The 98,103-nt window shown below is 66.7% G+C and carries 91 protein-coding genes and 3 pseudogenes; 60 read left to right on the plus strand and 34 right to left on the minus strand.

Annotated elements, in window-relative coordinates:
• A partial coding sequence (locus BLA15945_RS28320) for an aminotransferase-like domain-containing protein (RefSeq protein WP_174993921.1) occupies window positions 1-963 on the plus strand: 963 nt, incomplete at its 5' end.
• A 27-nt stretch (window positions 964-990) separates the two neighbouring features.
• On the opposite strand, the gene BLA15945_RS28325 is transcribed toward BLA15945_RS28320, so the two are convergent.
• Window positions 991-2,151, minus strand: coding sequence for an NAD-dependent formate dehydrogenase (locus BLA15945_RS28325; RefSeq protein WP_174993922.1), 1,161 nt, complete (start codon window positions 2,149-2,151; stop codon window positions 991-993).
• A 234-nt stretch (window positions 2,152-2,385) separates the two neighbouring features.
• On the opposite strand from BLA15945_RS28325, the gene BLA15945_RS28330 reads away from it, so the two are divergent.
• Together BLA15945_RS28330 and BLA15945_RS28335 are read left to right on the plus strand one after the other, a co-directional pair.
• Complete coding sequence (locus tag BLA15945_RS28330; protein WP_174993923.1) at window positions 2,386-3,918, plus strand: FAD-dependent oxidoreductase; 1,533 nt, start codon at window positions 2,386-2,388, stop codon at window positions 3,916-3,918.
• Window positions 3,919-3,960: 42 nt separating this feature from the next.
• A complete protein-coding gene (locus BLA15945_RS28335) occupies window positions 3,961-4,338 on the plus strand; it encodes a DUF5594 family protein (protein WP_174993924.1) in 378 nt (125 codons plus the stop codon).
• Between the two features lie 49 nt (window positions 4,339-4,387).
• On the opposite strand, the gene BLA15945_RS28340 is transcribed toward BLA15945_RS28335, so the two are convergent.
• Entirely contained in the window at window positions 4,388-4,606 is a 219-nt protein-coding gene (locus BLA15945_RS28340; RefSeq protein ID WP_059241973.1) for a DUF6566 family protein, read from the minus strand.
• Between the two features lie 120 nt (window positions 4,607-4,726).
• Between BLA15945_RS28340 and BLA15945_RS28345 the strand changes: the two genes are divergently transcribed.
• Entirely contained in the window at window positions 4,727-5,365 is a 639-nt protein-coding gene (locus BLA15945_RS28345) for a MarC family protein (RefSeq protein WP_174993925.1), read from the plus strand.
• 45 nt (window positions 5,366-5,410) lie between these two features.
• Window positions 5,411-5,875 (plus strand): DUF1269 domain-containing protein, encoded by a 465-nt coding sequence (locus BLA15945_RS28350; protein ID WP_174993926.1) that lies wholly within the window; start codon window positions 5,411-5,413, stop codon window positions 5,873-5,875.
• Between the two features lie 27 nt (window positions 5,876-5,902).
• Here the strand turns inward: BLA15945_RS28350 and BLA15945_RS28355 are convergent, their stop codons facing one another.
• A complete protein-coding gene (locus BLA15945_RS28355) occupies window positions 5,903-7,384 on the minus strand; it encodes a SulP family inorganic anion transporter (RefSeq protein ID WP_174993927.1) in 1,482 nt (493 codons plus the stop codon).
• Between the two features lie 791 nt (window positions 7,385-8,175).
• Here BLA15945_RS28355 and BLA15945_RS28360 point away from each other — a divergent pair.
• From BLA15945_RS28360 to BLA15945_RS28415, 13 genes and pseudogenes are all read left to right on the plus strand, one after another.
• Window positions 8,176-9,543 (plus strand): sigma-54-dependent transcriptional regulator, encoded by a 1,368-nt coding sequence (locus tag BLA15945_RS28360; RefSeq protein WP_174993928.1) that lies wholly within the window; start codon window positions 8,176-8,178, stop codon window positions 9,541-9,543.
• 36 nt (window positions 9,544-9,579) lie between these two features.
• Window positions 9,580-11,886, plus strand: coding sequence for an ATP-binding protein (locus tag BLA15945_RS28365; protein ID WP_174993929.1), 2,307 nt, complete (start codon window positions 9,580-9,582; stop codon window positions 11,884-11,886).
• 313 nt (window positions 11,887-12,199) lie between these two features.
• Window positions 12,200-12,509 (plus strand): annotated as a pseudogene (locus tag BLA15945_RS37755) (hypothetical protein); the annotation flags it as partial.
• A gap of 107 nt (window positions 12,510-12,616) precedes the next feature.
• Entirely contained in the window at window positions 12,617-13,126 is a 510-nt protein-coding gene (locus BLA15945_RS28370; protein WP_059242494.1) for a ferritin-like domain-containing protein, read from the plus strand.
• A gap of 204 nt (window positions 13,127-13,330) precedes the next feature.
• Window positions 13,331-14,764 carry an RNA polymerase factor sigma-54 gene (gene rpoN, locus BLA15945_RS28375; protein WP_059241965.1) on the plus strand — a complete coding sequence of 478 codons (1,434 nt, stop codon included), beginning with the start codon at window positions 13,331-13,333 and terminating at the stop codon, window positions 14,762-14,764.
• A gap of 77 nt (window positions 14,765-14,841) precedes the next feature.
• A complete protein-coding gene (locus BLA15945_RS28380; RefSeq protein ID WP_174993930.1) occupies window positions 14,842-15,030 on the plus strand; it encodes a DUF3008 family protein in 189 nt (62 codons plus the stop codon).
• Between the two features lie 46 nt (window positions 15,031-15,076).
• The gene (locus BLA15945_RS28385) at window positions 15,077-15,238 is read left to right on the plus strand and encodes a DUF1328 family protein (protein ID WP_081052124.1); all 162 of its coding nucleotides are present in this window, start codon (window positions 15,077-15,079) and stop codon (window positions 15,236-15,238) included.
• On the plus strand, window positions 15,235-15,621 hold the full coding sequence (locus BLA15945_RS28390; RefSeq protein ID WP_174993931.1) for a DUF3022 domain-containing protein: 387 nt from the start codon (window positions 15,235-15,237) through the stop codon (window positions 15,619-15,621). The genes BLA15945_RS28385 and BLA15945_RS28390 overlap by 4 nt, the downstream gene beginning before the upstream one ends.
• A 62-nt stretch (window positions 15,622-15,683) precedes the next feature.
• Window positions 15,684-16,058: a hypothetical protein gene (locus tag BLA15945_RS28395; protein WP_174993932.1), complete on the plus strand. Its 375-nt coding sequence runs from the start codon at window positions 15,684-15,686 to the stop codon at window positions 16,056-16,058.
• Window positions 16,059-16,128: 70 nt separating this feature from the next.
• Entirely contained in the window at window positions 16,129-16,677 is a 549-nt protein-coding gene (locus BLA15945_RS28400) for a type 1 glutamine amidotransferase domain-containing protein (RefSeq protein WP_059242490.1), read from the plus strand.
• Between the two features lie 4 nt (window positions 16,678-16,681).
• Window positions 16,682-17,023, plus strand: a complete 342-nt coding sequence (locus BLA15945_RS28405) for a DUF1488 family protein (protein WP_174993933.1) — start codon at window positions 16,682-16,684, stop codon at window positions 17,021-17,023.
• A gap of 252 nt (window positions 17,024-17,275) precedes the next feature.
• Window positions 17,276-17,503 carry a hypothetical protein gene (locus BLA15945_RS28410; RefSeq protein WP_059242488.1) on the plus strand — a complete coding sequence of 76 codons (228 nt, stop codon included), beginning with the start codon at window positions 17,276-17,278 and terminating at the stop codon, window positions 17,501-17,503.
• A gap of 58 nt (window positions 17,504-17,561) precedes the next feature.
• Complete coding sequence (locus BLA15945_RS28415; protein ID WP_059241959.1) at window positions 17,562-17,804, plus strand: DUF6566 family protein; 243 nt, start codon at window positions 17,562-17,564, stop codon at window positions 17,802-17,804.
• 111 nt (window positions 17,805-17,915) lie between these two features.
• Here the strand turns inward: BLA15945_RS28415 and BLA15945_RS28420 are convergent, their stop codons facing one another.
• Entirely contained in the window at window positions 17,916-18,590 is a 675-nt protein-coding gene (locus BLA15945_RS28420) for an HAD family hydrolase (RefSeq protein WP_059241957.1), read from the minus strand.
• Window positions 18,591-18,819: 229 nt separating this feature from the next.
• Here BLA15945_RS28420 and BLA15945_RS28425 point away from each other — a divergent pair, with 229 nt between their 5' ends.
• Window positions 18,820-20,016 (plus strand): sugar transporter, encoded by a 1,197-nt coding sequence (locus BLA15945_RS28425; protein ID WP_059241955.1) that lies wholly within the window; start codon window positions 18,820-18,822, stop codon window positions 20,014-20,016.
• Between the two features lie 75 nt (window positions 20,017-20,091).
• Here BLA15945_RS28425 and BLA15945_RS28430 read toward each other — a convergent pair whose 3' ends face one another.
• Window positions 20,092-20,868 (minus strand): SDR family NAD(P)-dependent oxidoreductase, encoded by a 777-nt coding sequence (locus tag BLA15945_RS28430; RefSeq protein WP_059241953.1) that lies wholly within the window; start codon window positions 20,866-20,868, stop codon window positions 20,092-20,094.
• Window positions 20,869-21,042: 174 nt separating this feature from the next.
• Between BLA15945_RS28430 and BLA15945_RS28435 the strand changes: the two genes are divergently transcribed.
• From BLA15945_RS28435 to iaaH, 5 genes are all read left to right on the plus strand, one after another.
• Complete coding sequence (locus BLA15945_RS28435) at window positions 21,043-21,945, plus strand: LysR family transcriptional regulator (RefSeq protein ID WP_174993934.1); 903 nt, start codon at window positions 21,043-21,045, stop codon at window positions 21,943-21,945.
• Window positions 21,946-22,279: 334 nt separating this feature from the next.
• Complete coding sequence (locus tag BLA15945_RS28440; protein ID WP_233464315.1) at window positions 22,280-24,439, plus strand: alpha-galactosidase D; 2,160 nt, start codon at window positions 22,280-22,282, stop codon at window positions 24,437-24,439.
• Between the two features lie 172 nt (window positions 24,440-24,611).
• The gene (locus BLA15945_RS28445) at window positions 24,612-25,013 is read left to right on the plus strand and encodes a hypothetical protein (RefSeq protein ID WP_174993935.1); all 402 of its coding nucleotides are present in this window, start codon (window positions 24,612-24,614) and stop codon (window positions 25,011-25,013) included.
• The gene (locus BLA15945_RS28450) at window positions 25,010-25,723 is read left to right on the plus strand and encodes a helix-turn-helix transcriptional regulator (RefSeq protein WP_174993936.1); all 714 of its coding nucleotides are present in this window, start codon (window positions 25,010-25,012) and stop codon (window positions 25,721-25,723) included. The genes BLA15945_RS28445 and BLA15945_RS28450 overlap by 4 nt, the downstream gene beginning before the upstream one ends.
• A gap of 102 nt (window positions 25,724-25,825) precedes the next feature.
• Window positions 25,826-27,298 carry an indoleacetamide hydrolase gene (gene iaaH, locus BLA15945_RS28455; RefSeq protein ID WP_174993937.1) on the plus strand — a complete coding sequence of 491 codons (1,473 nt, stop codon included), beginning with the start codon at window positions 25,826-25,828 and terminating at the stop codon, window positions 27,296-27,298.
• 128 nt (window positions 27,299-27,426) lie between these two features.
• On the opposite strand, the gene BLA15945_RS28460 is transcribed toward iaaH, so the two are convergent.
• The 3 genes from BLA15945_RS28460 to BLA15945_RS28470 all read right to left on the minus strand — a co-directional run bounded on the left by BLA15945_RS28460 (window position 27,427) and on the right by BLA15945_RS28470 (window position 31,384).
• Complete coding sequence (locus tag BLA15945_RS28460; protein WP_233464316.1) at window positions 27,427-28,596, minus strand: helix-turn-helix domain-containing protein; 1,170 nt, start codon at window positions 28,594-28,596, stop codon at window positions 27,427-27,429.
• Window positions 28,597-28,769: 173 nt separating this feature from the next.
• Window positions 28,770-29,897 carry an NAD(P)-dependent alcohol dehydrogenase gene (locus BLA15945_RS28465; RefSeq protein WP_174993938.1) on the minus strand — a complete coding sequence of 376 codons (1,128 nt, stop codon included), beginning with the start codon at window positions 29,895-29,897 and terminating at the stop codon, window positions 28,770-28,772.
• Window positions 29,898-29,911: 14 nt separating this feature from the next.
• The gene (locus tag BLA15945_RS28470; RefSeq protein ID WP_174993939.1) at window positions 29,912-31,384 is read right to left on the minus strand and encodes a benzaldehyde dehydrogenase; all 1,473 of its coding nucleotides are present in this window, start codon (window positions 31,382-31,384) and stop codon (window positions 29,912-29,914) included.
• Between the two features lie 536 nt (window positions 31,385-31,920).
• Between BLA15945_RS28470 and BLA15945_RS28475 the strand changes: the two are divergent.
• The 9 genes and pseudogenes from BLA15945_RS28475 to BLA15945_RS28515 form a co-directional block, all read left to right on the plus strand.
• Window positions 31,921-32,289 (plus strand): annotated as a pseudogene (locus tag BLA15945_RS28475) (restriction endonuclease); the annotation flags it as partial.
• A 55-nt stretch (window positions 32,290-32,344) separates the two neighbouring features.
• On the plus strand, window positions 32,345-34,234 hold the full coding sequence (locus BLA15945_RS28480; RefSeq protein ID WP_174993940.1) for an ATP-dependent nuclease: 1,890 nt from the start codon (window positions 32,345-32,347) through the stop codon (window positions 34,232-34,234).
• Between the two features lie 599 nt (window positions 34,235-34,833).
• The gene (locus tag BLA15945_RS28485; protein ID WP_174993941.1) at window positions 34,834-35,970 is read left to right on the plus strand and encodes a muconate/chloromuconate family cycloisomerase; all 1,137 of its coding nucleotides are present in this window, start codon (window positions 34,834-34,836) and stop codon (window positions 35,968-35,970) included.
• Between the two features lie 51 nt (window positions 35,971-36,021).
• Window positions 36,022-36,966 carry a catechol 1,2-dioxygenase gene (gene catA / locus BLA15945_RS28490; RefSeq protein WP_174993942.1) on the plus strand — a complete coding sequence of 315 codons (945 nt, stop codon included), beginning with the start codon at window positions 36,022-36,024 and terminating at the stop codon, window positions 36,964-36,966.
• A gap of 113 nt (window positions 36,967-37,079) precedes the next feature.
• Entirely contained in the window at window positions 37,080-38,438 is a 1,359-nt protein-coding gene (locus tag BLA15945_RS28495; protein WP_059241926.1) for a Rieske 2Fe-2S domain-containing protein, read from the plus strand.
• On the plus strand, window positions 38,435-38,923 hold the full coding sequence (benB, locus tag BLA15945_RS28500; RefSeq protein ID WP_174993943.1) for a benzoate 1,2-dioxygenase small subunit: 489 nt from the start codon (window positions 38,435-38,437) through the stop codon (window positions 38,921-38,923). Before BLA15945_RS28495 ends, benB begins: the two co-directional genes overlap by 4 nt.
• A gap of 40 nt (window positions 38,924-38,963) precedes the next feature.
• Window positions 38,964-39,986: a benzoate 1,2-dioxygenase electron transfer component BenC gene (benC, locus tag BLA15945_RS28505; protein WP_059241922.1), complete on the plus strand. Its 1,023-nt coding sequence runs from the start codon at window positions 38,964-38,966 to the stop codon at window positions 39,984-39,986.
• The gene (gene benD / locus BLA15945_RS28510; RefSeq protein ID WP_174993944.1) at window positions 39,983-40,759 is read left to right on the plus strand and encodes a benzoate diol dehydrogenase BenD; all 777 of its coding nucleotides are present in this window, start codon (window positions 39,983-39,985) and stop codon (window positions 40,757-40,759) included. Before benC ends, benD begins: the two co-directional genes overlap by 4 nt.
• An 85-nt stretch (window positions 40,760-40,844) precedes the next feature.
• Entirely contained in the window at window positions 40,845-41,243 is a 399-nt protein-coding gene (locus BLA15945_RS28515; RefSeq protein ID WP_059241917.1) for a RidA family protein, read from the plus strand.
• 30 nt (window positions 41,244-41,273) lie between these two features.
• On the opposite strand, the gene BLA15945_RS28520 is transcribed toward BLA15945_RS28515, so the two are convergent.
• On the minus strand, window positions 41,274-42,212 hold the full coding sequence (locus tag BLA15945_RS28520; protein WP_059241915.1) for a LysR family transcriptional regulator: 939 nt from the start codon (window positions 42,210-42,212) through the stop codon (window positions 41,274-41,276).
• Between the two features lie 455 nt (window positions 42,213-42,667).
• Between BLA15945_RS28520 and BLA15945_RS28525 the strand changes: the two genes are divergently transcribed.
• The 3 genes from BLA15945_RS28525 to BLA15945_RS28535 all read left to right on the plus strand — a co-directional run bounded on the left by BLA15945_RS28525 (window position 42,668) and on the right by BLA15945_RS28535 (window position 46,649).
• Window positions 42,668-43,804, plus strand: a complete 1,137-nt coding sequence (locus BLA15945_RS28525) for a porin (RefSeq protein ID WP_059241913.1) — start codon at window positions 42,668-42,670, stop codon at window positions 43,802-43,804.
• A 91-nt stretch (window positions 43,805-43,895) separates the two neighbouring features.
• Window positions 43,896-45,752 (plus strand): tannase/feruloyl esterase family alpha/beta hydrolase, encoded by a 1,857-nt coding sequence (locus BLA15945_RS28530; RefSeq protein WP_174993945.1) that lies wholly within the window; start codon window positions 43,896-43,898, stop codon window positions 45,750-45,752.
• A gap of 414 nt (window positions 45,753-46,166) precedes the next feature.
• Entirely contained in the window at window positions 46,167-46,649 is a 483-nt protein-coding gene (locus BLA15945_RS28535) for a DUF1641 domain-containing protein (protein WP_174993946.1), read from the plus strand.
• A 51-nt stretch (window positions 46,650-46,700) separates the two neighbouring features.
• Here the strand turns inward: BLA15945_RS28535 and BLA15945_RS28540 are convergent, their stop codons facing one another.
• Entirely contained in the window at window positions 46,701-47,411 is a 711-nt protein-coding gene (locus BLA15945_RS28540) for a response regulator (RefSeq protein WP_174993947.1), read from the minus strand.
• A gap of 588 nt (window positions 47,412-47,999) precedes the next feature.
• Here BLA15945_RS28540 and BLA15945_RS28545 point away from each other — a divergent pair.
• On the plus strand, window positions 48,000-48,407 hold the full coding sequence (locus BLA15945_RS28545; RefSeq protein ID WP_226196810.1) for a hypothetical protein: 408 nt from the start codon (window positions 48,000-48,002) through the stop codon (window positions 48,405-48,407).
• Window positions 48,404-48,625, plus strand: coding sequence for a hypothetical protein (locus BLA15945_RS28550; protein WP_174993948.1), 222 nt, complete (start codon window positions 48,404-48,406; stop codon window positions 48,623-48,625). The genes BLA15945_RS28545 and BLA15945_RS28550 overlap by 4 nt, the downstream gene beginning before the upstream one ends.
• Before the next feature lie 29 nt (window positions 48,626-48,654).
• On the opposite strand, the gene BLA15945_RS28555 is transcribed toward BLA15945_RS28550, so the two are convergent.
• Genes BLA15945_RS28555 through BLA15945_RS28580 form a run of 6 tightly spaced genes read right to left on the minus strand, consistent with a single transcriptional unit; the run spans window position 48,655 to window position 54,444 of the window.
• Window positions 48,655-49,194 (minus strand): GNAT family N-acetyltransferase, encoded by a 540-nt coding sequence (locus BLA15945_RS28555; RefSeq protein WP_174993949.1) that lies wholly within the window; start codon window positions 49,192-49,194, stop codon window positions 48,655-48,657.
• A 33-nt stretch (window positions 49,195-49,227) separates the two neighbouring features.
• Window positions 49,228-50,040 (minus strand): DeoR/GlpR family DNA-binding transcription regulator, encoded by an 813-nt coding sequence (locus tag BLA15945_RS28560; RefSeq protein ID WP_063805315.1) that lies wholly within the window; start codon window positions 50,038-50,040, stop codon window positions 49,228-49,230.
• A 34-nt stretch (window positions 50,041-50,074) separates the two neighbouring features.
• Window positions 50,075-51,049: an N-acetylglucosamine kinase gene (locus BLA15945_RS28565; RefSeq protein ID WP_059241898.1), complete on the minus strand. Its 975-nt coding sequence runs from the start codon at window positions 51,047-51,049 to the stop codon at window positions 50,075-50,077.
• Entirely contained in the window at window positions 51,046-52,227 is a 1,182-nt protein-coding gene (locus BLA15945_RS28570) for an SIS domain-containing protein (RefSeq protein ID WP_059241896.1), read from the minus strand. The genes BLA15945_RS28565 and BLA15945_RS28570 overlap by 4 nt, the downstream gene beginning before the upstream one ends.
• A gap of 22 nt (window positions 52,228-52,249) precedes the next feature.
• Window positions 52,250-53,545 (minus strand): D-tagatose-bisphosphate aldolase, class II, non-catalytic subunit, encoded by a 1,296-nt coding sequence (locus BLA15945_RS28575; protein WP_174993950.1) that lies wholly within the window; start codon window positions 53,543-53,545, stop codon window positions 52,250-52,252.
• On the minus strand, window positions 53,542-54,444 hold the full coding sequence (locus BLA15945_RS28580) for a DMT family transporter (protein WP_059241892.1): 903 nt from the start codon (window positions 54,442-54,444) through the stop codon (window positions 53,542-53,544). Before BLA15945_RS28580 ends, BLA15945_RS28575 begins: the two co-directional genes overlap by 4 nt.
• A 363-nt stretch (window positions 54,445-54,807) precedes the next feature.
• On the opposite strand from BLA15945_RS28580, the gene BLA15945_RS28585 reads away from it, so the two are divergent.
• From BLA15945_RS28585 to BLA15945_RS28595, 3 genes are all read left to right on the plus strand, one after another.
• Window positions 54,808-56,943 (plus strand): glycoside hydrolase family 36 protein, encoded by a 2,136-nt coding sequence (locus BLA15945_RS28585; RefSeq protein ID WP_174993951.1) that lies wholly within the window; start codon window positions 54,808-54,810, stop codon window positions 56,941-56,943.
• A 116-nt stretch (window positions 56,944-57,059) separates the two neighbouring features.
• On the plus strand, window positions 57,060-57,941 hold the full coding sequence (locus tag BLA15945_RS28590) for an endo alpha-1,4 polygalactosaminidase (protein ID WP_174993952.1): 882 nt from the start codon (window positions 57,060-57,062) through the stop codon (window positions 57,939-57,941).
• A 174-nt stretch (window positions 57,942-58,115) separates the two neighbouring features.
• Window positions 58,116-59,243 carry a porin gene (locus BLA15945_RS28595; RefSeq protein WP_174993953.1) on the plus strand — a complete coding sequence of 376 codons (1,128 nt, stop codon included), beginning with the start codon at window positions 58,116-58,118 and terminating at the stop codon, window positions 59,241-59,243.
• Between the two features lie 21 nt (window positions 59,244-59,264).
• Here the strand turns inward: BLA15945_RS28595 and BLA15945_RS28600 are convergent, their stop codons facing one another.
• A complete protein-coding gene (locus BLA15945_RS28600) occupies window positions 59,265-59,486 on the minus strand; it encodes a hypothetical protein (protein WP_174993954.1) in 222 nt (73 codons plus the stop codon).
• Window positions 59,487-59,551: 65 nt separating this feature from the next.
• The gene (locus BLA15945_RS28605) at window positions 59,552-59,803 is read right to left on the minus strand and encodes an HPr family phosphocarrier protein (RefSeq protein ID WP_174993955.1); all 252 of its coding nucleotides are present in this window, start codon (window positions 59,801-59,803) and stop codon (window positions 59,552-59,554) included.
• 373 nt (window positions 59,804-60,176) lie between these two features.
• Here BLA15945_RS28605 and BLA15945_RS28610 point away from each other — a divergent pair, with 373 nt between their 5' ends.
• Both BLA15945_RS28610 and BLA15945_RS28615 read left to right on the plus strand, forming a co-directional pair.
• Window positions 60,177-60,530: a zinc ribbon domain-containing protein YjdM gene (locus BLA15945_RS28610; RefSeq protein WP_006498247.1), complete on the plus strand. Its 354-nt coding sequence runs from the start codon at window positions 60,177-60,179 to the stop codon at window positions 60,528-60,530.
• Window positions 60,531-60,571: 41 nt separating this feature from the next.
• Window positions 60,572-61,408, plus strand: coding sequence for a class I SAM-dependent methyltransferase (locus BLA15945_RS28615; RefSeq protein ID WP_174993956.1), 837 nt, complete (start codon window positions 60,572-60,574; stop codon window positions 61,406-61,408).
• A 40-nt stretch (window positions 61,409-61,448) separates the two neighbouring features.
• On the opposite strand, the gene BLA15945_RS28620 is transcribed toward BLA15945_RS28615, so the two are convergent.
• Together BLA15945_RS28620 and BLA15945_RS28625 are read right to left on the minus strand one after the other, a co-directional pair.
• On the minus strand, window positions 61,449-61,634 hold the full coding sequence (locus BLA15945_RS28620; protein WP_021158209.1) for a ribbon-helix-helix protein, CopG family: 186 nt from the start codon (window positions 61,632-61,634) through the stop codon (window positions 61,449-61,451).
• Window positions 61,635-61,721: 87 nt separating this feature from the next.
• Window positions 61,722-62,480: a YoaK family protein gene (locus BLA15945_RS28625; RefSeq protein WP_174993957.1), complete on the minus strand. Its 759-nt coding sequence runs from the start codon at window positions 62,478-62,480 to the stop codon at window positions 61,722-61,724.
• Window positions 62,481-62,721: 241 nt separating this feature from the next.
• Between BLA15945_RS28625 and BLA15945_RS28630 the strand changes: the two genes are divergently transcribed.
• Together BLA15945_RS28630 and BLA15945_RS28635 are read left to right on the plus strand one after the other, a co-directional pair.
• The gene (locus tag BLA15945_RS28630) at window positions 62,722-63,072 is read left to right on the plus strand and encodes a hypothetical protein (RefSeq protein ID WP_059242480.1); all 351 of its coding nucleotides are present in this window, start codon (window positions 62,722-62,724) and stop codon (window positions 63,070-63,072) included.
• Window positions 63,069-63,281 (plus strand): twin transmembrane helix small protein, encoded by a 213-nt coding sequence (locus BLA15945_RS28635; protein ID WP_006489184.1) that lies wholly within the window; start codon window positions 63,069-63,071, stop codon window positions 63,279-63,281. Before BLA15945_RS28630 ends, BLA15945_RS28635 begins: the two co-directional genes overlap by 4 nt.
• Window positions 63,282-63,441: 160 nt before the next feature.
• Here BLA15945_RS28635 and BLA15945_RS28640 read toward each other — a convergent pair whose 3' ends face one another.
• Complete coding sequence (locus tag BLA15945_RS28640; RefSeq protein WP_174993958.1) at window positions 63,442-64,362, minus strand: AraC family transcriptional regulator; 921 nt, start codon at window positions 64,360-64,362, stop codon at window positions 63,442-63,444.
• 139 nt (window positions 64,363-64,501) lie between these two features.
• Between BLA15945_RS28640 and BLA15945_RS28645 the strand changes: the two genes are divergently transcribed.
• The 7 genes from BLA15945_RS28645 (at window position 64,502) to BLA15945_RS28675 (ending at window position 72,505) form a co-directional block, all read left to right on the plus strand.
• Window positions 64,502-65,467, plus strand: coding sequence for an SDR family NAD(P)-dependent oxidoreductase (locus tag BLA15945_RS28645; protein ID WP_059241877.1), 966 nt, complete (start codon window positions 64,502-64,504; stop codon window positions 65,465-65,467).
• Between the two features lie 328 nt (window positions 65,468-65,795).
• Entirely contained in the window at window positions 65,796-67,037 is a 1,242-nt protein-coding gene (locus tag BLA15945_RS28650) for a hypothetical protein (protein ID WP_174993959.1), read from the plus strand.
• A 153-nt stretch (window positions 67,038-67,190) separates the two neighbouring features.
• Window positions 67,191-68,120, plus strand: coding sequence for a TauD/TfdA dioxygenase family protein (locus tag BLA15945_RS28655; RefSeq protein WP_174993960.1), 930 nt, complete (start codon window positions 67,191-67,193; stop codon window positions 68,118-68,120).
• Between the two features lie 46 nt (window positions 68,121-68,166).
• On the plus strand, window positions 68,167-69,198 hold the full coding sequence (locus BLA15945_RS28660; protein ID WP_059241872.1) for an ABC transporter substrate-binding protein: 1,032 nt from the start codon (window positions 68,167-68,169) through the stop codon (window positions 69,196-69,198).
• A gap of 67 nt (window positions 69,199-69,265) precedes the next feature.
• The gene (locus tag BLA15945_RS28665) at window positions 69,266-70,255 is read left to right on the plus strand and encodes an ABC transporter ATP-binding protein (RefSeq protein ID WP_174993961.1); all 990 of its coding nucleotides are present in this window, start codon (window positions 69,266-69,268) and stop codon (window positions 70,253-70,255) included.
• On the plus strand, window positions 70,252-71,139 hold the full coding sequence (locus BLA15945_RS28670; protein WP_174993962.1) for an ABC transporter permease: 888 nt from the start codon (window positions 70,252-70,254) through the stop codon (window positions 71,137-71,139). The genes BLA15945_RS28665 and BLA15945_RS28670 overlap by 4 nt, the downstream gene beginning before the upstream one ends.
• A 148-nt stretch (window positions 71,140-71,287) precedes the next feature.
• Window positions 71,288-72,505 carry an acyl-CoA dehydrogenase family protein gene (locus BLA15945_RS28675; protein ID WP_059241869.1) on the plus strand — a complete coding sequence of 406 codons (1,218 nt, stop codon included), beginning with the start codon at window positions 71,288-71,290 and terminating at the stop codon, window positions 72,503-72,505.
• Window positions 72,506-72,566: 61 nt separating this feature from the next.
• On the opposite strand, the gene BLA15945_RS28680 is transcribed toward BLA15945_RS28675, so the two are convergent.
• The gene (locus BLA15945_RS28680) at window positions 72,567-73,754 is read right to left on the minus strand and encodes an LLM class flavin-dependent oxidoreductase (RefSeq protein WP_059241868.1); all 1,188 of its coding nucleotides are present in this window, start codon (window positions 73,752-73,754) and stop codon (window positions 72,567-72,569) included.
• Between the two features lie 278 nt (window positions 73,755-74,032).
• Window positions 74,033-75,217: a porin gene (locus BLA15945_RS28685; protein ID WP_059241867.1), complete on the minus strand. Its 1,185-nt coding sequence runs from the start codon at window positions 75,215-75,217 to the stop codon at window positions 74,033-74,035.
• A gap of 487 nt (window positions 75,218-75,704) precedes the next feature.
• On the opposite strand from BLA15945_RS28685, the gene BLA15945_RS28690 reads away from it, so the two are divergent.
• Window positions 75,705-76,049 (plus strand): DUF3088 domain-containing protein, encoded by a 345-nt coding sequence (locus BLA15945_RS28690; RefSeq protein WP_059241864.1) that lies wholly within the window; start codon window positions 75,705-75,707, stop codon window positions 76,047-76,049.
• A 47-nt stretch (window positions 76,050-76,096) separates the two neighbouring features.
• Window positions 76,097-77,086 (plus strand): ABC transporter substrate-binding protein, encoded by a 990-nt coding sequence (locus BLA15945_RS28695; RefSeq protein WP_174993963.1) that lies wholly within the window; start codon window positions 76,097-76,099, stop codon window positions 77,084-77,086.
• Between the two features lie 52 nt (window positions 77,087-77,138).
• Here BLA15945_RS28695 and BLA15945_RS28700 read toward each other — a convergent pair whose 3' ends face one another.
• From BLA15945_RS28700 to BLA15945_RS28710, 3 genes are all read right to left on the minus strand, one after another.
• Entirely contained in the window at window positions 77,139-77,459 is a 321-nt protein-coding gene (locus BLA15945_RS28700; RefSeq protein WP_059241860.1) for a hypothetical protein, read from the minus strand.
• 238 nt (window positions 77,460-77,697) lie between these two features.
• On the minus strand, window positions 77,698-79,287 hold the full coding sequence (locus BLA15945_RS28705) for a hypothetical protein (protein WP_233464320.1): 1,590 nt from the start codon (window positions 79,285-79,287) through the stop codon (window positions 77,698-77,700).
• Entirely contained in the window at window positions 79,284-79,607 is a 324-nt protein-coding gene (locus tag BLA15945_RS28710) for a hypothetical protein (protein ID WP_174993964.1), read from the minus strand. The genes BLA15945_RS28705 and BLA15945_RS28710 overlap by 4 nt, the downstream gene beginning before the upstream one ends.
• A 448-nt stretch (window positions 79,608-80,055) precedes the next feature.
• On the opposite strand from BLA15945_RS28710, the gene BLA15945_RS28715 reads away from it, so the two are divergent.
• The gene (locus BLA15945_RS28715; protein ID WP_174993965.1) at window positions 80,056-80,781 is read left to right on the plus strand and encodes a hypothetical protein; all 726 of its coding nucleotides are present in this window, start codon (window positions 80,056-80,058) and stop codon (window positions 80,779-80,781) included.
• Window positions 80,782-80,980: 199 nt separating this feature from the next.
• On the opposite strand, the gene BLA15945_RS28720 is transcribed toward BLA15945_RS28715, so the two are convergent.
• The 4 genes from BLA15945_RS28720 to pcaB form a co-directional block, all read right to left on the minus strand.
• Window positions 80,981-81,823, minus strand: a complete 843-nt coding sequence (locus BLA15945_RS28720) for a hypothetical protein (RefSeq protein ID WP_059241854.1) — start codon at window positions 81,821-81,823, stop codon at window positions 80,981-80,983.
• A 394-nt stretch (window positions 81,824-82,217) separates the two neighbouring features.
• Window positions 82,218-83,606 carry a class II fumarate hydratase gene (locus tag BLA15945_RS28725; RefSeq protein ID WP_174993966.1) on the minus strand — a complete coding sequence of 463 codons (1,389 nt, stop codon included), beginning with the start codon at window positions 83,604-83,606 and terminating at the stop codon, window positions 82,218-82,220.
• Between the two features lie 26 nt (window positions 83,607-83,632).
• Window positions 83,633-85,054, minus strand: a complete 1,422-nt coding sequence (locus BLA15945_RS28730) for a cation:dicarboxylate symporter family transporter (protein WP_174993967.1) — start codon at window positions 85,052-85,054, stop codon at window positions 83,633-83,635.
• Between the two features lie 27 nt (window positions 85,055-85,081).
• The gene (gene pcaB, locus BLA15945_RS28735; protein WP_174993968.1) at window positions 85,082-86,455 is read right to left on the minus strand and encodes a 3-carboxy-cis,cis-muconate cycloisomerase; all 1,374 of its coding nucleotides are present in this window, start codon (window positions 86,453-86,455) and stop codon (window positions 85,082-85,084) included.
• Between the two features lie 127 nt (window positions 86,456-86,582).
• Here pcaB and BLA15945_RS28740 point away from each other — a divergent pair, with 127 nt between their 5' ends.
• On the plus strand, window positions 86,583-87,314 hold the full coding sequence (locus BLA15945_RS28740) for a GntR family transcriptional regulator (RefSeq protein ID WP_059242477.1): 732 nt from the start codon (window positions 86,583-86,585) through the stop codon (window positions 87,312-87,314).
• A gap of 117 nt (window positions 87,315-87,431) precedes the next feature.
• Here BLA15945_RS28740 and BLA15945_RS28745 read toward each other — a convergent pair.
• Window positions 87,432-88,788 (minus strand): annotated as a pseudogene (locus BLA15945_RS28745) (flavin monoamine oxidase family protein).
• A gap of 678 nt (window positions 88,789-89,466) precedes the next feature.
• Between BLA15945_RS28745 and BLA15945_RS28750 the strand changes: the two are divergent.
• From BLA15945_RS28750 to BLA15945_RS28760, 3 genes are all read left to right on the plus strand, one after another.
• On the plus strand, window positions 89,467-90,915 hold the full coding sequence (locus BLA15945_RS28750; RefSeq protein ID WP_174993969.1) for an aldehyde dehydrogenase family protein: 1,449 nt from the start codon (window positions 89,467-89,469) through the stop codon (window positions 90,913-90,915).
• Window positions 90,916-91,109: 194 nt separating this feature from the next.
• Complete coding sequence (locus BLA15945_RS28755) at window positions 91,110-91,610, plus strand: hypothetical protein (RefSeq protein WP_217468173.1); 501 nt, start codon at window positions 91,110-91,112, stop codon at window positions 91,608-91,610.
• Between the two features lie 222 nt (window positions 91,611-91,832).
• Complete coding sequence (locus BLA15945_RS28760) at window positions 91,833-93,194, plus strand: NAD(P)/FAD-dependent oxidoreductase (protein ID WP_174993970.1); 1,362 nt, start codon at window positions 91,833-91,835, stop codon at window positions 93,192-93,194.
• Between the two features lie 145 nt (window positions 93,195-93,339).
• Here the strand turns inward: BLA15945_RS28760 and BLA15945_RS28765 are convergent, their stop codons facing one another.
• A complete protein-coding gene (locus BLA15945_RS28765; protein ID WP_174993971.1) occupies window positions 93,340-94,275 on the minus strand; it encodes a GlxA family transcriptional regulator in 936 nt (311 codons plus the stop codon).
• Window positions 94,276-94,364: 89 nt separating this feature from the next.
• On the opposite strand from BLA15945_RS28765, the gene BLA15945_RS28770 reads away from it, so the two are divergent.
• A complete protein-coding gene (locus BLA15945_RS28770) occupies window positions 94,365-95,054 on the plus strand; it encodes a DJ-1/PfpI family protein (RefSeq protein WP_174993972.1) in 690 nt (229 codons plus the stop codon).
• A 249-nt stretch (window positions 95,055-95,303) separates the two neighbouring features.
• Here the strand turns inward: BLA15945_RS28770 and BLA15945_RS28775 are convergent, their stop codons facing one another.
• The gene (locus tag BLA15945_RS28775) at window positions 95,304-97,001 is read right to left on the minus strand and encodes a M4 family metallopeptidase (protein WP_174993973.1); all 1,698 of its coding nucleotides are present in this window, start codon (window positions 96,999-97,001) and stop codon (window positions 95,304-95,306) included.
• A gap of 89 nt (window positions 97,002-97,090) precedes the next feature.
• Complete coding sequence (locus tag BLA15945_RS28780) at window positions 97,091-97,435, minus strand: hypothetical protein (protein WP_174993974.1); 345 nt, start codon at window positions 97,433-97,435, stop codon at window positions 97,091-97,093.
• Window positions 97,436-98,103 lie beyond the last annotated feature (668 nt).

Consider the following 98,103-nt stretch of genomic DNA (forward strand, 5'->3'; position numbering starts at 1 on the left):
CTGATCCGGCAGATCGCGCGCCGCTACCTGGAAAACGGGATGTCGGTGGATCCGAACGAGATCATCGTGACGGTCGGCGCGACGGAGGCGATCAACCTGTGCCTGCAGGCGGTGGCGAAGCCGGGGGACACGATCGCGGTGGAATCGCCGACGTTCTACGCGATGCTGCACGCGATCGAGCGGATGGGGATGAAGGCGATCGAGGTCGCGACGCATCCGGAGTACGGGATCGACATCGCGGCGCTGGCCGCGATCGCGAAGTCGCAGCCGATCGCCGCGTGCATGGTGATGCCGAACTTCCAGAACCCGCTCGGCTTCCAGATGCCCGACGAGCGCAAGCGCGAGCTGGTGGCGTTCGCCGCGAAAGCCGACCTGCCGGTCATCGAGAATGGCGTGTACAACGAACTGTACTTCGGCAACACCCATCCGAGCACGCTGAAGTCGTTCGACCGCCATGACATCGTGCTGCATTGCGCTTCGTTCTCGAAGAGCCTGACGGCCGCGTACCGGATCGGCTGGGCGTTGCCGGGCCGCTATCGCGAACAGGTCGAGAAGCTGAAATTCCTGAACACGCTGGCGACGCCGTCGCTGCCGCAACTCGCGATCGCGGAGTTTCTCGAGCGCGATGGCTACGAACATCACCTGCGGCGGATTCGCAAGGCGTACGCGCAGCAGTCGAACCTGATGCGGACGATGGTGTCGCGGTTCTTCCCGGAAGGCACGCGCATCTCGAGTCCGGCGGGCGGGTACGTGCTGTGGATCGAGCTGCCCGTGCAGGTCGATGCGATGCGGCTGTACCAGCTCGCGCTGGAGCAGGGCATCACGATCGGTCCCGGCTACATGTTCTCGATCGCGGACAGCTACCGGAATTTCATCCGCCTGAACTACAGCAGCCCGTGGTCGCCGGAGATCGAGCAGGCGGTCGTGACCGTCGGCAAGCTCGCCGCATACTGCGCCGACTGAACGTACCGCCGCGCGTCGCGCGCGGCGTTACGTCAGCCGGTACGACTGCGCGCCGGTGCCCGCGAGCGTGCCGCCGTCGACGATCAGGTATTCGTTGCGGATCGGCTTGCCGTCGAACCAGCATTGCAGGATCTCCAGCGTGCCGGCCGCGTAGCGCGCCTGCGCGGACAGCGACGTGCCGGAGATGTGCGGCGTCATGCCGTTGAACGGCATCGTGCGCCACGGATGATCGGCCGGCGCCGGCTGCGGAAACCAGACGTCGCCGCCGTAGCCCGCGAGATGGCCGGACGTGACGGCATTCACGACCGCGTCGCGATCGACCAGCTTCGCACGCGCGGTGTTGATCAGGTACGCGCCGCGCTTCATTCGCGCGATCATCGCCGCGTCGAACAGGCGCTCGGTCGACGGATACAGCGGGATCTGCAGGTTGACGATGTCGACGGCGCTCGCGAGCGCCGCGGCATCGGCGTGATACGTGAGCCCGAGTTCCTGTTCGACCGACGCATCGAGCCGGTGGCGCTGCGTGTAGTGCAGGTGCAGGCCGAACGGCTTCAGCCGGCGCAGCACGGCGAGCCCGATGCGCCCCGCGCCGACCGTGCCGAAATGCATGCCTTCGACGTCATAGCTGCGCGCCACGCAATCGGCGATGTTCCAGCCGCCTTGCTGCGCGATCGCATGCGACGGCAGGTAGTTGCGCACCAGCGCGAGCGTCGTCATCACCACGTGCTCGGCCACGCTGATGCTGTTCGACCCGGTGACTTCGGCGACGGTGATGTGCGCACGCGCGGCGGCGTCGAGATCGACGTGATCGGAGCCGATGCCGGCCGTCAGCGCGAGCTTCAGCTTCGGCGCGCGGGCGATCCGTTCGGCCGTCAGATACGCGGGCCAGAACGGCTGCGAGATCACCACGTCCGCTTCGGGTAGCCGGCGCTCGAATTCGGAGCCGGGGCCGTCCTTGTCGCTCGTGACGATCAGCGTGTGACCATGCGCTTCCATATAGCCGCGCAACCCGAGCGCGCCGGACACCGAGCCGACGAGTTCGCCGGGCCGGAAACCGGGCGGGCCGTCCGGCGTCGGCGCGGTTTGGCCGTCCGCGTAGCGCGTGATGACCGGAATCGCATCGCGCACGTAGCGCGGCGGATAGCCGTCGACAGGATCGGGGTAAAGCACGCACAGGACGGTGGCCATCGGGTAGCACTCCTCGCGACAGGGGGAAGGCGGCACGCGGATTGCGCAGGAGGCGCGACGTGCTCCGCAGGCGGCCGGCGTGTTGCGCCGCAGCGTTGATGACGTTCTACGCCCGTCATGGATCGCATGCAAGCTACAGTCCGTGTTTGCGTGCGCTGCGGGGCGTCTGTACCTGTTCTTTTCAGGCGGGATGTCGATAATGGGATCGTTACCTGACTTTCCGGGAGCCACGTCATGACTGCAAGCGACGCTTCGTCTTCACGCCCTGATCTCGCGGCAGGCATCGCGCTCGACGAGATCGCCGACGGCGCGATGATCGAGGGCCATGTCGGCGATGCCGCGGTGCTGCTCGTGCGGCGCGCCGACGAATTGTTCGCCGTGGGTGCGAATTGCACGCACTACGGTGCGCCGCTGGCCAACGGCCTGCTGGTCGGCGACACGATCCGCTGCCCGTGGCATCACGCGGCATTCTGCCTGCGCACGGGCGAGATGCAGCGCGCGCCTGCGCTCGACGGGCTGCCGTGCTGGCGCGTCGAGCGCCGCGACGGCCGCGCCGTCGTGCTCGATGCGCGGCCGGCGGCCGTGCCGCCGGTGCTGGACGCGGCCGGGCTGCCGGCGTCGGTCGTGATCGTCGGCGGCGGCGCCGCCGCGATCGCCGCGGCCGTGACGCTACGGCAGGAAGGCTATCCGCATCCCGTCACGCTGCTGAGCGCCGATGCCGATCCGCCTTACGACCGGCCGAATCTGTCGAAGGATTACCTCGCGGGTACGGCCGACGCGGACTGGTTGCCGCTGCGTGCGCCGTCGTTCTATACCGATCAGCGGATCGACGTGCGGTGCGGCGCACGCGTCGTGCGGATCGATTCCGCGCAGCAGGCGGTCGAGCTGGCCGACGGCAGCCGCGTCGGCTACGGCGCGCTGCTGCTCGCCACGGGCGCGGAGCCGAACCGCCTGAGCGTGCCCGGTGCCGACCTGCCGCACGTGTGCGTGCTGCGTTCGCGCGCCGATTGCGATGCGCTGATCGCCAGGCTGAAAACGGCGCGCCGCTGCGTGGTGGTCGGCGCGAGTTTCATCGGGCTCGAAGCGGCCGCCGCGTTGCGCACGCGCGGGCTCGACGTGCAGGTCGTCGCGCCCGATGCGCGTCCGATGGCACGCGTGCTCGGCGATGCGCTCGGCGACACGATCAAGGCGCTGCACGAGGCGCACGGCGTCGTGTTCCATCTCGGCGCGACGCCCGCGCAGATCGGGCCGGACAGCGTGACGCTGTCGACCGGCGACGTGCTGCCGGCCGATGTCGTGGTGGTCGGCATCGGCGTGCATCCGAACGTCGAGCTCGCGCAGGATGCGGGGCTGGCCGTCGAGCGCGGCGTGACGGTCGACCGCTTCCTTCAGACGAGTGCGCCCGGCATCTATGCGGCCGGCGACATCGCGCGCTGGCCCGATCCGCTCACGGGTGAGCGGATTCGCGTCGAGCACTGGGTCGTCGCCGAGCGGCAGGGCATCGTCGCGGCGCGCAACATGCTCGGCCAGCAGCGCCCGTTCGAGGCGGTGCCGTTTTTCTGGAGCCAGCATTACGACCTGACGATCAACTATGTCGGGCACGCCGAGCAATGGGATCGCGTCGAGATCGATGGCGATCTCGGCGCGCACGACTGCTCGATCGCGTACTGGCGCGGCAACGCGCGGCTTGCGGTCGTGACGATCGGCCGCGATCTCGACAGCCTGAAAGTGGAAGCCGCATTCGAGCGGCAGATTGCAGCCGCGTGACAGCGGCATGACGACACGATCCGAACCTGGAGTGGAGGCAAGATGAATCCCGACGTCCGTGCACGTTTCGAAACCGAGTTCGCGCCGCGCATCGCCACGCGCCTGCTCGGCCTGTATCGGCCCGGCGACGTGAAGGTCGACGTCGTGCCGCACGATGGGCAAGGCAGCCCGACCTGCGTCGAGGTCGCCGGCCTCACGTCGACGGCCGGTCTGCCGAACCGGCTGAATGCGCGGCTCGCGTGGCGCGACGACGCGATCGCCGAGCTGCTGGCCGATCCCGACCGCAGCCGCTTCGACCGCTATCTCGCGGCGCTGCCGGTGACGATCGAGCGCTGGCAGATGGAGTTGCCGGTCGATTTCAGCTCACGGACCCAGCGCGACCGCGAGATCCTGATCGGCGACCTCGATTTCGACGCGTGACGCGCGTCGTGCGATGCCGGCCGCCGCTTCGCCGATGAACCGGGTGCCGCTAACGGTCGCGCGTCCTGACGATCACGCGCCCCTGGTCGATGCCGCCGCGCAGCGCTTCGTCGCACGTGAGCCATTCGGGCGTGACGAGTTCGGGCGCGGGCAGGTCGACCGGCGCGCCGTCGCGGAAGATCCGCACCTGCGCGACCCACGCGCCGTTTGCGTTGCGCGTCGCTTCGACGCGAATCTCGTGATCCATGAAGGTATCGGTGGCTTGCATTGGGGAGGCCTCCGTCGTGCGTGAACGCGGTGCGTCGATCGTATCAGCCCGGCGCGCGCCGCGCACCGGAAACCCGCCCGGATCCATCCTCGGCTTGCCACACGATACGGGAGCGACCCTGTGGGCTTCGACCTGACTTTTTCCATCAAGGTGTTTGCGGCGCTGTTCGCGATCATGAATCCGATCGCGAACATCCCGGTGTTCCTGTCGCTGACCGAGGGCGCGGCGGACGGCGTGCGCCGCAAGGTCGCGGTGACGGCCGCGATCGGCGTGACGATCGGCTGCATCGTGTCGGCCGTCGCGGGCGGTGCGATCCTGCACGTGTTCGGCCTGAAGATCGACGATTTTCGTCTCGCGGGCGGGCTGCTGGTGCTGCTGATCGCGCTGTCGATGCTGCATGGCTCGCCGAGCCGCCAGCATGCGCCGGGTGCGGACGAAGGCGCGGATCCGGCCGCGGCCGAGAGCGTCGCGATCTATCCGCTGACGATCCCGTTGCTGGTCGGCCCCGGCACGATCGCGACGATGATCGTGCTCGGGCACAACGCGTTCTCGACCGGGCAGGCATTCGCGTTTGCGCTCGGGCTGGCCGCGTTTCTCGTGCTGCTGGCCGTCTCGCTGCTGTCGGCGCCGCTGATCGGCCATTACCTGTCGCCGCGCGTGACGGCGGTCACGCAGCGCCTGATGGGGATGATTCTCGCGGCGATCGCGATGCAGATGATCGTCGCGAGCCTGAAGGCCGCGTTCGGGCTGTCGCATTGAGTGCGGCGTGCCGGCATCCGGTCATTCGATTGCATGGAGTGGTCGATGAATACGCTGATTGCGTTGTCTTACCCCGATCTGCCGGCCGCCCATCGTGCGCTGGCCGAACTGGGCACGTTGCGCGACCGGCACGTCGTCGCGCTGGCGGCGGTCGTGATCGTCGAGTGTGCGAGCGACGGACAGTTGCGCACGCATTCGGTCGATTCCGGTCGCGTGTCGTCCGGATCGCTGCTCGACAGCGTGGTCGCGCACCTCGGATCGTCGCTCGACGCATGGCGCGCGCGGCCGGTGGACGACGCGCTGACCGATCGCGTCGCGCGCAAGGCGCGCCCCGGCACCGTATCGCTCGGACTCGACGCGACGCAGCTCGACATTTACGCGCTGAGCGCGGCGCTCGCGCCGTTCGGCGGCGACGTGCTCGACACGACGCTGTCGATCGACGACGAACTGAAGCTGGTCGAAGCGATCTCGAACGCGCGCGGCGGCGGCAACCGCCCGGCGAGCGACTGACGCGCCGCGCCGGCCGCGGTCGCAGGTTCAGTGCGCGGCCGCCTCCGGTTGCGCGCCGGCCTTGTCGTGTGTCGCGTACTTGTCGATCATCGTCGCGCTCGCACGATTCAGGCCGCCGACCTCGACGTCGATTCCGTTGCGCCGGAACTTGTGGACGATCCGGTCGAGCGCGTCGATCGCGGTGATGTCCCAGAAGTGCGCGTGCGACAGGTCGAGCCGCACGTGCTTCACCGGTTCCTTGAAGTCGAACGCCGACACGAACGCTTCCGACGACGCGAAGAACACCTGCCCGCGCACGACATAGCGGCGCGCGCCGCGCGCATCGTCGAGCGCCGATTCGACGCGCAGCACGCGCTGCACCTTCGACGCGAAGAACAGCGCGCTCAGCAGCACGCCGATCCCGACCCCGATCGCGAGGTTGCCGGTCGCGACCACGACGGCAACGGTCGCCACCATCACGAACGACGAGCTTGCCGGATGCGTGCGCAGGTTCGCGAGCGAGCGCCAGCTGAACGTGCTGATCGACACCATGATCATCACCGCGACGAGCGCGGCCATCGGAATCTGCCGCACCCACGGGCCGAGGAATACCACGAGCACGAGCAGGAACGCGCCGGCGACGAACGTCGACAACCGGCCGCGCCCGCCCGACTTGATGTTGATGACGGTCTGCCCGATCATCGCGCAGCCGGGCATCCCGCCGAGCAGGCCGGCTGCGATGTTCGCGACGCCCTGGCCGCGGCATTCGCGGTTCTTGTCGCTCGACGTGTCGGTGAAGTCGTCGACGATCGCGGCCGTCATCAGCGATTCGAGCAGGCCGACCACGGCGACGCCCGCGGCATACGGGAAGATGATGCGCAGCGTGTCGAGCGTGAACGGCACGTGCGGCAGCGCGAACGACGGCAGCCGGTCGGGGAACGCGCCCATGTCGCCGACGGTCGGCAGCTTCAGGTGCAGGGCCATCGAGATGGCTGTCAGCACGACGATGCACACGAGCGGCGACGGCACCGCGCGCGTCACGCGCGGCAGCAGGTAAATGATCGCGAGACCGCCGGCGACCATCGCGTACACATAGGAAGGCACGTCGTGCAGTTGCGGCAGCTGAGCGAGGAAGATCAGGATCGCGAGCGCGTTGACGAAGCCGGTGATCACCGAGCGCGACACGAAGCGCATCAGCGTGCCGAGCCTCAGCAGGCCGGCGGCGATCTGCAGGAGCCCCGCGAGGATGCCGGTGGCGAGCACGTACTCGACGCCGTGGTGCTTCACGAGCGAGGCGATGACGAGCGCGACGGCGCCGGTCGCGGCCGAGATCATGCCGGGCCGGCCGCCCGCGATCGCGGACACGACGGCGATGCTGAACGCCGCATAGAGGCCGACCTTCGGGTCGACGCCCGCGATGATCGAGAACGCGAGCGCTTCGGGGATGAGTGCGAGCGCAACGACCGTGCCGGCGAGAAGATCGGCGCGGAGATTGGAAAACCATTCGTCGCGTAAGGAGCGGGTATGCATGGCGATGGCGATAGCGATAGGAAGCAGATGACGGAACTGCCGGCCGCCGGGGCGCGGTTCGATGCGAAGGTGACGCACGGCACGGCCGCGCGCGGCCCGATGGCGGGCGCGGCGAAGACGGCTGCACGAGCGGCGGCCTCGAGAGCGAAAAGGCGCTGTGCGGCCGGCGCGCGAATGCGCAGGCCCGCACAGCGGGTACGCGAACCCCCTGTCGGTCAGGCTGGATGACGATGGGTAGTTCGCGAAGCGCTACATAGGAATCTCGGGGAATTCGGAGGAAATACGGGGAAACGTCGCGCCGCGCAGCGGCTGCCGAGGCGCCGAAGCTTACAGAATGATCGGACGAACGTCCAGCCATGCGAGGGCAGCAGGCACGCATGTGATGCACGGGGTGCACGGTCGGAATCGCGCGAAAGCGGTCTTGGCCGGATTTCGAGATGCGAAAAGTCGAGTCGGGAAGTTTGACCTGATAGCGCGACGAAACGTGTAAACGCGACATCGCACCCGGCTAAACACCGCATGATCCGCTCGACGGTGAAGACGTTCTTACCGATCGCGACGCATTGAATCTGGCAATGCAGACCGCACGCATGGATAGATTTATTCGATGATCGGCGAATGCGCGACATGCCTCTTCTATACTGACAAGGACCGCTTTTCACGGGAGGAAAGCCAGTCCGCACGAGCGCATCAATCGTGAAGTGCCGTCGCGCAAGCGGCGGCCGGACCGCGCTGTCATCCGCTGCGGTCTCGGCCGACAGACGCGCCGGGCCGCCTCACAAGGAGCGACGATGCCCTATGTCCTGATCGTCGAAGACGATGCCGATACGCGGACGATGCTCGCGGCGCTGGCGCGCACGCAGCAGCTCGCGTGCGATACGGCCGCGACGCTCGAAGAAGCGCGCACGCTCGTCACGACGAATACCCCCGATCTCGTGCTATGCGATCTCGTGCTGCCGGACGGCAACGGGATGGACCTGTTCGATGCGTTGCCGAAGCGTTCGCACTGCGAAATGGTGCTGACCACCGGCCATGCGAGCCTCGAAACCGCGATCGACGCATTGCGGCGCGGCGCGACCGACTACCTCGTGAAGCCGCTGAACATGCAGCGGTTGAACAGCATCTTCGCACGCGTGCCGCGTACGACCGCGCTGCATGAGGAAATCGCCGAGCTGCGCTCGGAACTGCAGCGCCTCGGCCGCTTCGGCCGCATGCTCGGCAGTGCGCCCGCCATGCAGGCCGTCTACGACGCGATCGGCCGCGTCGCGCGTACCGAGGCGTCGGTATTGCTCACCGGCGAATCGGGCACCGGCAAGGAGCTGGCCGCGCAAACCGTGCACGACCTGAGCCTGCGCCGCCGCGGTCCGTTCCTCGCGGTGAACTGCGGCGCCATTGCCGCGAACCTCGTCGAGAGCGAGATGTTCGGCCACGACCGCGGCAGCTTTACCGGCGCGGAGCGCCAGCACAAGGGCTTCTTCGAGCGCGCGGACGGCGGCACGCTGTTTCTCGACGAGATCACCGAGATGCCGCCCGAATCGCAGGTCAAGCTGCTGCGCGTGCTGGAGACGGGGCGTCTCACGCGGCTCGGCTCCACGCGCGAGATCGACGTCGACGTGCGCATCGTCGCCGCGACGAACCGCGATCCGGAGGCCGCGATGGCGGACGGCAAGCTGCGGCCCGACCTGTTCCACCGGATCAACGTGTTTCCGATTCCGCTGCCGTCGTTGCGCGAGCGCGGCGACGACATTCCGATGCTCGCCGATGCGTTCCTGCAGCAATTCAACGAAGAAAGCGGCCGGAACCTGCGGTTCGCGCCGGCCGCGCGCGATGCGCTGAAAACCCATGCGTGGCCTGGCAACGTGCGCGAGTTGCGCAACTTCGTGCAGCGTGCGGGCATCTTCAGCGACGGCGACGTGATCGAGTCGCTGCCGCCGCCGATCATGGACGAACTGTCGAGCATGGCCGATTCGCACGAGGATCGCGTGACCGTGCCGTTCGGCACGCCGCTCGAGGAGGTCGACCGGCGGCTGATCCTCGGCACGATCGCGCAATGCGGCGGCGTGAAGGCGCAGGCGGCCGAGGTGCTCGACGTCAGCCTGAAGACGATCTACAACCGGCTCGCGCAGCTCGAAGACGAAGCAGACAAGCCGGAGACCTGATGCCGCCGACCGAACCGGCCGGCAGGAGCGCGACCGATGATTGATCTTTCGCGGACACGCGCCGGCAACTACGTCACCGCCGTGATGCTGGTGGCGATCGCGACCGTGCTGCAGGCGCTCGCGATCCGCTTCGGCGGCGTGAACCTGCCGCTCGTCCTGTACTACCCGTTGCTCGCGGGCGTCGCGTGGGCCACGTCGTTCCTGTTCGGGATCGTCGCGACCGTGGTCAGCGGCATGCTCGTGTGGACGCTGTTCCTGTCCGATCCCGCCGCCTACACGCAGCCGCTGCCCGAGCGGCTCGTGCGGCTCGGCACCTTCGTGCTGGTCTGCGCGCTGGCGTGCGCGATCGCGTCGATGCTGCGTCGCGCGCGATTCACGAACGACGCCGCTTACCGGCGCGAGGCGCTCGCCCGTCGGCGGCTCGAAGCCGTGCTGCAGGCGTTGCCGCACGGCGTGATCGCCACCGACACGAACGGACGGCTCAGCTACATTAACGCGGCCGCGGCTGCCCTCGTCGGCTGCCGGCCTGAAGCCGCGGCGGGCCGTGCCGCGCGCGACGTGCTGCGGATCGTCGATCGCGAGGGCCGGCGCGTGGCCGCAACGCCGCTCGATCTCGCGCTCGGCGGCGCGGGTGTCGTGTCGGATCGCCACTGGCTGCAGGTGGACGGCGGCGAGCCGGTGCCGATCGTCGAGGTTGCGGCGCCGCTCGGCGACGCGGACGGCAACGTCGACGGCGCCGTGCTGCTGCTGCGCAACGCCGGCGCCGAACGTGCGCGGGCCGACGCGTCGCGGTTGCAGCGCGCCGTCGTCGACGCGTCGCCGGATGCGATCGTCGGCATCGACATCGACGGCCGTATCGTCAGCTGGAACCCGGCGGCGCAGCGCATGTTCGGCTACGACGAAGGCGACGCGCGCGGGCGCGCATTCGAATCGCTGGTCGCGATGCGCTGGCTGAAGCGCAAACCCTTTGCCGAGGCGTTCGACGACATGCGCGAAGCAGTCGGTCCGATCGACCTGCTGTGCGTGAAGCGCGACGGCCGGCGCTTTCGCGCGACGGTGTCGGCGGGGCCGGTGCGCGGCGATGCGCGCACGTACGTCGTGCTGTCGCTGACCCTGCGCGAAGCCGGCGCGCAGCGCCGTCGCGACCTGCGCGTGCAGCGTTCGCTGCAGGGCGCGCGCGATGCGCGCGACCAGGCCGATACGTCGAACCGCATGAAGGACGAACTGCTGGCGACCGTGTCGCATGAACTGCGCACGCCGCTCAACGTGATCTACGGCTGGGTCGAGGTGCTGCGCAACTCGGGCGAGCATGCGCTGCAGCAGCAGGCGATCGATGCGATCGATCGCAGTGCGCGCTCGCTCACGCGGATGGTCGGCGACATCCTCGACGCTTCGTCGCTCGCGACCGGCAAGCTGCAGCTCGACGCGATGCCGGTGGATCTCGTGCGGCTGTTCGCCGATTCGGTCGGCGCATTCCAGACGGCCGCATCGTCGGCCGGCATCGTGCTCGCGTTCGATTGCGAGGTGGCCGCCTGCGTCGTGCCGGGCGATGCCGAGCGGTTGCGGCAGATGCTGTCGAACCTCGTGTCGAACGCGCTCAAGTTCACGCCCGGCGGCGGCAGCGTGACGGTTGCGCTCACCCGTGACGGCGCGCAGGCGGAGTTGACCGTGTCCGATACGGGGCAGGGCATCGTGCCCGCGTTCCTGCCGTACGTGTTCGACATGTTCCGCCGCGCGGACGATTCGCCCGCGTCGCCGCGGCGCGGGCTGGGCCTCGGCCTGTCGATCGTGCGGCATATCGCCGAGCTCCACGGCGGCAGCGTGACCGTCAGGAGCGCGGGCCGCAATCGCGGCGCGACGTTCACGGTGACACTGCCGGCGGGCTGGCAGCCGACCGGTGCGATGGCGTGGGGGATCGCGCATGCGGACGGTCATCGCGAGCCGCCGACGCTCGATACGCAACGCATCCTGATCGTCGACGACGATGCGACGACACGCGCGAGCCTCTCCGCCGCGCTGACGACGTTCGGTGCGGCCGTCGCGAACGCATCGACCGGCCGCGAAGCGCTTGCGGTGGCGGCCGACATGCGGCCGACGGTCGTGCTGTCCGATCTCGCGATGCCCGACGGCGACGGCTTCTGGCTGCTCGATGCATTGCGGCACGCGGGGGCGAACGGTCATGGCGGGCCGTCCGGCATGCGCGTGCTGGCCGTCACCGCGCATGCGGGCCTGGCCGACGAACGCCTTGCGCTCGAAGCCGGATTCGACGGCTATCTGTGCAAGCCGGTCGACGTGCGCGAACTGGCCGACAAGATCGTGCGCGTGACGAAGCGCGACGGCTGATGCAGCAGCTGTCCCGCCGCGCGTGGGTTACGGCATGCGTGCAGGACGACGGCCGCGATCTTTGGCTCGTGACGGCCGCGTACGACGCATAGCGGCGCGCTTGCAAGATTTGCAGCGATCGGTGTAGCAAAGGCACGGCATGCGGCGCGGGACCGCGCGGAGACATCAATGCACACGTGCGCATGGCGCGCACGGACGGCATGCGGTTTGCGGATCATCGGCATGCGACCGTAGCACCCGATATCGCCCCGAACCGCAACGGGCGCATTCCATTTCAACCGGCGCCGAGCCGTCGCTGCAACGGAGGATTCCGATGCCGCCGATCCGGACGATACGCGCGGGCGTATGTGCGTTCGCCGCCGCGTGCGTGCCGCGCGCATGCACGCAATCGATGACCGGCACCTATGGCGCGGCGCCGCCGCCGCCCGCGCCACCCGGCGGTCGCGGCGCGCGGTCGGCCACCACGATGCCGGACGCGAATACGCGCTATGACGCGCGTCGGTCGCCGGGCAACACGATGCCGCAGGGCGCAGCCGGCGGCGAGCCGGCCGACGTGCCGCCGCCGGGCCCGAACGGCGCGGGGCGATCCACCGCCGCTGCCGGGCACGCCGCCGCCGCTGCAGTGCCGAACGCGCCGGACCGGGCGCACGGCACACACGTTGCGAGGCGTCGGCCGCGCGGCACATCGCGGCGCACGGCATGCCGCACCGTAATGTGGCGGAGGAACGCAATGGCAAGCCCGCGCGAACATCTGGAAGACTGGCTGCGCGATGCGTACGCGATGGAGCGGCAGGCCGAGACGCTGCTCCATGCGCAACTGAAACGGATCGATCACTATCCGCACCTGCAGGACCGGCTGCGCCTGCATCTCGACGATACGCTCGGCCAGCAGACGCTCGTCAAGGCGTGCCTGAAGCGGCTCGGCACGGCGCCGTCGGCGCTCAAGGATGCCGCGGCGCGGATCGCCGGCTACGGGCAGGTGGCGAGCAACATGATGGCGGTCGACGAGGTGATGAAGGGCGCGCTGGCCGGCTATGCGTTCGTGCAGGTCGAGATCGCCGCGTATACGGCGCTCGTCGCGGCCGCGCAGTCGGCCGGCGAGGCCGAGATCGTGGCCTGCTGCGAGCGGCTCCTGCAGCAGGAGCGCGACATGGCTGCGTGGCTGCTGCGTCATCTGCCGGACCTGACGACGGCGTTTCTCGGCCGCTCGGCCGCCGATTGCATCGATGCGAACCGGTAACGGCCGGACGACGGCGCGTGGCGCGGCGAGCGAAATACGTGCCCCAAACTTGCCGCCGGCTTGTAAAAAAGCGATTCCCGACCGTGGCGACACGGGGTATGAACCCGCGAGAGCCGCGGCCCGATGCGCTTCGCCGGACTGGCACGAAAGCTGCATGAATCCTGCAGGCGATATTCTGCGAACCGAACCGTCAGGAGGCTTTCGATGTCCGTCTCGCTTGCGCTGCAGATGCGACAGCATCTGGCACTCACGCCGAGGCTTCAGCAGTCGCTGCGGCTGCTGCAGTTGTCCTCGCTCGAATTTCAACAGGAATTGCGGCAAGCGCTCGACATGAATCCGTTTCTTGAGGACGGCCAGGGCGACGAGGAACCCGCTGCCGGCACGCCGGAGCAACCGGCCGAAACGGCTGCACCGGAAGCGGCTGCCGAACCCGACGAAGTCCGCCCGCCGGACGGCGAGGTGTCCTTTACGGCCGCGCCTGCGCCGCGCGGCACGAGCCGCCAGGGCGACGACGCTGGCGGCCTGTCGCCCGGCGAATGGATCGCCGCCGAGCCGTCGCTGCATCAGCAGCTGCACGATGCGCTCCGGCTCTACCCATTGAATAAACGCGACCGTGAAGCCGCGCGCATCGTGATCGACGCGCTCGACGACGACGGCTACCTGCGCCAGGAACTGGCCGAGTTGCTGGTCGCCGCCGATCCGGCGCTGCTGCTGTCGGAGCAGGATCTCGCGGTCGCGCTGCGGCTCGTGCAGATGCTCGACCTCCCCGGCATGGCCGCGCGTTCGTTGTCCGAATGCCTGACGCTGCAGCTCGATGCGATGCCGGCCGACACGCCGGCACTCGCGGAAGCGAAAGCGATCGCACGCGAACATCTCGAGCGGCTCGCGCGCCGCGAGACGGCCGAGATCCAGCGGCGCGTCGGCTGCAACCCGCAGATGCTGCACGCGGCATGTGCGCTGGTGCGCGGGCTCGACCCGCGCCCCGGCAATCATTACGGCAGCACGCGCGGTGATTACGTGGTGCCCGACTTGATCGTGCGTCAGGTGCGCGACGAGTGGATCGTGACGATCAATCCGGCCGTGCTGCCGCGTGCGCGCCTGCACGAGCGCTACGCGACGCTGTTCGCGCAGTCGAGCGGCGAGCGCGATTCGCCGCTTGGCCAGCAGTTGCAGGAAGCGCGCTGGCTGATCCGCAACGTGCAGAAGCGTTTCGACACGATCCAGCGGGTCGGCGAATGCATCGTCGCGCGGCAGCGCGACTTCTTCCGCTACGGCGAGATCGCGATGAAGCCGCTCGTGCTGCGCGACATCGCGGAAGAACTCGACCTGCATGAATCGACCGTGTCGCGCGCGACGGGCAACAAGTACATGGCCACGCCGCACGGCACGTTCGAGTTCAAGCACTTCTTCCCGCGCAAGCTCGAGGCGGCCGGCCGGGGCGTGTGCTCGGCATCGGCCGCGAAGGTGCTGATCCGCGACATGATCGCGGCCGAGCGGCGTACCGATCCGCTGTCCGACGTCGCGCTCACGCACAACCTCGCCGGCCGTGGCATTTTGCTTGCGCGTCGCACGGTGACGAAGTATCGCCAGGCGATGAAGATCCCGCCGGCCGACCTGCGGCGCCGCGGCGTCGTGTGACGGCTTGCCTGCCCAACCGGACGTGCGCGGGGCCGGCTTGTCGTATCGGCCCGCGCACCCACGACAGGAGTGCAACCATGCCCGCGACATCCCGGGCCCGGCAACGTGCCGCAGGCGCTGCGCTGCCGGCCAGACGTGGCGACACGAAAATGAAGGACCTCGGGCCATCGGCGAAGTCGATGGCCCGATCGATGAGCGAGAAATCGCTCGAAAAAATGGCTTCCACGCCCGTGTGCGGCAAACCGAAGCACAAGCACGATGCGTGACCGGCGACGACGTTTGGTGACGACGGCCGTCATCCAGGAGGGCTCCATGTTGCGATACGCCATCATCTTTTTCATCATCGCGATCGTCGCGGCCGTCTTCGGCTTCGGCGGCATCGCGGCCGGCGCGGCCGAGATCGCGAAGATCCTGTTCTACCTCTTCGTTGTGATCTTCCTCGTCACGCTGCTGATGGGCGTCTTGCGACGATGAGCCGCGCGCCCGACCGGTCGCAGCGCGTCGCGGAACTCGAGCACGCGCTCGCGAACGGGTTTCCGTCGCGTTCGACCGTTGTCGTGCACGCGGACGCGGTGTCCGGCCGGCTGACGATCCAGGTGTCGTGGGTGCGCGTGCCGTCCGACGAGGACGCGCGCGAATGGCGCTGCACGGTCGACCTGCGCTTCGATCCGGACGTGATCACGCGCTACGCATCGCTCGGCGCGGAAGACCGGCTGCGTGTGCGCACCCAACTCTGCGACCGGGCGCGGCGCGCGGTGGACGAGCACAAGCCGCGCGTCGAGGATGCCGTGATCGAATGCAGCGTGGCGCTCGATGTGACGCGCGCCGAACTCGATGCGGCGCTGTGTGCGCCATGATGCGGCAGGCGATGCGCGCGGCGCGGTTTCCCGCACGGGCCGCCGCCACGCAGGAGGACATCATGCAATCGAATTCCAGAATCAGGCTCAACCGCGACGAGGCCGACGAGATGGACGGCGACCCGATCGACGCCGTCCATCTCGATACGATGGTCCATCTCGACGTCGCAACGGGCAGGATCATGTTTCAGGCCGCGTGGGCACCGACGACGGAGGTCCCGCCGGAGATCGCGCTCCATCGCGTCGAACTCGTGCTCGACTGCGACACGATGGAGCGCTACGCGGCGCTCGATGAAAACGCGCGGATGCGTGTGCACGCGATCCTGCACGACACCGTGCAGGACAGGCTGGACCGGCTGTCCTGCGCGGACGGGAGCCCGACGCTGACGATCGAGCTGACCGACGCGATGCTCGACGCCGCGCGTCACCTGCAGTAGTCGCGGCGGCGGGCCGCCGCGCCGCGGGCATGCGGATTGCGCCGCGGCCACAACCTGGATGGAGGTGCGCATGAGCGGCAAGCTGGATCATTGCAGGGTAGCCATTCTCGCGCTCGACGGTTTCGAGGAGGCCGAGCTGGTCGAGCCGCGGCGCGCGCTGGTGGCCGAGGGCGCGCAGGTCGACGTGATTTCGCAGCAGCGCGGCGAGATCCAGGGGTTCACGCACGTCGACAAGGGCGCACGCGTGAAGGTCGACCGCACGTTCGACGAGGCGCGCGAGGGCGACTACGACGCGGTCGTGCTGCCCGGCGGCGTGATCAACGGCGACGCGATCCGGATGCTTCCGGCTGCACGCGAATTCGTGACGGCGGCCGTCGGCGCAGGCAAGCCGATCGCCGCGATCTGCCACGGCGGCTGGCTGCTCGTCTCGGCCGGCCTCGTCGAGGGCCGCACGATGACGAGCTGGCCGAGCCTGCAGGACGACATCCGTCATGCGGGCGGCAAGTGGATCGACGAGCAGGTGGTGCGCGACGGCAACCTGATCACGAGCCGCAAACCGGACGACTTGCCCGCGTTCAGCGGCGCGCTGGTCGAGCGCCTCGCGGCGCAGGGCGGTTGAGCGTATGCATGCCGGTTCCGCCCGCCACGTGACGCTGACGCGTGCGCCGCCCGAGTTCGACGGCGCGGCGCTGCAACTGCGCTTCATCGTCGACGTCGATGGCGTGCCGGAAGCGTGCGCGATCACGGCGGAGGCGCTCGAGGATCATTTCGGTGCGCCGTCCGCACTGGAAGCCGACCTGTGCGCCGCGTTCGAACGCGGCCGTGCGGGCATCGAGGCCGCCTGCGCGGACGTGCTGGCCGACGGCCAGGGCGGCGTGGTGCTGCACAGCGGCTACTTCCGCGCGCGCGGTCGCGCGGCCGCGGCCAGCGTGAAGGCTGGCCTGTCCCGCTCGCGCCGGTCCTGACCGAAGCGCCGCTTGCGATGGCGTGTTACCCGCGCCCGGATCCGGCGTTACACGCCGTTGAAAACTTTGCACGGGCAGCCGGATGCCGTTCGGTGCCGCATCGCGCCGCGCGCTCGCGGCGCGGACGGTCGCTGCATGGCGTGAATCGGCATGATCGATGCGTGCTTGAAGCGTTGTCGGCGCACGCATTGCGCCGGGCGCCGATGCGGCAATGTTGCCGCCTCGCGCGAAGCCGTCCACGGGGAAACGAGCATGCTCACTGCCCATGAACTTGCCGTGCTGTTCCTGGTGTATCGCGCGCCGGAACAGATCCAGATCGACCGCGAAGACGTTGTCGCGCTGGTCGAGCAGCACCTGATCGTGATGCAATGCAACGCCGCATCCGGCGAGCAACGGCCCGCGCTGACGGCCGACGGGCTGGCGATCGTGCGGCGCGTGCAGCGGCACGATGCGATCGAGCCCGACATCACCGACGCATGACACATCGAAGCAGCGCGCATTTTTGCCTCGTCGTCGCAGACGGGCATTGGGGGCCATCATGCAACATCAACAGGACGCACAGATCCGCGACCCGTATCGCGGCCACGAGATCCACGTCTGGGCGTGGCGCAACGAAAGCGGTGCGTGGTGCGACGAGGTGCAGGTGTATGTCCGCGGCGCACCGATCGAGATCGTCACGCCGGCGGCAGCCGGCCCCGAGTGGCTGACCGAGAACGAAGCGCTGCGCGCGGGCGTCGAGCGTGGCCGTTATCTGATCGACAAGCGCATCGACGACGACTGATCCGCGTTGCGCCGGCGTACCGGCGCCGCGTCGCGCGATCGCCCTGCGCGATGTGCGGCGCGACGACGTCGACGCGAATCCGGCAACGGCGATTGCGGCAATCCGGGCGACTCAGGGCCGCGCCGCAATCTCGTCGAGATGCCACAGCAGATCGGCCGGATCGTCGTACACGCGCAGGGCACCGGCGCGTTCCAGCTCGTCGCTGCCGTACCCGCCCGCCAGCAGCCCGACACCGAGCGCGCGGCAGCGGGCCGCGGCGAGCATGTCCCAGATGCTGTCGCCGACCACCACCGTGTGTTCGATTGGCACGTTCAGTTGCGCGGCGGCGGTCAGGAACAGGTCGGGGTCCGGCTTCGCATACTTCACCTGGTCGCGCGTGACGACGACGTTTTTGGCCGGATCGACGCCGAGCGCCTCGAGATTGATGGCGGCCGTTTCCATTCGCCCGCTGGTGGCGATCGCCCAGCGGATGCCGGCGCTCGACAGCGCGGCCAGCAGTTCGCGTGCACCCGGCAGCGGCCGGACCTGCGCGCGCAGCCGCTGGTACGCGGCCGCGTGCAGCCGGGCGAGCCGCTCGACGCGCTCGGCGTCGATGTCGCCCGCCGTCTCGCGCAGCAGCTGGTTGAGGAACAGGCCGCCGCTCATCCCGATCTTGCGGTGGATGCGCCATACCGACAGTTCGATGCCTTCGGCATCGAGCGCTTCCTTCCACGCGAGCACGTGCTGATAGACGCTGTCGACGAGCGTGCCGTCGAGATCGAACAGAAATGACGTTTCAATGCGCATGTGAATCTCCTGGCCCGACGACGCCCGGGCTGATCGTCCGCGAACAGTCCGCGAAAATTCTGAACGGCACATTATCGGCGCATCGCCGTGTCATCGTCATGTCCCGCCGCCGCGCCGTGCGGCGACGTGTCATTTGCCACTGGTACAATCGCGCCGATGCGCCGGGCCGGTTTTTTGCGCCGCGTCCGCGCCGCACGCGCCCCCAACCCTCGTCTCGTCGATTCCACGCATGGCAACACCGGACGCCGTCAGTTCCAGGCACTCGTGGTGGGGCGTACTGGCCCTGGCCCTCACTGCCTTCATCTTCAATACCACCGAATTCGTCCCCGTCGCGCTGCTCAGCGCGATCGGCGACAGCCTCCACATGGAGCCGACCGCCGTCGGCCTGATGCTGACGATCTACGCGTGGGCGGTTGCCGTCGTGTCGTTGCCGCTGACGTTCGTCACGCGTCACGTCGAGCGCCGCAAGCTGTTGGTCGGCGCGCTGCTGGTGTTCATCGGCAGCCACCTCGTGACCGGCGTTGCATGGAATTTCACGGTGCTGATGATCGGCCGGCTCGGCATCGCGTGCGCGCATGCGGTGTTCTGGTCGATTTCCGTGCCGCTCGCCGTGCGGCTCGCGCCAAGCGACCGCAAGAGCCGGGCGCTCAGCCTGATCGCGATGGGCTCGGCGATCGCGATGGTCGCCGGCATTCCGCTCGGGCGCGTGATCGGCGAGGCGTTCGGCTGGCGCGTCACGTTCCTGATCATCGGGGGCGCCGCGGCCGGTGCGGCGCTGTTGCTGCGCGCCACGTTGCCGGTCCTGCCGAGCCAGGGCGCCGGGTCGCTGAGCAGTATCGGCAGGTTCCTGCGCAAGCCGGCGCTGGTCGCGCTGTACGCGATCACCGTGCTCGTCGTATCCGCGCACTTCACGTCGTACACGTACATCGAACCGTTCGTCCAGAGCGTGAACCACGCGAGCAGCAGCCGGATCACGTACGTGCTGATCCTGTTCGGCGTGGCCGGCCTGCCGGCCGCGATCTGCTTCAATCGCGTCTATCCGCACCGGCCGGACGATTTCCTGCTGGCGTCGATCGTCGCGCTGTCGGCCTGCCTGCTGATCCTGTTCCCGAGCGCGCTGAACATCGTCACGCTGTCCGTGCATACGCTGGTGTGGGGCGGCGCGATCGTCTGCTTCGGGCTGGCGATGCAGGCCTGGGTGCTGAAGCTGGCGCCGGAGGCGACCGACCTGGCCGTGTCGATCTACTCCGGGCTGTACAACGTCGGCATCGGCGCCGGCGCGCTGCTCGGCAACCATATCGCCGGCGACTACGGGCTGCCGTGGATCGGCACGTTCGGCGGCGTGGTCGGCGCGTTCGCGGTCGGGATCGCGTGGCTCGCGTTGCGGCTTCACGCGAAACGGGACGTGGCGGCCGCGGCCCCTTGAGTCACGCGGCGGTTCGCGTGCGGTTCGGCATGCAACCAGGCGTGCAACCAGGCATGCAACCGGTCATGCAACCGGTCATGCAACCGAGTAGCCGCCGTCGGCCACGAGCGCATGCCCGGACACATAGCTGGAATCGTCCGATGCGAGGAACGCAACGATCGTCGCCATCTCCTCGGCCGAGCCCCACCGTCCTGCCGGCGTCGACGCGGCAAACGCCTGTTGCGCGTCGTCCGACGGCCAGATGCCGCGATGATGGAACGGCGTTTCGATCAGCCCGGGGCAAAGCGCATTGACGCGGACCCCGCGCTTGAACCACTCGATCGACGCCGTCTTCGTCATCCCGATCACGGCGTGCTTGCTCGCGATATAAACCGACGCATTCTCGAAGCCGATCAGGCCGCCCATCGACGCATTGTTGATGATGCTGCCCGCCCCCTGGCGCAGCATGATCTCGGCTGCATATTTCATCGAATTGAATACGCCGCGCACATTCGGTTCGAACACCTTGTCGAAGCTGTCGGCATTCTGTTCGAGCAGCGGGGCGAACGTGCCTTCCGTGCCCGCATTGTTGAACGCGATGTCGAGGCGGCCGTAGGCCGATACCGTGAAATCGAAGAGCTTGCGCAGATCGTCTTCGTTCGCGACGTCCGCGACGAAAGCGCGGGCTTCGCCGCCGGCGGTCACGATCTCGTCGACCAGCCGGTCGAGTTCGGTCTTGCGCCGGGCGCTGACGACGACCTTCGCGCCGCGCCGCGCAAGTTCGATCGCCGACGCGCGGCCGATGCCGGAACTGGCGCCCGTCACCACGGCGATACGGCCTTCGAGTTGGGCAGGTTGAGTGCTTGCGTTCATGATGCATTTCTCCAGAGTGGTTGACCGTCCACGTCAAAGCGACGTCTGGTGCTCATTGTGGCCGCCTGGTCATCGCAATAGAATGGAACAATCACGCATTCAGAATTCCTGATTCTGGAATAGATCACGCTGCCTCTGGAACACCGGAACACCGGAACACCGGAAGGGCCCGCCATGCTCAATCGACTCGACCTCCTCAAGATCTTCGCCGCGGCTGCCGCGGCGCCCACCTTCCGCGAGGCGGCGGCGCGTCTCGGCGTGTCGCCGCAGGTCGTGACGCGTGCGGTGCGCGAGCTGGAGGAGATGCTGGGCGAAACGCTGTTTCACCGGACGACCCGCAGCATCCGGATCACCGTGTTCGGACAGTCGTTTGCGCGCGAGGTGCAGGGCGCGCTGGCGGTCGTCGACGGGCTGTTCGGGCCGGCGACCGGCCAGCGCGACGAGCCGGTCGGCGTCGTCAGGATCACCGCGCCGTCCGGCATGGGGCGACGTTACGTGCAACCGGTCCTGACCGGCCTGATGCAGCGGTACCCGGGGCTCGTGCCCGATCTGCGGCTGTCGGACGTGCCGTCGCCGGTGGTCGACGAGCAGATCGACATCGGCGTGCGCGTCGGCGCGATCGGCGACAACCGCTATGTCGCGCGCATGATCGGGCCGTTGCCGATGTGGGTCGTAGCCGCACCGTCGCTGCTCAGGCGGCTGGGCGAGCCGAAAAACCGGAAGGAACTCGAAGCGATGCCGGTGACGTGCCTGATCGACCGCGCGAATGGGCGGCCGTGGCCGTGGATGTTCCGTGGCGAGCACCAGTTCGTGCCGTCGTCGCCGGCTTATCTGACCGACGACACCGAGGTGGAGATCGAGGCCGTGTGTGCAGGGGTAGGGTTCGGCCAGTGCTCGGAATATCTGGTCCGGCCATACGTCCAGAAGGGGCGCCTCGTGCGCGTGTTGCCGAGCCTCGAGCCCGAGCCGTGGAAGCTGCATGTCTATCGGCCGCGGCGCGGCCCGATGCCCCGGCGCATCCGGGTGGTGTACGACGAACTGGTGGCGAAGCTTGCGGACGCAACGTGGCGGGGGTAGCCGGTGCGGTCCGGTCGGCCGTTGCATCGTCGCGACGCGGCGTCGACCACCGGTTTCGCGATAAACCTGCCACAAGCGTCCGGATTGTTTCCATATCGTCGGCCTGGTTGCCAAAGATTGGGTTTTCCCCGTCAATTATTTAAATCATTAAGAAAGCAGCGGGTTTCTGCCCGGAAAGGTGGGGTCTCCCAATATGTGACCGCATGCTGCAAAGATTGAAACAGGGAAACGAACGTCATTAATCTGCGTACGCGTACGAAGCGGACCGGCGTGCGTCGTTCACAACAATCGGGAGACGGAGATGAAGGGCAGAAATCATTTAGGATTATTGATAATGTGCTTTGTTGCGGCGGCGATGGCGCTATCGGCATGCGGCGGCGATGACGTCGGCTCGTCGCCGGGCACGTCGACGACAGGCGCGACGTCAACTACCGGCACGACCACGGCGCCCGGCGGCAACGGCACCCCGGCCACGTCGCCGACGGCATTGCAGCAGATCGCGGTGAATCCGCCGCCGATGGGCTGGTCGTCGTGGAACAGCCTCGAGGAGAACGTCAGCTTCGACACGATCAAGGCGCAGGCCGACGGGCTGGCCGCCCTGAATGCGAACCTCGCGACGGGCAACAAGTACCAGTATGTGAATATCGACGAAGGCTGGTGGACGTCCAGAAAACGCGACGCGAACGGCAACTTCATCCTCAACGTCGACATGAACGGCAATCCCACCAACCAGTGGCCGGGCGGGATGAAGGCGATGGCCGACTACATTCACGGCAAGGGGCTGAAGGCCGGCATCTATATCGATTCCGGGCCGCAGGGCTGCGGAAACACGAACGGCACGCATTTCGTCGGCAGCGATTACGCGCACTACGACCACGATTTCCTGCAGTTCGCGCAATGGGGCTACGACTTCGTCAAGGTCGACTGGTGCGGCGGCAGCGCGGCCGGATACGATCCGCAGCAAGCGTATACGGCGATCTCGCAGGCGATTCAGAAGGCCTACGTGGCCACCGGCAAATTGCTGGTGCTGAACATGTGCGACTGGGGCACGCTCGGCAAGAGCGGATACCTCGACTACAACCTGGGGCCGTGGGACTGGGGCGCGGGCATCGCGACCTCGTGGCGCACGACGGGCGACATCTACGGGCCGGGGAGCGGGGTGCCGAAGTTCAGCTCCGTGCTTGGCAATTTCAACGGCAACACGCACCCTGAAGGCCAGCACACCGGTTACTACAACGATCCGGACATGATGGTGGCCGGCATGGGCATGACGGCCGCGAACGACCTTGCGCACGTGAATCTGTGGGCCATTGCCGGCGCGCCGATGATACTCGGCAACGATCTGTCGAAGGCGCTGTCGAGCGATACGGTGAGCCTGCTTACCAATCCCGAACTGATCGCGATCGACCAGGACACGCTGGGGCTGCAGGGATTGAAGGTCGCGGACGCCAACGGGCAGCAGGTGTGGGCGAAATTGCTGGCCGGCGCAGGCAAGCGCGCGGTCGTGCTGTTCAACAACGGCACCGCGGCGAGCGACATGACGGTCACGTGGCAGCAGCTGGGTTTCGCCGCCGGTACGTCAGCGACTGTCCGCGATGTCTGGGCGCACAAGGATCTCGGTGCGGCCACCGGTTCCTACACGGTCGCGGCCGTGCCGGCAGGCGGTACCGCGATGCTCGTGTTGAGCGGCACGGATCTCCCGTCGACGACGTTCCTGCCGGGCACGCTGTCGGGCGGCGCGACTGTCGCGGATTGCGCTGCGTGTGCGAGCGGGAAGAAGGTGACGGGGTTGGGCACGGTGACGTTCAACAACGTGACGTCGCAAACGGCCGGCGGCTACCTCCAGATCGCCTACCTGAACGCCGGAACGGAAACCGTCAGGGCCCAACTCGTCGCGAACGGCGGCCACGGCACGACGCTCGCGTTTCCGCCCACGGGCAACGCGGTCGGCACGGTGACGGTGTTCGTCAACCTGACGGCCGGGCAGAACGCGCTGTCGCTGTCGAGCGTCGACAGCACGACGCCGACGCCCGAGATCGCGTCGATCGCCGTGGTGGCCGGGCCGGTGAAAGTCCCGCCGCCGCCGCCGATGGCGTATGAAGCGGAGGCGGCCGCCAACACGCTCGGCGGCGCGGCGCGCGTGTCGTCATGCGGCGCATGCTCGGGCGGGCAGGACGTCGGCTATATCGGCAACGGCGACGGGACCAGCAACGGCACGCTGACGATCAACGGCATCTCGGTCGCGGCCGACGGCACGTACAGCGTCCTGATCGCGTACGTGAACGGCGATTCGGCGCCGCGCAGCGCGCAGCTCAGTTTCGACGGGGGCGCGCCGGTTGCCGTGTCGTTCCCGTCGACTGGCGGTTGGGGGAACGTGTCGACGCTGACGGTGACAGGTGCGTTCAAGCAGGGAAGCGCCAACACGCTGAAGTTCTCCAACCCGACGGGCTGGGCGCCCGATATCGACGGCATCGCGGCACCCGTCAAGCCGTAACGGGCGCGTGGCGCGGCTACCCGGCCACGGGTGGTCGCGTCATTCGCCGGAATGACGGGCCGAATGCCGGCATATTGCGGCATCATCATGGTGCCGCCGCACCCGCGAGCGGTGCCCGATGTCCGACTGGAGACCCTGCATGCCGATACCCCGGATTGAAACCCGCGACGCGATGGGTGACCCCGATGTGGTCTATCTCAACCCGGCGCACGTGCTGTGGATGTCGCAGCCGACCGCCGCGCAGCGGCGGCCGGACAGCACGGCCATCCGTGTGGACGACCGCGTGAAGGGCGGCTCGTTGCTGGTGGCCGACGCCCCGTCGGCCGCCCGGCTCCTGCAGGATCTCGGGCCGTTCGTGACGGTGACGCTGGCGAGCCCGTCGTCCGACTATCCGGACGGGCTCGTGCATATCCGTGCGCATGCGATCGTCAGGGTCGCGACGGACGGCGACGGCAGGCCGCTGGCCGAGCGCACGCTCGGCTGGGTCCATGTCCAGGACGGTTCCGCGTTCAGGATCAAGGATTACGCGGGCGTGGCCGTGCAATGGCAGGCGTCGGTCGCGGCGGCGTCATGAACCTTGCCGCGTCCGACATCACGCCGGACGAACTCCGGCTGTTCGGCGACATCGTGGCCCGCCTGGAAGCACTGGGGCCGATCGTCGACGTGAGGACCGTCGTGCTGCCCGAGATCACGCAACTGATCCGCGCGGATTTCGCCGCATCGTTCGATTGCGACGCGCAGACCGGGCTCTGGCGCAACGGCTTCTCGTACAACCTCGATCCGTCGCAGATCGCACGGTACGAAGCGTGGTTCCAGCATATCGACCCGGTCACGCCGCAGCTGCGCGCGCGCCGCGTGGCAACCTGCGTCGACGAAGTGATGAGCCGCCGCGACCTGGAGCGCACCGCGTTCTACCGCGATTTCCTGAGCCGCGACGGCATGCATCACGGGATCAACGTCTATGCGTTCGATGGCGCGACGCACGTTGGCGACCTGCGCATCTGGCGCGCGCAAGGGCGGCCCGACTTCACCGAACGCGACAAGCTGCTGCTGAACGGCATCGAGCCGTTTTTCCGGCGCGCGCTGCTGAGGCGGCGCCATGCGTGCACCGGGCTGACCGAACGCGAGAGCGACGTCGCGCGGCTCGTCGCCGCCGGCTACACCGACAAGGATGTCGCGCGTACGCTCGGGATCGGGTTGTCGACGGTCCGCACGCATCTGCGGCGCGTGATGGCGAAGAAGGGCGTCGCCAACCGGGCGAGTCTGGCGGCCGCGATGGCGTGACGGGTCGCGCCGCGGGCGGCGCGGGGTCATCCATTGTGATGATGGGCGTCAAAATCGGCGCGGCCTACCTTGTGACGATCCCCTGTTACGAGGCCTGCCGAAATGACCACCCTGGGTTCCCTGACGCTCACCGAAGCCCGGCACGCGATCCTGCGCCGGGAGTTTTCCTGTGTCGAATACGCGTATGCGTTGATCGAGCGGCACGCGCGCTGGCGTTACCTGAACGGCTTCACGTGCGTCGACGACGCGCGGTTGCTCGCCGAAGCCGCCCGCAGCGACCGCGACCTCGCGGCCTCGGCTGCGCCGCGCGCACTGCTCGGTTTGCCGATCGCGATCAAGGACAACATCGACACCGCCTGCCTGCCGACCGGTAACGGCACGCTGGCGCTGCACAACCGCGTGCCGCCGCAGCATGCGCCGGTCGTCGCACGGTTGCTGGCGCACGGCGCGCTGATCGCGGGCAAGGCGAACCTGCACGAGCTCGCGTTCGGCGTGTCCGGCAACAATCGCGTGACCGGCGTGGTGCGCAACCCGTACGATTTCGACCGGATTCCGGGCGGCAGCAGCAGCGGGTCGGGCGCGCTGGTCGGCGCGGGCGTGGTCCCGGCCGCGCTCGGCACGGACACCGGCGGCTCGGTCCGGATTCCCGCCGCGCTGTGCGGCGCGGTCGGCCTTCGGCCGACGGTGGGGCGTTATCCGCAGGGCGGCGTCGCGCCGATTTCCCGCACGCGCGACACCGTCGGCCCGATGGCCCGGTCGGTCGAGGACATCGCGCTGCTCGACGCGATCCTGGCCGGCGACGTGGCGTCGCTGTCGACCCCGACGCGAAGCCTGACGCGTCCCGTGCGTCTTGCGCTTCCGCGCACGACGTTCTGGCGTGGCCTCGCAGCGGATGTCGACGCGCTCGCGCAGGCCGCGATCGCGAAGCTGGAGCAGGCGGGATTCGAGTGCGTCGATATCGACCTGAACGACTACCCGGGGTTCTTCGACGACGAGCCGGCCGTCATCGCGATGTATGAATTCCGTGCGTCGATGCACGCGTATCTGGTCGAGAACGGCTACGACCTGTCGGTCGACGATATCGTCGCGAACGTGGGGAGCCCGGACGTCGCGCGGATCGCCCGCCATATCACCGGCCCCGACGGGATCGCCGAAACGGCCTACCGCACCGCGCTCGACCGGCGTACGCGGTCGCGCGCCGCGTACCGGCAGTGCCTCGCCGACAGCGGCGCCGACGCGCTGGCCTTTCCGACCACGATCGCGACCGCTTGCCCGATCCCGGCGGGCGACACGATGATCGTCAACGGCGAGACCGTGTCGGTGTTCCAGACCTACATCAGGAATACCGAGCCCGGCAGCAACGCCGGCGTGCCGGGCATGACCGTGCCGGCCGGCCTGACGGCGGCCGGTCTGCCGGTCGGCCTGGCGCTCGATGGCGCGGCCGGCACCGACCGCGAACTCATCGCGGTCGCGCTGCAGGTCGAACGGGTGCTCGGCCGGCTGCCGGCGCCGGACGACGGGTACGGGGTGGAGGGCCGGCTGGCCGGTTGGGCGGGCGGCGGCGGCGCGTCGTAACGGTTAAGGGTCTCAATCGCGTTGCGGCTTCATGAGCGGCGGGCAGTGGCTCAGGATCAGCGCAAGCCCCTTGTTCGCGTGAACAGGCGCAAGCGCCATCGCCACACGGCCCGCCGCGTCCGGAATCGTCAATGCGGCTCGTCGTGCCGGATCCCTGCCGCATCGAGCTGACGAAGTTTCGCATACAGCGTCGTGCGTGAAATGCCGAGCCGCCGCGCGGCCGCCGACACATTGCCGTCGTGCTCGCCGAGCGCGCGCCGGATCGCGTCGAGCGACTGTTCGTGCAGGCTCGCCTGAGCACCGGCGGCCGGTGCCGCGTGGCATACGTCGGCGGCGTCTTCCAGCACATCGGCATGGCGCGCCATCGTCGCCCGGTCGAGCGGCGCACGCAGGGTGCGCACCCATACATGGCTACCATCGTCGCGCGCGATCCGCTGCGGCGTGCGTGCCGGTATCAGCAAACGGCGCTGCTGCACGGGCGTCGCGCCGGGAAACAGTTGCCGGAGATCGTACGGGGCCACCGGCCCGGCGGCCGCGAGGTCGAGCATCCGGCGCGCCAGCCGGCTCACCGCGCGTACGCGGCCCGCTTCGTCGAGCGCAATGACGCCGGCGAGCGGCGTGCCGAGCCAGCGCGCGTCATGCTGGACCTGCAGCAGATGGCAGTCGCGCAGCAGCGCATACAGACGCTGCTCGGCGGACAGCGCCGCGTGACGAAACTGTTCGCACAACTGCACGACGTTGCGTTTGCCGACCCCGGTGATGTCGAGCGCACCGATCACTTCGCCGTCGAAACCCACCAGCGGCACCGCGAGACAGAACACCCGGGACAACTCGTGGAGATAATGCTGCGCGCCCGCGACGATGGCCTCGGCGCCATCGTGAATCACGCAGCTCGGCGCGGTCGTGCCGATGTTCGGCTCGACGATCCGGCGTCCGGCGACGATCGGCGTCAGCAGTGCGTCGTCGCATTGCGGGCTGCGCCGCGCATGGACGATCGTGCCGTGCGGATTGACGCACATGATCGTCCATTCGGTGCCGCCGAATGCGGCCCACAGCGGCTCGATCTCCTGCGCGACGCAGCGGGTGAGCCGCCGGTCCGCGCGCGATTCGTCGCGCTCGCGCTGCATTTCATAACGCGCGGTTTGCCATGGTCGCAGCCCGGCGTCGCGCGAGCGCAGCCACGAGCGCGCGACGCTGGCCGGCAACGCCGTGTCCGGCAGCGGCTCGCCCGCGGCGAAGCGGGCGCGGAGCCGGTCGAGATCGACCGGCCGTGCAGGGGATTCAGGGGCCGTGTTCACGCTGCGCTCCATGTGAGGTCGAATGGTCGGGCCGGGCGTGCCGGCCCGGCGTGTCGCGCGAATGCGTAATATAGCCCGGTGCCCGAAGCCGGGTATTTTCGTGCCCGGCAAGGGTGCCCGTCGTGTGGCGCCGCCTGGCATCGGCGGGCGGCCGGCGGCGCCCGCGCCCGCGTCTAGTGCGGCAACCGCAGGATCGGCTTGAGCGTGATGCCTTTGCTGCTGTCCTCGGCGGCCTGGTTGATCTGCTCGAGCGGATAGAACTTCACCAGCCGGTCGAACGGAAACCGGCCTTGCAGGTGCAACTGCACGAGTTGCGGAATGAACGTCTGCGGCACGCTGTCGCCTTCAACGATGCCGCGGATCGTATGGCCGCCGAGCAGCAGGCTGTTCACGTCGAATTCGGCCTTCGTGCCGAGCTTCGGCGCGCCGACCACGCCCATCGTGCCGCGCGAGCCGAGTGCGTCGATCCCTTGCGACAGCACGGCCGGCAGCCCGGTCGACTCGAGTGCGTAGTCGACGCCGCCGCCGGTGATCTCGCGGATCGCGTCGATGACGTCGACTTCCCGGCTGTTGATCGCGTGCGTTGCGCCCAGCTCCAGTGCCAGCGCGAGCCGCGACGGCACGATGTCGACGGCGATGATGGTGGTGGCGCCGGCGATGCGCGCGGCCATCACGGCGCTCATGCCGACCGCGCCCGCGCCGAAGCTCGCGAAGCTGCTGCCGGTGCGCACCGCGAGCGAATGGATGACGGCCCCCGCGCCGGTCTGGATCCCGCAGCCGAGCGGGCCGAGCAGTTCGAGCGGCGCTTCCTTCGGCACCTTGATTGCGTTGTTCTCGCGTGCGAGCGCGTAGCTCGCGAACGACGACTGCGCGAAGAAATGATCGTGCAGCGGTTGTCCGGCCGCGTCGCGGATGGCCGTCTGCCCGTCGCCATCGGCGCCGCCGAAGTTCAGCGCGAAGAACTGCCGGCAATACGCGCCGTGACCGCCGGCGCACGATGCGCAGTGGCCGCACGCACCGTAGGTCAGCACGACGTGGTCGCCGGCGGCGAGCGTCTTCACATTCGGGCCGACCGCCTCCACCACGCCGGCGCCTTCGTGACCGAGCACGGCCGGTAGCGGTACCGGGTAGTACTGGTCGCGCACGATCAGGTCGGTATGGCACAAGCCGGTCGCGACGACGCGCACCAGCACCTCGTCGCCGCGCGGCGCGCGGATCCGTGCCGTTTCGATCGAGAAGGGCGCGCCGGCGGCGCGCGCGACGGCCGCGGTGACGGCGCGTGTATCGTTTTCGGTGTACATGGTCGGTCTCCTCGTCAAATCGGATACAGCGGCGCTTCGCCCTTGATCGTCAGCCACTGCCACTGTGTGAATTCCTCCCAGTTTGCCGCACCGCCGATGCTCGAGCCATTGCCGGAGGCGCCGACGCCGCCGAACGGGTTGATCACCTCGTCGTTGACCGTCTGGTCGTTGATGTGCAGCAGCCCCGTGTTCAAGCGCTCGCCGATCCTCAGCGCGCGGCCGACGTCAGCGGACAGGATCGCCATCGACAGCCCGTATTCGGTCCGGTTCGCGAGCGCGATCGCGTCTTCGTCGGTATCGAACGGCACGACGATCGCGACCGGCCCGAAGATTTCCTCGTCGAACGCCGGATTGCCCGGCGCGACGCCGCTCAGCACGGTCGGCTCGAAAAACAGGCCGCGATGGTCGCCGCCCGTCTCGACGCGGGCGCCCGCGCGTCGGGCCGCGTCGACCACGCTCGCCGCATGGTCGCGCTGCGCGGCGTCGATCAGCGGGCCGAGGCCGACGTCGCCGGTGGCCGGGTCGCCGACGCGCAGGCTTCGCGCCTTCTCGACGAGCTTCGCGACGAAGCGGTCGTGAATGGCGCGTTGCACGAGCACGCGGCCGGTCGCCATGCAGATCTGGCCTTGATGCAGATACGCGCCCCATGCGGTGTTGGCAACGGCGCGGTCGAGGTCGGCATCGTCGAGCACGATCAGCGAATTCTTGCCGCCGAGTTCGAGCGACACCTTTTTGAGATGCCGGCCCGCCGCTTCGCCGACCTTGCGCCCGGCCGCGGTGGAGCCGGTGAACTGGATCATCGAGATGTGTGGATCGGCGACCAGCGCCGCGCCGGCCGCGCCGTCGCCGGGCAGCACGTGCAGCACGCCTTCGGGCAAGCCGGCAAGCTCGAACACGCGTGCGATCGCGATGCCGCCGCACACGGCGGTGCGCGGATCGGGCTTCAGCACGACTGCGTTGCCGAGCGCGAGCGCCGGCGCGACTGCGCGTATCGCGAGATACAGCGGAAAGTTGAACGGCGAGATCACGCCGACCACGCCGCGCGGGCGGCGGCGCGCGAGCGACAGCCGGCCGGCCGCCGACGGCAGCACTTCGCCGGCCGCGCGTGACGGCAGCCCGGCTGCTTCGTGCAGCGCCTTGATCGTGATCGAGGTTTCGAACGACGCTTTCGCGCGTGTCGAGCCGCTTTCGCGCACGAGCCAGTCGACGATCGCGTCGAAATGCACTTCGGCGACGGCTGCCGCGCGACGCAGCACCGCCGCGCGCTCGTCGTATGGCAGCGCGAACCATGCGGGCTGTGCGCGATGTGCGGCGGCGGCGGCTTCGGCGATGGCCGCGCTGTCGGCGACGCCGATGCGGCCGAGCGTGGTGCCGGTCGCGGGTTCGATCACGTCGGCCGCGTGCGCGCTTGCGTGCCAGCGTCCGTTGAAGGTCTTGCCGCGCCAGATGTCGGTGTCGAACAGTGCGGTGTTGCTGCTGCTATCCATGTACGCTCCTGAGGAATTCGGATCGGCCGGATCGGGGCGCTTGCCTGGGCGTCGACCGGCATGCGCGCGAGGGTAGGCGGGCGCGGCGAAGCGGGGCTATCCGGGTTTCTTCCCACCCGCGGAGGGCGCTTGGGGTGGGGGGGCGTCTGTGGTTTTGTGTGCGGAAACTGAACAGTCGTTGTGCGGGTTGTTGCCGCACGCCGTCTGGTGACATGGCAGGTTGTTGCTGGTGTCGTGCGACGTGCGCCGTGTCTGAAGACTCAGCGCGCAAACCTGCGGCAAGACTTGCGCTCACGGTTCGTTGGAGGGGCGGTTACCGACCCGTTGCAGCCGGCCGACTCAGGGTGACATAGCGGACCGCTCTCATGGTGGAACGGACGTTCGTTTAGTCGCATGCGCTGCGGCAGCCGTGTCCAGAAAACGGGGGCTTTCTCGATATGTCAAAAATTCCTGTCCCGAGCCACCCGATTCCCTATTGTCACGTTAATATTTCCGTTGGTTTTCCAACGTTCTGGTTTGTTAGTGAATCAACGAAGACCCAGAAGTCGATGTATGAGCTCGCGGCATACGGCTCGACCACTGAGCGGGATTTGCCCGATAGGCTAGAGAAGAACGAAGCCATCAAACTCTACGCCAAGCTGCCAGGCTGGTTTAAGGTGCCTACGCCGCTGGGCATCTACATCCCCGATTGGGTCGTGCTGATGGAAGAAGACGGCGCGCAGCGCCTGTACTTTGTGGCGGAAACCAAGAGTAGTTCGTTCACTGACGACCTGCGCGACAAGGAAAGCGCCAAGATCGAATGTGACAAGGCGTATTTCAGCGCCCTGGCGGTTGGTGAAAACACCCTTCGCTATGTGGCTGCGCACTCGGTTGATGATCTTTTGATCGAGGTGGCAAAGGGATAGGTTCTGTCGCTGTCACGGCGAGAAACGACATAGAACCAAATATCAGAGGCCCGAAATGAAGATCCAATCCGTTCGCATCCGAAACTTTCGCACGTTGAAAGACGTATTGATCCCGTTCGATTCCGTCACGACCTTCATTGGACCGAACGGTGCCGGCAAGTCAACAGTGCTTCGTGCGCTTGATTGGTTCTTCAACGGCAAACCCGGCTCGCTAACGGAGAAGGACTGCTCTTTTGGGGCAATCGACGAAGATATTGAAGTCCAGGTGACATTCGCAGAACTGACGGAAAAGGATCGCGAGGCGCTTGGGAAATATGCACCGGAAGGAGTTGCTACGTTTACCGCATGGAAGCGCCGATCCCATGATGGCGCTGACGTTCTCTCTGCCAATGCGAAGGGGTTTCCGGACTTCAATGCGATCAAGGAGGCAGGCGGTGCAACGGCGAAGAAAGAGCTGTATGCCAATCTCCGACGGGAGCGTCCGGAGCTTGAGCTGCCTGCGGCAAATACTGGCCCAGTTGTCGAACAAGCAATGACGGCGTGGGAGGCGGCTCACATCGATCAACTTATTGATGCGCCCGAAGCTCTGCAAACCAACTTCTTCGGCTTCAACAGCGGTGGCAAGATGAGCGGACTCTTCGACTTCGTCTTGGTCACGGCCGACCTTCGAGCAAGCGAGGAGTCCATCGACGGGAAAGCAAGCATCATTGGGCGAATCCTTGAACGATCGATTGAGCGATCGGCTGCCGATGCAGCAATCGCTGAAATCGTTGCGGAGTCGCTGGCAAAGCAGCAAAAAGTGTATGAAGAGAAGTTCAAGGAGCAGCTTGGGACTATCACAACGCAGCTCAACGAAGTCGTCACAACCTATGCGCCTGGCCGGACAATCACGGTTTCTCCGGCTGAAGTAGAGCTCAAGCCCCCCCGCACGACATTTGATGTGGCCGTGCGCGATGGCACCACTGAGACTGCTGTGGAGCGGCAAGGGCACGGTTTTCAGCGCACGCTGCTGATCTCGGCTCTACAACTCTTGGCGCAGTCGGGCGCAGCCTCTACTGAAGGAGTCATCTGCTTGGCAATCGAGGAGCCTGAACTTTTCCAGCATCCGATTCAGGCGCAGACCTTTGCAAAGGTACTCAGATCGCTAGCCGAAGATGCCAGCAAGCGCATTCAGATAACCTATGCGACGCATAGCCCTTATTTCCTTGAGTCGCGCCATTTCCATCAAGTTAGACGACTGACTAGATCAACCGATGAAATCCCGGTGGTGACGGTGCATTTTTCCACGGTTGAGGATGTGAAGGCTCGGCTGATTGGGATAGTGGATGGTGATGTGGTCGACCGCAGACTCGACCATAACGTGGCGGACCAACTCGCCACAGCGCTTTTCGCGAATCGTGCGTTTCTTGTAGAGGGGCCCACCGAATCTGCGGTGTTTTACGGCATTGGGGATAGAACGTCTCCCGGCGCCCTTGAAGCAGCGGGAATTTCGATCGTTTCCGTGGGTAGCAAAACGTCAATCCCCCTTGCGCATGCGATTCTGCAATCTATTGGTGTGCCAGTCTACGCACTGTTCGATGCCGATGGCGGATTTGAAGCACGAGCCAAAGCCAAAAACAAAAAGCAAGACGACATAGACCGGGAACGTAACAATCACGCAGTGGAGAACCGGAAGTTAGCGAGGTACTTCGGTTTGCCGGAAGAGGACTTCCCATCTGCAACCATTTCCGACGTGGTGGCTATATTTGATGACAACCTTGAAACATTCCTTTCAGTTAACTGGGGCGAGTGGACGGCTGCTTGCGAGAGTGTTGAGACTGAGACGGGGATAAATCTGGCAAAGAACCAACTTGCATACCGGACGGCAACACTCCGATCGGAGGGGGTAGTGCCTGAAATGCTTGCTCAGATTCTCACTAGGGCGCGGGGGTTTGTGCTGGACTGAGCGCTCGTCCCTCACGATCGGATGGCCGGTTATCGCGGAGTAACCGACTATTGAGCGTCCGAACGCTGCCGCGTGCGAACGACCGCTTGTGGCCGGCAGCCGCCGGTCATGATCTCCGGTAACTGGCTGAACGGCGAACTTCAGCGGTTCCGTGCGGGCCGCTGGTAAACTCGGGCAACTTCTGATGAACGACGGGCATCGCCATCGACCGTCGACATCCGCTCCCCGATTCCTTCCGGTTGTTCGCAGAAACCAACGCCGAAGCGGAAGGCCGGACGGCCAGCCCCACCATTTTCCCCATCAGGAAAACCCTGATCGACTCGGCAGGGCCGCCGGTTTCAGCCGGTTTTCCCGCTGTCACAAGCCGCTGCAGTGCGCGCCCGCCCAAGCGATACCCCGAACCCGCACGACCGCGCTCCATCAAGCCTCTCAGCCCGCATACCTAGCCAAAAAAGGTATGGCGCACCGCAATATTTCGCATGATGAGCGCGATTTTAATACCCACCAGGTATCAAAAGTCCCGCCCAAAAGTATTGGACGCTCCATTTCCCCGCCGCGTATAAATCCGTTCCATGAACACCCCCCACGCAGCGTGCCCCATGTCCTCCGTCACCATCGAACGCATCGAAACCCGCCTCGTTGACCTGCCGACGATCCGCCCGCACAAGCTGTCGGTGGCGACGATGCACGGCCAGACGCTGATGCTCGTGCAGGTGTTCTGCAGCGACGGCGTGACGGGTATCGGCGAAGGCGCGACGATCGCGGGGATGGCCTACGGCCCGGAAAGCCCCGAAGCGATGAAGCTCGCGATCGACGCGTATCTCGCTCCGGCAATCGTCGGTCGTGACGCGACGCGCATCCAGACGCTGATGGCGTTCCTCGGCAAGCTTGCGAAGGTCAACCACTTCGCGAAGAGCGCGCTCGAAACCGCGCTGCTCGACGCGCACGGCAAGCGGCTCGGCGTGCCGGTCAGCGAACTGCTCGGCGGCCGCCGGCGCGATCGCCTGCCGGTCGCGTGGACGCTCGCGTCGGGCGACACGGCCACCGACATCGCCGAAGCCGAACGGATGCTCGACCTGCGCCGCCACAACGTATTCAAGCTGAAGATCGGCGCGAAGTCGCCGGAGACCGATATCCGGCACGTGGCCGAGATCAAGAAGGCGGTCGGCGATCGCGCGTCGGTGCGCGTCGACGTGAACATGGCGTGGAGCGAAACGCAGGCCGCGCGCGCGATTCCCGCGCTGGCCGATGCGGGCTGCGAGCTGGTCGAGCAGCCGGTCGCGTCGGCCGCGGCGCTGGCGCGCCTGATGCGCCGCTTCCCGGTCGCGCTGATGGCCGATGAAATCCTGCAGGGCCCCGACAGCGCATTCGACATCGCGAAGCATCACGGCGCGGACGTGTTCGCGATCAAGATCGAACAGAGCGGCGGCCTCTTTGCCGCGCAGCGCGTGGCCGCGATCGCGGATGCCGCCGGCATCGAGCTGTATGGCGGCACGATGCTCGAAGGCGCATTCAGCACGGTCGCGTCCGCGCACCTGTTCGCGAGCTTCGCGAACCTGCAGTGGGGCACCGAACTGTTCGGGCCGCTGCTGATCACCGAAGAGATCCTGACGCAGCCGCTGGATTACAGCGACTTCGAACTGACCGTGCCGGACGGCCCCGGTCTCGGCATTGAACTCGACGAAGACAAAGTCAGGCGTTTCACCCGCGACGGACTGATCAAAGTCGCGCGGTAGCCCGAGTCAGGCACAGCCGTCATTCCCCCCAATACACGTGGAGACACCATCATGAGCGTCAAAGTTTTCGAAACCCGGGAAGTGCAGGATCTGCTGAAGGCCGCATCGAACGCGGGCGCGGACAACGCGAAAGGCGGCAACGCGCGCACGCAGCAGGTCGTGCTGCGCCTGCTCGGCGACCTGTTCAAGGCGATCGACGATCTCGACATCACGCCCGACGAGGTGTGGGCCGGCGTCAACTACCTGAACAAGCTCGGTCAGGATGGCGAAGCAGCGCTGCTCGCGGCTGGCCTCGGTCTCGAGAAGTACCTGGACATCCGGATGGACGCCGAAGACAAGGCCGTCGGCCTCGACGGCGGCACGCCGCGCACGATCGAAGGGCCGCTGTATGTGGCCGGCGCGCCGGTGCGCGACGGCGTGTCGAAGATCGACCTCGACGCGGACGACGGCGCGGGCCCGCTCGTGATCCACGGCACGGTCACGGGCCTCGACGGCAAGCCGGTCGCGGGCGCGCTGGTCGAATGCTGGCACGCGAACTCGCACGGCTTCTATTCGCACTTCGACCCGACCGGCAAGCAGAGCGATTTCAACCTGCGCGGCGCGGTGAAGACGGGCGCGGACGGCAAGTACGAATTCCGCACGCTGATGCCGGTCGGCTATGGCTGCCCGCCGCATGGCGCGACGCAGCAATTGCTGAACGGCCTCGGCCGCCACGGCAACCGCCCCGCGCACGTGCACTTCTTCGTCGACAGCAACGACCACCGCAAGCTGACGACGCAGTTCAACATCGACGGCGACCCGCTGATCTGGGATGACTTCGCGTATGCGACGCGCGAGGAACTGATCCCGCCGGTGGTCGGCAAGACCGGCGGCGCGGCGCTCGGCATGAAGGCCGATGCGTACCAGGACATCGAGTTCAACTTCGTGCTGACGCCGCTGGTGCAGGGCAAGGACAACCAGATCGTCCACCGCCTGCGCGCAGCCGCGACGGCGTAACCACCCTGCGGCGCGGCGCGCATGCGTCGCCGCCGGCCGGGTTTCCGCGAGATTCAACTGAAACCGATGCGAGCGTGCTTGCAGGACGCGGCACGCGCATGGGAGGAGCCAACATGTCCGCCACGATCGATCAAGCCAACGAACTGGATCACCTGCTCGCCACCGCCGTGCAGGATGACAAGGAGGCCGGCGTATTCCGCTGCCGCCGCGACATCTTCACGAACGAGGAGCTGTACGCGCTCGAGATGAAGCACATCTTCGAGAGCAACTGGGTGTACCTGGCGCACGAAAGCCAGATTCCGGCCAACAACGACTACTACACGACGTGGATCGGCCGCCAGCCGATCGTGATCACGCGCGACAAGACCGGCGAGCTGCACGCGGTCATCAATGCCTGCGCGCACAAGGGTGCGATGCTGTGCCGCCGCAAGCACGGCAACAAGGGCAGCTTCACGTGCCCGTTCCACGGCTGGACCTTCTCGAACACCGGCAAGCTGCTGAAGGTGAAGGACGAGAAGACGACCGAGTATCCGGTGCAGTTCAACACGCACGGCTCGCACGACCTGAAGAAGGTTGCGCGCTTCGAGAACTATCGCGGCTTCCTGTTCGGCAGCCTCAGCGCCGACGTGCTGCCGCTCGAGGAGTACCTCGGCGAAGCGCGCGTGATCATCGACCAGATCGTCGACCAGGCACCGGACGGGCTCGAAGTGCTGCGCGGCAACTCGTCCTACATCTACGAAGGCAACTGGAAGATGCAGATGGAGAACGGCTGCGACGGCTACCACGTCAGCACCGTCCACTGGAACTACGCGGCGACGATGGGCCGCCGCAAGGAAGACGGCACCAAGGCCGTCGACGCGAACAGCTGGAGCAAATCGGTCGCGGGCGTGTACGGGTTCGACAACGGCCACATCCTGCTGTGGACGCAGACGATGAACCCGGAAGTGCGGCCCGTGTACCAGCATCGCGACGAGATCCGCGCGCGCGTCGGCGACGTGCAGGCCGACTTCATCGTGAACCAGACGCGCAACCTGTGCGTGTACCCGAACGTGTTCCTGATGGACCAGTTCAGCACGCAGATCCGCGTGGTGCGGCCGCTCGGCGTCGACAAGACCGAAGTCACGATCTTCTGTTTCGCGCCGAAGGGCGAGAGCGAGGCCGATCGCACGACCCGCATCCGCCAGTACGAGGATTTCTTCAACGTGACGGGCATGGGCACCGCCGACGATCTCGAGGAGTTCCGCGCGTGCCAGGCCGGCTATGCGGGCATCACGGCGATGTGGAACGACCTGTCGCGCGGCGCGCCGCTGTGGGTCGACGGGCCCGACGACAACGCGAAGAAGATGGGGCTGAACCCGCGCATTTCGGGCGAGCGCAGCGAGGATGAAGGGCTGTTCGTGTGCCAGCACGAACACTGGGTGCACGTGATGCGCGATGCGCTGAAGAAGGAACGCGGGGAGGTGGCAGCATGAGCTTCGATTTCCGGACCATTTGCGCGGCGCTGTATCGCGAAGCGCGCCTGCTCGACGATCGCCAGTGGGACGAGTGGCTGACCTGCTACACGGAGGACGTCACGTACTGGATGCCCGCGTGGGACGACGACGACCGGCCGACCGACGATCACCAGAGCCAGATCTCGCTGATGTATTACCCGGACCGCGGCGGCCTCGAGGATCGCGTGTTCCGCATCAAGACCGAGCGCAGCGGCGCATCGACGCCCGAGCCGCGTACCAGCCACAACGTGACGAACGTCGAGGTGCTGGCCGAACGCGACGACGAAGTGGACGTGCGCTACAACTTTCACACGTTGAACCACCGCTACCGCGTGACCGATCACTTCTTCGGCACGATGTTCGTCACGTTGCGCCGGGCGGGCGATGCGCTGCTGATTTCGCACAAGAAGATCGTGCTGAAGAACGACTACATCCGGCAGGTGCTCGACGTGTATCACGTCTGACGCCTGTTGACTTGTCATGAAAGGAAGTGGAGGTGACGCCATGTCCAGCTACAAGATTGCACTGAATTTCGAGGACGGGGTAACCCGCTTCATCGATTGCAAGGCCGGCGAGAAGGTTCTCGACGCGGCCTTCCGCGCGAAGATCAACCTGCCGATGGATTGCTCCGACGGCGTGTGCGGCACCTGCAAGTGCCGCGCCGAAAGCGGCAATTACGACCTCGGCGACGATTACATCGACGATGCGCTCACCGAGGACGAAAAGGACGGCGGTCTCGTGCTGACGTGTCAGATGGTGCCGCAAAGCGATTGCGTGATCGCGGTGCCGACCTCGTCGGTCGCGTGCAAGACCGGACAGAGCGGCTTCGCCGCGACGGTCACGAAGGTCGAGCAGCATCACGACGCGGCCGTCGTGCTCGAGCTCGACGTCGGCGCGGCTGCGCCTGTGTTCTTGCCGGGCCAGTACGTGAACATCGACGTGCCCGCGAGCGGCCAGCACCGCTCCTATTCGTTCTCGTCGGCGCCGGCCGACGCGAAGGTCAGCTTCCTGATCAAGAAGATTCCCGGCGGCGTGATGAGCACGTGGCTTGAATCGGCGCGGCCTGGCGACACGCTCGAACTGCACGGGCCGCTCGGCAGCTTCTACCTGCGCGACGTGCAGCGGCCGCTGCTGTTCCTCGCGGGCGGCACCGGCCTCGCGCCGTTCCTGTCGATGCTCGAAGTGCTGGCGCGCAGCGGCTCGCAGCAGAAGGTGCACCTGATCTACGGCGTGACGCGCGACCTCGATCTCGTGCTGGTCGACGCCATCGAAGCCTACGCGGCGAAGCTGCCGAACTTCAGCTTCGCGACGGTCGTCGCGGATGGGGAATCGAGCCATCCGCGCAAGGGCTGGGTCACGCAGCACATTCCGGCCGATGCGCTGAACGACGGCGACGTCGACGTGTATCTGTGCGGGCCGCCGCCGATGGTCGACGCGGTGCGCAAGTATTTCGACGACGAAGGCGTGAAGCCGAACAGCTTCCACTACGAGAAGTTCACCCCGAACGTCACGGCAAAGGCGGCATGACCATGCAACGATTCTCCGGCAAGGTTGTCGTCGTCACCGGCGCAGCGCAGGGCATCGGCCGAGGCGTCGCGCTGCGCGCGGCCGCCGAGGGCGGCAGGGTGCTGTTCGTCGATCGCGCGGATTTCGTCGCCGAGGTGGCGGCCGAGGCGACCGGTGGCGAGACGGCAGGCTTCGTCGCCGATCTCGAAACCTACGAAGGCGCGCACGCGGCGATCGTGCATGCGGTGCAGACGTTCGGCGGCATCGACATCCTGATCAACGGCGTCGGCGGCGCGATTCGCATGCGCCCGTTCGCCGAATTCGAGCCGGCACAGATCGATGCGGAAATCCGCCGCTCGCTGATGCCGACGCTTTATACCTGTCACGCCGTGCTGCCGCACCTGATCGCACGCGGCGGCGGCACGATCGTCAACGTCTCGTCGAACGCGACGCGCGGCATCCGTCGCGTGCCGTATTCGGCGGCGAAAGGCGGCGTCAATGCGCTGACGTCGGCGCTCGCGATGGAGTACGCGGAGCACAACATCCGTGTCGTCGCCACCGCGCCGGGCGGCACCAGCGCGCCGCCGCGCCGCGTGCCGCGCAATGCGGCCGGCGACAGCGCGCAGGAACAGGCGTGGATGGGCGAAGCCGTGCAGCAGGTGACCGAATCGACGTACTTCAAGCGCTACGGCAGCCTCGACGAGCAGATCGCGCCGATCCTGTTCCTTGCGTCCGACGAGGCGAGCTACATCACCGGCACGGTGCTGCCGGTCGCGGGCGGCGATACGGGTTGAGCGGCGCGCCGCCCGCCCGTGTTCATCGACAGCCTTCATCGACAACCAGACGGCCGGCGCATCGACGCCGGCCACGGAGACAGCCATGCATGAACGCAAAGCCATCGTTCCGGCGGGAATGGAAGCGGTGTACGAGAAGATCGGCTATGCGCCGGGCCTGAAGGTCGGCGATACGCTTTACGTCTCCGGCCAGATCGGCCGCGACGCGGCGATGCAGCTTGTCGACGGCCGCGAAGCGCAGATCGTGCAGGCATTCGAGAACCTGAAGCAGGTGCTGGAAGCGGCCGGTGCATCGTTCAACGACGTGGTCGACCTGACGACGTTCCATACCGACATGCGCGATCTGCCGCTGTTCATGCAGGTACGCGACCGCTATCTTCAGGCCCACCCGAAACCGGCATGGACGGCGGTCGGTGCACACATGCTGGGCGGCTCGCCCGGCTATCTCGTCGAAATCAAGGCGGTGGCGGTGCTGCCGGGTTGAGCGCGGCGGCGCATCGGGCCTGGCGCCCGCTCAGGCGCGTGCGGCCGGCGCGTCGCGTTCCGCTGGCGGCAGGTACGCCATGCCGTGCTCGTCGTACAGGTCGTAGATGAGCCGCAGCATGCGTTCGATGTCGTCGGACGCATCGAGCATGCGCATGCTCATGATGATCGGCGACACGAGCCGCGCGTCGTCCAGCTCCTGGTAGGACACGTCGTCGCGCTTGAGCCCGTACACGCTCTTCGGCACGATCGACACGCCTTCGCCCGCCGCGACGAGCCCGAGCGCGACCTGCAGCTCGCGTGTCTCCAGCACACGCGCCGGCTTGAGCGCACGATCGTGAAATGCGGCGAGTACCTGGTCCGCATAGCTCGGGCGCGGCGCGTTCGGAAACACGATCAGCGTTTCGTCGAGCAGGTCGTGCAGCGACAGCGCCGCGTTCGTTGCGCACAGCCGGTGGCCGAGCGGCAGCGCCGCGATCAGCGGTTCCTCGCGCAGCACGACGCGGCGCACGCTCGGGTCGTTGAGCCGGATGCGCCCGAAGCCGATGTCGATGCGGCCTTCCTTGAGCGCCTTGATCTGGTCCATCGTCGACATCTCGTGCAGGCTCAGTTCGACCTCCGCATGCCGCTGGCGATAGCGGCGAATCACCTTCGGCAGCATTCCGTACAGCGTCGAGCCGACGAATCCGACCGACAGGCTGCGTTCGATCTTGCCGACGCGGCGCGTCATCGATTCGAGCTCGGCCGTTTGCGCGAGCAACTGCACGGCATGCTGGTGAAAGAAGCGGCCGGTTTCGGTGAGCTTCAGCGGACGCGAATCGCGCTCGAACAGCAACGCGCCGAGTTGCTGTTCGAGTTGCTGGATCTGCCGGCTCAACGGGGGCTGTGCGATATGGAGCCTTTGTGCGGCGCGCGTGAAGCTGCGCTCCTCGGCAACCGCAACGAAATAGCGCAGATGGCGGAATTCCATGTTCGTTGGCGTCGAGTGGGGAGCAGGGGGGTGAGCGGGTCTCGCCATTCTATGGCAGCTACGACGCGAGCGTGACCGGTTTTTCGTAAAAATTAGTTCGGTTTGCAGAGCGATTCGCGAGGCATGACGGTCATCGATGCACCAAAGGAGGGCGGCCGGCCGATGCATACCTCGCAGATATGAACCGATACCCATTCGGTGTTGGACTGGCTATTTTTCGGTCGCTACTATCGCCGCAAACAGGTTGCAAGCCCGAACGGAATCATGCAACAAGGAGACGCCCCCGATCACATTCCCTTTTGACCGGCCGCCGGCGGCGAGTCGAGCGACAGCCTGATGGCGTTCGGCTCGCATGACGCGTCGATCCGGCCCGGTCGTTCAATCCGCACATGCCGGATTGCCGTTCAGTACCCCGAATCAACGAGAAATACCCCATATCAATGTTTGGAGACGGAATGAGATTTCAGCATCTCGCAGGCGGAGCTTTGCTCGGATTCGCGACGGCCGCTTGTGCGCAAAGCAGCGTGACGTTGTACGGCGTCATCGATACCGGCGTCGAATACGTGTCGCACGCCAATGCCGACGGCAAGGGTATCGTGCGCATGCCCTCGATCACCGGCGAGTTGCCGTCGCGCTGGGGGCTGCGCGGATCGGAGGATCTCGGCGGCGGTTACAAGGCCGTGTTCGCGCTCGAGAGCGGCTTCAATGTCGGCAGCGGCACGATGGGGCAAGGCGGGCGGCTGTTCGGCCGGCAAAGCTGGGTGGGCATCGAAAGCCCGTACGGCACGCTGTCGTTCGGCCGTCAGTACACGATGACCTATTACGCGGTGCTCGATGCCGACCTGCTCGGCCCGAACATCTACGGGCTGCCGTCGCTCGACGCATACATCCCGAACGGCCGCGCCGACAACGCGGTGGCATGGCGCGGCAAGTTCGGCGGGCTGACGGCCGGCGCGATGGTTTCGTTCGGCCGCGATTCGGCCGGGACCGGCAACTCGCCGGGGCAAGGCACGTGCGCAGGCCCGACACCGGGCGAAACGACCGTGTGCCGGCTGTGGTCAGCGATGCTCAAATACGATTCGACGTCGTTCGGCGCGGCCGCGTCGTATGAAGAGCAGCGCGGCGGCGGCGCGACGGCCGCTGCGAACTTCTTCGACGGCGTCAAGCCGTTGCCGCTGACGTCCAACGGCGACAAGGACGACCGCGCGCAGGTCAACGGCTACGTCAACGCGTTCGGTGTGAAGATCGGCGGCGGCTGGATCGGCCGCTGGGTCGACACCGATTCGTCGGGCGGCCCGAACGTGCACTCGAACCTGTTCTATCTCACCGCGAACTACTACGTGACGCCCGCGTTCCTGGTCGACGGCGGCGTCTATCACGTCAACGTGTCGGGCCAGGATGCGCGCGCGACGCTCGGCGCACTGCGCGGCACCTACTTCCTGTCGAAGCAGACGGCTGTTTATCTGCAGGGCGCCTACCTCGCCAACAGCGCGCATGGCGCGTTCACGATCAGCGCCGGCGGGGGCGGCACGACGCCCGCACCGGGGCAGAACCAGGTCGGTGTGATGGCCGGCATCCGGCACATGTTCTGAGCGGATCGCGTCGAACGGGCACCACGCGAATCGGCGCGTGCCGGTTCGCTTTCAAGAACGCAAATAACTCGAGAGAAGACGGAGGGGCGGTATGAATTCGACGACAAGCGGCAACGGCGGTCGCCGTGCATGGCGTGCGGGCGTGTGGGCGGTCGCGTCCGCAACGGCAATCCTGGCCTTGTCAGGCTGTAACGATCACGACGTGGAGGCGCCGGGAAGCGGCACGGCAACCGCCGCACTCGCATGCAACGACACGATGAAGACACGGTTCGTACCGGATGCGAACACCACCGTGATTGCGGTGAAGGCGTTCAAGGCCGGCGATCCGCTCGTGCTGACGGCATCGGCCGCCACGTCCGCGACGCCCGTCGCCGGCAGCGACCTGTGTCTCGTCAAGTTGAACGTGGGCCCGGGCAACGCGGGGCCGGCGGGCGCACCGTCGACGTCGGCCGGCATCGGCATGGAGATCTGGCTGCCGGCGCCGGCGAACTGGAATCACCGGATACACAACCTCGGCGGCGGTGGCTGGCAGGGCGGCGCGTATGACGACCCGACGCAGATCGCGAGTGCCGGCGGCGTGCCGGGCGCCGCGACGATCGCGGCCACCGAGGGGGCCGCGGTCGGCACGACGGATACCGGGCATGCCGTCCCGAACGGTTCGTTCGCGATGAATCCCGATGGCACGATCAACACGACGCTGTGGGGCGACTTCGCGCAGCGCAGCCTGCACGAACTCGCGCTGAAGACGAAGGCGCTGGTCGCCGCGTACTACGCGACGCCGCAGAAGTATGCGTACTGGGACGGCTGTTCGACGGGCGGCCGGCAAGGCTACAACGAGGTGCAGAACAACCCGTCCGACTACGACGGCTACCTGAACGGTGCGCCGGCATTCAACTGGTCGAGGTTCATTACGGGCGAACTCTATCCGCAAGTCGTTGCGCAAAGCGATCTCGGCGGCGTCACGCTGACCGACGCGCAACAGGCGCTGCTGTCGGGCGCGGCCGTCAGCGCATGCGACTCGGTCGGCGGCCAGCATCTCGGTTACCTGATGGACCCGGCGCAGTGCCGCTACGATCCGGCGCAGGACGCGAACGTGCTGTGCTCGGGCGTGAAGATCGGCGCGGTCACCGGGACGAACACGACGGCCGCGTGCGTGACGGCCGCGCAGGCGACGGCGATGAACAAGACCTGGTACGGAATGACACGCGACGGGGCGGTGCCGGGCCCGGCCGCCGACATTGGCACGGGCACGTCGCTCGCGAGCAACCAGCTGTGGTTCGGGCTGATGCGCGGGACGGTGACCGGTGCGCTGGCCGGCGCGTCGCCGTTCAGCATCTCGACCGACCTGGTCGCGCTGGAGCTGCAGGATCCGACGATGGCCGGGAGCAACTTCACGAACGCGACCGGAAACGGCGCGAACAGGTGGAAGGGGCTGGGCTATGCGGGTCTGGCGAACGCCTACGATCAGGGGATTGCATTGCAGCCGTCGTTCGGCAACATCAATACCGACAATCCTGACCTGTCGGGGCTCGTGAAGGCCGGCGCGAAGGTGCTGCACTATCACGGCCTGGCCGATCCGCTGATCACGCCGTCGGGCAGCATCAACTACTACGAACGCGTGGCGGGCCGGATGGGCGGCATTCCGGCCGTCCAGCAGTTCGACCGGCTGTTCCTGGTGCCGGGCATGGGGCATTGCAGCGGCTATGGCGGCGTCAACGGCACCGCCGGCCCTGCGCAAACGGCCGATACGGTGCCGTTGCCGCATGCCGATCGCCAGGACCTGTATGCGCAGCTGGTCAACTGGGTCGAGAACGGGAGCGCGCCGGCCCGCATCACGCTGACGTCGGCGGACGGCAGCGCGAGCCAGCCCGTCTGCATGTATCCGTCGAAGGCGACGTACAACGGCTCGGGGTCGATCAGGGACGCGGCGAACTATTCGTGCAAGTAAGGGCGGACACCACGTCGCCCATGCGCGGGCGGCGGCGATGCGTTGCGTCAGGCAGGCCGCAGGTGCCGGACGCACCGTGACCGCGGTGATTCGCTGGCTCGTCGATGCAATCGCGCGCAATGCGAGTACGCTGACCGGATCGCACATCGACGAAGCCGGGGGCGTGACCGGTATTCGCCGGCGCGGTATGTGCCGCGTGGCTGGATGGTGGGTGTTGCGGCGGGCCGCGCCAGGCCCCGGTGCCCGTCTTGCGGTCCGCTTGCGCGGCCGTTGGCGGCGCGGCATGCGGATTGCTGCGCCGCCAGGTCGCCCGGGCTGGCGTTGCCGGCTTCGCGGCGACAGCCGTACGACACGCATTCGGCGCGTGGGGCTGCCGTCCCGACAGCCGCGCAGCGTCTCATCCGGAGAAAACCGATGACCGAACGCCCATCCCCCGATACGATACCGCCGCACGCGGAGCCCAGTGCGCACGACGCGCTTGAACACCTGCTCGGCAGCCTGCACCGGCATGGTTTCCTGCATTTCGCGAACGAGGTCGTCAGCGCGAATGCGCGGCTGGCCGACACGTTCGTCGACGCGCTCGACAAGCCCGGCATGCAAAGCGGGATGCAGAATCTTGCGGTGCTGCTGATGGCGCTGTCGCGCATTCCGCCCGAGCAGTTCGGCAAGGCCGTGTTCGCGGCGGCCGACGCGCTGCATCATGTCGGCGCATGGCAGCCGGCGCAGCATGAGCACGTTGCGCCCGGCGTGCGCGGCGCGTACCGGCTGCTGCACGACGAGGCGCTGTGGGATGCGCTGACGCCGTTGCTCGAGGGCCTGAAGGTGTTCGCGCAAGGGCTCGCGCGCGATCCGCAGTCGCCCGTTACCCCGCCCGGCGAGAAGACTGCCGGCACGTGATGCGACGCACCGGGCGACGGCGAAGCCGCGTGCCATCGCCGGCGCACGGCGTCATTCCCAGGCGTGCTTGCTGAACTGATAGCCCCGGGAGCGGATGGTCTTGATCCGTTTCGGTTCGGTGGCGTCGTCGCGCAGCTTGCGGCGCAGCTTCGAGATGCGGCCGTCGATCGAGCGATCGAGGCCGTCGAACGCGATGCCGCGCAGCAACAGCGTCAGGTCTTCCCGGCTGACCACTTCGCCGGCGCGGCAGACCAGCGCCCACAGCAGGTCGAATTCGGTCGATGTCAGGCGCGGCATGCTGCCGTCGGGAAGACGCACGCGGCGATCGGCCCGGTCGATCGAGAACTTGCCGAACACGAATCGCTGCGGCGAATCCGGCAGGCGCTCGTCCGCAGGCAGGCGCGTTCGCCGCAGTTGCGCCTTGATCCGCGCAAGCAGGAGGCGCGGCTCGACCGGTTTGCGGAGAAAGTCGTCCGCACCCAGCTCCAGGCCGAGCAGTTCGTCGAACGGTTCGTCGCGGGCCGTCACCATGATGATGGTGCCGTCGTATTGCACGCGCGCCTCGCGGCAGATCTCGAAGCCGTCCTTGCCCGGCAGGTTGATGTCGAGCAGCACCAGGTCGGGACGGTTCGCGACGATGGTGGCGACGGCGCCGCCGCCGTCGAACAGCGTGTCCACCTGGTAGTGATGCTTGCGCAGATAGTCGGCGATCAGCGCGGACAGAGGAACGTCGTCTTCGACGAGCAGGATTCGGATGGGCATCGCTGAACGAGGGGGCAAAACGGGAAAGTGGCGAGCGGTCAGGCCCAGTCCGGACGCGTCATGGCTGAAGCGACGTGGATGATACTGCGCAACATTCCGCCGGAATGTGACGAAATCTGATTCGTTCGGTGAGCTTATCTATGGGGAAAGCGTCGCCGCCGGGCGCGAAGCGCATCGCCGGCGGCACGAGGCCGCGCCCGTGGTCGAAACGGTTCAACGCGATATCCGGCGCGGCACGGACGAGCGGGTGCGATCGGGCATCGTTCAGACGAAAACGTTTGCGGCAATCCGCTGCCGCGAAGGTCGTGCATCCGGGCCGAGCCCAGGCCGGGCAAGGTTACTCGACATATAATTACAAAATATTACCGACGTGGCCGGGCGCCGCTCCCTACAATCCTCGCACCTGACACGCGCGCACGACGCAGCGCGATTTCGTCCGTTTCCCGGACGTATCGGCTGCGGGTTTCGACGACGCGTCGAGCCCTGTCGCTCATGCGCGGAATCGCATGCGTGCGTGCCGGATTGACGCCGCGCCGGCGCCCGACGGGCAGGCAGACAGGCGAAACCAATAACAGACGGGGATGCGAAATGACGCCGTTGCAAGTCGTCCAGAGTCTCGACGCGCTGACGCACGCGATCGAAGTTGCCGTTGCGCGGGCTGACTGGAGCGAGGCCGTGCGGGCCGCCGGGAGACGTTCGAGATTCGTGGTCGCCCTTGGGGCCGATCAACCGGACGAGGTCATGTCGGCGCTCAGGCGAATGCAGGAGATCGATGTCCGGATCTCCACCGCCGCACGCGAAACGTTGCAGGCGCTCGTCGCGGAGGGCTGGGCGGCGTTGCACGACACGCGGGCGGCGACGAACGCGTCGAAGGCGGAGCCGCGGCTCTACGAGGCGGGCGCAGCGGCCGCGCGCTGTGCGGCCCGCGCGGGCCTCCGGTTCACGTTCCGTCCGGCAACGCGACGCCGATATCCGCTTTCTCCGGTGGTGGGATGAAATTCAGAAAACGCACCAGCTATGTCGATGCAACCCGGTGGTTCGTCGAGGGCGACCATGACCGCGTGGAGCATCATCGGGGCATGTGGGCGGTCGCGACGCCGGAAGGCTGGCGTCCGGTGAAGCCGGGCGACTGGATCCTGCTCGACGCATGCGGGCACTGCTGGCCGATGGACCACGATCTGTTCGAGCGTTTCTACGAACCGGCTGCCGAGTGACGCGAGCGACGGCGATCGCGACGCCCACGCTACCGGCTCGTGCGCGAAAACATCAACGAATCGGCGTCGTTGAAGCGGATGCGCCGCGGCTCGCCGTAACCTGCCTTTTCCGCCACGCGGATCGACGCGACGTTGGTCGGCGCAATCAGGCACATGCTGCGCTCGAACCGCTGCTGCGCATCGAGCCACGCCAGTGCGGCCGCAAGCGCCTCGGTCGCATAGCCCTTGCCGTGTGCCCAGGTCGCGAGTGCCCAGCCGGCTTCCGGCACGCCGCGAATCGGCGGCTCGATGTTCCGGTGGAAATCCGCGAAGCCGAGATCGCCGACGTAACGGCCCGACGCCTTTTCGCGGATCGCCCAGTAGCCGTAGCCGAGCAGCGGCCACAGCCCGCGATACGCGAGCAGCCGCATCCACGAATCGCGCGGCGCGGACGGCTGGCCGTTGAAGATGTGCGCGACGACGTCGGGCTCGGCCCACATCGCGGCGAGCGCGTCGAAGTCGCCGAGCGGATGGCCTTCGAGGACGAGGCGCGGCGTATCGAGAACGGGCGGGGAAGAAACGGGCGGCATCGGGGTTTCCGGAAAGGGGAGCGTCGGGCGCGGCTAGACCGTCAGCACGTCGATGCCGCGCTGACGCAGATCGTCGACCACGGCCGCATCGGCGCCGGTATCGGTGATCAGCATGTCGAGCTGCTCGACGCTCGCGATCACCGACAGGTTGCGCTTCATCAGTTTCGACGAATCGGCAACCGCGATCACCTGGCGCGAGATCTTCAGCATCTGCGCGTTCAGCTGCGCCTCGAGCAGGTGTGGCGTCATCAGGCCGATCTCGGGATCGAGGCTGTCGACGCCGAGGAACAGCCGGTCCGCATACAGCCCCTGCAGCGCGACGACGGCCTGCGGCCCCGACAGCGAATAGGAGTTCGGCCGAAGCTGCCCGCCGGGCATGATCAGGTTGATGTGCGGCGCGGCCGCGAGCAGCACGGCCACGTTCAGCGCATTCGTGATCACGTTCAGCGACTGCAGCTTCATCGTGACGATCTGCTTTGCGATTTCCTCGGTCGTGCTGCCCGAGTCGAGCAGGATCGTCTCGCCGTCGCCGATCAGCGCGGCGGCGGCCGTCGCGATGCGCACCTTCTCCGCGTGACGGAGCTTCTGCTTGACCGCGATCGGCACCTCGTCGCTTTCGCGCAGCACGAGCGCGCCGCCGTGCGTGCGCAGCACCGCGCCGGCCGCCGCGAGCGCGTTCAGGTCGCTGCGCACCGTGACGAGCGAAATGCCGAACCGCTCGGCCAGCTCCTCGACGGTGACTTTCTCCCGTTCGCGCACCAGCTCGCAGATCAGGCGGCGGCGTTCCTCGACGAGCAACGGCGCGTGATCGACGGCAGGCGGGGGAGGCACTCTGTGAGCGGGCATGTCCATTTCGGCAAGACAGGGAGCCGAAATGATATCAAAACCCCTGCCCGGGCTGGAGCGCACGCAATGCCGACGGATCGAGCGGCCGGCCCGCCAGCCGGGCCGCGTGGACGGCCGCGCCGACATGCGGGCCGAGCCGCGGTGCGGTAAGCACCGCTTGAGGCACGCAGCGGGCGAGCGCGTCGCGCAGCGGATCGAGCACGAGCGCGCCCGCATTGAACACGCCGCCCGAATACGACACGGGCAGCGGCTGGCCGGGCGGCCAGTCGAGCGCGCGGGCGACGCCGGCCGCGAGTTGCGCGAGCTCGTCCGTCCCGCGTTCGAGCAGCGTGTGCGCTTCGGCGTCGCCCGCGCGTGCCGCGTCGATCACGAGCCGCGACAGTTGCGCGAAGCGGCTGCGCACGGCGCCCGAATTCACGGCCGCGCACAGGTCGAGATCGTGGTCGAGCGAAAAGTGCGTGCGCACGATGTCGAACAGCGGCCCGCGCGCGGCGCGGCCGTCGGCCATCCGCGAGAACGCGGCGAGCCCTTCGCGCGCGAGCCAGTAGGCCGAGCCCTCGTCGCCGAAGATCTCGCCCCAGCCGCCGCAGCGCGCGGCGCGGCCTTCGAGTTGCCCGTACGCGATCGACCCGGTGCCGGCGACGATGCTGATACCGTCGCCGCCGGCCAGCGTGCCGGCCCAGCTGCACACCATGTCGTTGCCGATCCGGTAGCGCTCGCGCGCGAACAGCGGCGCGAGCAGGCCGTCGAGCTCGGGCAGCAGGCGGCTGTCCTCGCCGTACGCGGGCAAGCCGGCGAATGCATACGCGATCTCGTCGCGTGCGACGTCCGCCGCGGCCAGCACGGCGTGCACGCCGTCGGCGAGCAGCGTGCGCAGCGCGTCCATGCCGATCTCGAGGTAATAGCTGGTGGTCGTTTCGTGGCGCGCGAGCACACGGCCGTGCGGGTCGATCACCAGGAACGCGGTCTTGGTGCCGCCGCCGTCGATGCCGAGAAAGAGTGGAGTCATGTGGGCTGCCCCGCATACGGATGAATGGTGACGCCGGCGACGACGCGGTTGACCGTGCCGGACGCGCTCGGGTTGTCGGGCGTGAGCCCGAGCCGCAGCGACGCAAGCAGCGCGAAGCACTGCGCGAGGATCAGCGCGACGGGCGCGAGCGCGAGGTCGGGCAGGCCGGGCGGCAGCGGCACCGTCAGGTCGTCGTCGGACGGCGGCAGCGTCCCGGTGGTGCCCGCGCCGTCGGCTGCCGCGACGCCGATCGACAGTATGCCGGCCGCGCGGTTTTCGCGCCGCAGTTCGCGCAGCAGGTCGAGATCGTAGCGGCGCGTATGCGGATCGCCGGACAGCAGCACGACGACGAGCGTGCGTTCGTCGAGGAACGTCTTCGGGCCGTGCCGGAAGCCGAGCGGCGATTCGGCCATCGCGACGATCAGCCCGTCGGTCAGTTCCAGCAGCTTCAGCGCGGCTTCGCGCGCGAGCCCGAGCAGCGCGCCGCTGCCGAGATACACGACGCGCTCGGGCAACTGCCGCACGTGCGCGGCGATGCGCGACGCCTGTTCGCGCAGCAGCGTGCGCGCGGCGTCGGCCAGCGGCCCGACCGGCATGCCGGCCACGCCGAACGCCCAGGCCGCACCGAGCAGCATGCCGCTGAAACTGGACGTCATCGCGAACGCCTGATCGTGCGTCGCCTCCGGCAGCAGCACGACGTGCGCGCGCGGATGCGTACCGAGGCGGCGGTTCAGCAAGCCGTCGGCCGCGCATGTAAAGACGAGATGGCGGCAACCGTCGACGAAGCGGTCCGCGAGGTCGACGGCCGCGACGCTTTCGGGGCTGTTGCCCGAGCGCGCGAACGAGACCAGCAGCGTCGGCACGCCAGGCTGCAGCGTGTCGCCGGGATTCGCGACGATGTCGGTGGTGGCCACCGCTTCGACGCGGCCGCCGAAGCGGTGCCGCAGCGCGGGCACGAGGCACTGTCCGATGAACGCCGAACTGCCGGCGCCCGTCAGGACGATGCGCAGGCGCACGTCGGCGAGCAGTGGCGCAAGAAACGCGTCGAGCGCCGCGCGTTGCGCGTCGACGACGGCATGCACGTCGGGCCAGACGTCGGGTTGCTGGGCGATTTCGCGGGCCGTGTGAGCGGCGTGGCGGCGGGTGAGGTCGGCGGGATCGAGGTCGAGAAATTCCATGAGCAGATCTGAGGAGAGTCGGTCACGCGGCACACGCGTGAAGATACGGACGGACGGCCGCGGCCGTGCCGTCTTGCAACAATGCGCTCGCACGCAGGTCGAGCCGCCCTTCGCGGACGGCCTCGTACTGGCGCGGCAGATGCTGGCTGATCAGCGTGAGCGGCGGCGGCGCTGCATCGAGGCGCGCGAGCAGGTCGGCGCACGCGCGCTGCACGACCGGGTGGGTCCAGTAGTAGCGGATGCGGTCGCTCAGGCTGTACGCGAGGTCGAGTTCGAGCTGTGCGCCGGCCGCGTAGTAGTCGCGCCAATGCGCGGGTTCGTTGCGCATCACGCCGAGCACGGTCGCGATGAAGCCGTCGTCGCCGCCGAGCCATTCGCGCTCGATCGCGGCGAGCGCCCACAGCGTTTCGCGCATCGCGAAGGTCACGCCGGGGCCCACCTTCAGGATCGCGAAGTGATCGCGTGCCAGTTGCGCGAGATTGTCGGGCGTCTGGTAGTCGGTCGAATGCGCTTCGAAGACCAGCGCGGGTTCGCGTTCGATGAACGCGCTCAGCGCACGCGCGTTACCGGCGTCGTAGTCGATGACCTTGTGATGATCGAACTCGACACCGGGCTGCACGACCATCGCGATCACGCGCGACCACGTATCGTCGAGGCCGGCGCGCGCGAATGCGTCGCGATGCAGCGCCAGCGTCGAGGCGGCCGCGCCGGGCGCGGTGACCGCCAGCGTATCGAGCGTCTCGTGCGCGCCGCCGGGCACCGGCACCTCGGTGCCGATCACGTAGACGGGCGCCTCGCCGCGCGGCGAGCCGGCCGCCCACGCCGCCTCGGCGGCGCGGCACAGGCGCACGGCGCGCGCGGCGATCTCGGGCTCGGGCAGCGGCGACGGATCGTCCGCGCACGACATCGAGCAGTCGAGATGCAGCTTGCGGAAGCCGGCCGCCACGTATTGCGCGACCATCGTCTCGGCCTTGTCCATTGCTTGCGCGGCCGGCAGCCGGCGCCATGGGTTCGGGCCGAGATGGTCGCCGCCGAGCAGGATCGCATCGGGGCTCACGCGTTCGCGTGCGGCGATGTCGAGCACGTGGCGGCGGAAGTCGTGCGGCGTCATGCCCGTATAGCCGCCGTCCTGGTTGACCTGGTTGCAGGTGGCTTCGATCAGTGCAGGGCGCTCGCGCGCCGCGCATTCGCGCAGCGCCGCGGCGATCGCGACCGGATGCGCGGAGCATACGGACGGGATGCCGATCGCGGGTACGCCGTGCGGCGCGCGACGCGGTGCCTGTTTGTGGCGGCGGACGAGATCGAGCAGATAGTTCATGCCGATTCCCCCGCCGCGCCGGTCGCCGCCGCGCTTTCCGGCTGCAGCGCGAGCAGCAGCGCGGCCAGCAGCGCCAGCGCGATGCCCGTCAGCTTGCTGCCGGTCGGCGTCGTGCCGGTGACGGCCATCGAGATCACCGACGTCAGCAGCGGCGCGCCCGCGTTGACGAGCGGCGACACGACGATCGCCTTGCCGAAGCGGAACGCGTACACGAGCGTCAGCGCGCCGATCGCATTCAGCACCTGGATCACGGCCGCGAGCCCCGGGCCGTTGAGCCCGTAGTTGATCGTGCGGCCGAAGTCGGTCATCCACAGCGCGAACGGCACGCAGAGCAGGCCCGTCAGCGCCATGTAGAAGAAGATCGATTCCGCGTCCATCGTCGCGTTCGCGATCTTGATGAAATACGCCTGCAGCCCCCACGCGACGAGCACCAGCAGCGCGAGCGCGAACCACAGCCCGAACCGGGCGGGCCCCTGGCCCGACTGGAAATCGAACAGCGGCAGCGAGCACAGCGCGAGCAGGATGCCGGCCACGCCGAGCTTGCCCGTGCGTTCGCGCAGCAGCAGGAACGACAGCGCGATCGTCAGCGCCGGCGACAGCGACACGATCGGGAACACGAGATACGGCGGCCCCGATTCGACCGCACGGAACAGCAGCATCTGTCCGCCGGCGCCGAGCAGCCCGATGGCGAGCCCGAGAGCCAGCGACCGGCCGTCGTGCCGCACGCGCCAGCCGGCGCGTCCGAGCGCGACCAGCGCGGGCGGAATCATCGTGAACGCCCAGACCACGTAGATCAGCGTATCGGGGAAGCCCTGCTCGGCGGGCAAGCCGGTGAATGCGCCCCACACGCCCCACAGCAGGGTTGTGACGAGCGCGTGAACGAGCCAGTTGTTTTGCATCGGTCGCGTCTTTCGAAGTAGGTTCAAATCCGTCGAATGCTTTCGTTTGTTGCCATGTGAAGCGAAATCGGAGGCTTTCGGCGGGCCGTCCCGACGACGGATCAGCAAAAAATAGCAGAATTACGTGCCGGGAGCCGCCAATCTATGGGCTTTCGATTTCTTTCGTTATTAGTGTAAACCACAAACGAAAGAAATCGAAAGATGAACTAGATTGCCGATCTGCGCGAGGCGGATGCGTCGGCGCACGGCCCTTCTTCACGAGGAACTCCGTATGAACGCTTGTTTTTCCTTTCGATTTCTCTCGCCCGTCCGGCTGGCCGGCAGGCCGGCGCGGCGCATGCCGCTTCGCCGCGAGGTGCGCCAATGACCACCCGGCGCGCGTTCGTGCAGTGGCTGGCCGCCGGCGCGGCGAGCCCGATCCTGGTCGGCGTCGGCGTGCGCGATGCACACGGCGGCGAACCGCAGCGCGTTGCGCTGCGTGACGACCGGCTCGTGATCGAGTTCGACCCGGCGATGCGCAGCCGGCTGGCCGTGCGCCGCGGCGGCGGCACGCGCGCACTGACCCGGTTCGATGCGAGCGAGACGCTCGAACAGCTGATCGGTCCGGCGCCGGCGCCGACCTCGGACGGCCCCGCGCCCGACACGCGGCCGGTGCGGACGATCGACCGCTTCGCGATCGTCGATGCCGCGCATGCCGACGTCTCGACCGTGTTCGGCGCGGGGCGGCAATTGCGGCTGGTCGGGCGCTCGGCGAACGGTTTCGAGAAGACGGTGCGCATCACGCTGCTCGAAGCGCGGCCGGGTGTTGCGCTGATCGACACGCAGTTCCGCAACGTCGGCACACAGGCGACCGACATCCGCGCATGGAACGTCGGTGCGCACCGGCTGCTGCCGGCCGCCGCCGGCGCGGGCGGCTACTGGACCTATTCGGGCGCGAGCCATGCGGACCGGCGCGACTGGGTGCAGCCGGTGAAGGCCGGCTTCGACCAGCGCAATTTCATGGGCATGAACGCATCGGATTACGGCGGCGGCACGCCGGTCGTCGACGTGTGGCGGCGCGATCAGGGCATCGCGCTCGGCCATCTCGATACCGTGCCGCGCCTGGTGTCGCTGCCGGTGAAGGCGGTGCGCAACGAAGTGACGCTCGGCCTGCGCGGCGAGAAGACGGTCACGCTCGCACCGGGCGCGACGCTCGATGCGCCGACCGCGTTCGTGATGCTGCACGACGGCGACTATTTCGTTGCGCTCGACACGTACCGGCAGATGATGGGCGCGCAGGGCTTTCATTCGCCGCAGCCGCCGGCGAGCGCCTACGAGCCGATCTGGTGCGCGTGGGGCTACGAGCGCCAGTTCAGCCTCGACTACGTGCGTGCCACGTTGCCGAAGGTGCGGGAACTCGGCTTCAAATGGGCGGTGCTCGACGACGGCTGGCAACGGCGGACCGGCGACTGGGTGCCCGACCGCGCGAAATTCCCGGCCGGCGACGCGGACATGAAGGCGCTCGTCGACGACATCCATGCAAGCGGGCAGAAGGCGCGGCTCTGGATCGCGCCGCTCGCGGTCGCGCCGGGCAGCGACGAGCTGCACGACCACACCGACATGCTGCTGCTCGACGCGGACGGCGCACCGCAGGCGATCACGTGGTGGAACAGCTTCTACCTGTGCCCGGCCTACGAAAAGACGCAGGCGCATGTCGCCGCGCTCGTGAAGAAGGTGATCGGCGAGTGGGGCTTCGACGGAATGAAGATCGATGGCCAGCACCTGAACGGCGTCGCGCCGTGCTACAACCCCGCGCACCGTCATGCGCGGCCGGAGGATTCGGTCGAGCATCTCGCGGATTTCTATCGCACGTTCCACGACGCCGCGCATGCGGTCAAGCCGGACGCGGTCGTCGAAGTGTGCCCGTGCGGCACCGCGTACGCATTCCACAACATGCGTTACATCGACCAGGCGCCCGCGTCCGATCCGCTGTCGAGCTGGCAGGTGCGCCACAAGGGCAAGACGCTGAAGGCGCTGATGGGGGCGTCGTCCGCGTATGCGGGCGACCACGTCGAACTGAGCGACGGCGGCCGCGACTTCGCGTCGGCGGTGGGCGTCGGCGCCGTCATCTCGACGAAGTTCACGTGGCCGGTCGATCCGAAGCCGAAGGATTCGTTCCTGCTGACGCCCGAGCGCGAGCAGGCGTGGCGGCACTGGGTCGAGGTCTACAACGCGCACCGGCTTGCCGAGGGCCGCTATCGCGGCGAGCTGTACGACATCGCGTTCGACAAGCCCGAGGCGCACGTCGTGGAAAAGGACGGCGTGCTGCATTACGCGTTCTACGCCGACCGCTGGAGCGGCCCGGTCGCGCTGCGCGGCCTGCAGCCCGGCCGGTCGTACCGGATCGTCGATTACGCGAACGGCCATCGCGAGGTCGGCCGCATCGTGCCCGGGCATGACGCAATCGCATTGCGCTTCGAGCATGCGGCGCTGCTGCGCGCCGAGCCGCTCGACGCATGAGTGTCACCCGGCATCACCGCGTACCACCGCTCGGCAGCGTTCATCGCCGGGCAACCGGCAGTTCCGCAACGTGTAGTTCCATTCGTCATTCCGATCCCTCCACTGGAGATGCTTCGATGAAAAAGACCGTACGCAACCTTTCCTGTGTCGCGGCGCTCGCGCTGTGCGCATCGATCCTGCAGGCCTGCGGCGACGGGTCGTCCGACCCGTTGTCGGCCAAGGCCTTTGCCGCCCCGCCGCCGGCCGCTGCGGCGCCCGCGCGCGCCGCAGCGCACTGGGCACCCGCGGCGTCCGACACGTGGCAATGGCAGCTCAGGGGCAAGCTCAATACGTCGTACAACGTCGCGATCTACGACATCGACCTGTTCGATACCGACCCGGCGACGATCGCGGCGCTCAAGCAGGCCGGGCGCAAGGTCGTCTGCTACTTCTCGGCGGGAAGTTCGGAGAACTGGCGGCCCGATTTCTCGAAGTTCAAGGAATCCGACCAGGGCAACAAGCTCGATGAATGGGAAGGCGAGCGCTGGCTCGACATCCGTTCGAGCAACGTGCGCGACATCATGGTGGCCCGCCTCGATCGCGCGGTGGCGAAGGGGTGCGATGGCGTCGAGCCCGACAATGTCGACGGTTACGCGAACGACACCGGTTTCCCGCTGCAGGACACCGACCAGTACGCGTTCAACGTGTTCATCGCGAACGAGGCGCACAAGCGCAACCTGGCGGTCGGGCTGAAGAACGACGTCGATCAGCTCGCGGCGCTCGAGCCGTCGTTCGATTTCGCGGTGAACGAGGAATGCAACGAGCAGAAGGAGTGCCCCGGCTACAAGGTGTTCACATCGAAGAACAAGCCGGTGCTGAATGCCGAGTATGCGGGCAAGTACCGCACACCGAGCGGGCAACGCACGCTGTGCGATGCGGCGCGCGCGCTCAACATGCGCACGCTCGTGCTGGCGAAGAAGCTCGACGACAGCTACCGGTTCAGTTGCGACGCATCCTGATCGAGCCGTGCCCGTGGTAACGGGCGAACCTGTGTGACCGATGCTCGCGCGCGCACGCCACGTGCCCAGGCGTGCGCGCCGCGAGCGTCGCGATGCCGTGATCCGGCGCAGCGCACGACCGATGCCGCGCCGGTTTCCGTTCAAATCGATTCGCAGTACTTATCCATAATCACGATGAAAAATTCCATGCTGGTTGCAGGCGCTGCCTTAGCGGCTGCGCTTTCCGTTGCCGCGCGCGCAGAAAGCTCGGTCACGCTGTACGGCACGATCGATACGGGGATTGCCTACCTGAACCACGCGGAAGGCGGGAAGTCGCGCGTGTCGATGTCGTCGGGCGCGCTGTCGTCGAACGAGTGGGGGTTGACCGGCAACGAGGATCTCGGCGGCGGGATGAGCGCGATCTTCACGCTCGAGAACAATTTCGACGTCGCGACCGGCCAGCTCGATGAAGGGCGGCTGTTCGGTGCGAAAGCGTTCGTCGGCATCGCATCCGACAGGTGGGGCAAGCTGACCCTCGGCCGGCAGAACGATCCCGTGACGGATCTCGTGCAGCCGATCACGGCCGATGCGTTCAGCGGACTGTTCGCGCCGCCCGGCGACGTCGACAACTACGACAGCAGCGTGACGTTCAGCAACGCGGTCAAATGGACGAGTGCGACATGGCGCGGCGTGACGGTCGCGGCGATGGCCTCGCCGGGCGGCGTGGCCGGCGCGTCGGGGTCGGGACTCGCATATGCCGGTGCGGTCGGCTATGCGGACGGCCCGCTGAGCGCCGCGGCCGGCTATCTGCACGTCGACAACGGCAATGCGATCCGTTCGACGCGCGGCGTGACGTCGGCCGATGCGTTCTTCAAAAGCGCTGTCAGTCGTGCGTATGCGTCGGCCCGTTCGATCGGAATCGCGCGCGCCGGCGCGCAATATGCGATCGGCAACGTGACGGTCGGCGCGGCGTTCAGCTTCAGTGAATACCGCCCCGACGCGGCGTCGACGTTTGTGCAGGCGGAGCGCTACCGGAACGGTTCCGCGTTCGCGCAATGGCAAGCGCTGCCGTCGCTGCTGGCCATCGTCGGCTACAACTTCACGTGGTCGGGCGGCGATTCGTCCGCGCGCTATCACCAGGTCAACGCAGGCGTCGACTATCTGCTGAGCAAGCGCACCGACCTCTATACGACCGTCGGCTACCAGCATGCGAGCGGTTTCAACGGGGCGGGGCCGGCCCAGGCCGTGATCGGGTCGTACAACGTCGATGCCGGCACGAATTCGCAACTGCTGGCGATCGTCGGCATCCGGCACCGGTTCTGAGCCCGGCGGCCCGGCCGCGCGTTACTTCCGGCTTTTCAGGAACGTACGCCCTTCGGCAGTGATCGACGCGCCGGAGCGGCCGTGCGGGGGATGGCTGACGAACCCCGCGCTGACGAGCTCCCGCGCGATCGACCAGCCGAGCGCCGGCGCATCGCGGCCGTAGCGTACGTCGGCGAGGCGTTCGAGTGCCCAGATCGCGGAGGCCGACAGGTTAGGGGTGTTGGGCGTGAGCGTGTCGTTCATCGCTTCCTCGTGAAATGACGTTTCGGGGTGGGCGGCACGCGGCCGCGGGATCGGCGGCGCAAGCGTCAACTGGCTTGCAGCAACGGCAGCAGCGCCTGAAGCGCCGCTTCCTCGTCGGGGCCGGTGGCGAGCACCTGGGCCGACGTGCCGCCGTGTACCTGCAGCGACGCGATCGCGCCGCTGTCTTTTGCGTCGCTGCTGTGCCCGTTGGCGATCAGCTGGATGTCGCTGTCGAAACGGCGTGCCGCGTCGACGGTCGCGTCGCGCGCGATGCGGCCGCGATTGCGGTTCCATGCGGGGCCGATTTGAACGTACATAACGGTTGCCACGATGCTGGAAAACCTCCGGACAGGTGGTCGGGATCGGGGCGCGGCGCCGGGCCGGCGGCGCACCGGAGCGGCACGAAACGCGGGGTTGCGCGCATCGGGCGACCGGCGCTTCGCGATTCCCCGCAGGGTGCGGGACGCCATTCGGCACGAACGTGCCGGCATCCGCAGCAAAGGCGCCTTCAAGTTCGCGGATTGTCGCGAAACAGCGATTATAATACATCGGTCAGTCTATGTGAATTGCATTATAATGTCGTGTGCGCCGATACCGGCCCGCCGCGCTGCCGGCGGGCGCGCGACGACGCATCCGGGTACGCAACCTGCTCGCCCGGCATCGTGATCGACCGACCCGAACTCCTCCCGAATGGAAGCTGCAATGAATGCCCCCGCCTGCCCGCAATGCGCGATGGAAAACACTTACCCGGACGGCGCGCTGACCGTCTGCGCCGACTGCGGCCATGAGTGGTCGGCCGACGCAGGCGCCGAAGCCGGCGACGAACCGGCGGGCGACGTCGTCAAGGACGCGAACGGCAACGTGCTGTCGGACGGCGATTCGGTCGTGCTGATCAAGGATCTGCGCGTGAAGGGCTCGTCGATCACGCTGAAGATGGGCACCAAGGTCAAGAGCATCCGGCTCGTCGGCGGCGACCACGAAGTCGACTGCAAGACCGACATGGGCGGCTTCATGCTGAAGGCTTGCTACCTGAAGAAAGTCTGAGCGCACGCCGCGCCCGACGGCTTCCAACCCATTGCCCGCCCATGGCCGAGGATCGAACTTCCTACGACGCGTTCGTCAGGTTCCTGGCGACGCCGCTGAACGACGGTCGGCCGTTCGTGCTGGAGACGCAGCACGCGGTATCGCTGCATTTCGATCATTTCGGCACCCAGAGCTTCATGTCGCTTCGCGATCCGGTGCGGCTCGAGCTCGGGTATACGCGCGTGATGATGGGTTTTCTGCTGCTGCAGGCCGAACCCGCCCACATCTGCATGCTCGGGCTCGGCGGCGGTTCGCTCGCGAAATACTGCTACCGGCACCTGCCGGGTACGGCGATCGACGCGGTCGAGATCAACCCCGACGTGATTGCGTTGCGCGATGTCTTCAGGATTCCTGCCGATGACGCGCGATTCAGGGTGGTATGCGCCGACGGCGCGGATCATCTGGAGCGGGTGGATGTCCGGACGGACGTGATCCTGCACGATGCATTTGTCGCCGACGGCATGCGGGGCCGCTGTGCGGGCGTCGCATTCATCGACGCGTGCCGCGCGCGCCTGGGCGACACCGGCGTGCTCGCGATCAACTTCATGGACGACGATCCGGCGTTGCCGCAGCACCTCGAGCAGTTGCGATCGGTATTCGGTTCGTCGTATGCGCTGGTGCCGTGCGGCGACGACAACAACTTCGTTGCATTCGCATGGAGGGACGGCAGCCGGCTGCCGTCGCTGCGTATCCTGCTGGAGCGTGCGCTTGCATGCGCGCAGGCCGGCGAGCTGAAGCTGGCGGCCACCGCGAGGCGCATGAAGGACGGGGAGGGTATCGATCCGCGGCGGCTGGTCTGGCGCGCGCAGTCGCACGGACGATGGGAGATCGGTGCGTAATCGGTGCGTAACAGGCCGGTAGCCGACGCTGCGGCCGCGCTTACTTCACGCGCTTGCCGAGCGCGCTCTTGGTCTTGTAGGTGACGCCGTGCCGGTCGAGATATTCGCGGATCAACTGCCGCACGACTTGCGACGGCGTAAGATCCTGCTCCGCGCAGAGCATCTCGAAGGCTTCCTTCTTCGCGGGATCGATCAGGACGGTCAGGCGGGCGGTTTTCGTTTCCATTACGAGGCGAGGGTGGTCGGTATGTTAATCAAATTATAATCGATCCGCTTTCGGCACGACCGCTGGAAATGCCGTCCTGGCGCGCGATCAGCGTTTGTTGCGCAGTAGCGCGAGCAGGTCGTCGAGCACCGGCACGATGGCGAGCGTGACGAGCACCGCGGCGAGCGGCACGGTCGACACGTAGCCGACATGCTTGAAGCCGACCGCGCCGGCCAGGCCGCCGACGAAGAACGACGTGAGCATCGTCGCGTGAATCCTCAGTTTCGAACGATTGGCAATCACCGCGTGCGCGTCGACGTCGATGGCCGACCGGTTCCAGTAGAACAGCTTCCCGAGCTCGATGCCGAGGTCGGTCACGATGCCCGTCATGTGCGTCGTGCGGATTTCCGCGCCCGACAGCTTCGTGATTGTCGCGTTCTGCAGCCCCATGATGAAGCACAGCAGCGTCACGGTCACGGGCGCGAAGAACGTTTCCCACAGTGCGAGGTGGCTGCCGAGCAGCCCGAACAGGAGCAGCAGCGCGGCTTCGACCAGCAGCGGCAGCATGAACTGGCTGTGCAGGCCGCGGCGGCGGCCCCAGTTGACCAGGATCGCCGAGCAGCCGGCGCCGATCAGGAACGATCCCAGCGAGCTGATGCCGGCGAGCGCGAGGCGCACGTCGCCGAGTGCCGTCTGGTCGGCGATGGCCGACACGATGCCGCTCATGTGCGACGTGTATTGCTTGACCGCGAGAAAGCCGCCGGCATTGGCCGCGCCGGCGACGAACGCGAGCGAAAACCCGAGCTGGCGGTTCGCGGTCGCGCTGCGGTGTTTTCCCGTCAGGTTTCGAAAGTACTGCGCTGGCATAGGGGCTTCGCTCAATCGCCGCGGATCGCGGGCACGGGCGGGAGAGCCGGCGCCGGACGGCGGGCTGGGCGCGCCGCTTGCGCCGGATACCGGGTCTGTCGAATCATGTGACGAACATGATAATGTCATTATCATACTCTGTTGGCTGGATGGCGCTTTCAGTACAATGATGCGCGGTGCAGCCGCGCTTGCCGTTTCGTTGCCGCGCGGCGCCTGCTTGCTCACTTCTGCCCACCGCTTCATGACTCCGATCAAGTTCATCCTTCGCTACACCGCGATCCCGTTCACGGCCATCGTGGCTGTGGTGATCTGGACTGTCATACCATCGTCGAAAGAGATCGATGCGAGACAATATGCGGCGCTGTCGCGCGCGTACGCGAGTTTCCCGCTGCCGTTCCGGCGGGAAATCTCGGAAACGATGGAACACGGCCGCATCAACGACCGGCGCTACCAGGCACTCGTGCGCGACTCGCTGGGCAATGGCGTCGCGCTGGACTGGCCGGCGTCGGGCGTCGGCGATGTCGCCGACGAGCGGCAAAAACTGGCCGAACTGATTCAGGCCGATTCGGATCTTCAAAGGCAACAGCAATGAAAACCCTGCTGGTTTCTGTGGCATTCGCGATGATCATCGCGAGCTTGATCTTCGCGCTGTATTTCATGAATCACGATCGCGGCAAGTCCAAGCGGATGGCGTGGTCGCTCGCGGCACGCGTCGGGCTGTCGGTGACGCTGTTCTTGTCGCTGCTGATCGCCTACAAGCTTGGCTGGATCGAGCCGACCGGGTTGCCGATCGGGCGCTGAGCGAGGCCGGCCCCGTGGCATGCGGGGCATTTTCGGAAATGAGAGTTTCGATATCTAATAGAAGTATTGTGATAAGAATACTTATCCCGATACTGTTGATGTGAACGAATGGCGTCGATGGATGGGCGGCATTGGATGCTGGAAGAAGGGCGGAACGACGCTAGTTGCCGGGCTCGTTCGCCACGTCATGGCGATACGCGCGCGGCGAGCAGCCCGCGATGCGCTTGAACGCATGCCCGAACGCGCTATCCGAGTCGTAGCCGAGCATCTGCGCGACCGCCGATATCGATGCGTTCGAGCGTCGCAGCGCTCGCATCGCGAGCTGGATCCGCCATCGCAGCACGTATTCGAGCGGCCCGAATCCCAGCCGCCGCTTGAAATGCAGCGCGAACGTCGAACGCGATACATGGCAGCAGGCCGCCAGCGCGTCGACGGTCCAGCGTTGCGCGGGCGCCGCGTGAATGGCGGCCAGCGCCGCGCTGACCCGTGAATCGGCGAACCCGGCCAGCCAGCCGACATCGCCGTTCGCGCCTTCGTCCACATAGCGCCGCAGGATCTGCACCAGCATCATGTGTCCGAGATGCCGGACCATCAGCGACCCGCCTGGCGACGATGCGCCGAATTCCTGCGCGAGCTGCTGCAGCGACCAGCGCAGCACCGCCGCCTGTTCGGAGTCGCCGCTCACGACGACCACCGGCGGCAGGCTGCCGAGCAGCAGCGGCATGCCTTCTTCGTACGCGAAGCGGCCGCCGATCAGGAAGCAATCGGCCGGTTCGCCATAGTGCGCGATACCGCGTTCGACGTGCCGGTACACATCGGCGGCCGGCACGGGGGCGACCGACGGATCGCTCGCCAGCGAAAATGCCCGCGGCGCGGCCAGCAGGAAGCAGTCTCCCGTGCGCAGCCGGACGGGCGGCCCCGCACCGTCGACGGTCAGCCAGCAACTGCCTTCGACCACCGCGTTGAACTTGATGCCGTCGGGCGGCGGCAAGTCGATCGCCCACTCGCCGCCGGCCCGCAGGCCGGTGAAAAACGAGTCGCGCGTTTCCAGCAGCGACAACACTTCCGATAGCGGGTCCACGGGCAATCTCCGGACGATCTCGACGAAAAACCGGATTCTATTGCATTCACAGTCCGGGTGCGCCGCCGGAGAATGAACACGTGCCGTGACGTGACCGATGGGCGGCCGCGTGCGGCATGCATCGTTCCTGGAGCCTTCAATGACGAGCAGGCAACACCCCCTTCATTCCGGATTCGACGCCGCATCGACGGCGAGCGACGTACTGGCCGGCCTCGACCTCCGCGGCAAGACCGCCATCGTCACGGGCGGCCAATCGGGCCTCGGCCTCGAAACGACGCGTGCGCTGGCGCAGGCCGGCGCGCACGTCGTCGTCGGCGCGCGGAGCGTCGAAGCTGCACGCGACGCGACGCGCGGCATCGACGGCGTGGAGATCGCGGCGCTCGAACTCGCCGACGCCGCGAGCGTGGCGGCATTCGCCGCACGATTCGTCGATGCGCGGCGCAACGTGCATATCGTGATCAACAGCGCGGGCATCATGGCATGCCCCGAGACGCGCGTCGGCGACGGCTGGGAAGCGCAGATGGCCGTCAATCATCTCGGCCACTATGTGCTCGTCAACCGGCTGTGGCCGGTGCTCGCGCACGGCGACGGCGCACGCGTGGTCGCGGTGTCGTCGCTCGGGCACCGGCTGTCGCCGATTCGCTGGGACGACGTTCAGTTCGCGCGCGGTTACGACAAATGGCTGGCGTACGCGCAGTCGAAGACCGCCAACGCGCTGTTCGCGGTGCAACTGGATGCGCTCGGGGCCCGCTTCGGCGTCCGCGCGTATTCGCTGCATCCGGGCAAGATCGCGACGCCGCTGCAGCGTCATCTGACGCGCGCGGAAATGATGGCGCAGGGCTGGGTGGACGAGCACGGGGTGCCCGTCGATCCGACTTTCAAGACGCCGGCGCAGGGGGCGGCCACCCAGGTCTGGGCGGCCACGTCGCCGCGCCTTGCCGATCTCGGTGGCGTCTATTGCGAGGATTGCGATATTGCGGCGGTGACGCGCGGCGACGAGGAATCGGGGGTGCGGCCGCATGCAATCGATCCGGAGGACGCGGCGCGCCTGTGGGCGTGGTCCGCGGCATTGACGGGTATCGACGCCTTCGCGGCGCAGCGCTGACGCCCGAGTGCGCATCGCGAGACGCACGGATATCGGCGACGGTGCGATACCCGTCGCGAGACCGGTCATGCACGCGCCGCATCCGTCAGCGCACATCCGTGCGACGGCGGTGCGTGCGTCCGTTCATCGATCCGGTTCGGAACACGCCGGTATCGCCCGCCCGGGGACGCCGGTCGAACGCCGGGCCGGCGCGAACGACGTCGCCCGGCAAGTGCGTTTCGCGCCCACATTACGCGTCGTGCGGCGGCGGCCGCTCGCGTCGACATGGTTAGAATGATCGCGGCAACCTGGTCCTTTCTGCTGCACGTCACCTGATCGACACGCACCGATGACATTACAAGAACTCGAGAACCTGATGCGAAGCCTGTTCGAGGATGAGAGCCTCGACGACTTCGGCAAGAGCGACTACAGCCTTTCGTTCGTCGTGCCCGGCAAGGTCCGCGACGTCAAGGCCGCGTTGCTGGCCCGCACGGGCCCGGCCGGATGGGACGGCGAGTCGGTGCACTGGTTTTTCCGGAACGATGCCGACGACTGGGCGCTGTATCTGCGCGGGGTCCCGAACTCGGTGTTCTGCCTCGCGACCGTGCAGTCGCTGCATACGCAGCACATGCAGCAACATCTGGACGCGGCGGCGATCACGCCGGCGCAGCAGGCCATCTACGACGCCGAGGAGGCGCAGCGCCGGCAGGAGGCCGAAGCACGGCAGCGGCGCGACACGCGAACCGAGCCGCTCGCGCCGCTCGGCGGGCCGTTCCATACCGATGGCGAACGCGTCTGGGCGCGCGTCGGCAGCGGGCATCGCTATCACGCGCTCAACCATTTCGATCTCGGCAGCTTCCGGCATCTGGTCGACAACTTTGCGGTCGATGCATCGGGATTGCGCCATTACGCGTCCGGTGCCGCGTCCCGCTACGACGACGCGGGCGAAGGGCTCATCGCCGACGGGGATGCGGCCACGCTGGAATCGCTCGGCGGCGACTGGTATCGCGACGCACGGCAGGCTTACTACGTCGATCGCGGCATCCACGATCTCGATCACGGGCAGTGCCATCTGGTCGTGGTCAAGGCCGACGCGGCCAGCCTCACGCATATCGGCGGCGCGTATGCGCGGGATGCCAAGCACCTGTTCTGCGCCGGCGTGCGCAAGCGCGGCATCGACGATCCGGCCGGTGTGGTCGGCCTCGGCTACCGGTATGCGCGGCTCGGCGCGCAGATTCTTTACGACGGCAAGATCGTGACCAGGCCGGGGCGCGTCGACGTGGAAACGGCGCGCGGCGTCTTTCACGACATGCTGATCGATGCGGACGGTCATGTGCTGTGGGGGAAGAATTACCGCAAGCCGTTGCCGGGGATCGATGCAGCCAGCCTGCGCTTTCTGAATTGGTCGTTCGCGGTCGACGACCGGCGTGTCTACTACCGCACCAGCACGAACCTGGCCGTATGCGAAGGCGTCGACCGCGCGAGCGTGGAGGCCGCGCCGCCGATGGGTATCCGCGACCGGCACGGGGTGATCGCGCTGCGCTATCCGGACGGCATCGCACGGGTGCCGGATTTGCCGACGGAATCCTGACGGCTTCGGGCGGTGGGTGTCGCACGCCGCCGGGCCGTATGCGCGAGCAGCGATCTTTATCGTTGCAGCAGATAACCGTATCGGAATCGCTTCGTTGACGCGATCCGGCACGCGCTCGTAGATTCGCGTTTTGACCGAATCAGGGGCCGTGCCGTGACCACTACCGCCATCCGAGATGCCGCGCCGCATTCCGCCGGGCTGCCGCCCGCATTGCGGCCGGGCCATGCGGCGCAACGCTTCGACATCGTGCCGTTCGACGGGCCGCTCGGCGCCGAAGTGATCGGCCTCGACCTGGCGCAGCCGCTCGATGCCGATGGTTTCGCGCGCATCCATCGCGCGCATCTCGACCATCACGTACTGGTGTTTCGCGACCAGCGCATCACGCCCGACGAACACATCGCGTTCAGCCGCCGCTTCGGCCCGCTGCAGATCCATGTGCTGCACCAGTTCGCACTGGCCGGTCACCCGGAGGTGCTGATCGTGTCGAACATCGTCGAGAACGGCAAGCCGGTCGGGCTCGGCGACGCCGGTCATTTCTGGCACTCCGACCTGTCGTACAAGGAAAAGCCGAGCCTCGGCTCGCTGCTGCACGCGCAGGAATTGCCGGCGGAAGGCGGCGACACGCTGTTCGCGAACATGCATCTCGCATGGGACACGCTGCCGGCCCACCTGCGCAGCGCGATCGAAGGGCGGCGCGCCGAACATACGTATCTCGCACGTTATGCGGAACTGCAGGCGCGCAGCCCGTGGCGGCCGAACCTGTCGCCGGAGCAGATCGCGCAGGTGGCCGCGGTCGTCCATCCGGTCGTGCGCACGCATCCGGAAACCGGCCGCAAGGCCTTGTTCGTCAGCGAGCATTTCACGACGCGCATCGTCGGGCTGCCCGACGACGAAAGCCGCGCGCTGCTCGCCGAACTGTTCGCGCACAGCGTACGCGCCGAGCACCAGTACCGGCATCAGTGGCGCGCGCACGATCTCGTGTTCTGGGACAACCGGTCGCTGATGCATCTCGCCGCCGGCACGCCCGACCACCTGCGCCGCAAGCTGTACCGCACGACGATCGAAGGCGACGCGCCTTTCTGAGCCGCGCGCTGCGTCATTCTTCCGCCCCTTCCGCACTGGAGTTCCGATGTCGTTTTCGTTCTTGCCGGCGCGTCGCGCGCTGGCGGCCACGCTCACCGCCGCGCTCGCGTTCGCCGGCGCGGTCATCCCGCAAGCCGCGCACGCGGAGGGCCGCATCCGCATCGCCGAGCAGTTCGGCGTTGTCTACCTGATGCTGAACGTCGCGCGCGACCAGCAACTGATCGAAAAGGAAGGGCGCAAGGCCGGCCTCGACATCAAGGTCGACTGGGTGCGGCTGTCGGGCGGGGCGGCCGTGAATGACGCGCTGCTGTCCGGCGCGGTCGATATCGCCGGCGCGGGCGTCGGGCCGCTGCTGACCGTGTGGGACCGCACGCGCGGCCGGCAGAACGTGAAGGGCGTCGCGTCGCTCGGCAACTTCCCGTACTACCTCGTCAGCAGCAACCCGAACGTGAAGACGATCGCCGACCTGGGCGCGAAGGACCGCATCGCGGTGCCGGCGGTCGGCGTGTCGGTGCAGTCGCGCGTGCTGCAGTACGCGGCCGCGAAGCAGTGGGGCGACAAGCAGTTCGACAAGCTCGACGCGCTCACGCAGGCGATTCCGCATCCGGACGCGACAGCCGCGATGCTCGCGAACAGCAGCGTGATCACCGGCCACTTCGGCAATCCGCCGTTCCAGGAGCAGGAACTCGCCGGCAATCCGAACGCGCACATCGTGCTGAATTCCTACGACGTGCTCGGCGGCCCGAGCTCCGCAACGGTGCTGTACGCGACCGAGAAATTCCGCAACGACAACCCGAAGACCTACCGCGCATTCGTCGCGGCGCTGGCCGACGCCGCGCGGCAGATCGCGGCCGACCCCGAGCGCGCAGCCGATACGTATATCCGCGTGAACGCGTCGAAGATCGATCGCGCGCTGCTGCTGAAGATCCTGCGCAATCCGCAGGTGCAGTTCAAGACCGCGCCGCAAAACACGCTGCCGCTCGCGCAGTTCATGCATCGCACGGGGGCGATCCGCAACGAACCGAAGTCGTGGCGCGACTACTTCTTCGACGACCCGGCGACGGCCGGCGGCAGTTGAGCGGGCCCGATGCTTCGACGCCGCGATCGACGCTTATGCGTCGGCACGGTTTCGATATGCGCAATCGATGGTTGGTCCGCACGACGCCCGGCCGTATGTTGATGCTTTCCCCGCAAGAGATTCGATCGTGAACGCCACTTCCCTCCGAACCTGGCTGTCGCCGTATGCGGCACGCGGCGGCGCGTCGCCTGCCGGTCAGTCCGCGCCCGACACACGTGTTGCCGGTCGGCCTGCCGCGAATGCCGCGCAGGCCGGCGCGCACAGCGAGCGGCTGCTGGCCATCGACCGCGTCAGCCTCGAATACCGCAGCGGCGCACGGATCGTACGCGCGACGCATCAGGTGAGCTTCGACGTGTATGGCAGCGACCGCTTCGTGCTGCTCGGCCCGTCAGGGTGCGGGAAGTCGACGCTGCTGAAGGCGATCGCCGGTTTCATCGAGCCCGTCGCGGGGTCGATCGCGCTCGACGGCCGGCCCGTGCGCGGGCCGGGGCCCGACCGCGGCGTGGTGTTCCAGGAATTCGACCAGTTGCCGCCGTGGAAAACGGTCGTCGAGAACGTCGCGTTTCCGTTGCGCGCCGCCGCGAAGCTGTCGCGTGCCGAAGCACATGAGCGTGCGCAGCACTATCTCGACAAGGTTGGCCTCGGCGCGTTCGCCGATGCCTATCCGCATACGCTGTCGGGCGGCATGAAGCAGCGCGTCGCGATTGCGCGCGCGCTTGCGATGCAGCCGCGCGTGCTGCTGATGGACGAACCGTTCGCCGCGCTCGATGCGCTCACGCGCCGCAAGATGCAGGAAGAACTGCTGCGGCTGTGGGACGAGTTCCGCTTCACGCTGCTGTTCGTCACGCATTCGATCGAGGAAGCGCTCGTCGTCGGCAACCGCATCCTGCTGCTGTCGCCGCATCCGGGCCGCGTGCGCGCGGAACTCAACAGTCACGAGCATTCGCTCGACAACGTCGACACCGGCGACTTCCGCGACAACGTCGCGCGGATCCATCGTCTGCTGTTCGATACCGATGCAACGAACGAGCCGACGACGGAGGACGCCGCATCATGAATCCGATCGATCCGGCGCTGCCGCCGCTGCCGCCCGTTCGCACGGAATACGAGCGTACGCTCGACACGCTGCCCGACGCCGAACGCGCGGCGCCGGCGTCGCTGCTGCGCCGTGTCGTCGGCGCGGGCTGGTTCCGTCGCAGCGTGATCGCGCTCGTGCTGATCGCCGCATGGGAGATCGTCGCGCGCATCGTCGCGAACGATCTGCTCGTCCCGACCTTCGGCGCGACGCTGGCCGCTTTCGTACAGGGCATCGAGTCGGGCGAACTGCTCGTGAAGACCGGCATCTCGATGTCGGTGCTGCTGCGCGGCTACGCGCTGGGGGTGCTTCTGGCGTTCGCGTTGACGTCGCTCGCGGTATCGACGCGCATCGGCCGGGATTTGCTGACGATGCTCACGTCGATGTTCAATCCGCTGCCGTCGATCGCGTTGCTGCCGATCGCGCTGCTGTGGTTCGGACTCGGTACGGGCAGCCTGCTGTTCGTGCTCGTGCATGCGGTGCTGTGGCCGCTTGCGCTCAGCATGTACACGGGCTTCGCGGGCGTGCCGGCCACGCTGAAAATGGCCGGGCGCAACTACGGCCTCACGGGCCTGCGCCAGATCGTGCTGATCCTCGTGCCGGCTGCGCTGCCGTCGATCCTGGCGGGCCTGCGCGTCGGCTGGGCATTCGCGTGGCGCACGCTGATCGCCGCCGAACTCGTGTTCGGCGCGAGCGCGGGGCAGGGCGGGCTCGGCTGGTACATCTTCCAGAACCGCAACGAGCTGTACACGGACCGCGTGTTCGCGGGCCTGGCGGCCGTCATCGTGATCGGGCTGCTCGTCGAGAACCTCGTGTTCGACACGCTCGAGCGCGCGACCGTGCGGCGCTGGGGCATCCAGCACTGACGCCACCTTGCGCGAACAATCCCGGCGCATGCATAACCAAAGCTGAAATCGGCTTTTCGCGCGCGCCGGGTGCGTCCCTATACTTTGCGGAAACCGCGATCGCGCGATGCCGCGACGTGCCCGATCTTCCCGAACGAGGACCTGCCGAATGACTGCTCGTGATGCCGTCGATCCGCGCGACGCATTGCGCGACGCGCTGGCCGCACTGCCCGATCTCGCGAACGCGATCGGGCAGGATGCCGCACAACGCGAGGCGCGTCGCGAACTGCCGTTCGACGGCTTCGCGATTTTCCGCCGCTCGGCGCTGGGTGCGCTGCGGATTCCGGTGGCGCGCGGCGGCCTGGGCGGGACGCTGGTCGACCTGTTCGACACGATTGCGACGCTGGCTGCCGCCGATTCGAATCTCGCACACGCGCTGCGCATCCATTACGACCAGACCGAGACGCTGCGGCTGTCGCCGCGCACGCCGTTTAACGACGTGCAGCTCGAGCGCGTGCTGGCCGGCGCGATCTTCGGCGGCGCGTCGACCGAGCGCGGAACGTCGCGACCGGGCGAGAACACGACCGTGCTGCGCCGGGACGGCGATCACCACCGCGTGACGGGCCGGAAATACTATTCGACGGGCACCGCGTTTGCCGATTTCGCACGCATCAACGTGGAGAACGAGCAGGGCGACGCGCTGGCCGTGATCGTTCCCGTTGCGCGCGATGGCCTGCAGGTACTCGACGACTGGGACGGGATGGGCCAGCGCATGACCGCGAGCGGCAGCCTGCTGCTGGAAGACGTGCAGGTCTTCGCGGACGAAGTCGCCGCGCGCGACGGGTCGACGCTCGTCGGACGTCATTGCGGCGCACTGCGGCAGCTTCATCTCGTCGCGACGGGCGCGGGCATCGTGCGCAACGTGCTGGCCGATGCGCGCCGCTACGTGCTCGCGCACGGCCGCCCGGCGCTGCACAGCCCGGCGCCGACCGCGCGCGACGATCATTTCATCCAGCAGATCGTCGGCGAGCTGTCCGCGCACAGTCACGCGATCGACGCATTGGTGCGCGAAAACGCGCGCGCGCTCGACCGCTCCGCCGATGCGATCGAAGCGGGCGACGCCGGCGCGCATGCGCTCGTGCTCGACAGTGCGCTCGCGACCGCGCGCACGCAACTGATCGTCAGCAAGCTTGCGCTGCATGCGGCCGAACGGCTGTTCGAAGTGGGCGGCGCGTCGGCAACGGCGCGCGAGCACAACCTCGACCGCCACTGGCGCAACCTGCGCACGATCTTCAGCCACAACCCGCTGCTGCACAAGGCACGCGTAGTCGGCGATTACGAACTGAACGGCGTGACGACGCACCTGACCGAAGGGCGCGTGTTCTGACGGCGGTCGCCGCTGCGGCGGCGGCCCGTGCCGTGCGATGCGCCGGGCTTCTGCGCCGGCCTCAGCGTCTCAGGCCGGCTTCGCGCAGCAGCGGCAACACGCGCGCGCCGAAGAAGTCGAGATCCGGCTTGAAGTCGTAGAAGCTCAGCTGGATGCCGTCGATGCCCGCGCGGTGCAGCCGCACGATCGTATCGGCGACTTCGTCGGGCGAGCCGGTGATCGAGATATTGCCGCCGATCGCGCGCGCGGCGGCCTGCGCGCGCTGCTCGAAACCGCCACGCCACGCATGCGCGTCGCTGTCGAAGCGGTGGAAGCTGCCTTCGTCGGCATGCGCGACGATCGCGTCGCGGTATGCGCGCGCTTCGGCCGCCGTTTCGCGGCAGATGACGAGCGGATTGAGCAGCGTGCGGATCGTGCGGCCTCGCGCGGCGGCGGCCGCCTTCACGCGTGCGGTATGCGCGGGTAGCGCGTCGATCGCGCGTTGCGCATCGGGGCCGGCCGGGCTCGTGACGAACACGATGTCCGAATAACGTGCCGCGAATGCGATGCCCGCCTCAGAGCCGGTCGCGTTGATCAGCAGCGGGCGGCCGTAGTGCGGCTTCGGCGTCACGAATGCACCGCCCAGCTGCCAGCTCGACAGTTCGGGCGTGTAGCTGAAATTGTCCGGTTGTGCCCACAACTGCTGGACCGCATCGAGGAATTCGGCGGCCATCTCGTAGCGCCGGTCGTGCTCGATCCGGTTCCAGCCGAACATCTCGTGCTCGATCGCGCGGTGGCCGGTCACGACGTTGATGCCCCAGCGTCCGCGCGAGATGTGGTCGAGCGTCGCGGTGAATTTCGCGAAATGCAGCGGATGCCACGGACCATAGAGCACGTGGCTCGTCGCGACGAGGATGATCCGCTCGGTGCGCGCGGTCAGCGCGGCCAGCGTCATGAACGAGTCGAGTGCCTGTCCGTCGAACACGCCACCGTAGCCGCCTTTCGGGAGCCACTGCGACAGCGCGAACACGAGATCGAAGCCGAGCGCTTCGGCGCGCGCGACCAGGTCGGCGTTGTAGTCGAACGTCCAGTCGGTCGAGCGCGGCAGCGTCGACGCGCTCCATCCGCCGGCCTGGATCGGCAGGAACAACCCGAGCATCAGCGGTTGCGCGAGGACACGCGAGACGGGGCTGTCGGGGAAATCCGCCGGCGAGCGGACATCGACGAAAGGCGACGGCGCGATCGAGGCGGCGACGGAGGTATCGCTCATGACGGGGTCCTTGCGAGGTATGCGCGCGCCGGGCGATGACGACGATCGGGACGCCCGCGCGGTTGTTCGACATCGGCGAAGGCTTCCCGTCCACCCCCGCGCCTCTGTGGCGGACGGGAACGGACGCCGGTCATGATCGAACGCATATCGAACGCATATCGAACGCGTATCGCACTCGGGGCCGCGCGCAGGGAAACACCCATTCTCGGCAACCCGGCGTGGCGCGGCAAACAACGATTCCCGCTTTGCTTATCGCGCCGCGCCCGATGCGCGTGCCGTCAGAACTTCACGCGCAGCCCGCTGACGAACGCGAGCTGGCGGTTCGTCGACGACGCGCTGCCGATGTTCGAGATCGCCGCGATCTTGCGATAGCCGCCCGGCGTTGCCGTGCTCGCATCGCCGGCCGCAAGCTGGTAGATGCCCGACACGTAGATATCGGTGCGCTTCGACAACGCATAGTCGAACCCGAGCGTGAACTGGTGCCAGCGCGGTTTCAGCGTCTGGCCGCTGGTGCCCGGCAGGCCGCTCGCGCGCCCGTCGGTGAACGTGTAGACACCGATCAGCGTGGCCGACGGCGTGATCTGGTAGCGCGCGTTGACGTCGTAGTTGTTGAACTTGCGCGACGAGCCGTCGAGATAGTCGAGCTGCGTGTGGCTCCACGCGAAGCCGAGCGTCGTGCGGCCGAGCGCGTAGTTCGCGCCCAGCGCGCCGATCTGCTGCTTGAGCACGCCGCCGTTCAGCCCGTAGAAGAACGCGCCGCTGTAGTCGTTGCCGGTGGTCGAGGTTGCGCCGCCCACCGCACCGCTCGTGTTCGACGTCGAGTTCGGATGATTGAAGCGCACGTAGCCGCCGCCGATCGACAGCGGGCCGTTCACGTAATTCGCGGATGCGCCCCACGCGTTGTTGTTCGAGAACCCGGTGCCCGCACCGCCGCTGGCCTGGTTGCTGAACGCGTAGAGCAAGTCGGCCGTGAAGCCGGCGATCGTGTCGCTGCGGAACTTCACCGCGTTGTTCAGCCGGAAGCTCTGGTTCAGGTTGTCGTTGTCGCCCACGTGCGTGGCCGGCGACCAGAAGCCCGCTCCCGAGTACTGCGCGACGAGATCGGTGATCGGCTCGTACTGGCGGCCGAAGGTCAGCGTGCCGAGCCCTTTCTTGCCGAGGCCCACGTACGCGGACCGGCCGAACAGGCGGCCGCCCTGGCCGAGCCCGCCGTCGCTCGGCCGGAAGCCGCTTTCCAGCGTGAAGACCGCCTGCAGGCCCCCGCCGAGATCTTCCGTGCCTTTCAGGCCCCAGCGGCTGCCGCTCAGCTTGCCGCTCGTCTGCTGGATGTTGCTCGCGCCGCCCTGGTTGTTCGTATAGGCGATACCGGCGTCGACGACGCCGTACAACGTGACCGAACTCTGCGCGTGCGCACTGACCGAACCGATCGAAACCAAACCCAGGACTACCGATTTTTTGATCATGACTATCCTCTGTTTTTATGGGTACCTCTGTGAGGATCACGATGCTATTGACGACGGGCGCGCCGACGAACGGCCGATCCGTGGTTTGTAAATCGCTGCGCCGCCGATTTGTAATGTGCGTTGCCGCCCGCCCGCCAGGTGTGCCGCGATCGCGTCCGGCACGCATGCTGCGGCGAACGCATCGCGCGGACCGCGAACGTCGCCCGCCGGAAATGCGCGTGCGCCGTCATATCGATCGATGAAATCGTTCGATGTCCGCAATAGCGGTCGTTCGCGTTGCGATGCGTTTACGCAACGACCCGCTAGGCGGCGACCGGCCGATGCGCTACGCGCGCAAGCATATCGATTCCGCAAAACGTTGGTAGGGCCGTGCCAGGCGTAACGGTAGAGTCGGGCATCCGGTCGCAGGCCGGCATGCACCGGGAACGCGAACGTGCGCAAGCGCGTGTGCGTCCCGGCTGAACAATCAACACGGGAGCCGTTCGACATGAGTCGCGATGTACTGTTTCTGCTGGAGCCGGGCTTTGCCGATCCGAAGCATCCGGGGCAGCGCTTCGTCTGCCCGCACGGGCTGTCGATCGAAGGGCTGCTGGCGAGTGAACCCGAGCGCGCCGGCCGCCTCGACGTGAAGCGCGTGGGCTTCGAGCGGCCGCGGCCGGCCGTGATCGAGGTGCTCGACGACGCGCACCAGGGCCTGCCGGTTCTCGTGCTCGGCCGCGACCAGCCCGCGCCGGACGACGCGCAGACGCTCGGCGACGTGCGCTTCGTTACCGACGCGCGCCGTATCCTCGAGCTGCTGGCCGAGCGCCACGGGTTTCCGGCGCTGCATTGACGCGCCGTATCACGTCCTATCCGTTATCCGATCGACAGGAGCATCCGATGTCGTCCATTTCGGCGGCACGCCGCCGCTTGCTGCTTGCCGGCGCCGCGGTCGCGGCGAGCCCGGTTGCCGCGTTCGCCGCGCAGGCCGCGTCCGCCGATCTCGCCGGTACGACATTGCGCGTCGCGACCTACAAGGGCGGCTGGCGCGCGCTGCTGCAGGCGGCCGGGCTCGGCGACACGCCATACCGGATCGACTGGCGCGAGCTGAACAACGGCGTGCTGCATATCGAGGCACTGAATGCGGACGCGCTCGATATCGGTTCGGGCAGCGAAATTCCGGCCGTGTTCGCCGCGCGCCAGAAAGCCAGCGTGCGGTTCATTTCGCGGGTGCGCGAAGACCTCAACAACCAGGTTACGCTTGCCCGCAAGGACACGCCGATTCGCAGCATCGCGGACCTGAAGGGCAAGCGCGTCGGCTACGTGCGCGCGACGACGTCGCACTATTTCCTGTATCGCCAGCTTGCGGAGGCCGGGCTGAGCTTCGACGACATCCAGCCGGTCAACCTGTCGCCGACCGACGGCTTGTCCGCGTACGACCGCGGCGACATCGACGCGTGGGCGATCTACGGTTACAACGGCCAGCTCGCGCGCAACCGCTACGGCGCTCGCGTGCTGAAGACGGGGAAGGGCTATCTGTCGGGGAATTTTCCGGTGTACGCGAATCCCCGCACGCTCGACGATGCGCGCCGCCGCGCGGCCACGGGCGATCTGTTGCTGCGGTTCCGGCATGCGTATGCGTGGGCGAACGGGCATTTCCGCGACTATGCGCTCGCGCAGAACCGCGAGACGCGCGTGCCGGCTGCCGATCTCGTCGCGATGTTCGATCAGCGCAGCGAAGACTACGCGCTGCTGCCGGTGACGCCCGACGTGGTGGCGCAGCACCAGCAGGTCGCGGACGTGTTTGCCCGCATCGGCGTGCTGGACGGCCCGGCCCGGGTCGCGCCGTTGTGGGATACGTCGTTCAATGCGGTGGTGGCGACGGGGTGACGCGATCGGCGCGGGACGCCGCGTGCCGGATTCGAAGCCGGACCTGCCGGGATCAGGCGAACGTCGTCGCGACCATGATGCCGAATACGACCCCGAGCGCGATCCCGCAGAGCCGGCCGTAAATCGAGGCGCGAACATTGTCGTCGAGCACGAACGGGGAGCGCTTGTGTTTCCACACCGTGCTGAACGCCACCGGGCGGGTCAGCAGCGCAATGCATGCGATCAGCACCGGCGTGGCGACGAGCAGCGCGATGCGCTGGCCGTTCCAGTCGACGCCGTGCATGGCCAGCGAAACCAGTGCGGCAAGCGGCACCTCGACGCACAGGCCCAGCAACGAGCCGTTGACGAAGGAATCTCCGGGTGTCTGGAACATGATCGGGTCGTACCGTTCGAAGCAAACCGGTGCCCGGCTCGGGCCCCTGAAAATAAGCGCCGCGACCGCGTCGGACGGTCGTGGCCAGCCGTGTTCAACATTGGGTTGACGGGCGGATGGTAAGGCAAAGCGTCGGCCGGTTGTCGCTCCTTCAAGTAATTTGACAAACACCCCGGCCGGTGGCGTGACGGCCGGGGTCTGTACGCGCCGGCAAGCGGGCGTCGTGGCGTCGGCGCGTCTACGGGATGGCCTTCGCCATGGCCATGACGAGGTTGCTCGACTGCTGGACGATGGTGTTTCGATACGATTCGAACATCGGATCGGTCAGCTTCGCGTCATCGCCATTCGAGAAGTGCGTCATCACGGGCGTATGAAGATGGCCTGCGAAGATCTTTCCGTCGGGTGCGAGCGTGTCGCGCAGCAAGGTGTTCCGGTAGCCGCTTTCGTTCGACAGGTAGTTTCCGCCGCCGCCGTTCTGCGCGCATGAAAGTACCGCGGGCGCGGTCGGCGCCGTGGTCGGCGGATACGTATCCGAACCGGTGAAGCTCACGACGCTCGCGGCATTGCCGCAGTCGGTGAATTCGGAATGGTCCGTATGCCAGATCACCGCGTATCCGCCAGGTTGCGACGCACCCGGCAGGGTGATTGCCGCGCCGGAATTCGCCGCAATCATCGCATCGAACGGTAGCGTGGTCGTCGTGAACTGCTTGGGCAGATAGGCTTGCCACGGTTGCGGATCGAAGCCCAGAACGTCATCCGGCGGATAGATGTCCGCGTCCTGCATGCCGGGCAACAGCGGGGCCGCCCGCGGGTTGCCGATCGTCGTGCCGAGATTGTCGGGGTACGCGGCCGCGTGATAACGGCCGTGCCAGTTCTCGATCCAGAATTCTCCCTCTCCGCCCTGGCTCATCGTGATCGACGCATTCACCCGTTCGGCGCCCGTGAAGAAAGGGGCGAGCGTATGTTCCTGCATGCCCTTGCGGAACGGATCGTAGTCGACCGGCAGCAGGTAGGTCTGGATCACGGCGGTCGACCCGTCGGCCAGCCGGATCTGCCGATTGTTGAGTGCGAGCGCGACAGCGCCTGACGGATTGCCCGTCCTGATGTTGGTGGACGGGTGGTTCGCGCCCGGCGTGCCCAGCGTGAACGGATCGAACCCGCTGACGATGATCCGCTTGATGCCGGCGCCCGACGGGAAGCTCATCGCATATTGTCCGCGCGACGCACGTTCGAGTACCCATTGCAGCTGCGCCCGTTGCTCGGTCGTCAGCGATGCCTGCGGCACCCATTGGCGCAGCGCCAGCGTCATCTTCAGGCGCGCCCAGTAAAGCATCCGGTCGTCGCTTTGCGGCAGTGTGCCGGCCACCTGCCGGCCCTGTACGCGGTCGACCGTTGCCTGCCACAGTGCCTGCCCGGAAATCTTGACCGTGCGGACCGCGTCGGCAAACGAGTGGATCGCGCCGTCGGTGCAGAGCTGCCTGACGAAGTTCGGCCCGAACTGGTCGAAGCCGGCAGCGGCGAGCAACTGGTCGGCGAACGGCGTGGTGCCCCCCGGCAGCACGTTGACGAGCCGCTGCTCTTCAACCGATGGCGTGACGCCTGCGTTCATGCAGCCTGCGTACTGGGCTGCCGGAGGCGGGTTGGTGGCGCCGTTCGGCGGGATCAGGGAAGGCGCAGGATCGGCGGGGCCGGTCGTCGGCGCGGACGGGGAGGCGGTCTGGCCGGCCACGGGGGGCGACGCAGCCGTGTCGGATTGGGTATCGCCGCCGCAACCGGCGAGCCCCAGCACGGTCGTCCAAAGCAGCGTTGCGAGTCGGGTGCGCTTCACTTTGCCGTCCCTCCACTCGCGGGTGTCGCCGGCGGGGCGGGCAGATCGGAGCGCTTCGGCAGCGGTTGACTGCATTCGCCATCAAAGTACGGACCACTGATCAATTTCCATGCGGCATTCGGCGCATTGGCCGAACACTTCACGTCGCTTCCGTCCCGCCATTGGTAGTACGCGCCCTGGTACTGAGCAAAGGCAGTCGTGCTCAAAGCGACCAGCGCAAACATTATCAATGTTCGTTTCAAAATGACCTCCCGCCTCGTTGATTGCCAATTGATGTTGAGTAAAGTCTGGCTTTGACCGGTCAAGAAAATGAATGACATGCGTCAATGAGTTCGACACACGGACGAAGGGTAAGAAGAAAAAAAGCGCGTCGCTAACGAGTTTTTCTTCGCGCCACGTATAGAAAACCTTAACGAAGATCCGGGTTTTCCCGGTGCGGAAAACTAAACGTCAAATCTCTTTTCCGGTAAACGATCGACACGTATAAGTGAGCTGGCGCACGCGCTGTCAACGCGAGGCGGAGCAGGATTCGGGATGCGCGTGGCACTCGCGGCATGAGTGCGGAATGGTTCAGGCAGGCCGTGCATTCGCGAATGCATTGCTTCATGCTTGACTGTGTTTTTCAGCTGCGTTACAAATGGTTACATGCGGGGGTTCGTGTAAATGTGGCCGATACGGCGGGTCGGCTATTTGTTAAAAAATACCAAACGAGCATTATCGAGTGCCTCGTTTTGATGAAAACGAATATTAATAATCTGGAAAAACGAGATGAATGTGCGTTGCGTGTCGTGCCTGGCTTCCATTGCCGTTTCAACGTTTCTGACAGGGTGCGTTTCGGTACAGCACAAGGCCATTTCGCAAGACGGCACGGCAGCGTTGGGTGGCAAGACGATCGTCGTCAGCACCTATGAAACACCCAGCTTCAGCGCGATGACACCGGGCAAGGCCATGTTCGGCCTGATCGGCGGGGCCGTCATGATCAGCACCGGCAACAGCTTCGTTCGGGACAACCGGATTGCCGACCCGGCGGTCGCGATCGGCAACGGCCTTGCAAAAGCGCTCGCTGAAAAATACGGGGTTGTCGTCAAGCCGGCAGGCGACGCCAAACCGCTGGCCACGGATGCGCTCGATGTGCTCGTCGCGCAATACCCGGGCAACGACCTGATCATGGACAGCCGAACGATCAACTGGATGTACACGTATTTCCCCAACCACTGGGGCACCTATCGGCTGGTTTATTCCGCGAAGATCCGTCTCATCGACGCGCGTTCCAAAACCGTGCTTGCGGAAGGCGTGTGCAGCCGGGTACCGGAGTATTCGGCCGATCTGCCGGATTACGACACGCTCACGGGCAATGGCGGCGCGTGGGTGAAGGAGAAACTGCGCAGCTATGCCGACGCGTGCGTGAACGAATTCGGCGCAGCGTCCCTGGCCCTGCCGCAGTTTGCGAGCCAGACGAACACGGCGCAGCCGGTTCCGGCTGCACCGCAGTAACGCGCAGTCGTACCGGGGCCACCCGGTACGACTGCGGTGGGTGCCGCACAGGTGCGCCACCGCAGGCAGATCCACTGGGGTCTTTCTGAAATGGACGTGGTGTTGCCGATGCCGCGATCGATTCCTGTCGCGATCGCATGAAGAGGGCGCATGCAATTGCTTCCCGGCGATCGGCATCGCCCGTAATGGCGCGAGGATGTCAGGCGGCGAAGATCCGGCGCTGGTAGTCGAGGATCAGGCGATCGATGTCCGGGCCGTCACGCCGCGGCTGGCTTTTCGGCTCGAGCCAGAGCCATCGCATCATCCGGTAACGCGCCTCGACGCACATCAACCATGCGTCCCAGTCCGACCAGTGGCGCAGCAGCGGAATGTTGCGGATGTCCCGCAGCCCGTCGCGAATCTCGTACACGTGGAAATGCTGGCTGGCGCGCTGGCTCAGTTCGTCGAACGCGCGCGCGGCTTGCGCCGGGTCGGAAAGCAGGAAATCGTGGATCTCGATGATCACGTGGCTGCCGGCAAGCTGTTCCAGCAGGGTGGCGTCGAACAGGTCGAATTCCGCGCCCTCGATATCGCACAGGATGACCCGGCCGGCCGGATCTCCGCCATGCTCCGCGAGGATCGCGGGCAGGTTGCGATCGGCCTTGCCGTGGACGGCGACGCGGTCCGCCAGCCCCATCTCCGCGGCGCGGTGCTGGATCGCCTGGCGGCGTTGCTCGTCCATCTCGAAGCACAGGCTGCGGGCAAAGACGTTGTTCCTGACCAGGCCGATGCCGAAGATCCCGTCGGCGGCGCCGAGGTCGACCAGCACCTTGTCGGGGGAGCCGAGCGCCTCCAGGATCGCGCATACGGCGATCTCGTAGGTGCCGAGCAGGTAGCCGCCGACCGCGACCTCCGCCCAGTGACTGACGCCGACCGGAAACCCGCGAAGGATGCCGTACTGGACGATCGAGCCCGTTTGTTCGCGCAGCAACTGCGACAGATAGTGCAGGCGAAGATTCGCGGCCTGGATCGAGCTCTGGCTGAAGTACTGCGCGTGGTCCATGTTTGTCGTTCTCGCTGGGTGGAGATGCGCGTCGGGGAATGCGGCGATGACGGGCGGGCTTCTGCGGATGCGAGTGCGTTGTCCTGCCTCGGACAAGAATATAGCGCGTTGTCGGCTCAGTGCCCGCACGACACGAATCCGGCAGATGGCGGGATGCAGGGCCCGGCCCGTGACGGGTGCGTTCGTCGATCGCGGCGGGCGACGATGACGGCCGAGGCCCGTCCGACACGGTCGGACCTCGAAGGTCCGTCGTTCGAGCGGGACGCGGCCGCCCGACGACCGTCTGTCAGCGATCGCGAACGGCCGAGGGCTGGCCGGGCCCGGCCTCGATCGACGACGCTCCCAAGCGGTTGGATCGCTGCATCCCGACGGTCCGCTCGGTATCGACCGGATGTCATCCCCCCGCCATGCGGCGGAGATCGACCAGCCTGTCGAACGTCTCTCCATCCAGCAGGCCGAGTTCGATCGCCGCCTCGCGCGGCGCGATCCTGCGGCCACGGGCATGGCGGGTGATGGAAGCTGCCTTGTCGTAACCCAGCACCGGGTTGAGTGCGGTGACGGCGAGCAACGGGCTTTGCAGGTCGCGCGCCAGTCGTTCTCCTGCCGGCTGGATGCCTGGAATGAGCCGAGTGGCCACCATGTTCGCGCCGTCCGCGAGCAGCCGGATCGACTGAAGGACGTTGTAGATCAGCACCGGTTTTGCCACGTTCAGTTCGAAGCTGCCGGACGCGGCGGCCATCGTTACCGTCACATGATTGCCTGCCACCTGCATCGCTGTTTGCACCATGACCTCGGCGATGGTCGGATTGCGCTTGCCGGGCATGATGGAGGACGTCAACCCGTCGTCCGGCAGCAGCAATTCGCCGATGCCGGCGTTCGGGCCGGAACTCATCCAGCGCAGGTCATTCGCGATCTTGGTGAACGACGCGGCGATCACGTTGAGCGCGCCGGAGAGCTCGAGCAATGCGTCGTGCGCGGCCATGCCTTCGACCTTGCAAGGATTCGGACGGAATGCCAGGCCGCTCAGCCGGCTCGCTTCCTCGCAGAATGCACGGTCGAAGCCGGGCGGGGCGTTCAGACCGGTCCCTGCCGCCGTACCGCCCTGCGGCAGGACAAGCAGGCGGGGCATCGTGTCGTGCAGGCGCGCCAGCGCATTGTCGACCTGCGCGGTGAAGCCGTCGAAGCTACGGCCGAGCGTGGTGGGGACCGCGTCCATCAGGTGGGTGCGACCGATTTTCAGCACGTCGGTGAACGCGCCGGCGCGTTCGCGCAGGCTGTCGCGCAACCGGCGAAGCGCCGGGGCCAGCCGGTCTTCCAGTTCGATCGCAGCGCTCATGTGCATGACCGACGGAAAACTGTCGTTGGACGACTGCGAGGCGTTCACATGGTCGTTCGGATGCACGGGAGACCGGGTGCCCAGCGGCTGCCCCAGCCGTTCGTTGGCCCGGTTCGCGATCACCTCGTTGGCGTTCATGTTGGTTTGGGTGCCAGAGCCGGTCTGCCAGATGGAAAGCGGGAAGTGATCGTCGAATCGGCCGCAGCGCAGCTCTTCCGCGGCGGCCACGATGTCTGCACCGAGCCCTGCGTCAAGTACGCCGCAGCGCATGTTGGCGTGGGCGGCGGCCATCTTGTGCAGGCCGAAAGCATGGACGAGGCAGTCGGGGAAGCGTTCCTCCCCGACCGCAAACACGGTCAGCGCGCGCTGCGTCTGGGCGCCCCAATAGCGGTCGGCGGGAATGTCCACCGGGCCGGACGAGTCATTCTCGATGCGGTACGTTGTCATGATGAATTCAGGGAGCGTTGTCGGGGTCAGGCAGCCGTCGTGCGTTGCAGCGGGCCGCCCGGCGAATGAGGATCCACCGCATTGGCGTCGTCGCCCGGCAGGGTGCCGTCGTCGAGCGCGGCGTCGGCTGCGGCCAGGTCGGGATGGCGCTCGGGATAAAGATGGCGCTTCGCGGTCTCGGCATCGAACGTGCCCGACCACTTCGCCACGACCACCGTCGCCACACTGTTGCCGATGGTGTTGCAGGTCGAGACGGCCATGGACAGGAAGCGGTAGACGCCAAAGATCACGGCCAGCCCTTCCACCGGCAGTATCCCGGTCGATGTCACCGTCGCGGCAAACACCACGAACGAGCCGCCGGATACCGTGGCCGCGCCTTTCGACGTCAGCAGCATCAGCACCAGGATGCCGAACTGGTGGTCGAGCGTCAGCGGCACACCATACGCATGGGAGATGAACATCACGCCCATCGCCATGAAGATCGACGTGCCGTCGAGGTTGAAAGCGTAGCCGGTAGGCAGCACCAGACCGACGGTCTGCTTGGCGCAGCCCAGCCGCTGGAGCTTGATCAGAAGGCGCGGCAGTGCGCTTTCCGACGAGGCCGTGCCGAGCACGATCAGGATCTCGTCCTTGATGTACCTCAGGAAGCGCCACAGGCTGAAGCCGGCCACTTTTGCGACGATGCCGAGCACGACGGCGATGAACAGCACCACCACCGCGTAGAAGCTCAGCACGAATTGCGCCAGTGCGACCAGGACGGCTGACCCATTGATGCCCACCGAATAGGCCACTGCGCCGAAGGTGCCGATCGGCGCGAGCTTCATCACGAGATTGATGAAGGAGAACAGCACGTCGGAGAGGTTGTCGAGGCCACGGTTGATGGTCGCGCGGCGCGTCTCCGGAATGGCCAGGATCCCGATGCCGACCATGACCGCCAGCACCACGACCTGCAGCAGTTCGCCCTTGGCAAATGCGCCGACGAAGTTGTCGGGCACGATGTGCATCATGAATTCGAGGAAGCCCTGCGGCGCCACGACCTTTGTTGCCGGCGTGATGGTGCCGGTTGTGACGTGGGCCATCCCCTTCCCGATTTCCAGCAGATTGCCCGCGAGCATGCCGACCATCAGCGCGACGGTCGAAATCACCTCGAAGTAGAGAATCGAGCGCCAGCCCACGCGCCCGGCGCTCTTCGCGTCGCCCGCCGACGCGATGCCGTGCACGATGGTCAGGAATACGAGGGGCGCCACGCCGACCTTGATGAGCGACAGGAACATGTCGCCCAGCAGCTTCAGCTTCGCGGCGAAGGTCGGGAACACGAAGCCGACGCCGATGCCGAGGAGCAGTGAGACGAGCACCTGCATGCCGAGCTTGCGATACCACGGAAGCCGCGGGGCGGCCGGCGGCGCGGCTGGCGGAACTGCGAGGGTATGGATGGTCGGGTCTTGCATGATGTCTACCTCCACCGGGGCCTGTGTTCAGGCCACCTTGTTCGAGAGTTCGATGGCGCGATCCACCATCTGCGGGGCGAGGCCGAGATAGTTGGCCGGGTCGCACAGGCGCTCGATGGCCGCACGGTCGAGATGCTGCGTGACGGCCGGCAGCGCGCTGAGCGCGTCGGCCAGCGTGCCGCCGGCTTCGTTGACGGTGCGGCAGGCGTCGTACACCACGTCGTGGGCCTGCTGACGGCCGATATGCGGCGCCATGCCCATCATCACGGCCTCGGCCACGATCAGGCCGTTGGAGATATCGAGGTTGTGCCGCATGCGAGCGGTGTCGACGATCAGCCCGCCCAGCGCGAATTTCGCCTGGTGGAGCGCGCCCGAGGTCAGGATGAAGCTCTCAGGAATGGCGATCCACTCGGCGTGCCATGGGCCGGTGGCGCGCTCGAAGTCCTGCACCATGGCATCGACCATCAGCCCGGCGTGCTGGCGCACGGCCTTGGCGGCAGCCAGCATCAGTTCGCTGGAAATGGGATTGCGCTTCTGCGGCATCGTGCTGCTGGCGCCGCGCCCCTTCACGAACGGCTCGTAGACTTCCGCGAACTCGGTCGACGCCATGATCATGATGTCGAGTGCGATCTTGCCGAGCGAGCCGGTGACAAGCGCGAGCAGGTTGACCGCTTCGGCGAAGCCATCGCGCGCCACGTGCCAGGTGGTGGCCGGCACACCCAGGCCCAGCTCCTTGGCCAGCGCCTGCTGGATCGCAAAGCCCTTCTCGCCGACCGATGCCAGCGTGCCGGCCGCGCCGGCGAATTCCACCACGGCCACGCGAGGGCGCAGTTCGGCGATACGCTGCTGGTGCCGGTCGAACATCGCGAGCCAGATCGCGGTCTTGTAGCCGAAGGTCACCGGCAACGCCTGTTGCAGGTGCGTGCGCCCGGCCATCGCGGTATCGCGGTGCTTCGTCGACAAATCTGCGAGAATGCCGCGCAGTTCGCGAATGTCGGCGTCGATGCTGTCGAGTGCGTCGCGTACCTGGAGGGCGACGGCGGTGTCCATGATGTCCTGCGTGGTCGCCCCCCAGTGCACGTAACGGCCTGCTTCGCCGCACATCGTCACGAGCTGATGGACCAGCGGCAGGATCGGATAGCCGACGATGTCGGTTTCCTCGCGCATGTGGTCGAAGTCGATCCGCTCGATGCGCGACTCGCTCGCGATGACCTCGGCGGCTTCATTCGGGATCACGCCGACGCGTGCCTCAGCCTTCGCCAGCGCGATCTCGACGTCGATATAGCGCTGCACGAGCGCGCCGTCGGAGAAGATCTGGCGCATCTTCTTCGTGCCGAAGGCATCCCGGAAGAGCGCGGAATCGACGACGGTGCTGGCGGCGGGAATGGCGTTGTGGAGCATGGTGCTACCTTGTGGTGGGAGGTCGGGTTGGCTAATATGTTCGAACAAATCGCATTAGATATGTTCGAACATGTTTGGCAAATCCGGGTTTACCCAATTCGAATGAAACGTGATGTTGGCGAACCAGATGAGCAAAACCAACGCGGCGGAGATCGCCAGGCAACTTCTAGACGGGATCGCCAGCGGGCGCTTCCCGGTCGGCTCACTGCTGCCCACCGAATTCGAGTTGTGCGAGCAGTTCAACGCGAGCCGTTACACGATCCGAGCCGTGCTGCAGGAATTGCAGGACCAAGGGCTCGTGTCGCGCCGCAAAAACGTGGGCACGCGGGTCGAGGCGTCGCGGCCCAAGGCCAGGTTCCGGCCGACGCTTGCCTCGGTGGACGATCTCGTCCAGTTCGGCGTCGAGCATTCGCGCCACGTGCAATCGGTGGGAACGGTCAAGGTGAAAGGGGCGCTGGCGCGCGAGATCGGCTGCGCGGAGGGGACACCTTTACTGCGAATCTCCAGCATTCGTCTGGAGGAGGGCCGGACCGACGCCCCGATGGCCTGGACGGACATCTACATCGATCCGGCGTACACGGACATCGGCGAGCGGGTGCGCAAATCGACGGAACTGGTCAGCGCGCTGATCGAATCGCGCTATGGCCGCCAGATTGCCGAGATCGAGCAGGATGTGCGCGCATCGACTCTGTCGGACGAGCGCATCGGGAAGGGACTCGGGCTCGAGCCTGGCGCAGCAGTGCTGAAGATTTCGCGCCGCTATCTGGACGCCACCGGGGAGGCATTCGAATTCTCCGTGACGGTGCACCCTGCGGACAGTTTTGCGTTGTCGATGCGGCTGACACGATCGGCCGGATAGCGGGGCAACGGAACGCGTGGAACCCGGCCCGGACGGACGCCGGCCGAGCGGGAACCCGGGCCAGGCGGCTGCACGGTGTTGATCGGCCTCCGGCCACAAAGGCCCGGCGGCAACGGGTCAGCGCAGTGCTTTCATCACCTCGTCGGCTGCGCGGATCCCGGACTCCAGTGCCCCCTCGAAATAGCCGATGCATGCCGTGGCGGTCTCCGTACCGGCCCAATGAATGCGGCCGAACGGTTCGCGAATACTATCACCGTACGAGGTCAGGACGCCGGGCGGCATATGGGATGCGTACCCGCCGAGCGCCCATTCGTCCGTCGTCCAGTCGTAGTCCGCATAGTCGAGAGGCGCCGCCGCTTCGTCGCCGAAGTAATGCACGAGATCGGCAATGACGTGCTCCCTTGCCGAGCCCGCTCAGTTCAAGTGCGTGGTTTCCCTCGATCAAGCCCACCAGCACGCCGACACTTTCGTCGGCCGGCGACTGATCGAACACGAAACCCAGATGACGGCCGGCGCTGGCAACCGAACCATTGAGCCCGCGACTGCGCCAGAACGGGGTAGGGTAGGCCACGTGCATCTTGATGACGGCACCCATCTGCATTCTTTGCAGCAGTCCTGCGCGTTTGACGGGCAGCGGAGGCGTGAAGCGAATACGGGAGGCGAGCGCGGGAGGCGCGGTGACGATTGCGGCCTTCGCCTCGTACGTGCCTTGCGGACATATCGCGCGAACGCCGTTCGCATCTTGTTCGATCGTGCTCACCGGTGCGTCGAGCACGATGCACCCGTTCAGCCGCTCGGCCATTCCTTTCGGGATCAGCCACGCGCCGCCCAGGAACTTGTCCTGTTGTGCACCGCCTTCGACACCCATCATCGTTTCGAGGCCACCCCCCTGTCGCAGGCACTCCAGGAAGAACAGATACGACACATGCAGGGTCTCGGTGCAGGTGATCGCGCTGGTGATCAGGCGGGCAAAGTCGCGGGCGGCAGCAGTGTCCACATGCTTGTCGATCCAGACCTCGATCGACATCGCATCCCACTGGAGCGCGTTCTCGGCCAGCCACGGCGCGCCGACCGGGAGCGTCTGCATGTCGCGCTTCCATCGATGCAAGGTCAGACCCAGTTCCAGGGTCGACAGGAACGGGAGCTTCGGCGTGCTGGAATACGCATGAACTTTCCCGTCGATATTGACGAGGCTGTTGCCCTTCGTATATTGGCTGTACATCGGCACGCCGAGCTCCGTCGCTTGTTCGCGCAGCAGCCTTTGTGATGCGCCGACCCATTGGCCCCCGAAGTCGACCGTTTGACCGCCGACTTCTCCCGGCATCGACCGGCCGCCGACTCTGTCGCGCGCCTCGAGAATCACGACCCGCTTCCCGGCCTTCCTGAGTTCGAGCGCGGCCTTCATCCCCGCGAGACCGGCGCCAATGATGAGTACATCTGAGTCGTGGCCGGCCGAATGATCGATCGTTGCCATGGTATCCCTCTCCTGGTCACGTTTCTGCCGCGCCCGGTCACGACACGCCCGTGTCGCCTGACGTAGCCGGCTTCAAAAAACCCTTCATCCCGTTGTCGATACGACGGTCAAGCCGACGGTGCTCGCGGAGCGCCGTCCTCCCCGCGCCGGCGCACGAAGGCGCCGTGTGGCGCGATGCCTCCGGACGAGGTCTCGAGGTGCGGGAATGCATCGTTATAGGTCATTTGACCGAAAATGGCAAGTCGCGGGATGGTGCCGAGACGGTGGGGGCGGCAGTCGGATGTGGCTCGCCGCCTGTTTCCGATGCAGTGGCCCTGCTCGATGATCGGCGCGTTGTCGGTGGCCTGAGTGCGTCGGATGATTGGTATTTCGTGCGCGTTTCCCGTTGAATCGGCCTGTCGACGCGTGCCTGGTGCGATTGCACGCCGGCATCGCTGGCTTGAGTTCCCACGGGCTTGTCGCATCGCAGCAGGACGCGACGTTGCGCGGCCCAGGATTGTGTTGTATAACGAAAAATAGGTCGTGTGACACAATTGTATCGGATCGACGAAATGAAGCGCCGATCGGGCCGAACGCGGGACGTGCCATCCACCGGGTTTGCGCGCGGCCCTGGCCGGGGGCGGGCAGTCGATGTCGATGGGGTGCGCATCCGGCACCTCAATTTGAAAGGGAACTACCATGACGTATGAAAAGGCAGAGCTGGAACGCATTCTCGACGTTCAGCGTGCGGCATTCCTTGCCGAGGGCGGGGCTTCGGCTGCGGTACGAAAGTCGCGAGTGGGGCGGCTCGCAATTGCCGTTCTTTCCAACTTCGATGCGATTGCGGCGGCCCTGAGCGCCGACTACGGCAACCGTCCGCCCGAGCTGACCAAGGCGCTCGAAGCGCTGCCCTGGTCCGAAGACATACTCCACACGCTCGACAACATCGAGAAGTGGATGGAACCTGAGGCCATCCCGGGCGGTTTCATTCAGCCAAAACCCAAGGGTGTCGTGGGTGTCATGGGCGCATGGAATTTTCCGGTGACGCTCACATTCGAGCCGGCCCTGAGCGCGCTGGCCGCCGGGAATCGCGTCATGATGAACTTCCCGGAGTACCAGGTTGAAACCGGGCGCTTGCTGGCGAAGATCATCTCCGACACGTTCGACGAGGCGGAGGTGGCCTTCGTCCACGGCGATCTGTCGACGTCACAGTTCTTCTCGGGGTTGCGGTTCGACCACCTGTTCTTCACCGGCTCTCCGAAGATCGGGGCGATCGTCGCGCAGGCGGCAGCGAAGCATCTCGTTCCCGTGACAACCGAGCTGGGCGGAAAGAACCCGGTCATCGTGGCGCCCGATGCCGATCTGGATCTGGCAGTCAGCAGAATTGCCGCCACGCGTGTGGTGAACGGCGGGCAAGTTTGCCTGTGTCCGGATTATGTCTGGGTGCCCAGAGGCATCGTGACGGCTTTCGTTGACAAACTGATTGCTCAGTACAACTCTATATTCGATACCTATCTGGACAATCCCGCGGTCGTGTCCATCGTCAACGAGCGCAATTTCGACCGGATCGTTGGCCTCGTGGACGACGCGGTCGCGAAGGGCGCGAAAAAAACCGTGGCGGCGCCGGAAGGCGAGGCTGGGCGGCTCCCCGATCGTGCATCGCGCAGGATTGCGCCGACGATCCTGGTCGATGTTCCTGCGTCGGCAGAGATTGCCGACGAGGAAGTATTCGGGCCGGTGCTTGTCGTGTACGGATACGACGATTTGCAGGAGCCCATCGAATACATCTCGGCACGTCCTGCGCCGCTTGCCGCCTACTGGTACGGCGACGACGGCGCCGATTTCCGGCGCTTCCTCGATTGCACGACGAGCGGCGGGGTCACGCGTAACGACGGGTTGCTGCATGCACTGCTTCCCGGTGCGCCGTTCGGTGGAATCGGCAATTCCGGTTCGGGCGCCTATCACGGCAAGACGGGCTTCGATACGTTCACGCATCGTCGCGCGGTGGCCGTGACAACCCGTCCTGACGGCGTGGCCAATCCGCTGGTGGGGCGCCCGTTGGTGTCGGCGCAGATGCAAGGCTATCTCGACGGTGCCATTGCAGCCGCCATCAACGCGTTCGAGGCCAGGCTGTCCGAAGCAACGTAAGTCGAACGTGTCGCGACGTCGAGTCGCGGCACACGTTCTCATTCATCGAGGGCCGGCCTTCTGCCATCGCGCCGATGGCCGATAGCGTGCTTGCCTGCCCTGTTTGTCAATTGCCGGATCTGAATCGGGCAACCGTCCAATTTCACCCGACGCGGTGAGGGCTGGCCGGACATGCGCTACGCGAGGTAATTATCTTGATGCCTTCCAGTCAATTTGCCAAAGGATTCAAGGGCGAAGTCCAGAATCGGGCATTTGCGCTTCGTGCCATCGGGCGCCTGGCGAATCGTCTCGACGGCGATCCGCGTCAGCCGCTCTGGGCGGCCTATCTGAAGTTGGAAGAGTTCAATGCGCCCGTTTATCGTCAGGCGGCGGCTCGATGGGGAATCGGCACGACTCCCGGAGCCGGAACGCGAATCAAGGCGTGGGTGATCGGATCCGTTCCGAAATGTCTTTTGAGGCCATTCCTGAAGTTCGTGCACGCCAAGACCGTCGTCTATTGCGACGAGCTGCGCAAGCTGAGAAACATCGGCCCATCGGATTCAAGACTCTTCCTGGATTACATGGTCGATCAGGAGGATTTCCAGATCGAGATGATGCGGCTTTCGCTCGACGGCCAGGATGCCGTCCTGGCCCGGAAGATCGATTCGTTCCTCGAAAAGTACGACGGAAAATTCGTGGTCAAGAAATATGGATGAAAAGTGAAAAGCTTCAAAGCGACCTGGCTGCGGGGCATGCGATGGGTCATTGCCGTGACGACACGGTGACGGCTCCGACGCCCGCGGGCCTGTCGAAGGCACGCGAGCGCGAAGGCGTTGCTCATGCGCCGGCCGGATCGCCCGGCAACCATGTCGCTCCACTGCCGAAGCAGAAGAACCCGGCTGCCTCGGCATCCGATCCCGTTACGCGAAAACACCACCATGTCACTTGATCAAGCCTCCCTGCATCAAAGCAGATCGTTCTGGCAGCACGCCTATGGCGCGTATTCGCCCAATCCCGCCTTGACGGAAGATCTCAAGGTCGACGTTGCGATAGTCGGGGGCGGCTTCACGGGGCTGAATACGGCGTGGCAGTTCAAAAAGGATCACCCCAACGCACGCGTCGTCGTGCTGGAAGCCGCCATCATCGGTTTCGGTTCCAGTGGCCGCAACGCAGGCTTCAGCACGAAGATGTTCGGTCTCGAGCCGGAGATGGTCCTGCTGCGCTGGGGCGAGCAGAAAATGATCGACGCGCATCGCTACCTGACGCTCGCGGTAGCGCATACCAGGAGCCTGATCGAGGAGAACGGCGTCCAGTCGGATTACCGGCACAGCGGGCTGGTGCGCGCCACCTACACGAAGCCGCAACTGGGCCGGATGCAGAAGACCTACGCACTGTTCCAGAAGCTGGGCATTGACGACGACATGGTATGGCGGAGCGCAGAGCAGTTTCAGCAGGATTTCCATTCGGAACGCTTTGCGGGCGGCATCTACGAATCGAATACCGGGTACCTCGATCCCTGCAAGCAGGTGCGGGCGCTCAAGTCGCTGGCCGAATCGGCCGGTGTCGTCATTTACGAGACCACCCAGGTGACGAATATCGAACGAACGTCGTCCGCCATTTCAATCAGTACACCGAATGGAAAGATCATGGCTGACAAGCTGGTCGTCGCGACAAACGCTTACTCCCGTGAGATTCCGGGCCCGGAACGGCTGCGCGCGCGCCAGTATCCCCTCTGGACCTATCAGGTCGTCACCGAACCGCTGAGCGACGCGCAATGGGAAAGCATCGGCTGGAGCGAGCGGCAATCGTTCGGGGACAACCGGCAGATGCTGCACTATTTCAGGCCGACGGCCGACGGCCGGATCATCATGGGCGGCGGCGACGCGATCACTTACCGGACCGGGGCCACGAATGAGGTTTCGGCACCGGTGGCGTGGCAGCATTGTGAGGATCATCTCAAGTGGATCTACCCTCAGCTGAAGAACACGCGCATCGACTATCGATGGGGTGGCCCCGTTTCGATCACCATGGACATGGCTCCCGAGATCAGCTTCATCGACGATGAACGCATCATCTATTCGGGCGGATGCTTCGGTCATGGTGTCGCGTTGACCCACCTCAATGGCCGCACCATTGCGGATCTGCTTGCCGGGAATAAATCCGAGCTGACGGATTTCTGGATCGTGAACAGGAAATCGCTGTCGATGACGAGCGACACGCTCGCGTATCTCGGCGGCAGGGTTGCGCGCCAGGCACTGAAGTCCTGGGACTGGTGGGAGGAGAAGGGGCTCAGGAAGTGACCGTCCAGGCCAATAGTCAGCCTCGTGGAGGCCGCACAGGCGGCAACGGTGCTTACGGTCATGCATCCGGCGCGTCGGGCGAAACGGCAATGCGCTGTCGGTGCGGTGCGCGACGTTCGTCAACCACGCGATCCCGAACCTCGCTTCAGCGCACCCGCAGGGTCGATGGCGGCACGCCCAGCAGACGCTGGAAGCTGCGGCGCAGGTTCTCGGTGTCGCCGAAGCCGCATTCCTGCGCCACGCGCTGCAGCGACGCTGCGCCGCTTTCGAGCGCGGCGCGCGCGGCTTCCACGCGCAGTTTCTCCACCGCTTTCGCCGGGGTGAGCCCCGTTTCCGCCTGAAACGCACGCGCGAAGTGTCGCGGGCTCATGCACGCGCGCTCGGCCAGATCGCTGACGCGGTGACGCACGGCAAGGTTGCTGCGCACGTGATCGAGCAGCGGGTTGAAGCGGCCGCGTGCGCAGTTCATCTCGATCAGCGCGGAAAACTGCGATTGTCCGCCGGGCCGCCGGTAGTAGACCACCAACTGGCGCGCGACGAGGCGCGCAACGTGCTCGCCCAGATCGTTGCCGACCAGCGCGAGCGCGAGATCGATACCGGCGCTGATGCCGGCGCTGGTCCAGAACGGACCGTCTTCCACGTAGATGAGATCGGGCTCGAGGCGCACCTGTGGAAACTGCCGCGCAAATCGTTCGCTGCAGGACCAGTGCGTGGTCGCGCGCCGGTCGTCGAGCAAGCCTGCCGCGGCCAGCAACAGGCTGCCCGAGCACACGCTCGTCACGCGCACGCCGCGTCGCGCGCAGCGCTGCACGAAGCGCAGCACGCGCGGATCGGACATCGGGGAATCCATGTCGTCGCTGCCGGCGACGAGCAGCGTGTCGATCGTGCTGACCGCAGGAAGCGCTTCGGCGGCCCAGCTGACACCGGACGAGCTGCGCACGAGGCCGGCTTCCGCGGCGATCGTGCGCAGCGTGTAGTGACCGCTGCGATAGCGGCCGGCAATTTCGAAGGCAGCGATGGGGCCGGCCGCGTCGAGCAGCTGGAAGTCCGGATACACGAGCACGGCGACGCGATGGGGCATGGCAGGAAAAGTGGGGATAGCGACATTGCAGCCATCACGATAGAGCGCGACCATGCGAGGTGTCAATCCACTGAAAGGAGATTCGTGTCATGACTGCTGCGCCGTATGTCGTCGTCTTCGCGTTGTTCGAGAACGTGACGCAACTCGATTTCGCCGGGCCCTACGAGGTGTTCCTGCGCCTGCCCGGCGCGCAATGCGTGCTGGCTTCGTCAACCGGCGGGACGATCGAGGCCGATGGCGGCCTGACGATCGCGAACGTCAGGCGCCTGGCCGATATCCCGCATGCGGACCTCGTATGCGTGCCGGGTGGCCTCGGCGTGATCGAGGCGCTGGGCGATGCGGAATACGTGCGCGAGCTGCGCCGGCTGGCAGACGGGGCGCGCTATGTCACGTCGGTGTGCACCGGCTCGCTGTTGCTGGGGGCGGCAGGGTTGTTGCGCGGCAAGCGGGCCACATGTCACTGGTCGTGGCTCGACCTGGTGCCGGCGTTCGGTGCGACCGTCGATGACGCGCGCGTGGTGCGCGACGGGAACCTGATCACCGGTGGCGGCATCACGGCAGGCATCGACATGGCACTGACGGTGATGGCGGAAATTGCGGGGGCCGCCCATGCTCAGTCGGTGCAACTATCCATCGAGTATGCCCCGGCGCCGCCGTTCGACTGCGGACGGCCGGAGCGCGCGGCGCCCGAGATCCTGGAGGCGGTGACCGCACAGCTGGGGCAGATGAGGATGGATCGCTACGACGCGGTGAAGCGGGCCGCGCAAGCGCTTCGATGAGCGACGGCGGGCGCAGGAAGCGCGGAATCTGACGCGCATCGGGACGTGCGGCCTGCGATGACGCGCCCGGCTCCGGCCGGGATTTGGTGTGCCGCTGTTTGCCGATCAACCGCCTGACATTGCAGGCGGTTGATCGACATCTGCCCGTCATTCGCGTGAGTACCGCGCGACGTCGATCGGCTCGTTCTCCGTCGAAACGGCGTGCCGTCACGCGATCTGCGGGCGTTCGGCGTACCCGCACACGCGCGATCAGTTCACGCCGACTGCACTCCAGGCGCGTGCAACCGTTGTGCTTTCTGCCGAGTTCGCACCATACAGGTCGTTTGCCGCCTGGATCGACGCGCGCCGTGCGTTCGGGTAGCTCGAGTTGGCGTTCAGGTACACGGTCAGCGTCCGGTACCAGATCTTGCCGGCCTTGTCGCGGCCCAGGCCGCTGAAGGTCGTGTCGCCATTGCAGACCAGTTGCGTCCTCGACAGGCCGGTGTCGGTCGACGGCACCGCCGGGCCTTCCGACAGCAGGTAGAAGAAGCGGTTGCCGATCCCCGACGTGTAATGCGGATCGTGGCGCGGGTTCGACCACGAGAAGCCGCCGGACGGGTAGCAGGCGAACGACCGGCCGTCGAGATCCTGCTTGTACATCTTGCGCAGGCCGCCGCTCACGATGCGCGCACCGATCACGTAGTTGCCGGGATCGTTCGGGTTGTTCGCGTAGAACTTCACCAGCGTGCCGAAAATATCGGACGTCGCTTCGTTCAGGCCGCCCGCGTCGCCCGAATAGTTCAGGTTGGCGGTGGCCTCGGTCACGCCGTGGCTCATTTCGTGCCCGGCGACATCGACCGATACGACGGGTTTCGGCAGGCGGGTGCCCGGATCACCGTCGCCGTACGCCATCACGCGCGACGACAGCCATGCCGCGTTCGCGCCCGTCGTGCCGCTGCCGGTGTTGAACACCACGTGCGCGTAGCTCTTCACGCCGCGGCCATCGTTGAAGATGCCGTTGCGGTTGTGCGTCGTCTTGTAGTAGTCCCAAGTTAACGCAAGCCCGTAATCGATGTCGGCGGCGACGGTCTGCCGGTCGGTCGTCGCGTTGTTGCCCCACACGTTCGTGCTGCTCGTGAAGATCGACAGGTCGGTCGCCTGTTCGACGTCGTCCGAGCTCAGGCCGCGGCCATCGTAGACCGAGCCGCCGCCGCGGCTCGGATCGAGCATCCGGTACGCGTTCGTGCCGGTCTGGTCCGTCGTGAGCGTCAGGTTGCCGTAGTACAGCGAGCGGCCGGTGCCGGTCGCGGCGGCGGTCTTGATCAGGTCCTGTGCGTCGAGCACGTTGCCGGTGCGCGCGTCGACGTAGTACAGCACGGCGTCGCCATGCGTATCGGTCGCCTTGCCGAATACGCGCACCGCATAGGCCAGCGTCGGCGCGACGTCGCGGGCGAACACGACGAGCTCCGCGTCTTCGACGCGGCGCACGTCCGAGTTGAAACGCGCGGCCGCGACGTTCCTGGCCCGGGTCGCGCCGACGTCGGGTGCGTTGCGTACCACCGAGCGGTTTCCGACCTTGCCGATCGTGCCGGCGAGATTGATCGGCGCGAGCTGGGTCAGGCTCGCCTGCTTCAACTGCCCCTTGCTCGAATGGACGACGACGTCACCGCCGATCACGGGCAGGCCCGCGTAGAAGCGGTCGAAGCGCACGTGCTCGGTGCCGTCGGGGTCGACGATCACGTCGCGTACCTGGAACTGATCGCCGTCCGTCGGCGCGCTGGCTTGCGGCCCTGCGAACTTCAACGCACGTGCCGTGCCGCCAGTGGCGAGGCTGAAGGCGGACGGGTTCTGCTGGATCAGTTGCAGGGCTTTGTCGACCGCGGCGGGCTGGTCGCCGGCCTGGGCAAAAGCGCTGAGACTCGCAACGGTAATCGCGGTGATGGGCAGCAGACGAGACAATTTCTTCATGTAATTCCCCAGGTTATGGATGGGTTTGTTCGAGGAATGCATCAAGTAATGACTTTGATATAAGACATGTCGCGTACAGCAGAGGCATGCTAGGAGGCCATTTTTATAATTACAAGATATTTTCTGTGATATTGATTTTTCATGTCTCCGCTGTTAATCAAGTCATGATTTGGTGAGAAATATGAAATGATCTTGTCGGTGGCGTTGGCGGGATCGGCAACGCCGCATCGACGGTGTGCGGCTGAGGGGCGTTGTGCGACTGGGCGAGGCAGGGTGCGATGCCCGGGGCGATTGGCGGGGGTGACGTACGGCCGAGTTAAAGAGGGGAAATTTTCTTTATTAAATATTGATTTTGATTGTTGCAGTGTCGTGCGTTTCAATGCGGCTGGACAATACTCCGGATATTTTCGATTTTTGATCGCGATGTCACTCAATACGCAGCGAGCGTCGGGCTACGGCGCTCGTCGGTGTTGCGCCCGGTGCTTGCACTTGCGGGCGCCGGGGGCGACGACGCGGGCAGGGCGGGCGCTTCACGCTTCATCGCGTGCTTGACGTGGCAATGTCGAGCGCAACGCGCCCTGCCATCGAAGCGTTCGACCTATGCGCGAACGTCGCCGGCAAACGACCCAAGGTCGCGCTGGTTGTCTGCATACGCAAACGCCTGGCCCTGCTCGATGCCATCGCCGGAGCCAATGCGCCTTGGGGCGACTCGCTTCGTCACGCTTGAACGCGAAGACGGTTACCTCGTTGCGATCGGCTGACTCCGGCCTGCGTCAAGGTTCTCCCGCGCAGGTGGCGTGTGGGTGGAGTTCCAGGCGATCGAAGTCACCCGGTTTCAACGTGGTGAATGACGGGTCTTGCAGCACGTGCTGTCCGCGGCTTGCTGTCGACTGGCAAAGCCGGTGAGCTTCCTGCCATTGACGCGCGCATGGCAATGCTGAATACACCATTCCGGGTTTCAGCGGCTTTTCAGGCCCGAAGGCGGGCTTCCGTGCACTTCCGGATGCGATGCGTGCCCGCCACGGGACATCAGAAGCGGTGGATCAGGCCGACGCCGAGGCCGATCTGGTTCTGCTTCGAACCTGCGCCCACGCCGTCGCCG

The sequence above is a fragment of the Burkholderia arboris genome (assembly GCF_902499125.1).
GTDB classification, from domain to species: domain Bacteria; phylum Pseudomonadota; class Gammaproteobacteria; order Burkholderiales; family Burkholderiaceae; genus Burkholderia; species Burkholderia arboris.

What these genes read in the sequence shown, in the direction of transcription:
- BLA15945_RS28385 (WP_081052124.1), top strand. Translation starts at nt 15,077, where the DNA reads ATGTTGCGATACGCCATCATCTTTTTCATCATCGCGATCGTCGCGGCC.
- BLA15945_RS28440 (WP_233464315.1), top strand. Translation starts at nt 22,280, where the DNA reads ATGTGCTTTGTTGCGGCGGCGATGGCGCTATCGGCATGCGGCGGCGAT.
- BLA15945_RS28395 (WP_174993932.1), top strand. Translation starts at nt 15,684, where the DNA reads ATGCAATCGAATTCCAGAATCAGGCTCAACCGCGACGAGGCCGACGAG.
- BLA15945_RS28580 (WP_059241892.1), bottom strand. Translation starts at nt 54,444, where the DNA reads ATGCAAAACAACTGGCTCGTTCACGCGCTCGTCACAACCCTGCTGTGG.
- BLA15945_RS28430 (WP_059241953.1), bottom strand. Translation starts at nt 20,868, where the DNA reads ATGAACGCAAGCACTCAACCTGCCCAACTCGAAGGCCGTATCGCCGTG.
- iaaH (WP_174993937.1), top strand. Translation starts at nt 25,826, where the DNA reads ATGACCACCCTGGGTTCCCTGACGCTCACCGAAGCCCGGCACGCGATC.
- BLA15945_RS28575 (WP_174993950.1), bottom strand. Translation starts at nt 53,545, where the DNA reads ATGAACTATCTGCTCGATCTCGTCCGCCGCCACAAACAGGCACCGCGT.
- benB (WP_174993943.1), top strand. Translation starts at nt 38,435, where the DNA reads ATGAGCTTCGATTTCCGGACCATTTGCGCGGCGCTGTATCGCGAAGCG.
- BLA15945_RS28600 (WP_174993954.1), bottom strand. Translation starts at nt 59,486, where the DNA reads ATGAACGACACGCTCACGCCCAACACCCCTAACCTGTCGGCCTCCGCG.
- BLA15945_RS28770 (WP_174993972.1), top strand. Translation starts at nt 94,365, where the DNA reads ATGACTGCTGCGCCGTATGTCGTCGTCTTCGCGTTGTTCGAGAACGTG.
- BLA15945_RS28660 (WP_059241872.1), top strand. Translation starts at nt 68,167, where the DNA reads ATGTCGTTTTCGTTCTTGCCGGCGCGTCGCGCGCTGGCGGCCACGCTC.
- benC (WP_059241922.1), top strand. Translation starts at nt 38,964, where the DNA reads ATGTCCAGCTACAAGATTGCACTGAATTTCGAGGACGGGGTAACCCGC.
- BLA15945_RS28445 (WP_174993935.1), top strand. Translation starts at nt 24,612, where the DNA reads ATGGGTGACCCCGATGTGGTCTATCTCAACCCGGCGCACGTGCTGTGG.
- BLA15945_RS28590 (WP_174993952.1), top strand. Translation starts at nt 57,060, where the DNA reads ATGAAAAAGACCGTACGCAACCTTTCCTGTGTCGCGGCGCTCGCGCTG.
- BLA15945_RS28425 (WP_059241955.1), top strand. Translation starts at nt 18,820, where the DNA reads ATGGCAACACCGGACGCCGTCAGTTCCAGGCACTCGTGGTGGGGCGTA.
- BLA15945_RS28355 (WP_174993927.1), bottom strand. Translation starts at nt 7,384, where the DNA reads ATGCATACCCGCTCCTTACGCGACGAATGGTTTTCCAATCTCCGCGCC.
- catA (WP_174993942.1), top strand. Translation starts at nt 36,022, where the DNA reads ATGAGCGTCAAAGTTTTCGAAACCCGGGAAGTGCAGGATCTGCTGAAG.
- BLA15945_RS28540 (WP_174993947.1), bottom strand. Translation starts at nt 47,411, where the DNA reads ATGCCCATCCGAATCCTGCTCGTCGAAGACGACGTTCCTCTGTCCGCG.
- BLA15945_RS28390 (WP_174993931.1), top strand. Translation starts at nt 15,235, where the DNA reads ATGAGCCGCGCGCCCGACCGGTCGCAGCGCGTCGCGGAACTCGAGCAC.
- BLA15945_RS28480 (WP_174993940.1), top strand. Translation starts at nt 32,345, where the DNA reads ATGAAGATCCAATCCGTTCGCATCCGAAACTTTCGCACGTTGAAAGAC.
- BLA15945_RS28535 (WP_174993946.1), top strand. Translation starts at nt 46,167, where the DNA reads ATGACCGAACGCCCATCCCCCGATACGATACCGCCGCACGCGGAGCCC.
- BLA15945_RS28595 (WP_174993953.1), top strand. Translation starts at nt 58,116, where the DNA reads ATGAAAAATTCCATGCTGGTTGCAGGCGCTGCCTTAGCGGCTGCGCTT.
- BLA15945_RS28675 (WP_059241869.1), top strand. Translation starts at nt 71,288, where the DNA reads ATGACTGCTCGTGATGCCGTCGATCCGCGCGACGCATTGCGCGACGCG.
- BLA15945_RS28410 (WP_059242488.1), top strand. Translation starts at nt 17,276, where the DNA reads ATGCTCACTGCCCATGAACTTGCCGTGCTGTTCCTGGTGTATCGCGCG.
- BLA15945_RS28560 (WP_063805315.1), bottom strand. Translation starts at nt 50,040, where the DNA reads ATGCCCGCTCACAGAGTGCCTCCCCCGCCTGCCGTCGATCACGCGCCG.
- BLA15945_RS28695 (WP_174993963.1), top strand. Translation starts at nt 76,097, where the DNA reads ATGTCGTCCATTTCGGCGGCACGCCGCCGCTTGCTGCTTGCCGGCGCC.
- BLA15945_RS28545 (WP_226196810.1), top strand. Translation starts at nt 48,000, where the DNA reads ATGACGCCGTTGCAAGTCGTCCAGAGTCTCGACGCGCTGACGCACGCG.
- BLA15945_RS28330 (WP_174993923.1), top strand. Translation starts at nt 2,386, where the DNA reads ATGACTGCAAGCGACGCTTCGTCTTCACGCCCTGATCTCGCGGCAGGC.
- BLA15945_RS28605 (WP_174993955.1), bottom strand. Translation starts at nt 59,803, where the DNA reads ATGTACGTTCAAATCGGCCCCGCATGGAACCGCAATCGCGGCCGCATC.
- BLA15945_RS28610 (WP_006498247.1), top strand. Translation starts at nt 60,177, where the DNA reads ATGGAAGCTGCAATGAATGCCCCCGCCTGCCCGCAATGCGCGATGGAA.
- BLA15945_RS28495 (WP_059241926.1), top strand. Translation starts at nt 37,080, where the DNA reads ATGTCCGCCACGATCGATCAAGCCAACGAACTGGATCACCTGCTCGCC.
- BLA15945_RS28335 (WP_174993924.1), top strand. Translation starts at nt 3,961, where the DNA reads ATGAATCCCGACGTCCGTGCACGTTTCGAAACCGAGTTCGCGCCGCGC.
- BLA15945_RS28415 (WP_059241959.1), top strand. Translation starts at nt 17,562, where the DNA reads ATGCAACATCAACAGGACGCACAGATCCGCGACCCGTATCGCGGCCAC.
- BLA15945_RS28765 (WP_174993971.1), bottom strand. Translation starts at nt 94,275, where the DNA reads ATGCCCCATCGCGTCGCCGTGCTCGTGTATCCGGACTTCCAGCTGCTC.
- BLA15945_RS28700 (WP_059241860.1), bottom strand. Translation starts at nt 77,459, where the DNA reads ATGTTCCAGACACCCGGAGATTCCTTCGTCAACGGCTCGTTGCTGGGC.
- BLA15945_RS28400 (WP_059242490.1), top strand. Translation starts at nt 16,129, where the DNA reads ATGAGCGGCAAGCTGGATCATTGCAGGGTAGCCATTCTCGCGCTCGAC.
- BLA15945_RS28650 (WP_174993959.1), top strand. Translation starts at nt 65,796, where the DNA reads ATGACATTACAAGAACTCGAGAACCTGATGCGAAGCCTGTTCGAGGAT.
- pcaB (WP_174993968.1), bottom strand. Translation starts at nt 86,455, where the DNA reads ATGCTCCACAACGCCATTCCCGCCGCCAGCACCGTCGTCGATTCCGCG.
- BLA15945_RS28565 (WP_059241898.1), bottom strand. Translation starts at nt 51,049, where the DNA reads ATGACTCCACTCTTTCTCGGCATCGACGGCGGCGGCACCAAGACCGCG.
- BLA15945_RS28405 (WP_174993933.1), top strand. Translation starts at nt 16,682, where the DNA reads ATGCATGCCGGTTCCGCCCGCCACGTGACGCTGACGCGTGCGCCGCCC.
- BLA15945_RS28615 (WP_174993956.1), top strand. Translation starts at nt 60,572, where the DNA reads ATGGCCGAGGATCGAACTTCCTACGACGCGTTCGTCAGGTTCCTGGCG.
- BLA15945_RS28350 (WP_174993926.1), top strand. Translation starts at nt 5,411, where the DNA reads ATGAATACGCTGATTGCGTTGTCTTACCCCGATCTGCCGGCCGCCCAT.
- BLA15945_RS28725 (WP_174993966.1), bottom strand. Translation starts at nt 83,606, where the DNA reads ATGACAACGTACCGCATCGAGAATGACTCGTCCGGCCCGGTGGACATT.
- BLA15945_RS28450 (WP_174993936.1), top strand. Translation starts at nt 25,010, where the DNA reads ATGAACCTTGCCGCGTCCGACATCACGCCGGACGAACTCCGGCTGTTC.
- BLA15945_RS28720 (WP_059241854.1), bottom strand. Translation starts at nt 81,823, where the DNA reads ATGGACCACGCGCAGTACTTCAGCCAGAGCTCGATCCAGGCCGCGAAT.
- BLA15945_RS28685 (WP_059241867.1), bottom strand. Translation starts at nt 75,217, where the DNA reads ATGATCAAAAAATCGGTAGTCCTGGGTTTGGTTTCGATCGGTTCGGTC.
- BLA15945_RS28630 (WP_059242480.1), top strand. Translation starts at nt 62,722, where the DNA reads ATGACTCCGATCAAGTTCATCCTTCGCTACACCGCGATCCCGTTCACG.
- BLA15945_RS28760 (WP_174993970.1), top strand. Translation starts at nt 91,833, where the DNA reads ATGTCACTTGATCAAGCCTCCCTGCATCAAAGCAGATCGTTCTGGCAG.
- BLA15945_RS28775 (WP_174993973.1), bottom strand. Translation starts at nt 97,001, where the DNA reads ATGAAGAAATTGTCTCGTCTGCTGCCCATCACCGCGATTACCGTTGCG.
- BLA15945_RS28325 (WP_174993922.1), bottom strand. Translation starts at nt 2,151, where the DNA reads ATGGCCACCGTCCTGTGCGTGCTTTACCCCGATCCTGTCGACGGCTAT.
- BLA15945_RS28485 (WP_174993941.1), top strand. Translation starts at nt 34,834, where the DNA reads ATGTCCTCCGTCACCATCGAACGCATCGAAACCCGCCTCGTTGACCTG.
- BLA15945_RS28740 (WP_059242477.1), top strand. Translation starts at nt 86,583, where the DNA reads ATGAGCAAAACCAACGCGGCGGAGATCGCCAGGCAACTTCTAGACGGG.
- BLA15945_RS28360 (WP_174993928.1), top strand. Translation starts at nt 8,176, where the DNA reads ATGCCCTATGTCCTGATCGTCGAAGACGATGCCGATACGCGGACGATG.
- BLA15945_RS28520 (WP_059241915.1), bottom strand. Translation starts at nt 42,212, where the DNA reads ATGGAATTCCGCCATCTGCGCTATTTCGTTGCGGTTGCCGAGGAGCGC.
- BLA15945_RS28750 (WP_174993969.1), top strand. Translation starts at nt 89,467, where the DNA reads ATGACGTATGAAAAGGCAGAGCTGGAACGCATTCTCGACGTTCAGCGT.
- BLA15945_RS28680 (WP_059241868.1), bottom strand. Translation starts at nt 73,754, where the DNA reads ATGAGCGATACCTCCGTCGCCGCCTCGATCGCGCCGTCGCCTTTCGTC.
- BLA15945_RS28370 (WP_059242494.1), top strand. Translation starts at nt 12,617, where the DNA reads ATGGCAAGCCCGCGCGAACATCTGGAAGACTGGCTGCGCGATGCGTAC.
- BLA15945_RS28665 (WP_174993961.1), top strand. Translation starts at nt 69,266, where the DNA reads ATGGTTGGTCCGCACGACGCCCGGCCGTATGTTGATGCTTTCCCCGCA.
- BLA15945_RS28585 (WP_174993951.1), top strand. Translation starts at nt 54,808, where the DNA reads ATGACCACCCGGCGCGCGTTCGTGCAGTGGCTGGCCGCCGGCGCGGCG.
- BLA15945_RS28530 (WP_174993945.1), top strand. Translation starts at nt 43,896, where the DNA reads ATGAATTCGACGACAAGCGGCAACGGCGGTCGCCGTGCATGGCGTGCG.
- BLA15945_RS28365 (WP_174993929.1), top strand. Translation starts at nt 9,580, where the DNA reads ATGATTGATCTTTCGCGGACACGCGCCGGCAACTACGTCACCGCCGTG.
- BLA15945_RS28340 (WP_059241973.1), bottom strand. Translation starts at nt 4,606, where the DNA reads ATGCAAGCCACCGATACCTTCATGGATCACGAGATTCGCGTCGAAGCG.
- BLA15945_RS28420 (WP_059241957.1), bottom strand. Translation starts at nt 18,590, where the DNA reads ATGCGCATTGAAACGTCATTTCTGTTCGATCTCGACGGCACGCTCGTC.
- BLA15945_RS28525 (WP_059241913.1), top strand. Translation starts at nt 42,668, where the DNA reads ATGAGATTTCAGCATCTCGCAGGCGGAGCTTTGCTCGGATTCGCGACG.
- BLA15945_RS28715 (WP_174993965.1), top strand. Translation starts at nt 80,056, where the DNA reads ATGAATGTGCGTTGCGTGTCGTGCCTGGCTTCCATTGCCGTTTCAACG.
- rpoN (WP_059241965.1), top strand. Translation starts at nt 13,331, where the DNA reads ATGTCCGTCTCGCTTGCGCTGCAGATGCGACAGCATCTGGCACTCACG.
- BLA15945_RS28470 (WP_174993939.1), bottom strand. Translation starts at nt 31,384, where the DNA reads ATGGATAGCAGCAGCAACACCGCACTGTTCGACACCGACATCTGGCGC.
- BLA15945_RS28730 (WP_174993967.1), bottom strand. Translation starts at nt 85,054, where the DNA reads ATGCAAGACCCGACCATCCATACCCTCGCAGTTCCGCCAGCCGCGCCG.
- BLA15945_RS28570 (WP_059241896.1), bottom strand. Translation starts at nt 52,227, where the DNA reads ATGGAATTTCTCGACCTCGATCCCGCCGACCTCACCCGCCGCCACGCC.
- BLA15945_RS28515 (WP_059241917.1), top strand. Translation starts at nt 40,845, where the DNA reads ATGCATGAACGCAAAGCCATCGTTCCGGCGGGAATGGAAGCGGTGTAC.
- BLA15945_RS28435 (WP_174993934.1), top strand. Translation starts at nt 21,043, where the DNA reads ATGCTCAATCGACTCGACCTCCTCAAGATCTTCGCCGCGGCTGCCGCG.
- BLA15945_RS28555 (WP_174993949.1), bottom strand. Translation starts at nt 49,194, where the DNA reads ATGCCGCCCGTTTCTTCCCCGCCCGTTCTCGATACGCCGCGCCTCGTC.
- BLA15945_RS28465 (WP_174993938.1), bottom strand. Translation starts at nt 29,897, where the DNA reads ATGTACACCGAAAACGATACACGCGCCGTCACCGCGGCCGTCGCGCGC.
- BLA15945_RS28670 (WP_174993962.1), top strand. Translation starts at nt 70,252, where the DNA reads ATGAATCCGATCGATCCGGCGCTGCCGCCGCTGCCGCCCGTTCGCACG.
- BLA15945_RS28690 (WP_059241864.1), top strand. Translation starts at nt 75,705, where the DNA reads ATGAGTCGCGATGTACTGTTTCTGCTGGAGCCGGGCTTTGCCGATCCG.
- BLA15945_RS28380 (WP_174993930.1), top strand. Translation starts at nt 14,842, where the DNA reads ATGCCCGCGACATCCCGGGCCCGGCAACGTGCCGCAGGCGCTGCGCTG.
- benD (WP_174993944.1), top strand. Translation starts at nt 39,983, where the DNA reads ATGACCATGCAACGATTCTCCGGCAAGGTTGTCGTCGTCACCGGCGCA.
- BLA15945_RS28625 (WP_174993957.1), bottom strand. Translation starts at nt 62,480, where the DNA reads ATGCCAGCGCAGTACTTTCGAAACCTGACGGGAAAACACCGCAGCGCG.
- BLA15945_RS28635 (WP_006489184.1), top strand. Translation starts at nt 63,069, where the DNA reads ATGAAAACCCTGCTGGTTTCTGTGGCATTCGCGATGATCATCGCGAGC.
- BLA15945_RS28620 (WP_021158209.1), bottom strand. Translation starts at nt 61,634, where the DNA reads ATGGAAACGAAAACCGCCCGCCTGACCGTCCTGATCGATCCCGCGAAG.
- BLA15945_RS28550 (WP_174993948.1), top strand. Translation starts at nt 48,404, where the DNA reads ATGAAATTCAGAAAACGCACCAGCTATGTCGATGCAACCCGGTGGTTC.
- BLA15945_RS28710 (WP_174993964.1), bottom strand. Translation starts at nt 79,607, where the DNA reads ATGTCATTCATTTTCTTGACCGGTCAAAGCCAGACTTTACTCAACATC.
- BLA15945_RS28645 (WP_059241877.1), top strand. Translation starts at nt 64,502, where the DNA reads ATGACGAGCAGGCAACACCCCCTTCATTCCGGATTCGACGCCGCATCG.